Here is a 115,343-nt window from a genome sequence, read left to right as displayed (position 1 = left end):
CCATGCGCCGCGCAGGCGTGCGGCGTCACGCGAAGCCGCGCCTTCGTCGGCGAGCTGGCCGATCATCGGCATGCGGTCGGAGGTCACGCAACGAAACGCCACGCGACCTGCGAGCGCGGTCAGCGGCGCGGCATCGAGTGCGCTTGCGAACGCGGGAAGCATCTGCGCGACGCGCTCGATATTTTCGCGATGACCGTCGGCACGCAGTGTCGTGTCGGTGTCATCGAGTTCATAGGTAGCGCCCGTCAGCGTGACGCCGTTCGCGAGCGGCACCGCGTAGCCCTCGCCGATCACGGGCAACGCGAGCGGCGCGACGCTTCCCTCCGGCAACAAGCTCAACTGTCCGCGAATGCTGCGCGTCGGCGCATATCGCAAGCCGGCGATGCGCGCAGCTTCATGTGCACCCGCGACGATGACGACCGGTGCACGCGCGAGCGCAGTGCCCGCGGTATCGAAGACGGTCCACTGATCGCCGCAGCGTTCGAGGCGCGCGACGTCGACGCCGAAGCGTCGTTCGAGCAGCCCGCCTGCCGCGGCGAGCTGCGCCGCGCACAGCGAGGCCGGCTCGATCCAGCCGCCGCGCGGAAAGAACCAGCCGCCACGCGCGAGCGGCATGCCGGCGAGTTGCGCGGCATCGGCCGCGCTGACGGGCGTCACATAGTCGGAGGGATAGCGGAATGTAGCGATCGCGTCGCTGATCGCGCTCGCTTCGTCATCGTCCGCGGCGATCTGCAGCAAGCCGCGATCGCCCCGCGTGAGCCGGTGCCCTGCCCGTTCGAGCGCGGCCCAGCGATTGAGCGCGTACAGGAAGCCCGCGCGCGTGACGCGCGACGCGACGCTGTCGTCGCGCGAGATCATCGGGTGGAAGACGCCGGCCGGATTGCCGGACGCGTCCTGTGCCACCGACGCATGACGCTCGAGTGAAGTCACGCGCCAACCTCGTGCCGCGAGCCGTTCGATCACCGCGCAGCCAGCCAGCCCCGCTCCGATCACCACCGCATGTCGCGCATCGTGCGCGAACGGCGCGGGTGGCTCATGACGGCGCACGCGCCAGCGCGGCGCGAAGCGGCCGACCAGCATCGCGCGTTTCCAGCCGAAGCCGTCGACCTTCCGATACTCGAAGCCGCATTGCGTCAGCGCACGTTTGACGTCGCCCGCGCTGCTGTAAGTGGCGAAGGTCGCATCATCGCCCGCGACGCGTGCGAGCGACTTGAATATCGCCGGGCTCCACAGCTCCGGATTTTTGGCCGGCGCGAAGCCATCCAGATAAAACGCGTCGGCACGCAGCCGCAACGCGGGCAGGCTTTCGACCGCATCGGCGAAGATCAGCGTCAGCACGACTCGGCCGCCTTCGAATTCGAGCCGGTGCGTGCCGGGCACGAGCATCGGCCATGCGGTAGCGAGCGCGTCCGCGAGTTCGGTGATTAGCGGATCGGAGATCGTGATCGCGAGGACGCGGCGCAGATCGGCCGCGCTAAACGGATGCTTCTCGGCCGACACGAAATGCAGCCGCTCGCAGCGTGCGGGATCAGCGCGCCACGCAGCCCACGTCGCAAGAAAGTTGATGCCGATGCCGAAGCCGGTTTCAAGCACGGTGAACGTGCGACGGCGCTGCCATCGTTCGGGCAATTCGTTGCCACGCAGAAAGACGTGGTGAGCTTGCTCGAGCGCGCCGACGGCGCTGTGATAGATGTCGTCGTAGAGCGGTGAAAAGGGGCTGCCGTTGGGGCGAAAAGCGAGGACGGCGGGGATCAGCGGATCGGTCATGCGCGAGAAAAAACACGCTCAAAAAGGACGCCCGAAAGAGCAGGTTCGATGGTCAAAGTCGGTGCGTCCGGCGCGCGACATGGCCAAAAAGACCCATCGGAACACGTCCGGGCGCTTTGCTGCGTTGGAAAAAACCAACGCCAAGCCCCGCCAGGACTGGGTTTCAGCACTCGTTTAGGGGGTGCGCAGGGGCAAAATTCCGGTTTCCATGCGCGAACGGCCCGAGAACCGCGCATTTCTTCGAAACCCTTATCCTGATTGGGTTTGCGCTGCGCTATCATAGCAAGCGCCGCGAAGGGAGCGGCAGCACGGCCGCCGGATGGGGCTTCTGTCCGGCGCGAGAGATCTTCACGATCAGGACCGCAGCTGCTCGACGGCGCGGTGCGCGCACGTATAATCGGCGCGGTCGCGCTGTTCGTATCAACCTAAACTCAGAAAGGAACCTTAATGAACAAACAGGAACTGATCGATGCTGTCGCAGGACAGACGGGCGCCAGCAAAGCTCAAACCGGTGAAACGCTGGACACGTTGCTTGAAGTGATCAAGAAGTCTGTGTCGAAGGGTGAGGCTGTCCAGTTGATCGGCTTCGGTAGCTTTGGTTCGGGCAAGCGCGCAGCGCGTACGGGTCGCAATCCGAAGACCGGCGAAACTATCAAGATTCCGGCCGCCAAGACCGTCAAGTTCACGGCAGGCAAGGCGTTCAAGGACGCCGTCAACAAGCGTTAAGCAGATTACTGTCGGGTAGTCGATACCCGCGAGAAACCCGCCAACGGCGGGTTTTTTTTCGTCCGCGCGGTGTGCTTCAAACGCGGCGTGAGCTTCGCTCAGTCGTGACGATGCGCGGTCTCGCCGTGGACATGTGCGCCATGCTCGCAGTCGTCGCCGGGTCCGTGATGATGGTGATGGCGGCCGTGATCATGGTCGTGATCGTGATCGTCGTCATCGAAGTCCCACGCCGGGAACGGATCGGGAAACTGCTGCCAGGCTTGTGGCCCGAGCGCGTATTCGTCGTCGGTGAGCAGACAGGCGTCGAACCTCGCGCGCCAGATCGCGGGATCGATATCGACGCCAATCAGCACCAGTTCCTGACGACGATCGCCGATGCTCAGATCGTCCGGTGCGCCGTACCAGTCCGCGGCGATTTCGGCGGCCAGCTCGTCGTCGCCTTCCGGCCATTCGCTGCGGTCCTGAGCAGCCCACCACATGCCCGCCGGACCGTGCCGGCAAGCGCCACCCGCCTGCGATAGCGAGCCGCCGATATCGTTGCGGGTCGCGAGCCAGAAGAAACCCTTGCTGCGCAGCACACCCTTCCACTCCTGATGCAGCAAATCCCAAAGCCGCTGCGGATGAAAGGGCCGCCGCGCGCGATAGACGAAATCGCCGACGCCGTATTCGTCGGCTTCGCTGTGATGCGTGTGGCCGTGCTGAGCACCGTGTTCGTGCTGATGTTCGTCCTCGAGCGCCGCGAGCCAGCCCGCCGCGTTCGACGCTGCGTCGAAATCGAAGCGCCCGGTGTTCAGCACCTGGTCGAGCGGCACGTCGGCGAAGCGGCTCACGAGCTGCACCGCGCGCGGGTTCAGGCGCGCGAGGATGCGCTGCAAACGTGCGAGTTCGTCGGCGCCCACGAGATCCACCTTGTTCACGACAAGCACGTCACAAAACTCGATCTGCTCGATCAGCAATTCGACGATCGTTCTGTCGTCGTCTTCGGTGACCGCAATGCCGCGCTCGGCGAGCGCGTCGGCCGACGCATAGTCGCGCAGGAAGTTGAACGCATCGACGAGCGTGACCATCGTGTCGAGCCGCGCGACGTAGGCAAGTGACGCGCCGTCGTTGCCGTCGCCGAACATCAAGGTCTCGGCGATCTGCAACGGCTCGATGACGCCGGCCGACTCGATCACGAACGCGTCAAAGCGCTTTTCGCCGGCGAGGCGATGGATCTCGTTCGGTAACCCGTCGTGCCGCGCGCGGCAGATGATGCAGCCGTTCGTGAGCTCGACGTTCTGGTCGCCGACACGCGGCGGCTCGGCAGGAGTGCGCACGAGCGCCGGGTCGATATTGACGGTGGTGGGATCCTCGACGATCACCGCGACGCGCAAGCCGGCGCGATTCGCGAGGATACGGTTCAGGAGCGTGGTCTTGCCCGCGCCCAGAAAACCGGAGAGCACGGTGATGGGCAATAGCGGCTGGTTCATCGCGGTACGGAATACGGGAAGATTGGAAGGCGTGCCGGGGCGGGAGGCCATGTCCGTCGGCCCTGCGACGGCGCGGCGGCAGCATGAAGCCGCATTGTGCATCAAAACGGGCGCGGCCCGTGCGAGCCGCAGCGTGAGAAGTAGCTTACTGCGCGGGCATCAACTTCCAGCTGCGTAATATCGCGACGATCTGCTGGGCGTACTTGTCCCGCAACGCCGGTGTCTCCGAGTGGTATGCACCGACCGCCTGCCAGGTATTGCCGTACTTGTTCATCTGGTGGCGCAGATGCCATGCCGCGATATAAACGTTCTTGCACGGCTCCATCAGCGTGCCCTGCGAGATCCCGTACTGCGCGAGCACCGGCAGATGCACCGAGTTGATCTGCATCACGCCGTAGTCGGTCGAGCCATTCGCATTCTTGTGCTGGGCATCCGGCCGGTTATGCGACTCCTGCCAGGCGATTGCCCGTAAAACCAGCGGATTGACCTTCTGATACTTCGCTGCTTCGTCGAAGCAGTCGGCGCGCGCGGAGGCGGTTGCGGCAAACAGCGCGAGCGTAGCGGCGACGGTGACGAGCGGACGTTTCATCGGTCAAGACGACTAAATAAGCTCGAGGTAAGGATCGGTAAGGCAGTTTGCCGGCCGCGGTCCGGCCGCAATAGCAAGCTGGCCGGGCGTTTGTGCAGCATCGGGGAAAACCCGCGTCAGCGAACACAGAACAGCGAGTCGAACGGCTCGTATCATACCGGCAGTCCGATCATCGTCAAGTTGGCTAACCGACATAAGACCGCAGAAACCCGGTTGATGTCGGGCGCGCACGGTGCCGGTTCGCTTTCATTTCAATAACGGCCGAGGCGATCTTTAGCGGATTCGCATAAGTCGCGCGTTTTGTTTCAAATCCGACATGAAAAGCTGTTACTGTTCGTTTTTTTCGGACGTCGGGGCGCCTGAGTTGCAAGCGAAGTTTGCTGTTAAGGCGGGCTCACAGGCCGACTGGGCGGCGGTTTGCTGCCAGGTCCGCGTCGCATGACCGTCGGTGGCAGAGGCTGCCGGCATCGATATCACATCCCATGAGAAGAAATTGTATGGCTTTGCGTCGCGTTGCAACGGCGCTGCTGGTGGCTGGACTGATCACCGCGCAAACAGCACAGGCAGAGGTGACACTGAACTTCGTCAATGCCGACATCGATCAGGTCGCGAAAGCGATCGGCGCTGCAACCGGCAAGACGATCATCGTCGATCCGCGGGTGAAGGGACAACTGAACCTCGTGTCCGAAAACGCAGTGCCCGAGGATCAGGCGCTCAAGACCTTGCAGTCCGCGCTGCGCATGCAGGGCTTCGCGCTCGTACAGGATCACGGTGTACTGAAAGTGGTGCCCGAGGCCGACGCCAAGCTGCAAGGCGTGCCGACCTATGTCGGCAACGCGCCGACCGCGCGCGGCGACCAGGTCGTCACGCAGGTCTTCACACTAAAGAACGAATCGGCCAACAATCTGCTGCCGGTGCTGCGTCCGCTGATCTCGCCGAACAATACCGTCGCGGCCTACCCTGCCAACAATACGATCGTCGTTACCGATTACGCCGACAACGTTCGGCGCATCGCGCAAATCATCGCGGGCATCGACAGCGCTGCGGGCCAGGCGGTTGCGGTCGTGCCGCTGAAGAACGCGAACGCGATCGACATCGCGCAACAGATGAACAAGATGCTCGACCCGGGCGCGATCGGCAGCACCGATGCGACGCTGAAGGTGTCGATCTCCTCTGATGCGCGCACCAACTCGCTGCTGATGCGCGCGTCGAACACCGCGCGTCTCGCGGCGGCGAAGGAACTCGCGAAGCAGCTCGACGTGCCGACCACGATGCCCGGCAACATTCACGTCGTGCCGCTGCGCAACGCGGACGCGACGAAGCTCGCGCGCACATTGCGCGCGATGCTCGGGAAGGGCGCCGGTGGCGAAGGTGCTTCACAAGCTGGCGCGAACGAGGCCAACTCCTTCAACCAGAACACGGGCGGTGGGGGCGGCAGCAGCACGTCGACGGGCGTCGCCGGCACGGCCCCGTTGCCGTCGGGTGGTCTCGGCAGCAGTTCACTGGGTACGTCGCCGATGGGCGGCGGCTACGGTTCGGGCAAGGAGTCCGGCGGCTTCCTCGGTGGCGAGAAGGAGAAGGGCACCGAGGACCAGGGCGGCGGCATGATCACCGCCGACGCGGCGACCAACTCGCTGATCGTCACGGCGCCCGAGGCGGTGTACCGTAATTTGCGCGCCGTGATCGACCAGCTCGATGCGCGTCGCGCGCAGGTGTATATCGAGGCACTGATCGTCGAGCTGAATTCGAATACGAGCGGCAACCTTGGCATTCAGTGGCAGATCGCGAACGGTAACCTGTTTGCCGGCACCAACCTGGCGACTGGCTCGGGCAACAGCATCATCAACCTGACGGCCGCGGCTGCGCAGGCCACCAGCACCGGCGGCCTCGCGACCGCATTGGGCGCGAGCGCCCTGCAACAGGGCCTGAACGTCGGCTGGATTCACAACATCTTCGGCGTGCAGGGTCTCGGCGCGCTGCTGCAGGCGCTGTCGCAGACCGCCGATGCGAACGTGCTGTCCACGCCGAACCTGATCACGCTCGACAACGAAGAAGCGAAGATCATCGTCGGTACCAACGTGCCGATCCAGACCGGCTCGTACTCGAACCTGACGAGCAGCACGACGAGTACGGCCTTCAACACGTTCGACCGCGTCGACATCGGTCTGACGCTGCACGTGAAGCCGCAAATTACCGATGGCGGCATTCTGAAGCTGCAGCTCTACACGGAAGACTCGGCGATCGTGAACGGCACGAACAACGCGGCGACCAACCCGCAGGGTCCGGAATTCACGAAGCGTTCGATCCAGTCGACCGTGCTGTGCGATAACGGCGAGATCATCGTGCTCGGCGGCCTGATGCAGGACAATTATCAGGTCAGCAACAGCAAGGTGCCGCTGCTTGGCGACATTCCCTGGTTGGGCCAGCTGTTCCGCTCCGAGCAGAAGACGCGCGACAAGACCAACCTGATGGTCTTCCTGCGCCCGGTGATCCTCGCCGACCGCGAAACCACGCAGGCCGTCTCGGCGAACCGTTACGACTACATCCAGGGTGTGCAGGGTGCGTACCGTTCGGACAATAGAGTCATGAAGGATCGCGACGATCCAGTCGTGCCGCCGATGCCGGTCGGCCCGAGCCAGGGTGGGGTGCCGGCGATGAACCTGTTCGACCTGAATCAGATGCGCCGCCAGCAGCAGGCACCGCAACAGGTTCCTCAACAGGTTCCTCAACAAGTACCGCCGCAGGCCGCGCCGCAAGCCGCCGTGCAGCCCATGACGCAACCCGTCCCGCAACCTGCCGTCGTCGATCCGGCAAGCGGCGTGGCGCCGAGCACGGTGTCGCCGGGAGTGCATCCGTGACGCTGACGCCCGCGCAAACCGCGCAACCGCAACGTCCGCTGGAGGGCGACGCCGCCGGCGAGCGCGCGGCGCCGTCGCCGCTGGCCGCCCGGCTCGTGCCGTATGGCTTTGCGCGCAGCGGCCAGATTCTGGTCGCGCATCAGCATGGCGACGGCCTCGAAGTCTGGATCAGCGAGCGCACGAGCGAAGCCGCGCTTGCCGAAGTCGCGCGCAATTACGGCGCGTTGTCGGTCGTGCGCTTGCCCGCCGACGAGCTCGCGCAGGCGATCAACCAGGCGTATGCGCGCCAGGACGGCAGCGCCGCGCAGGTAGTCGGAGAAGTGGAAGGCGAAGTCGATCTGTCGCGTCTGATGCAGGACATCCCCGAGGTCGAGGATCTGCTCGAGTCGGAAGACGACGCGCCGATCATCCGCATGATCAATGCGCTGCTCACGCAAGCGGCGCGCGAGCAGGCGTCCGACATCCACATCGAGCCGTTCGAGAATGCGTCCGTGGTGCGCTTTCGCGTCGACGGCACGCTGCGTGACGTGGTGCGGCCGAAAAAAGCGCTGCACGGCGCGCTGATCTCGCGGATCAAGATCATGGCGCAACTCGACATCGCGGAAAAGCGTTTGCCGCAGGACGGCCGCATCACGCTGCGCGTCGGCGGCCGCCCGGTCGACGTGCGCGTATCGACGCTGCCGACCGGTCACGGCGAGCGCGCGGTGCTGCGTCTGCTCGAAAAAGACGCGACGCGTCTCAATCTCGAAGCGCTCGGCATGGCGTCCGACACGCTCGCCCAGTTCGACAAGCTGATCGGCAAGCCGCACGGCATCGTGCTCGTGACCGGCCCGACCGGGTCCGGCAAGACCACGACGCTGTATGCGTCGATGTCGCGACTGGAGACGGCGACCACCAACATCATGACGGTGGAAGATCCGATCGAATACGACCTGTCCGGCATCGGCCAGACCCAGGTCAACGAGCGGATCGGCATGAGCTTCGCACGCGCGTTGCGCTCGATTCTGCGTCAGGACCCCGACATCATCATGATCGGTGAAATCCGCGACCTCGAAACCGCGCAGATCGCGGTGCAGGCATCGCTGACCGGCCACCTGGTGCTCGCGACGCTGCACACGAACGATGCGGCATCCGCCGTCACGCGTCTGACCGACATGGGCGTCGAGCCGTATCTGCTGGCGTCGTCGCTGCTCGGCGTGCTCGCGCAGCGGCTGGTGCGGCGCCTGTGCCCGGTGTGCCGGGAAGAGCGCACCGAAGAGGACGGCAGCAAGCGCTGGCATCCGGTCGGCTGCGACCGTTGCGGCCAGTCCGGTTATGCGGGACGGCGCGGCGTCTACGAGCTGCTGCTGATCGACGAAACGATCCGCTCGCTGATCCACCGTAACGCGGCCGATGCCGAGATTCTCGAAGCCGGCCGTGCGCAGGGCATGCGCACACTGCGCGAGGATTCGGAGCGCTGGCTCGACTCGGGACTGACGTCGCTCGAAGAAGTGATTCGCGTAACGGGCGGAGCATAAGCCCATGCCGGCATTTCGTTTTGAAGCGATCGACGCGGCGGGCAAGCCACAAAAAGGCGTGCTCGACGCCGACAGCGCGCGCGGCGCGCGCACGAGCCTGCGTTCGCAGGGACTCACTCCGCTCGTCGTCGAACCAGCGGCATCGCGCACGCGCGGCGAGCGTAACCGGCGGCTCGCGCTCGGGCGTCGTCTGTCGCAGCGCGAGCAGGCCATTCTGACGCGGCAGCTCGCCAGTCTGCTGATCGCGGGCTTGCCGCTCGACGAAGCGCTCGCGGTGCTGACCGAGCAGTCGGAGCGCGACTACATCCGTGAGCTGATGGCGGCGATTCGGGCCGAAGTGCTCGGCGGTCATTCGCTTGCCAACGCGCTGCAGCAGCATCCGAAGGATTTCCCCGAGATCTACCGGGCGCTCGTCGCGGCCGGCGAGCACACGGGCAAGCTCGGTCTGGTGCTGTCGCGGCTCGCCGACTATATCGAGCAGCGCAACGCGCTGAAGCAGAAGATCGTGCTGGCGTTTACGTATCCGACGATCGTCACGTTCATCGCGTTCGGCATCGTCACGTTCCTTTTGAGCTATGTGGTGCCGCAGGTCGTCAACGTGTTCGCGAGCACGAAACAGCAACTGCCGTTTCTGACGATCGTGATGATGGCGCTCTCCGGCTTCGTGCGGCACTGGTGGTGGGCCATGCTGATCGGCGTGCTCGTGGCCGTCTACCTGGTGCGCGCGACGCTCAGGCAACCGGCGCCGCGTCTCGCGTTCGACCGTTGGCTGCTCACCGCGCCGCTGATCGGCAAGCTCGTGCGCGGCTATAACACCGTGCGCTTCGCGAGCACGCTCGGCATTCTGACCGCGGCGGGCGTGCCGATTCTGCGCGCGTTGCAGGCCGCGGCCGAAACGCTCAGCAACAACGCGATGCGCGAGAACATCGACGACGCGATCGTGCGGGTGCGCGAAGGCACGTCGCTGTCGCGCGCGCTCGGCAACACGAAGACGTTTCCGCCGGTGCTCGTGCACCTGATCCGCTCGGGCGAAGCGACCGGCGACGTGACGACGATGCTCGATCGCGCGGCCGACGGCGAAGCGCGCGAACTGGAGCGTCGCACGATGTTCCTGACGAGCCTGCTCGAACCGCTGCTGATCCTGGCGATGGGGGGCGTGGTGCTCGTGATCGTGCTCGCGGTGATGCTGCCGATCATCGAGCTGAACAACCTCGTGCAGTAGCGGCAGCGCGAGGAAGGAACAGAAAGGATCGCGCGGCGTACCGCATCAGCCGCGCAATCGTTTCGGATTTCAGCGCACGTAGATGGTAGGACTGCCGGCGTTGGCGGGCAGGAAGATTTCGGAGTGGGCGCCGTTGCGGTCGATGATGATCGAGCGGGCGCGAACTTCGGAGAGTTTGGTGCCTTGCATGAGCGTGCTGCCAAGCGACACCGCGTGCGGCGGCTCGCCGCCGACGCTGACGATCGCCGCGGCGCCTTCGCGCAACGAGAGGATGCCGAAGAGATGGATGTCCTGATTGACGTTGCGCGTGAGCTGCCCGCCGAACAGCGTCGCGGCCTGGTCGGTCGAGACCTGCGCATGCGCGGCGGCGGCCGGCAACGGCGCACCCGACATCGTGGTGAGGGTGATGACCCAGTAGGTCAGCGTCGCACAGAAAGCGGCGAACACCGCGAGCGACAGGAGGCGGATCTGGATGGCGTTCATGCGCACATTGTACGGACTATTGTGAAAATTGCGGTGGGTTGAAGCCCTCCAACTGCATGACATTAAAATGACCGGCCCGGCGTGTTCAATCTGACGGCCGGGTCAAAAAATTCACCTGAAAAGAGGTAGCAAGCTATGCAACTGTCGACCATTCGCCGCGCTGACAACGCGGGTTCGCGCAGCCGTCGTCAGCGCGGTTTCACGCTGATCGAAATCATGGTCGTGATCGCGATTCTCGGCATTCTCGCCGCGCTGATCGTGCCGAAGATCATGAGCCGTCCGGACGAAGCGCGGCGCGTCGCCGCGAAGCAGGATATCGGCACCGTGATGCAGGCGCTGAAGCTCTATCGGCTCGACAACGGCCGCTATCCGACCCAGGAACAGGGCCTGCGCGCGCTGATCGAAAAGCCCTCCACCGACCCGGTACCGAACAACTGGAAGGAGGGCGGTTACCTCGAGCGTCTGCCGAACGATCCGTGGGGCAATCCGTACCAGTACCTGAATCCGGGCGTGCATGGCGAGATCGACGTGTTCAGCTACGGCGCCGACGGCAGACCGGGTGGCGAAGGCAACGATGCCGACGTCGGGTCCTGGCAATAGTTTGGCCGAACCCCAGATTCCCGCCAGCCTCGATGATGTTCATGTACGCGCCCTCCTTGCCACCGGTTTGGCCGCTCGTTTCGCCGGGCGCCCTGCCCGCCGCGCCGCGATTTTCGCGGCGCGTCAAGGCGCGCGTGCTTCACCGATGCAGTGCAGTTTGAATTTTCGTTGATCGTCGATGACCGGCACTATGCGCACGTCCGCTTGCAAGTCCCGCGTGAACACTCCGTGTACGGCTTCGCGGCCGCGCTTGCGCCAACGCCGCAGCCGCGCGGGCGGCTTCACGCTGCTCGAAATGATGGTCGTGCTCGTGATCGCGGGCCTGCTCGTGTCGCTGACCGCGGTGACGATGACGCGTAATCCGCGCACCGACCTGAACGAGCAAGCACAGCGTCTCGCGCTATTGTTCGAATCCGCCGGCGACGAAGCGCAGGTGCGCGCGCGGCCGATCGCGTGGCGGCCGTTCGAGGGCGGCTTCCGTTTCGATCAGCGCACCGAGGACGGCTGGCGCCCGCTGCGCGACGATCTGCTCGGACCGCGTCAGTGGGAAGGCGGTGTAACCGGCGTCGCGATCAGCTACCCGGGCTCGGATTCGCAAACTGATCGCATCGTGTTCGGTACCGAAGCGATCGACGTGCCGGTGGAGGTCACGCTGTTTTCGGCGGCCGGCCAGGCGACGATCGTCGGTACCGGCAATGGCCGCTACGAGGTGCGTTGAGATGCGGATGCGTCGTTACGGCAGGGCCGCGAGCCCGCCTTCCCTTTTCAAGACGCGCTACGGCGTGGGCCGCAAGGTGCACGGTTTCACGATGATCGAGGTGCTGGTCGCGCTTGCCATCATCGCGGTCGCGCTCGCCGCGTCGCTGCGCGCGGTCGGCAGTCTCGCGAGCGGCGAAGCCGATCTGCACCGGCGTCTGCTCGCCGGCTGGAGCGCCGACAACGCGCTCGCGCAACTGCATCTGAAGCATGCATGGCCGGACATCGGCTCGACGAGCTTCGATTGCTCGCAAGGCAATCTGCAACTGCTCTGTACGGAGAATGTGACGGCGACGCCCAATCCGGTGTTTCGCCGTATCGAAGTGATGGTGACGATGCCCGGGCAAACCGGCAATCTCGCCCAGATGGTCACGGTGGTCGCGAATGAAACCAACCGCTCGCTGTGAGCGCCGCGGCCGATACGGCGCGCGCGGCTTCACGCTGATCGAACTGCTGGTCGCCATCGCGATCCTCGCGGTGATCGCCGTGCTGTCGTGGCGCGGGCTCGATCAGATCATCCGTGGCCGCACGACGATCACGAACGCGATGGAGGACGAGCGCGTGTTCGCGCAGCTGTTCGACCAGATGCGCATCGATGCGCGCCAGGCCGCCGGCGACGATTCGGGCGAGCCCGCAATTTCGATCAACGGCAACACGCTGCAGATCGTCAGGCACATGGTGCTGCCGGGCATCGCGCCGCGTCTTCAGGTGGTGCGCTATCAGATCTCGAACGGCCGGGTGGTGCGCTACGCGTCGCCGCCGCTTGGCAACGTCGGCGAGTTGCGACGCGCGCTGCACGGCGGCGACGAAGGCTGGAGCTCGGTGCCGCTGATGGGCGGCGTCGGTTCGATTTCGGCGCGCATGTATGTAGCGAAGCTCGGTTGGACCACACAGATGAACGACGTGCAAACCGCGATGACGGAGGCCATCAACAACCTGAAGGTGCCGCAGCTCGGCAACGCGCCGATGCCGCGCTCGGTGACGGGGCTCGAGGTCAGCATCGGCGCGACCTCGCTCGCGCGGCCGATCACGCGCGTTTTTCTGGTCGGAGAATGAGATGACGTTCTCGTCGTCGCTGCCAAAAAAATCCGCATCGGGTTCGCGTGCACGCGAGCGCGGCGCGGCCATCATTAGCGCGCTGCTCGTCGTCGCGCTGTCGGCGATCCTCGTGTCCGGCATGCTGTGGCGCCAGCAGGTCCAGGTCCGGCGCATCGAGAATCAGCGGCTGCTGTCGCAGGCGCAGTGGATCGCGCGCGGCGCGCTCGACTGGACGCGGCTGATCCTGCGCTCCGAAGGCGATACGTCGGCGGGCATCACGTATCTGGGCGGCCTGTGGGGCGTGCCGATCGCAAAAACACGGCTGTCCGATTTTCTCGGGCAGATCGGCGAGGTGCGCGCGGAGCAAGGTGCGGCGACCTACCTGTCGGGCTCGATCGAGGACGCGCAATCCCGATTCAATCTGCGCAATCTGGTCGCGAGTCCGGCGCCCGGCGTGATGCAGGTCAGCGCCGAGCAGACGGCTGCGTATCAGCGTTTGCTCGTGTCGCTCGGCCTGAGCGGACAGCTCGCCAAAGTCACCGCGCTGCACATGCGTGCGGGGCTGTCGCAATCGGCGACGCGCTTTCAGACCGGCACCTCGATCAGCAGCTCGCAGCAGGTCGGTGGCGGCGGTATGACGGGCGGCAACTTTCAGAATCAGCCCGGCATCGAGGACGGCGACGACAACGTGGCGGTCGCGCCGCTCCTGATGACGAGTGTCGATTCGCTGCTCGACATTCCGGGGTACGCGCCGGAGATCATTGCGCGCCTGCGCCCGTTCGTCACCGTGCTGCCGACCGTCACCGCGATCAACATGAACACGGCGTCGGCCGAAGTGATCGCGGCGGTGGTGCCGGGCATGGCGCTCTCGCAAGCGCAGGCACTCGTCGCGCGGCGGCAAACTGTGTTCTTCCGCAACATCGGCGACGTGTCGCTCGCGCTGACCGCGGCCGGCGTGCCATCGGTGTCGGTCGATCAGAACCAGTTCGACGTCAATTCGAGCTACTTTTTAGTCCACGGCAGTGTGCAGCACGAGCGCGCCGAAGTGGATCGCACGACGCTCGTCTATCGCGATCCGCTGACTCACACCACGCGTATCGTGCGGGTACAAGACCAACTATGAATATCGCAATCCACAGAGAGAGTGGCCTTTGAGCACGCTGATCGTCCTATTGCCGCCGCGTGATCCGGCGGTGTCCTCGCAGGAATGGCAACTGCCCGAGCTGACATTTCTGCTGCTCGACAAGTCGGGGCGCACGCAGCGCGCCGGCCGCTCGGCACTCGCGCTGCTGCCGCGCGCGAGCACGACGGTGCTGATGGTCGCCGCGCGCGACCTGCTGCTGATGCCCGCGACGCTGCCGCCGCTACGCGGGCCGAAGCTGCGCCAGGCGCTGCCCAATATCGTCGAGGATCAACTGATCCAGGACCCGCAGACTTGCCATATCGCGGTCGATCCGCAAAGGCTCGGCGATGGCCGGCAGCTGCTCGCGATCGTCGATCGCGGCTGGTTCCGTTTCATCTGCGAGGCGTTCACGGCGGCCGGTCATCGCAGTCTGCGGGCGGTGCCGGTCACGCGTTGCCTGCCGCAGCCGCCGGTGGCCGAAGCAGCCGCGGGCGTCAATGAAACAGCCGACGCGCGCGAGCCGGTGATGGCCGGCGCGGCGAGCGTCGCGACGACGCTGCCGGGCGTCGAGGCAGTGGTGGCGCCCGAAGCGCCGTCCATCGTGCCGATGGTGGCGGCAGTGCTCGGTGCGGTGGTGCAGACCGGGCCCGCGTTGCTCGTCGAAGGCGCGCTCGACAGCGGCGTGCCGCGCGTCGAACTGGCGATTGCGCGCGGCATGCAGGGCGAAGGCTTCGCGGCGCCCGCCAATGCGGTCAATGCAACCCTCGCCGCGCTCGCGGGTGCGGCTCCGGTCTCGCTGTACATGCTGACCGAGGTGCCGGGCAACGAGGCCGGCCACGCCGCGACGAGTCCGGCGCGGCTCGCCGCGCACGTCCACGGCGCGAGTCCGCTGCCGTTCGAGCAGCTCGCGCGGCGCGGGCTCGAATGCCGCTTCGACCTGTGCCAGTTCGAGTTCGCGTCGCAGCCGTGGCGCCTCGATCGCGCGACGCTGCGGCGTCTGCGCCTGCCCATAGCGCTCGCAATCGCCGCGCTCGTCGTCGCGATCATCGGCGCGAACGTGCAGTGGCTGATGCTCTCGCGCCAGCGCGACGCGATCAATACGCAGATGACGGAGCTGCTGCTCAACACGTTCCCGAAGACCACCGTCGTGCTCGACGCGCCCGATCAGATGGCGCGTCAGGTGCAACAATTGCGGGTCGCGGCGGGCGAGCTGTCACCGGAAGATTTCCTCGCGCTCGCCGACGGCCTCGCGCGCTCTCTGTCGCCGCTGCCGGTCAACGGTATCGCCGCGCTCGACTATCACGAGCATCGCCTCGACGTGACCTTCAAACCCGCGATCAAGGTCGACCCCGACTTCGCCCAGCGCCTCGCGCGCAACGGCCTCACCGGCGCGATCGACAGCAGTACCGGCAAATGGACCATCAGGAACGGACAATGAAAGCTGAACTCGCTCAGACATGGGCTGGCTTCTGGGACCAGCGCACCGATCGCGAAAAAGCGTTGCTGACGTGGGGCGGCGTTGCACTCGCCGTGGCGATTGCATGGTCGGTGCTGTGGGCGCCTGCGCAGGAAGGCCGTGCGCATCTGCGTGAGTCACTGCCCAGTCTGCAGCGCCAGCTCGCGCAAATGACCGCGCAGGCCAACGAGGCACGCTCGCTGTCGGCGGCCGCGCAAGGTGTCGCGCCGACCGGCGCGGCGCTCAAGGACGCGCTGAGCGCATCGCTCGGCGAGCATGGCCTCGCCGCGACGCAGGTGCAGTTCGTTGGCAATGCGGTGCAGGTGCAGATGAAAAACGTGGCGTTTCCCGCCTGGACCACGTGGGTCGATGACGTGCGCAAGCAGTTCAAGGTGCAGGTCGCGGAGGCTCATATCACCGCGTTGAAGGACGACGGCCAGGTGGACCTGACGGTGGCGTTGCAACCATCGACCGCGAAATAACGACGCGCGCCGCTCGCTACAGGATCTCGAATGAATTACTGGATGTGGCGCCTGCGTGTGGCGCTGCCGTGGCTGGTCGTCGCCATTCTGTCGGTCGCGGCCGTGACGCTCGCGTTGCTGCCGGCCGCCTGGATTACGCCGCAGTTCGCGCGGCAAACGCACGGGCACGTCAATCTCGTCGACGCCGAAGGCTCGCTGTGGCACGGCTCGGCGACGCTGATGCTTGCCGCTGGCTCCGATATGAGCACGGCGACGCTGCTGCCTGGGCGGATCGAATGGCGCACCGCCTTCTGGCCTCTTTTCACCGGGCGCGTGCGCATGGTCATGCGGCAAAGCGAAGCGATGCCCGACCCGATCACGGTTGATGCGACACTGCGCGGGGCAAGCGTCACGCCTGGCGTGCTCGTGGTGCCGGCGTCGCTGCTCGCGGGGCTCGGCGCGCCGTTCAACACGCTCGATCTGCGGGGTAACGTGCAGTTGTCGTGGTCCGACTGGCGCAGCTTCAATGGCGAAGCGTTCGGGCAACTGACGATGATGCTCGACGACCTCAGCTCACGCGTGTCGCTCGTGAAGCCGCTCGGGTCGTACCGGGTCAGGTTTCAGGCGCAGGGCGCGTCGTCGGCGCTCGAGCTGAGCACGGTGAAGGGACCGTTGAGGTTGAACGGCAATGGCACGGTGTCGGCCGTATCGACGTCGTTTCATGGCACCGCGAGCGCCGCGCCGGAGCAGCACGATAACCTCGCCGGCCTGTTGAATCTGCTGGGCCGGCCAAGCGGACCGGATACGGTGACGCTGACGTTCGTCCGCTGAGGCGCGCCGTTTTGCACTGGGCGCTTCGGATCGACCGAGGCGAGCGCGGCGGCCGTTATTTGCTCTGCACCCGCGCTTGCGGTGTTTCTGCTCCAGGCGTGACGCCTTGCGCGATGGACGTCGCGCCGAGTGCCGCCGCAGCCGCTGGAGCGGAGGCCGGCAGCGGTGCGGGCGCGGCGACATCGCCGGTCTCGCGATTCATCTGCGATACGTCCCAGCCGCCGCCGAGCGCCTTCACGAGACCCACCGACGACACCATTCGCTGCCCGGCGATGGTCTCGAGTTTCTGTTCGGCCGTGAACGCCGTGGTCTGCGCGGTCAGCACGTTGACGAAACCGACCGTACCCGCCTTGTACTCGTTCGTGACGATCGCGAGCGCCTGGCGCGCCGAGTCGACCGCCTGCCGCTGCACGACGATTTCCTGCTCGAGAATGCGCAGCGACGCGAGGTTGTCCTCGACGTCCTGGAACGCGGCGAGCACCGTTTGCCGATAGGTCGCGACATCCGCGTCGTAGGTAGCGCGCGCGGCCTCGGTTTGCGCCTTGCGCAGACCGCCGTCGAAGATCGTCCCGGCCAGTTGCGGGCCGAGCGTCCAGAAGCGCGACGGCAAGGTCAACAATTGCGAGAACACCGAGTTCTCGAAACCGCCGGTCGCCGATAGCGTCAGCGACGGGAAAAACGCGGCGATTGCCACGCCGATCTGCTCGTTCGCCGCGGCCGCCTTGCGTTCCGCTGACGCGATATCCGGCCTGCGTTCGAGCAGCGCAGACGGCATTTGCGCGGGCACGGCCGGTGGCGTCGCGGTGAGCGGCATCGGCGGCAGCGAGAACGTCGATGCGGGCACGCCGATCAACACCGCGATCGCGTGCTCGTCCTGCGCGCGCTGGATGCCGTTGTCGATCGCGGCGGCCTGCGCCGATTGCAGCTGCGTTTGCGCCTGGATCACGTCCGAGCGCGCGGCGACGCCGGCCGCGTACTGATTCTGCGTGAGTTGCAGCGAGCGCTGATAGGCCTCGACTGTGTCGTCGAGCAGCTTTTGCGTGGAATCGAGCGAGCGTAGCAGGAAGTAAGTCTGCGCGAGCGTGGCTTGCGCCGACAGGCGCGCGTTCGCGAGATCGGCGGCCGCACCCTGCTGGCCGGCTCGCTGCGCGTTGACCGAGCGCGTGACCGAGCCCCACAGGTCCGGTTCCCAGCTTGCCTGCATCTGGACGTTGAAACTGTTGCCGATGCCGGGTCGGCTCGTCGCGGTCGTCGCATTGCCGCCGGTTTGCGCGCCGTTGCCGGAGCGTGTCGCGCCCGCCGACGCACCGATCGTCGGGAAATACGCGGCGCGCGCTTCGCCGACGAGCGCGCGCGCCTGCCGGTAGTTCGCGGCGAATTGCGCGATGGTCTGGTTCGCGGCGTTGAGCCTGTCTTCGAGTTCGTTGAGCTTCGGGTCTTCGAAGATCGCCCACCAGTTGCCGCGGTCGTGTTGATCGGCGGGTTCAGCGACCTTCCAGCCGGGCGCGGCTTCCTTGAACGACGCAGGGATCTCGGTGGCCGGCCGCTGATAGTTCGGGCCGACCGCGCAGGCGGCGACGAGCGTCGCGCAGGCCGCGCTGATGGCGAGTGTTAGGACGCGCGGCGCAAACACCCGCGCGCGAGAGATTCGATCGGACTGCATGGAGTGAATTCCTTCTGGACGCCGCGGTGCGGCAGGCAGCGGCGCCACCGGCGGAGCGAGATCGTGGTCTGCCGGAATGTTAGCGTATGCGCCCGCGCGAGCGCGGGAAACTGAAAGCTGAAAGGTTAATGCGGCGCGATGCGCAGGTGTGTTACCTGCGGCGACGCGATGGTTACGCGTTGTTACCGGCAGGCGCGAGGCGCGGCGGGTACGCTGTAGTGCAGGCGGCGAGAGGAAGCGAACCGGTATTTCAAAAGCGCGTCGGGAAGAGGCGCGCCGTCAGAAGCGCGATTCTGCTGTTTTGGCCTGCTTGCGCTGACGCTGGCTCGCGAGCTTACCCGCCGAAGCCCGGCACGATGCGCCGCCGCGCGCAACGCAAGCGCTGCCGCTGTTGGCTGCGGTGATGCCTGTCGCTGCAATGGCGAAGCTTTCCTTAGGGAGCACGATTTCGCTGGATGTCTCGAGCGCGGCGCTGTCGCGCTTCGCCCGCTTCGTCTCCCGCCGATGCTCGACCCAGGCGAGCAGCGCGACACCCACCGATCCGCCAGGCAGCACCAGCAGTCCCGCGAAGAGCGCGAGTTTCCACCAACGGTGTGGGCCCTGGAAGCTGTGAAGCGCGGAATGGGTCAGTGAGCGGCTGAGGCCGCTAAGCGTGGTGTTTTTGAGGTGCGGCATCGGGGAAATCCTGTTGCGCGTCGCGAGCGGGCGGCGTGCGGTGATCGGTCAGAACATCGTCGCGAATGGCGCAGGACGCGCGAAACTCGTTGCCTGTCATAATATTGACCATGCAATCAAATTTCAAGATACTGTGCCGCGAGAATGTTTCGCGTGTGGTTTTTATGTTGGGCGGTCGTGCACCGCAAAAAGTCAATTGACTTGTCTGCTTAGGCAGCTAAACTTCGTTTTGCTTGTGGATGTTGCGGAGAGCCCATGACGGATGGCCCCTACAAAGCGGACGAGGTCGAGCTCACGAGCAGTCTCGGCTACTACCTGACCAAAGCGCGCAACGTGCTGGTGGAGCGCACGGACCGTGCGGTCAAGCCGCTCGGGCTCACCGCGCAGCAGATCGGCGTAATTCTGATGCTGTCGTCGCGCCGTGCGAGCACGCCATTCGAGCTGTCGCGCGCAATGTCGTACGACAGCGGCTCGATGACGCGTCTGCTCGATCGCCTGGAAAAAAAAGGCTTCATCGTGCGCACGCGCAGCAGTGACGACCGGCGCATGGTGAAGCTGGAGCTGACTCCTCAAGGCCATGACGCCGCGCAGCAATTGCCGAATCTGGGCGCGACTGTACTGAACGATCAATTGCGCGGTTTTACGGCCGAGGAGCACGCAACGCTGATTCACCTGCTCGCCCGTTTCATCGCGAACGGTCCCGAGGGAGAAACCGGCGTGGGCCGTGGACCGGCGCCCCGGCCGGATGAGCCCAAGACTGGAAACTAAGCACAGTCGTCGCCAACAGGCGGCGCTTCATCACGAAGCACTAGCAACGCAACGAGGAGGCGCTTTTTTGAAAGCGCCGTTATCAAAAGATATCTGTCTGGGCAGAGGGTGATCGGGCATGCAAACGACGTGTCAGACACGCATGATAAAGCTGCCGTGACAAGCTTTCGCCGCTTGAGGAGAACAACCTATGGACGCCACGGCTTCCAACGCCGCGCTGCCCGTGACCGAACCCGCCCCGCTGCAGGGCGGCGCGCTCGCGCTGCTGACCGTCGGTCTCGCACTGGGCACCTTCATGGAGGTGTTGGACACCTCGATCGCGAACGTCGCGGTGCCGACCATTTCCGGCAGCCTCGGCGTCGCGACAAGCCAGGGCACCTGGGTGATCTCGTCCTACTCGGTCGCTTCGGCCATCGCCGTGCCGCTGACCGGGTGGCTCGCGCGACGCGTCGGCGAGGTGCGGCTCTTCTCGCTGTCGGTGCTGCTGTTCACCATCGCATCGGCGGCCTGCGGTCTCGCCCATAACTTCGAAACCCTGATCGCGTTCCGGCTCGTGCAAGGGCTCGTGTCGGGGCCGATGGTGCCACTGTCGCAGACGATCCTGATGCGCTCCTACCCGCCCGCGAAACGCGGCCTCGCGCTCGGCTTATGGGCGATGACCGTGATCTGCGCGCCGATCTTCGGCCCGTTGATGGGCGGCTATATCACCGATAACTTCACGTGGCCGTGGATCTTCTATATCAACGTGCCGATCGGCCTGTTCTCGGCGTTCTGCGCGTACCTGCTGCTACGGGGCCGCGAGACGCAGACGACCCGCCAGCGCATCGACGTGATCGGCCTCGTGTTGCTGGTGACCGGTGTGTCGTGTCTGCAGATGATGCTCGATCTCGGCAAGGACCGCGACTGGTTCAACTCGACGTTCATCGTCACGCTCGCCGTGATCGCGCTCGTGTCGATCGCGTTCCTGCTCGTGTGGGAGTTGACGGAGAAGGAGCCGATCGTGGACCTGTCGCTGTTCAAGGATCGCAACTTTGCGCTCGGCGTGGTGATCATCTCGTTTGGCTTCATGGCGTTCTTCGGCTCGGTGGTGATTTTCCCGCTTTGGCTGCAAACGGTGATGGGCTACACGGCCGGCCTCGCGGGTCTGGCCACGGCGCCGGTCGGATTGCTCGCGCTGTTTCTGTCGCCGATGATCGGCAAGAACATGCATCGTCTGAATCTGCGCATGGTCGCGAGCTTTGCTTTTATCGTGTTCGCGATCGTGTCGTTCTGGAACTCGACGTTCACGCTCGATGTGCCGTTCGACCACGTCATCCTGCCGCGGCTCATACAGGGCATCGGCGTCGCGTGCTTCTTCGTGCCGATGACGACGATTACGCTTTCCAGCGTGCCCGATGAGCGTCTTGCGAGCGCGTCTGGTTTGTCGAACTTTTTCCGCACGTTGTCCGGCGCGATCGGCACGGCGATCAGCACGACGTTCTGGGAAAACGACACGATCTATCACCACGCGATGCTCGCCGATACGGTCAACGCTTATTCGGCGAATACCAACGCCTTTACGAACGCGCTCGCGGGTGCCGGGTTGTCCGGCGACGGCCTTACCGCGCAGCTGAACCAGGTGGTGACGAGTCAGGCATACATGATGGCCACCAACGACTTCTTCCGCATCTCGTGCGCGGCGTTTATCGTGCTGGCGTTGCTCGTGTGGGTCACGAAGCCGCGCAAGGGCGCAGGGCCTTCGCTGGGACACTGAAGTCGACGGCGCGGCAGCGGCGCCTGAAGCGCCGTTGCCGATGCCGCGAATCAGCCCGCTATTGCGACATCACCTCACCGTTCGGCAGCGTAGCCGACCTTCCGGGCAGCGTCTCCGGATGCGTCGCATCGGGCGCCTTCTGCGATGGTATCGCGCTGCCTTGCGGCACGCCGGCGCCTTCGCCTCTCACATATAGCTTGAAATCCGCGCCCGCTTCCCACGGATTCGGCTTGCAGCCGAGGGAGCTGTCGCAATGCGCCGAAAAGCCGATCGTCTCGGTGCCGTCGGGACTCGCGGCGCGCGTGATCTGATACGCGAGCGCGCGCTTGCCGCCGTCGGGGCCGGTGGTCTGGATCAACGAGTCGTTAGCGATCTCGATCTCGTACTTCGAGTGACTCGCGACCCATGTGTGCGCCCGTTGCCACCAGAGGTCGCATTCGGCCTTGTTCGAACACGTCAGCGGTTTGGTCGCGATCTGCATGATGTCCGGATCGACCTGACCTTGGGTCGAGCACGCCGCCGCCGCCACGAGACACAGCGCGGCCAACAGAACTTTGTTCTTCACGTCGATATCTCCCTGTACATCGTGTCATAACATTTTGGACCGGCGGGCCGAGGGCACGTTTCATCCAGATCAGAGAACTGCGACGACGCGCGGAGAATTTTCCGATTGCACGCGCGCCTTCGGAGCACGGTCCGTAGTCGTTACCCGCGCATTGGCTGTGCATTATTCGCGCCAAAGAAAAAGCGGCCGCGCGGGCCGCTTGTCTGCGTCTCGACTTCGGGTGAACGCTCAGATGCTAAAGCGATTGAGCGTGTAGGCGCGATAAGCGGCCACGAACGCATCGAACGAACCGACTTCCTCGCGTTCGAGCTTCGCCTGTTCTTCGAGCGATTGCACCGCGAGATCTGCAAACGCCTTTGCCTGCGCGGCGTCGAGCGGACGTGCGCGGAAGTACGCGGCATGCGCTTCGCTTTGCGCGAGGCCGAACGCGAGGAAGCTCTGCTGCTTTTCGCGCATCGTTTGCAGCACGCGCGCCGATGGCGTCAGTGACACGTCCGCGAGCTTCGCGCGTTGCGCGGCGACCGCGCGGGCATGTTCGTCGCCGCCGTTCAGTCTGTCGAGCACGGCGGCTGCGGCGTCGATTTTCGCGAGCAGTTCCTCGGCCCAGTCGGTCATGGCGACCGGCTTGCCGTCGCGGATCAGCTCGAGGCCGGGCTTGCGACCTTCCATCGTCATGCGGCCGAAGTTCAGGTTCGCTTCCGTGTAGGCGGGCCGCGGCAGCGGCGCGCTGTCGTCGAGCGCGCACACGAGCAGGTAAGCGTCGAGAAAGCGCGACGTTTCAAGCGAAATGCCGGTCGGCTCGAATGGATCGATGTCCATGCAGCGCACTTCGACGTATTGCACGCCGCGCACGGCGAGCGCATGCAGCGGCCGCTCGCCCGGATACGTGACGCGCTTCGGACGAATCGTCGAATAGAACTCGTTTTCGATCTGCAGCACGTTGGTGTTGATCTGCACCCACTCGCCGTCGCGTTGCGTGCCGATCTGCTCGTAGGCCGGATAAGGCTGGCTCACGGCTTTCGAGAGCGCGTCGAGATAGCCGGGCAGCGTGTTGTAGTCGGCGTGCAGCGCGGCTTGCGCGGTGGTGTTCGAATAGCCGAGGTCGCTCATGCGCAGGCTCGTTGCGTACGGGCGATACAGCGTGTCGGCATCGAACGTGTCGAGCGTGTGTTTCCGATCGCGGAGGAATCGACGATCGAGCGCCGGCGATGCGCCGAACAGATACATCAGCAGCCAGTTGGTGCGGCGGAAATTACGAATCAGCGCAAGGTAACGGTCGGACTGGAAGTCGACGAGGTTCGCGGTAGATTGCTGATCGGCGTGCAGCAGTCGCCAAACTTCTTCGCTCAGCGAATAGTTGTAGTGGATGCCGGCGATACATTGCATCGCGCGGCCATAACGCAATGCGAGGCCGACGCGGTACACGTACTTCAGTTTGCCGATGTTCGACGTCCCGTAGTGCGCGATCGGAATGCCGTCGTCGGTGGCGGGCAACAGGCCCGGCATCGAGTTGGTCCACAGAAGTTCGTCGCCGAGTTCCGCGTAGACGAAGCGATGCAGCAGGTCGAGCTGCGCGAGCGTTTCGGCGACGTCCTGCTCGGCTGGGGTGATCAGCTCGAGCAGCGCCTCGGAGTAGTCGGTTGTGAGCGACGGATGCGTCAGCGCCGAGCCGAGCGCGCGCGGATGCGGCGTCATGGCGAGCTGGCCGTCGCGCGTCACGCGCAGACTTTCCTTTTCGATGCCGCGCAGGCCGCGTATCAGCACATCGCGCTGCGGGCCGGAGCCGAGCACGGACAGGCGGTGCGAAAACGCGTCGGTCGCGCGGGAAGGAATGGTGTTTGGCATTGATGCGAGTCGCGCGTTGCCGGTTCGCTGCGTATCGCCAGATTTTTCGCAGACGGTACAGCGGCTGACAACGTTCGGCGGAATTTTCAGTAGCGGGCACTTTAACATCTCGCCAGAACGGCTGCTTGCGCCCTTCTCGGCGGGTTTGTGGGTGGTGCCGAGCTACGCCGTCACCATCGCCACGTCACGGCGACACTCATCCGCCGCGCGCCGCGCCTGCCCGATCAGCGACCTCGTTCCACAGATGCATCGCGGCATACGCACGATACGGCCGCCACCTGTCGCTGCGGCTGCGCTGCTGCGCGGGCCGCACGAGCGCTGGATCGCGCGCGCAGATCGCTTGCATCAGCACGAGATCCGAGGCGGGCCATGCGTCGGGATCGCGCCATGCGCGCATCGCGACGTATTCGACGGTCCAGGGCCCGATACCCCCGAGCGCGAGCAAAGCGCCGCGCAGGCTTGCGGCGTCGACGGCATCGCTGTCGAGCGGCACATCGCCGCTCGCGACCGCGCGCGCGAAGCCCTGCAACGCGGCGACGCGTTTGCCCGGCATGCCGATTTGCGCGAGATCGGCATCGGCGAGCGCGGCGGGTGTCGGAAAGCGCCACGCGGTGTTTTCATGCGGATGTCCGTCGATGCGTTCGCCCGCGCGCTGCACGAGCCGCCCGATGATCGTCGTCGCGGCCTTCACGCTGACCTGCTGACCGACGATCGCCCGCACTATCAGCTCGAAGCCCGACCACGCGCCCGGCACGCGCAGGCCCGGGACCGCCGCGACGAGCGGCGCGAGCCACGGGTCCGCGGCGAGCCCGGCGGCGATCTTCTCCGGGTCAGCACGCAGATCGAACATTCTCGCGACTGGCGTGGCGAGCGCATCGGCGTGACGACTCGCCGGCCCTTCGATGCTCGCGACGATGCAGCGTTTGCGCGGATGCAGCCGCACGCTCAACGTGCCGCTGTCACCGTGCCAGGCGATCGCGCGGCGATAGGCGCCATCCTCGACGGCCTCGACGCCGGGCGTCGCCCGGCCGCTGAAAAAGCGCAGCAGCCGAGGCCAATCGAACGGTGCCTTGAACGGTAATTCGAGCGTTGCGACGTGATTAAGCGTGCTCAAGCGGCGTGATCCAGTTGGGAGTTGCGGGAGTGAGCGCCGCTATCGGCACGGCTCGCATCGTCGGCTGAAACGCCGCCTGCGTGCTGCGCCTCATTGTCTAGCAAAGCCGCCTTGCGCGGCAGTCCCCAGCGATAGCCGGTGAGCGCCCCGCCCTTTTGCACGACGCGATGGCATGGAATCGCGAGCGCGACCGGATTCGTCGCGCACGCACTGGCCACTGCGCGGACCGCGCGCGGCGAGCCGACGGCCTCGGCGATCTGCGAATAGCTGCGCGTCTCGCCGTATGGGATGCGCCGCAGCGCGTCCCATACGCGCTGCTTGAATGCGGTCGACGCGATATCGAGCGGCAGGTCGAAGTTCTGGCGAGTGCCGCGCAGATACGCGTCGATCTGCGCGACGAACGGCGCGAGCCGCCCGGCATCTTCGCGCAGCTCGGCATTCGCGAACTCGCCGCGCAATTCGTCGATCAGCATGGCGGGGTCGTCGCCGAAGCCGATCTTGCAGATGCCCTTGTCGGTCGCGGCGACCAGCACAAAGCCGAGCGAATTCGGCGCGCTCGCGTAGCGCACCGTGAGCCCGGCGCCTTTGCGGCGATACGCGGACGGTGCCATGCCAAGCTCGGCCGGCGCGCTGTCGTACATTCGCGACGGCGAGCCGAAACCGGCGTCGAGCGTCGCCCGCGTGACGTCGGCGCCGCCCTGCAGCGCATCGCGCAACGCGGCGCCGCGCTGTGCGGCCTGGTACTGACGCGGTGACACCCCGACCACACGCTTGAACAGGCGTTGCAAATGGAACGGGCTCACGTGCACGGCGTCGCTCAGTTGCGCGAGCGTGAGGCGTTGCTGCGGATCGGCGTCCAGCGCGGCACAGGCCCGAGCGACGATGTCGAGCTCGCGCGGCAGGCCACCGGGCTGGCAGCGCTTGCAATCGCGAAAGCCCGCGGCGCGAGCGGCGGCGGCATCGGTGAAGAAGGCGACGTTTTCGCGGCGCGGCTGGCGCGACGCGCAAGACGGCCGGCAGAACACGCCGGTCGTCCTGACTGCGTAGAAGAATGCGCCGTCGGCGTCGCGGTCGCGATGCGTGACGGCGTCCCAGCGTTCGCCGTCAGTGCGCCACTGAGTGGCGTCGACGTCGGCGGCGGTGCGCACGGTGGCGGATCGACGGGTGGTAGCGTTCATGATGTCCTCGGAGCCCCGATGGGCAGATGATGACGATGCTCATCAATGTAGGCCCGATCTCTACACAGTACGCGCCGGTTCTTGCTCTGTCATTCGGCTACGATTTCACCTACAGGTTGTAGGGTCAATACCCGGCAAATTGCAATCCCAAGCGCGCTTCGAAACGCCTGCCCGCCGGGCTTTTCGCCCCAAATTGCGACAATTTCGCACGATATCGGGTTTTCCCTTAAAAAGTTATTGCGTCGCACCAACCGGATGTGTATATTAGGAACTGTCTCCTCCATGTCTCCTCCTGATATGGATTCAGCCCGCTCCACTTGAGCGGGCTTTTTTTTGCCCGCGCTTTCCCGCCTATCCGCCCCGCCCTTTCTCCTACACTTCGCTAATCGGTTCTCCGAAACAGCCAGGGGGCGTTCGACATGAAAATCCACATTCGCGAGATCGACCACGTCGTGCTCCGCGCGACCAACGCCGACACCTTGTCGCGGTTTTACTGCGACGTGCTCGGTTGCAGCGTCGAGAAGGAGCAGCGCGAACTGGGCCTCACACAGCTGCGCGCGGGCCGTTCGCTGATCGATGTGCTGCAGGCCGGTGCGAAGCTCGACCGCGCGGAAAACGGCGCGGCGGGAGCGGGACGCAACATGGATCATCTGTGTCTGCGCGTCGAGTCGTTCGACGCCGACGCGCTGAAGGCGCATCTGAGCGCGCATGGCGCGCGGCTCGGCGAACAGGGGGTGCGTTATGGCGCGGACGGCTTTGGACCGTCGCTGTATCTGTTCGACCCGGAGGGCAATATGGTCGAACTGAAGGGGCCACCGGAAGCGGCGCGGGTCACGTCGCTCTGAACGCGAAACCGAAACGGCGCTAAGACCGTTTCAGATCCTGGCAATCACGCGGCCGGTGCTTTGAGCACGGTCCAGTCGATCTTCACCGCATCGGCGTCGGCGCTGCCAAGCCATGCTTCGCCGTCCTGCACGGTACATTGCAGCCGCATGGTGCGTTCGGCGAGCGAGCCGAGCGCTGCCGCGACGTCCTCGCCAAGCGTCCATATCGTCACGTTGCGCAGGCGCTCCACCTTGTTGCGCACGCCCTGCCACCAGATCTCCGAGGTCCGCCCGCCATACGCGATCACGATCACGTCATTCGCGCGGCCGCTCGCCTTCGCGATGCGCCGCTCGTCGGGCTGGCCGACCTCGATCCATGTATCGATCGCGCCGGTCAGGTCCTTCGCCCACAGGTCGGGTTCGTCGACATCTGACAAGCCTTTGCAAAACTCCAACCGTTCCTGTGCGAATAGCGCGAATGCGGCGACGCGGACCATCATCCGCTCGTCGGTTTCGGAGGGGTGGCGGGCGATCGTCAGCGAATGGTCGGCGTAATAGTGCCGGTCCATGTCCGCGATCTGCAGTTCCGCCTTGTATATCGTCGATTTGAGAGCCATGCCGTTGCTGAACCAGGCGCTCGCTCCACCAGAGCGCAGCGAAAATGAATCGTCGACGGCGCGTTGCCGTTTCTTGTGTTTGCCGTACATCGCCTGTTCCTCCCGCGCCGTCAGCCGGTGCCTATGACACGGGAGGAAGCATTTAGCGGGCCACGGCGGGCTCCATGGCCGTGCCGTATACCTCCTGAGCGGTGTCCCGCAACGCTTCGAGTACGACGGCGGCCGCCGGAGACAACAGATGCGACTGGCGCGTGATGATACCGAATGTATCCATCCTGCACGGTAAATCGATCGGTACGCGCTTCAATACGCCGTACTGTTGGTATTGACGCGCCACTTCGTCCGGTAGCACCGCCAACATGTCGCTTTGCAGCAGCAGGCTCGAAATGGCCAGGAAATTGTTCGTATTGACGACGTTCTGCGGCGGATGCAGGCCGATCTGCGAAAAAATCAGGTCGAAACGATGGCGCAGCACGCTGCCCGGCGGATGCAGCACCCAGCTCGCGTTGACGATGCCGCGCAGCGTCAAACCCGTTTCATTTTCGAGGGGATGGCCAGGACGCGCGACCACGCACAAAGGTTCGTCGGCAAGCGGTTCGTAGCGCACGTCGGTCTTGAAATGATTCTGCCGTTCGAGCACGCGGCCGATCATGATGTCGAGCTCGCCTTCGGCGAGCCGCGGCAGCATCACGTCGGAGGTCTCGACCTCGGTCCAGATCTGCAGCTGCGGATAACGTTCCTTCACACTCGCGATCGCGCGCGGCACCATCGTCGCGGCGGCCGCCGCGATCACGCCGATGCGCACCTGACCCGCGAGCCCCGCGCGCAACGCCGAGATTTCGTCGTGGGCCTGGCTCAGGTTCGACAACACCATGCGCGCGTGGCGGATCATCACCTCGCCGTACAGCGTCGCGTGCATGCCGTGCGGCGTGCGGTCGAACAGGCTCACGCCGAGCATGTCCTCGAGTTCCTTCAACAGACGCGACGCGGCCGGCTGCGTCATGCCGAGCACATCGGCCGCGCGGCGCACGTTGCCTTCCTCCTCCATTGCGGCAAGCAGCAGCAACTGGCGCGTTTTCAGCCGCGCGCGCACGAACCAGTTCGAATAGCTACGCGTCATCACAGGTCTCCAGGTTTTACGAGCGATGGTTGTACGTTCTTCCGCCGAAGCTCCATGATGCCATATCGAAACTGATATCGGAGAGGCCAAAAAAGGGATTGGAAAGTTATTGGGGCCGCTCATACCATTCGTGGACTTTGCAAACTTCCTTGAGATTTCTGATCCGGCGCCCGCGCCGCGCCGCCCTTTTCCGCCGATGAACCGCGATCCGCTCGTCCCGCTCGTTGCCAGTCCGTTTCGCCACTACATCAATGGCGGATGGGAGACCGGCGCGACCGCGGGCCTGTCGTTCAATCCGTCGGATCTCGACGAGCCGGTTGGCGAGTACGTGCGCGCGGACGTGCGGCAGACCGATAGCGCGATCGAGGCCGCTCACGCGGCGTTTCGCGACTGGTCGCTCGCATCCGCGCAGCGCCGCGCGGATGCGCTCGATGCGATCGGCAGCGAAATGCTCGCGCGTCGCGAGGAGCTTGGCAGGCTGCTCGCGCGTGAAGTCGGCACGGTGCTGCCAGAAGCGCTCGCCGAAGCGACGCGCGCGGGGCAACTGTTCAAGCTGTTCGCGGCCGAGGCGCTGCGCGCGTTCGCCGAGCCGCAGGCGTCGGCGCGTGCCGGGGTCGACATCGACGTGACGCGCGAGCCGCTCGGGGTGGTCGGCGTCATCGCGCCGTGGAGCGCGCCGCTTGCGGTCGCCGCCGCGAAGATCGGCGCTGCGCTCGCGCACGGCAACTGCGTCGTCTACAAGCCGGCCGAATCGGTACCGGCCTGCGCCGCGGCGCTGGCGTCGATCGTCAGCCGGGCGGGTTTGCCGGCCGGCGTGTTCAACCTGGTGATGGGCAGCGGGCGCAAGGTCGGCGCGCGCATCGTCGCACATCCGCTTGTCGCGGCGATCAGCTTTGCCGGTTCGAGCGACACCGGCACGCGCGTGCTGCAGGCCGCCGCCGCACGCCAGGCGCGCGTGCAACTGGAGATGGGCGGCAAGAATGCGTTCGTCGTGCTAGCCGACGCCAACCTCGACGGTGCAGTCGACGCGGCGCTCACCGGCGCCTTCAGCGCGACCGGCCAGCGCAGCACGGCGGCCGCGCGGCTGATCGTCGAGCGTGCGGTGTTCGCGCCGTTCGTCGACGCGTTGCGGGCGAAGCTGGCGAAACTCACTGTCGATCACGCGCTGAAGCACGGCACCGACATCGGCCCGCTCGCGAACGCCGCGCAGCTCGAGCGCAATTTGGATTACGTGCGCATCGGCGAGCAGGAAGGCGCGCAGTTGCTGCGCGGCGGGCGACCGCTCGCGCGCGCGACGCGCGGCTATTTTCTCGAGCCGGCGCTGTTCGTCGGCGAACCGGAGCATCGCATCGCGCGCGAGGAGATTTTCGGGCCGCTCGCGGTGGTGCTGCGCGCCGACGATTACGAACACGCACTACATCTCGCGAATAGCACCGCCTACGGACTGTGCGCCGGCATCTGCACGCGCTCGCTCGAACGCGCGCGGCATTTTCGCCGCCACGTGCAGAGCGGTCTCGTCACGATCAATCTGCCGACCACGGCCGTCGAGCATCACGGTCCTGGCGGCGGGCGCAAGGCATCGGCCTATGGAGCCAGTGATGCCGCGTTCTGGACCGCCGTGAAAACGGCGTACGTAGCGGGATAGACGCGATGAGCCGAGCCACGGCTTTCGCCGCCCGCGTTACCCCGCTGCAACTACATGACATCGATGCAGCTTTTTAGTCAGAGGAGACAAAAGATGACCAGCAAGCTTCGCCGTTTGACCCTCACCGCAATGGCCGCCGCCGCCCTCGCCGCGCCGTTTGCCGCGCAACTGTCCGCGCGCGCCGACGAGCCGCTCAAGGTCGGCTTCCTCGTGAAGATGCCGGAACAGGCATGGTTCATCAACGAACAGAAGGCCGCGACCGCGGTCGGCCAGAAGGACGGATTCTCGGTCGTCAACATCGGTACTCCCGACGGCGAAAAAGTGCTGGCCGCGATCGACAACCTCGGCGCGCAAGGCGCGAAGGGCTTCGTGATCTGCGCGCCCGACGTGCGCCTCGGACCGGCGATTCAGGCACGCGCGAAGCGCTACAACATGAAGTTCGTGACCGTCGACGATCAGCTGGTCGATTCGACCGGCAAGCCGCTCGCCAACGTTCCGCACCTCGGCATGTCGGCTTTCAAGATCGGCAACCAGGTCGGCCAGGCGATCAGCGACGAAATGAAGCGCCGCGGCTGGAAGCCTGAGGAAGTCGGCGCGCTACGTATCACGGACTACGAACTGCCGACCGCCAAGCTGCGCACCGACGGCGCGACGCAGTCGCTGCTCGCCGGCGGCTTCAAGAAGGAAAACATCTTCGACGCGCCGCAGAAAACCACCGACGACGAGGGCGGCTTCAACGCGGTGTCGCCGGTGCTCGCGCAGCATCCGAACATCAAGAAGTGGGTGATCTTCGCGCTCAACGAGGAAAGCGTGCTCGGCGGCGTGCGCGCGACCGAGCAGCTGCATATTCCTGCCGCGGACGTGATCGGCGTCGGCATCAACGGCGCGGGCGAGGCGTTCGCCGAGTTCCAGAAGAAGGAACCGACGGGCTTCTTCGGTACGATCGCCGTCAGCTCGACGAACCACGGCAAAGAGAGCACCGAAAACCTCGTCGAATGGATCAAGAACGGCAAGCAGCCGCCCGCCGACACGCAGACCACCGGCAAGCTGATGGTGCGCAGCAACTGGCAGGACGTGCGCAAGGAACTGGGTATCTAAGCGGAGTTCTCGCAGCAGATGGCGGGCCGCATCGCGCGGCGCGTTTAGCGCGCGAGCGCGGCCCGCTCAGGTTCCATCAGTTCGAGGTTTTTCGATGACGTCTTTATTCACCGGGTCTCACGCCGGCGGGGCCGCAGTCGCGCCCTCGCCTTCATCGAGGCCCGTATCCGAGGCCCCCTATCTCCGGCTCGACGGCATCACCGTGCGCTTTCCGGGCGTGCTCGCGCTCGACCAGGTTTCACTCGAAGTGCGCCGTGGCGAGGTGCACGGCCTGATGGGCGAAAACGGCGCCGGCAAGTCGACGCTGCTTAAGGTGCTGTCCGGCGTCAATCACCCCGTTGCGGGCACGCTGTCGCTCGATGACGTCGAGCAGCAGTTCGCGACGACGAAAGCCGCGATCGCTGCGGGTATCGCCATCATCTATCAGGAACTGCATCTGGTGCCGGAGCTGACCGTCGCCGAGAACCTGATGCTCGGTGCGCTGCCGAATCGGTTCGGCGTACTGGACGAAAAGGCACTCGTCGCGCGTGCGATGCGCGAGCTCGAACGGCTCGGCGAGAAGCTCGATCCGTCGCTGCAGGTCAAGCATCTGTCCATCGGTCAGCGGCAGATGATCGAAATCGGCAAGGCGCTGATGCGCGACGCGCGCGTGATTGCGTTCGATGAGCCGACCAGCTCGCTGTCGTCGCGCGAAACGGCGCAACTGTTCCGCATCATCCGGGCACTGAAGGCCGAAGGCCGCGCCATCATCTATGTCACGCACCGGATGGAAGAAGTCTACGAGTTGTGCGATCGCGTCACCGTGTTTCGCGACGGCCGCCGCATCGACACCTTCGAGGCCGGCGCGGGACTTGATCGCGATCGGCTGATCAGCTGCATGGTGGGCCGTTCGATCACCGACGTGTACGGCTATCGCGCGCGCGAACTCGGTGACGTTCAGCTTAAGGTCGACGGCGTGATGGGACCGGGCCTGCGCGAAGCCGCCACGTTTTCCGCGCGCAAGGGCGAGATCGTCGGCTTTTTCGGGCTCGTCGGCGCCGGTCGCTCCGAGCTGATGAAGCTGATTTACGGCGCGGTCAAGCCGAGCGCCGGCGAGATCGCGCTGAAGGGCAAGCGCGTGCAGTTCGCCACGCCGCGCGACGCGGTGCGCGCCGGTGTCGCGCTGTGTCCCGAAGACCGCAAGCAGGAAGGCATCGTGTCGATCGCGTCGGTCTCGGACAACCTCAACATCAGCTGCCGCCGCCACTTCAGCCGCTTCAACGTGCTCAACAGCCGCAAGGAAGCGCAGAACACGCGCGAGTTCATCGGCAGGCTCGCGATCAAGACACGCAACGGCGACACGCCGATCGGCACGCTCTCCGGCGGCAATCAGCAGAAGGTGATCCTGTCGCGCTGGCTCGCGGAAGAGATCGACGTGTTCCTGATGGACGAGCCGACTCGCGGCATCGACGTCGGCGCGCGCAGCGAGATTTATGGGCTGCTGTATGGGCTCGCCGAGGCGGGCCGCACGGTCATCGTGGTGTCGAGCGATCTCGCCGAGGTGATCGGCGTGAGCGATCGCGTGATCGTGATGAAGGAAGGCCGCATCGTCGGCGATCTGCCGAAGGCGCAGGCGACGCCCGATGCGTTGATCAAGCTGGCGTTGCCGCGTTGATCGCCAACCGGGTCGCGCCACCCGGGCTCTCACCGAATACCGCAACAAAAACGGCATTGAACGGAACAGACATCATGAATACACCTTCGACCGACTCCTCGACCCCTGCCGTCGCTTCCGCGGGCTTGACCGCGCGCGCCGCGCGCACCTGGGACCTGATCAACAAATCCGGCATCGTGATGGTGTTCATCATCCTGTTCGCGGTGCTGTCGTTCACGGTCCCCGATTTTCTGAGCACGCGCAATATTCAGGGCCTGCTGCTGTCGGTCACGCTGATCGGCTCGATCTCCGTCACGATGATGTTCGTACTCGCGCTTGGCGAGGTGGACCTGTCGGTGGCGTCGATCGTCGCGTTTTCGGGGGTGGTCGCTTCCGTGCTGATCACCGCGACGCATAGCGTGTTCGTCGGCGTCGCGGCCGGGGTGCTGGCGGGCGGGGCGGTTGGGCTCGTCAACGGCACACTGGTCGCGCGCTACAAGATCAACTCGCTGATCGTCACGCTCGCGATGATGGAGGTCGTGCGCGGCCTCGCGTACATCACGTCGAACGGCGACGCGGTGATGATCTCCGAGGAGCGCTTCTTCGATCTCGGCGGCGGCGCGTTCCTCGGCATTTCGTATCCGATCTGGAGCAACATCGTCGGCTTCGTGCTGTTTGGCTTCCTGCTGAAAAAGACCGTATTCGGCAAGAACGTGCTGGCCGTCGGCGGCAACAGCGAAGCGGCTGTGCTCGCGGGGCTGCCCGTTACGCGTATCAAGATCACCGTGTTCGTGCTGCAAGGCCTCGTGACCGGTTTCGCGGGCGTGATGCTCGCGTCGCGCATGAGCCTCGGCGATCCGAAGACGTCGGTCGGCCTGGAGCTCGGCGTGATTTCCGCATGCGTGCTCGGCGGCGTGTCGCTGACGGGCGGTGTCGCGACGATCTCCGGCGTGCTGGTCGGCGTGCTGATCATGGGCTCGGTGCAGGACGCCATGAGCCTGCTGAACGTGCCGACCTTCTACCAGTACCTGATTCGCGGCGGCATCCTGCTGCTCGCGGTGCTGTTCGACCAGTTCCGCCGCAGCAAGCGCGTGCACTGACGCGCCGTTGCTCGCGGCCGGTTTCCTGCGCTTTACGAGAGGGCGTATTGCCGATGCGGATCGCTAAAATCCGCATCGGCCTTTTTGTCGCACGCGAAGCCGGGCCGGCCCGCAGGGTAATAAAAAAACGGCTTGGCGTTTGAATGCCTAAGCCGTCTTTTAGCTCACGCGTTCACGCTTGCGACTTTTCAAAGCCGCGCGGATACGCATGCGACCGAATTCCGGCTTTTGCCGGAATGCCGGTGTTGTGCTTATTGCTTGATAAATCGGTCGTTCGCCCAGAGTCCTTCGGTGTCACTATTGCCGGCGTTCACGAACTCGACGTCGTGGCCGACCACGCGCACTACGCGGAAATTCGAGTCGGTCGGCGTCAATACGCATTGATATCCTGAGAAGAATTCCTGCATTTGCTGCTGTTCGCCGGCTTGCGCGTGGTGGTCGGCGGCATCGAGCTTGTCTTTCGATACGCAGCCATACCCATTGGCCTTGAACTGGATCGTTTGCTGCGGCTTGATCACGGAGTCTTGCGCCTGAACGCTCGCGGCAGCCAAACCCGCAATGGCGAAAACAACGGCAATTCGAGTTTTCATTTCTTCCTCCGTGCAGGCCGAAAAAATACTCGGGTTAGCTATGTGTTTAACTTTAAGGATTGATCCACAGCTTGCACTTTAGAAGAACAAAGGAGAACGACAAGCACATCTTGTGTGCGGTCGCAACAGTGGCGAATTGTCGCACCCAGTTTTGCTGGTGATTAAGTCTTGGGCACACGCCTGATCGAACGGCAATGAAACGGATAAATAGCAAATGCGTCATTCGCAAGCCTTTAACCGGTATAGCTTCGCGCGCATATTCGCGTAAACGTGTATTCGGAATTAAGCACGTTAATACAATTTAATTCGCTGCTTTGTGCGTCGCACACAAAGTCGTTCGGCTGGCAAAAGTTGCCAGGCGCGATAATGAGGCAGATGCAGAAGATAAATAGTGCCAGCGGCTGAGCGAGCGTTTTTCCGACGCGCCTGGCCGTCATGCGGGTACAAGCGGTGCTCTACAATTGGATCGAATCTCCTGCAATTGGAGGCCATCGTGAACGAGCACGTCATCCTCGGGATTTTTCTGGTCGTTCCGCTGCTGATCGTGATGTTTCTTTTTTCCGACGAATTGTGGCAGGAGCACCGAGACCTGCACGAGGGCAGGCCGTTGCCAGCGCGGCCCCGACGCATCGACTGGCGGCACCCGCTGCGCCGTTCGCGCGATCGGGTCTGAAATTGCGAAGCAGATCGCCCAAAGAAAAAAGCCTGCCATTGCGGGCAGGCTGAAAAAGAGATCCACACTCAATGCCTTGAATACAAGGCAGTAGCAGTCTACCGGCGCCGTTTCTATCGGCGATTGCAGCGGCCTTTACAGTTGTTACCGCGTGTGACCGGGATGCGAGGCGCATCGGCGCGCCTCGTCTAGTGCTTCTTCAATGGGCGCGCCAGTGCGCGCGAATCCGTGTAGCGAGCGCTTCGAGCGTGTCCGTATCAGCGCGCTCGCGCGCATGCAGCTTGAGCGGTTGACCCTCCCAGCGCGGTATCACGTGGAAATGGACGTGCGGCACCGTCTGTCCCGCCGCCGCGCCGTTGAACTGGCCGATGAACACGCCGTCCGGGCGCAGTGCCGCGCGCACCGCGATCGCGAGCTTCTGCGCCATGCGCATCGACGCAACGAGCGCCTCATCCGACAGATCGAAAATCTCCGCCACCGCTTCTTTGGGCACGACGAGCAGATGGCCGTCGGCTTGCGGCATCAAGTCCATGAAAGCCAGAGCCTGGTCGTTTTCGGCCACCTTGATGCACGGCAGTTCGCCGCGCAAGATCTTGGCGAACGGGTTGCTGTCGTTGTAGCTCATCGTGTTTCCTCTACTCGTTTGGGCTGGGTTCGATTCACGGGTCGAGCGGGAGACTGTTTTTTCGCCCAGCTTCACGCCGCAGTTTTCCTATTCTCCACCAGATCGCTCACGGCACGCGGGCGGCGCGCCGGATCGCCTGGGGGGGCTGGCCGAACGCGCGCAGAAACGCGCGCCGCATCCGTTCGGTGTCGATGAAGCCAGTGTCGGCCGCTACCGTTTCGATCGAATGACGGCCGGATTCGAGCATCGTGCGTGCCGCTTCGACGCGCAGGGCCTCGATCGCGCGGGCCGGCGACTGGCGCGTCTCGTCGCGAAACGCGCGGCTGAACTGACGGGGACTCAGATGCGCGATGCCGGCGAGTTGCTCGACGCTCAGCGGCTCGCGCAGATGACTCTTCGCATACGACAGCGCGTTCTGGATCCGATCGGATTTCGGTTCGAGATCAAGCATTGCCGAGTACTGCGATTGTCCGCCGGTGCGCCGGTGATAGACGACGAGCTTCTTCGCGATCGCGCGCGACATCGCGACGCCGAGGTCGCCCTCGACGAGCGCGAGACACAGATCGATGCACGCGGTCATGCCGGCCGACGTCCACACCGAGCCGTCGACGATGAAAATGCGGTCCTCGTCGACCCGCGCGCGCGGAAAGCGCCGTTGCAGATCGCGCGCATGCGCCCAGTGCGTGGTCGCGTGGCGGCCGTCGAGAATGCCCGCTTCGGCGAGCACGAATGCGCCGGTGCAGATGCTCGCGGTGCGGCGCGAGACGGCGAGCGCGTCATTCAGAAACGTGAGCAGGCCCGGCGACGACGGCGCGATCTCCATCGCACCGGTGACGATCACCGTGTCATAGGATGGATCGCCGAGCGGCTGCGTGGCGACCTCGACGCCCGACGAGCTGCGCACCATGCCGCCGTGCTCGGAGATCAAGGTGACGTCGTACGCGGGCTCGTCGGTGTCCTGATTGGCGAGTTCGAAAATCGACACCGCGATCATGTCGAGGATCTGGAAGCCCGGAAATACCACCACGCCGATGCGTCTCATTGCGATGTCCGAAAATGAGGGAAATACGACATTTGAGACACAACGGTACGCGCCTACACTCAGCTCGTCAACACCGCCGCATCAGTGCGCAAGCGCGGTGGCGGCGAGTTCACGGATGATCCCATTCAACGGACAAGGGCGGTCGCATCCCGCGCAGCCCGCAAGGAGAGCTTCAATGGCAACGCAGGCAGACAAGGGCGTACAAGGCGGTTTGAACGAAGGCAAGGGCACGGCGGTCATCACGGGTGCCTCCTCGGGTATCGGCGCGGTCTACGCGGACCGGCTCGCGCGACGCGGCTACGATCTGCTGCTGGTCGCACGCGACGGTGCGCGTCTGAAGAATCTCGCCGACCGGCTCACGAAGGAGACCGGCCGCCGCGTGAGCACCGCCAGCGCCGATCTGACGGACAAGGCCGACGTGCGGCGCATCGAGAACCAGCTGCGCGCCGAGCGCGCCCTCACGATGCTGGTCAATAACGCGGGCGTCGGCGCGACCTCGACGCTGGTCGACTCGGACATCGATCAGCTCGAGAAAATGATCGACCTGAACGTGACCGCCCTCACGCGCCTGACGGCAGCGGTGTTGCCTGGCTTCATTGCGCGCGGCGCGGGCACGGTGATCAATATCTCGTCGATCGTCGCGCTGTCGCCGGAATTGCTGAACGGCACCTACAGCGGCACCAAGGCGTACGTGCTGAACCTCACGCAGTCGCTGCATCACGAGGTGGGCGGCAAGGGCGTGCGGTTGCAAGCGGTGCTGCCGGGCGCGACGAGCACAGCGTTCTGGGATCGCGCGGGTCTCGCGGTTGAGAACCTGCCCGCGCAGATCGTGATGAGCGCCGAAGACATGGTCGACGCGGCGCTCGCCGGTCTCGATCAGGGTGAGCTGGTGACGATTCCGTCGTTACCCGATGCCGCCGACTGGGAGCGTTTGAACAGCGCACGTCTGCATCTGCAGCCGAATCTGTCGCGCAGCGCGCCGGCCGAGCGCTACACGCGAGCCGTGGCGGCCTGAAAAAAGAAGGTGGGAGGGCGGCTCGGGACTCAGCTTATCCGCAGCCGGTGTATCGCAGCGCGCGCATCAGCCCGCTTCGGTTTACGCGGCACCGCCGCCCGAACAGTAGGGGTGAGCAGCCGCAACCTCAGCCGCAGTGGTGGGCGTGTAAATGCTCTGCTGGCGCGCGAACAATTTGCGCGAGGCGCGCGCAGACAAAAAGGCCGTCGCCCAATGCGACGGCCTTTTTCTTTCTGAGGCACAGCCTAATGCTTGTGATGCAGCCATTCCGCGTAATGCGTATCGAGCCAGCGCTCGAGCCGGGGTGGCTGGGACGGGTCGCGGTGACGCGACACCATCCAGATGGCAATGCCAACCAACAGCATGACGGCGGGCCCCATCAGGTATGCGAGCATCGATTGAGACATCGGAACCTCCGTATCGGCTTGCTTCCGTTTTTCAGTGTAGGCGATGGAAGCGGGGAAGGAACGACGATGTGAGGCGGCCGCGAGAGGCGGAAAAGGCACGTTGCCGGTCGGTTTCGAAACCTGATCGTTCTATGGCTTTGCTTTTATTTGCGTAGCTTTGCGGTGAGGTCGCATCGGCCTGTGTACCATCCCGTTTCCGGCACGACGGCAAGCGTCGCATGGCGCCAAAACCCATGACAATGCCGTCACGCCGCACCGTTCGCCGCTTGCCGTGCGACCTCTGTCTGGCTGTCGACAAAGTCGGCCCAACTCTGAAGCAGGCGACGCTGCCGCTTCGCTTCTTCGCTCGCTTCGCGCGGCGCGATGTCGCCCTGCGCGCCAGGTTGCTGCTCCATGTTGCGTAGGTGTATCGACGCGGTGCGACGAAAGTCATGCAGCACGAAATGCTCCACGTCGAGCCCCAATGCCTTGACTGCCTGGTTCAGCGTGCTTTTCGCGATTGGCCGATCGTCGCCTCTAACGCTCGGGAAGACGAACTTCTCGCTGGTCCGTGCTCGCTGCAGTTCGCGCAGCAGCGCTACCGCCTGACGCGGCAGACAGACGATGCGATCCTCGCGTGCGCCCACGCGCGCGGCGGGGATCGTCCACAGCGCGTTGTCGAGATCGAACTCGGCCCATGTCGACTCGATGAGGTCGGATTTGCGCGCCATCGTCAGCACGAGCAGATGCAGCGCGAGCTTCAGCGGGCGGCGGATGTTCGACGTGTCGATCGTGCGCAACGTGACGCCGATCTCGGCGCCGGACAGCACGCGGGTGCGGCTGTCGAAGGTTGCGATCGAGCGCGCGGGCACGACTTGCGCGGGATTGCTGGTCGCGAGCTGCCGCGCGATCAGGTAGGCGTAGAGGCGCTTCATCACGTTACGCGTGTGCAACGCCATTTTCGGCGAGCCGCGGCTTTTGATGCGCTCGCAGATCATGACGATGTCGTCGGCACTGACCGCGCCGATCGGCTTGTTGCCGATCGCCGGCAGCACGTCCTTGTCGAGCGCGCGCCGCGTGCTGCGGCGATATTCGTCCGACTTGCCGGCCAGCGCCGTCGCGAGATAAAGCTCGGCCGCCTCTCGCAGCACGTCGGCCTTGCTCTCGACGCCGCGATCGCGGCGCGCGGTCGCGACTGGCGAAATACCCTGCGCGACGAGCGCCGCGTACTTCTGTGCTTTCGCGCGCGCGACGCGCAGCGAAATCATCCGGTAATCGCCGATCGTCGCGAGCGGTTGACGCTTGCCGTTCAACGTATAGCGGAAGCGCCAGACCTTGGTGCCGGTCGTCATGACCTCGATCACGAGGCCGTTGCCGTCGGCGACGCAGTAGCGGGTTGCGCGCGGTTCGAGCGCGCGGATCTGGGCTTCGGTGAGCGGGGTGGCAAGGCGGGGCATGCTGGACACGGTACGATCAGACTCGGACAGCGCGCATTCTAATCCTTTGTGTTGGCTGTGTACCAAAAATGAAGCCGGTTTTTGGTCGACGGAGTGTGATTGGCGGTCGCGCTGGCATGGTGATCATTTGGCCGGTGTGGGCCGTGCGGCGGCGAGTCATGGCGGCCTTGCAACTCTGGAGCTACTTGCCGATACAGAATCGACTGAAAATCACGCCGAGCAGATCGTCCGAGCCGAACTCACCGGTAATCGAATTCAACTGATCCTGCGCGAGCCGCAATTCCTCGGCGAACAGGTCGAGCGCCTGGGCATTTTGCTCCGCATGTGCGGCGGCGGTCGCCAGATGCTCGTCGGCCGCGCGCAACGCGATCAGGTGCCGCTCGCGCGCGAGATAGACGCTTTCCGCACCCGCCTGCCAGCCGGCGATTCGCAGCAGTTCGTCGCGCAGTAGCGCGACGCCGTCACCCTTTTTCGCCGACAGTCGCACCTCGCTGAGTTCGAGATCAGCGTCGAGCGCCTGGGTCGCCGGCGCGAGCCCGGTCAAGTCGGTCTTGTTCAGCACGCGCACGACCGGCACGCCGCGCGGAAAGCGCCCGGCGATCGTTTCGTCGTCGGTCGTCATGCCGGTGCGTGCGTCGAGCAGATGCAGCACCACGTCCGCGCGCTCGATCTCGCCCCACGTGCGCTCGATGCCGATCTTCTCCACCTCGTCTTCCGTCTCACGCAGGCCGGCTGTGTCGATCACGTGCAGCGGGATGCCTTCGATCTGGATCGTCTGCGCGACCTTGTCGCGCGTCGTGCCGGCAATCGGCGTGACGATCGCCAGTTCGGCGCCGGCGAGCGCGTTCAACAGCGACGACTTGCCTACGTTCGGCTGTCCCGCTAGCACGACCGACAAACCCTCTCGCAGCAACGCCCCCTGGCGCGCCTCGCTCAGCACGTGCGCGAGACCCTCGCGAATGCGCGCGAGCTTGCCGCGCGCGTCGGCGGCTTCGAGAAAGTCGATCTCTTCTTCCGGGAAGTCGAGCGTCGCTTCGACCAGCATCCGCAGCGTAATCACCTCTTCGACAAGCGCATGGATATCGCGCGAAAACGCGCCGTCGAGCGAGCGGCCGGCCGAACGGGCGGCGGCCTCGGTGCTCGCCTCGATGAGATCGGCGACGGCTTCGGCCTGCGCGAGATCGAGTTTGTCGTTGAGGAATGCGCGGCGCGTGAATTCACCAGGCTCGGCAAGGCGCAGGCCGAACGCGCGGCCGGCGTCGATGCAGCGCTGCATCACCAACTGCAGCACGACCGGGCCGCCGTGGCCTTGCAGTTCGAGCACGTGCTCGCCGGTGTACGAATGCGGCGCGGGAAAGTGCAGCGCGATGCCGCGGTCGAGCGGATTGCCGCTGGCATCAAGAAACGGCACGTAGCTCGCGTGCCGCGGCGCGAGCGTCTGGCCGGTGAGCGCCTGCATCAATGGCTGGGCCGCCGCCTCGCCGGCACGGCCCAACGAGATCCGCACGACACCGATGCCTCCGCGGCCGGGTGCAGTGGCAATGGCGACGATGGGATCGGAGTCGGTCGTGAGCATGGGAATTCGGGCGAAAACGCGAGGGGAAGGGCAGGGCCGCGCCGATGGAAACGGCGGAGGCATTGTAACGCGCGAGTCTCGAATCGGAAGGCCGCTGGCAAGGGCGCGAAGCGGATCGCAAACTCGCTGGGACTATTGTCGGAGAAACTCGTATTTATCTTAGATAAGCTAGGATTAGTACCGCGTCGCTTAAGAAGAACTGAGACCGGATAGGATTTGCGACTGAGGGAAAAGCAAGCCAGGCAATAAAGAGATGAAAAAAGCCGATTCCACGCAACGCGTTGTCCAACGTGCGCTACAAGCTAAAACTATCTCAAATAAGAGAAACCTAAGCTCGACTGGTTGTCAACTGGATGGATGCTGAATTGCACAATCTGGCACATGCCAACCGACAAAGAAAAAGCCGCCTTCGCGAGGAGGCTGAAAGATCTGCTCGAGCCGCTGAAAATTCGCGGCGGGACCAAACTCGCCGAGCAGTTCAATCTTCGCTATCACGGCGAGCGTCCCGTGACACCACAGACCGCGCACAAATGGCTGACGGGCACGACGATTCCAAAGCCGGACAAGTTGCGCACACTCGCCGAATGGTTGAACGTCAAGGAGCACTGGCTCCATTACGGACCGCCGCCCGGCACGAGCGCAAGACCGATGGCACGCGGCGAAAAATACCCGCCGACACCCGAAACGATCGAGCTGGCGTCGAAGATCGCATCGCTGACGCCGAAAGACCGAAACCTCGTCGAGGAAATGATCGTGCGCTTCTACGGTGAAGATTCGGACGAAGAATGATCGACGAAGAATGATCACGCGGCCGCGTGCCGCATTTCCTTCAATCGCACCATAAGAAAAGCCGCCCGGTTCGCACCGGGCGGCTTTTCGTTTTCAGCTTGTGCCGGCGGCGGCCATGCCGGCCGCCGCGGCACGGAACATCAGGCCGGCTTCGCCTTCGAGGTGCCCATCATCCGCGTGATGTAGTACTGCTGCGCGATCGACAGCACGTTGTTCACGACGTAGTACAGCACGAGGCCCGCCGGGAAGAAGAAGAACATCACCGAGAACGCGATCGGCATGAACATCATCATCTTCGCCTGAACCGGGTCCGGCGGCGTCGGGTTCAAGCGGGTCTGCAGGAACATCGACACGGCCATCAGGATCGGCAGAATGAAGTACGGGTCCTGCTGCGACAGATCCTGAATCCACAGAATCCAGGGCGCACCGCGCATTTCCACCGACGACAGCAGCACCCAGTACAGCGAAATGAACACCGGAATCTGGATCACGACCGGCAGACAGCCGCCGAACGGATTGACCTTCTCGGTTTTGTACAGCTCCATCAGCGCCGCGTTCATCTTCTGCGGGTCGCCCTTGAAGCGCTCGCGCAACGCCTGCATGCGCGGGGTGATCGCCTTCATGCGCGCCATCGACTTGTAGCTCGCGGCCGACAGCGGGAAGAACACTGCCTTGATCAGCACCGTGAGCAGCACGATCGACCAGCCCCAGTTGCCGACATAGCTGTGGATCTTCGACAGCAGCCAGAACAGCGGCTTCGCGATGATCGTGACCCAACCGTAGTCCTTCACGAGCTCGAGCCCCGGTGCGATGCCTTCGAGCATCTTCTCTTCTTCCGGACCGGCGAACAGACGCGCGGACACGCTGACGGTCTGGCCCGGCTGAATGGTCGGCAGCGCCTGCTTCATGCCGACGCGATACAGCGACGGATCGATCTTCTCGGCGTAGAACTCGCGCTTTGTGCCTTCCTGCGGAATCCACGCCGTCGCGAAGTAATGCTGGACCATGGCGACCCAGCCGTCGTCGGCCGACGTCGCGAAGTTCTGCTTGTTCTTGTCCAGATCGCTGAACGTCATCTTCTGGAAGTGGTGCTCGTTCGTGTAGACAGCCGGTCCGATGAACGTGTGCGAGAAGCGTGGCGTTTCGACCGGCTGGTCGTCACGCACGAGTTCCATATAGATCTGCGGCGTCACCGCCGTGGTGCCGACGTTCTGGACCTTCGTCTCGACGCCGATCACATAACTGCCGCGCGTAAACGTGTACGTCTTGATGACCTTCAGTCCGCCTTTTTCCGGCGACTCGAAGCTCATCTGGAACGAGTTCTGACCGTCAGCGAGGTGGGTCGGCTGATTCGGCATCAGCGTGAAGACGTCGTTGTGATTCGGGACATCGCCGCCCAGCAAGCCGGTGCGCGCCAGATACGTGTGATTGTTCGTTTTGTCGAACAGCGTGATCACGAGGTCCGGCTGCTTGCCGTCACCCTGCTTGACGAGCGACAGGCGCGACACCGTGCCGCCGCGCGTATCGATTTCGCCGCTATAGACGTCGGTGCTGAACTTCACGAGTTGCGATTGTGCAGCCGCCGGCGCATTGCCGGGCGCGGCCGCGGTGGTGGCCGGCAGATCGGCCGGCTGGGTTCCCGGGGTCGTGGTGCCCGGCGCGGCGCTGCCTGCGGTCTGGCTCGGCGTCGTGCTCGGGAAGAACATCGACGGGCGTCCGTGGTCGCGTTGCCAGTTGTCGAACAGCATGACCGCTGACATGAAAAAGATGACCCATAGGACGGTGCGTTTGATATCCATGCGTTGTCTCAGTGTCGATGGAACGGCGCGTCAGCGCTTTTCAGAAGTGGGTGGCGGGACGAGATCGATGCCGCCCGCGGAAAACGGGTGACAGCGGCAAACACGCCTCACGGCGAGATAAGTCCCGCGCGCGGCGCCATGATACTGGATTGCCTCGCGCGCGTAATCAGAGCAGGAAGGGTAAAAGCGGCACCGGTTGCCGAGCATGGGGCTCACGGCAAGCTTGTAAAAACGCAATAAAGCGATGAGTACCGTTTGCATGGCAGATGCGGCGGGGGGGCGCCGCGCAACGTGAAGTACCGGGCGACGCCCGCGCCCTGAAGCTGCCGGCGCCACGCGAATGGCGGCGGCCTTGGTGCGGGTGGTCACTGCGTCAATCCGTCCTGGGCGCCTCCGCGGGCGGCGCCTGACGACGGGTAATTTCGCGCGCTGCCTTGTCGAGCAACGCCTCGATTTCGCTGCGGCACAGCGTCTTTAACGGCGAAGACGACGCGCTCGGCAACGCTTTCTTGTCGAAACGCGTATGTAGACGCAGCAGCACATCCCAACCGCCGAATTCCGCGCGACGCAGCCGGAAGGCTTCGCGAGCGATCCGGCGTACCAGATTACGCGTGGCCGCGCGCGGGGCATACTTCTTGCCGACCACGAGACCAAGACGCGCCTCGTTGCCGGTGGGCCGGCCGTACACGACGAAATGCGCGGTACGGCGCCACGGCCGCAAACGAAAAACGGATGAAAATTCATCCGTTTTTAGTAGCCTTGCGGCTTTGGGGAAGTTGGCTTGCGCTCGCAACGGAACCGAGCCCGGTTGCTGCGCCCCGGCCGCTCCCGCTTCGCCGCGGGCTTCGGTCACAGCGCGCAATCCACTTGCCTTAGATTGCGAGGCGCTTGCGACCCTTCGCGCGACGTGCATTGATGACCTTGCGGCCACCAGCGGTCTTCATGCGAACGCGAAAGCCATGGGTGCGCTTGCGACGGGTAACGGAAGGTTGGTAAGTACGTTTCATGTTGCTCTCACTTGATCGAAAAAAACCGCGCGATCATCGCTGAAAGCGCAATGGCCGGTGGTTTACTGAAATTGGTTTTCGCGGAACCCGCTATTTAAACTGGTTTTCCGTTGGCCGTCAATAGTTTAGCCATCTTTCGGCGCGGCCCGCGCTTGCCGGGTCAGACGATCCGTCCCTGTGGATAACTCACTGGCGGCTCCATTTTGGCGTTAGAATCTCGCCTTACTTCCCAAAAATGTTGCACGTCGCTCCGGCACGTTTGTCCCGCAAACCCTTGTGGTACAAGCGCCTGGGGCCGTTACGCCTGGCTGCTCAGGGCCTTGTTGCGCGCGCGACAGGAGCAGCGGCGACCGCCGTGCACACCATAACGACAGCAACTTGATGAACGAATTCTGGCAACACTGTTCCGCATTGCTGGAGCGTGAGCTTACGCCCCAGCAATACGTGACGTGGATCAAACCCTTGGCCCCGGTCGCCTTCGACGCCGCTGCGAACACGTTGAGCATCGCCGCGCCGAACCGCTTCAAGCTCGACTGGGTCAAGAGCCAGTTCTCCGGCCGCATCGCGGATATGGCCCGCGATTTCTGGCACGCGCCGGTGGAAGTGCAATTCGTACTGGATCCGAAGGCCGGCATGCGCGGCCCGGCAGGGGCTGCGCCGGCGTCATCCTCCGCACGTCCGGCTTCGGTCGCGCCGCAGGGCGGAAATGCCGGTGGCGTCGCCGCCGTGGATGCGGCCGTGGGCGCCGTGCAGGCGGCCCAGACCGCGCGCGCGAATCCCGCAGCCGCGACAGCGGCGCTCGCCGCGCAAAACGCAAACGCGCGCAGCGCCGCCGACGATGCCGCCGATCTCGATCTGCCGAGCCTCGACGCGAACGAAGCCGCCGCCGGGCGCCGCACGTGGCGTCCGGGCCAGGGAGCAGGCGCGGCCGGCAGCGGCGAGAACGACTCGATGTACGAGCGCTCGAAGCTGAATCCCGTGTTGACCTTCGACAACTTCGTGACCGGTAAGGCGAACCAGCTCGCGCGCGCCGCAGCAATCCAGGTCGCGGACAACCCCGGCATCTCGTATAACCCGCTGTTCCTGTATGGCGGTGTAGGTCTCGGCAAGACCCACCTGATCCATGCGATCGGCAATCAGTTGCTGATGGACAAAGCCGGCGCGCGCATCCGCTATATCCACGCGGAACAGTATGTGTCCGACGTCGTGAAGGCGTACCAGCGCAAGGCATTCGACGACTTCAAACGCTACTACCACTCGCTCGACCTGCTGCTGATCGACGATATTCAGTTCTTTTCAGGCAAGTCGCGCACGCAGGAAGAATTCTTCTACGCATTCGAGGCGCTGGTCGCGAACAAGGCGCAGGTGATCATCACGAGCGACACGTATCCGAAGGAAATCTCGGGTATCGACGACCGCCTGATCTCGCGCTTCGACTCCGGTCTAACCGTGGCGATCGAGCCGCCCGAGCTGGAAATGCGCGTCGCGATTCTGATGCGCAAGGCGCAATCGGAATTCGTGAGCCTGAGCGAGGACGTTGCGTTCTTCGTCGCGAAGCATTTGCGCTCGAACGTGCGCGAACTCGAAGGCGCGCTACGCAAGATCCTCGCTTATTCAAAGTTCCATGGCCGCGAAATTACGATCGAGCTGACGAAGGAAGCACTGAAAGATCTGCTCACGGTTCAGAACCGCCAGATCTCCGTGGAAAACATCCAGAAAACGGTCGCCGACTTCTACAGCATCAAGGTCGCGGACATGTATTCGAAAAAGCGTCCGGCGAATATCGCGCGGCCGCGGCAGATCGCGATGTATCTGGCCAAGGAACTGACGCAGAAGAGCCTGCCGGAGATCGGCGAGCTGTTCGGAGGGCGCGACCACACGACGGTGCTGCACGCGGTGCGCAAGATCGCCGACGAGCGCAGCAAGGACGCGCAGCTGAACCACGAACTGCACGTGCTGGAGCAGACGCTGAAGGGCTAGGCGCGCATGAAAAGCAGGAAAACGGGCAGGGGACAGGCAACCTGGCAGCAACCCGGAGCAAGCTCCGCAAAATCGACCTGTTTATTCCCAAACTCGCCCCCAATTTAGTGAGGCGGTCCCGTTTTCAGGCACAATACAGGTTTAACCGCCCGGCGGCCGCGGGCGGATTTCACGCCGTGTCGGGCGCTTTTCATGGCGCCGGCGGGGAGCCGCGGCTGCACGCTGGAAAGCTTGTCCCTTAAGGCGTGCAGGCCGTTATATCAACGAAGGAACCCTATGCAACTGGTCAAGACCGAACGCGATAACCTCCTCAGGCCGCTGCAAACCGTGAGCGGCATCGTCGAACGCCGCCATACGTTGCCGATCCTCGCCAATTTGCTGATCACCAAGAACGGTCCGGACGTATCGTTCCTGTCGACCGACCTCGAGTTGCAGATCACCACGCGCGCCGATTTTGGCGTGGGCGGCGATTCGGTCGCGACCACGGTGGCGGCGCGCAAGCTCCTCGACATTCTGCGCGCGATGCCCGAAGGTCAGGTCACGCTGACGCTGAACGACAAGCGCCTGACCGTGCAGTCCGGCAAAAGCCGCTTTGCACTGCAAACGCTCGCCGCAGACGAATTCCCGACCGTCGCTCAGGCTAAAGACTACGGCGCGAGCCTCGTGGTTCCGCAAAAGACGTTCCGCCAGTTGCTCGGCATGGTCCATTTCTCGATGGCCCAGCAGGACATCCGCTACTACCTGAACGGCATGCTGCTGGTGGTGGACGGCGACCAGCTGATGGCAGTCGCGACGGACGGCCACCGTCTCGCGTTCTCGTCGATGAAGATCGAGGGCTCGTTCGCACGCCAGGAAGTGATCATCCCGCGCAAGACGATTCTCGAACTGCAGCGCCTGCTCGAAGACATCGACGACACGGTCAAGATCGACATCGCGCAGACGCAGGTCAAATTCACGTTCGGCCAGGTCGAACTCGTGTCGAAGCTCGTGGAAGGCAAGTTCCCCGACTTCCAGCGCGTGATTCCGAAGTCGCACAAGAACAAATTCCAGATTGGTCGCGAGGAACTGCAGCGCTCGCTGCAACGCGCGGCGATTCTGACCTCGGACAAATTCAAGGGCGTGCGCTGCATCGTCGAGCCGGGCCAGTTGAAGATCACGTCGACCAACGCCGATCAGGAAGAGGCGCAGGAAGAACTGGAAATCGCATACGACGGCGACAGCGTCGATATCGGGTTCAACGTCACGTACCTGCTCGACGTGCTCGCGAACCTGAAGGTCGACATGCTGCAGGTGAGCCTGGGTGACGCCAGCTCCAGCGCGTTGATCACGATTCCCGAGAACGACGAATTCAAGTACGTGGTGATGCCGATGCGTATCTGACGCGTCTAACATCAAGAAAAACACCAAGGGGCGCAGCGCCCCTTTGGCGTTTTTATGGCGTTTTGAAAAGTCCAGAGCAGCAACCTTGCAGTAACGCAGAACCGGAAAAAATCCATGACTGAAACGAACAATACGCAGCCCGATAACAGCTACGGCGCCTCGTCCATCCAGATCCTCGAAGGTCTGGAAGCCGTGCGCAAGCGGCCTGGGATGTACATCGGGGATACATCGGATGGCACCGGTTTGCACCACCTCGTGTTCGAAGTGCTCGACAACTCGATCGACGAAGCGCTGGCCGGACATTGCAACGACATCCAGGTGATCATCCACGCGGACAACTCCGTATCGATCACCGACAACGGCCGCGGCGTGCCGACCGGCCTGAAGATGGACGACAAGCACGATCCGAAGCGCAGCGCCGCCGAAATCGTGATGACCGAACTGCACGCGGGCGGCAAGTTCGACCAGAACAGCTACAAGGTGTCGGGCGGCCTGCATGGCGTGGGCGTGTCGTGCGTGAACGCGCTGTCGGCGTGGCTGCGCCTCACCGTGCGCCGCGACGGCAAGAAGCACTTCATGGAATTCCACCGTGGCGTGCCGCAGAACCGCGTGCTCGAAGAAGTCGACGGCGTGACCACGTCGCCCATGCAGGTGATCGGCGACACTGAAAATCGCGGCACCGAAGTCCATTTCATGGCCGACGAGACGATTTTCGGCAACGTCGAATATCACTACGACATCCTCGCGAAACGGATTCGCGAACTGTCGTTCCTCAATAACGGTGTGCGCATTCGTTTGCTGGATCAGCGCTCGGGCAAGGAAGAGGATTTCGCGTTCGTCGGCGGCGTGAAGGGTTTTGTCGAATACATCAACAAGAACAAGTCCGTGCTGCACCCGAACATCTTCCACATCATGGGCGAGAAGGACGGTGTGGGCGTCGAAGTGGCGATGCAATGGAACGACAGCTACAACGAAAACGTGCTGTGCTTCACGAACAACATTCCGCAGCGCGATGGCGGCACGCACCTGACCGGGCTGCGCGCCGCGATGACGCGCGTGCTGAACAAGTACATCGCCGATCACGAAGTCGCGAAGAAGGCGAAGGTCGAAACGTCGGGCGATGACATGCGTGAAGGGCTGTCGTGCGTGCTGTCGGTGAAGGTGCCGGAGCCGAAGTTCAGCTCGCAGACGAAGGACAAGCTGGTGTCGTCGGAAGTGCGCGCGCCGGTGGAAGAAGTGGTGGCGAAAGCGCTCGAGGAATTCCTGCTCGAAACGCCGGGCGACGCGAAGATCATCTGCGGCAAGATCGTCGATGCGGCGCGTGCGCGCGATGCGGCGCGCAAGGCGCGCGAGATGACGCGGCGCAAGGGCGTGCTCGACGGCGTAGGCTTGCCTGGGAAGCTCGCGGATTGTCAGGAGAAGGACCCGGCGAAGTCGGAGATTTACATCGTCGAGGGTGACTCGGCGGGCGGGTCGGCGAAGCAGGGGCGTGACCGGAAGTTTCAGGCTATTTTGCCGCTGCGCGGCAAGGTGCTGAACGTCGAGAAGGCGCGCTACGACAAGCTGCTCTCTTCCGAACAGATCGTCACGCTGATTACCGCGCTTGGCTGCGGGATCGGCAAGGAAGACTACAACCTCGAGAAGCTGCGCTATCACCGCATCATCATCATGACCGATGCTGACGTCGACGGGGCGCACATCCGGACACTGTTGTTGACGTTCTTCTATCGGCAGATGCCGGAGATGATCGAGCGCGGGTATATCTATATCGCGCAGCCGCCGCTTTACAAGATCAAGGCGGGGAAGGACGAGCGGTATCTGAAGGATGAGTCGGAAGTGAACGCTCATATTCTTCGACTCGCGTTGCAGGGGTCCGAGCTGGTGGCTTCTGAAGGTGCGACTCCGATTACCGGGGATGCGTTGGGTGAGTTGGCGCGGGCTTATCTGTTGGCGCAGGCGGTAGTTGATCGTTTGAGCCGACTGTATGACGCTGGCGCGCTCGAGGCGGTGATGGATGGTGTCGCGATCGATCTCTCCAGCGAGCAGGCGGCCGAGGCTTCGGCTCGCGCGCTCGAAGCGAAGCTGCGGGATGACGCACTGAAGCCTGATGTGACCGTGACCACGATGTACGACCCGGTGCGGGAACTGCGCTCGCTGCGCGTCGCGCGGACGCATCATGGGAATCAGAAGATTTCTGTGTTCGATGAAGAGTTTCAGTTGACTGCGGATTATCAGCAGCTTGTGACTACCGCTAATACGTTTAAAGGCTTGATCGGGGCCGGTGCGGTGATCAAGCGCGGCGAGCGGAGTATGGCGGTTAGTGACTTCAAGAGTGCGATGAAGTGGTTGCTCGCGGATGCTGAACGGAATGTTTCCAAGCAGCGCTATAAAGGGCTCGGGGAGATGAATCCGGAGCAGCTCTGGGAGACGACTATGGATCCTGCAGTGCGGCGTCTTCTTCGGGTGCAGATTGAGGATGCGATTGCTGCCGACGGCATTTTCACTACGCTCATGGGGGATGATGTCGAGCCGCGGAGGGCTTTCATTGAGTCTAATGCTTTGAGGGCGGGGAATATTGATGTTTGAGGGGTAGTGTAGCAGGAACCATAACGTGAGATTTTGGGATGCATCGGGTGAGACTTTTATTGAATGACGCGTCCCGATAGCTCAAGCTGATGACATCCAGTCAAGCGTGATTCCGTAAGAAACAACGGCCACCTTTATGAGGTGGCCGTTGTTTTTTCGGTGAAAACTCCCGGACTGCGGTTCGCCAGGTCGTCGGCAATCTTGCTGATGTCTTCCAATCTGATGTGGACAAAGCGTGGAATCTGGCGAAGTCGGTGACGGTGGAGTGAGTGAGGCGACGGGGGCGCTGCTTGTGAATATTTGCAAATATGTTCGCCTTTTTGCAAATATTGTGGCCCGTTTTTCAAATATGTTGATCGCTTATCAAATAAGTTGATCCGTTAGGTTTTGCCGGCGTGCCATAGGAACGCCGTATTGGCTTATGAGCGTTCAGGCACCAGTAAAGCAGAGTGGTCTTCTTGGTAGCAATTCCGGTGCATCAGTCAGCGATCAGGGCTCGGCAGAAGCATCCGGTATCCTTGCTCCGTCCGAGTTACTTACCTTAGTCGCGCCTCCCATCCCAGGCGAGAGCCTGGTGTCGCAGGTTTGCCGATTGCATATCGCTAGTGGGAACTCGACGACTCGCGATACCTACGAGGAGCTCTTTCACAGGGCTCCTTTTCAGCTGACGCATCGGATTCCATCCCACATCGGTGCGCTCGCGACGAGGTTTGACGGTGACCTCGCAGAAACGACGCTCCGCATACTGCGTGAGAGCACACTTTTCCCGCTGTTTGAAATGTTCAATGGCGCCCGCTTTGGGGCGATTGGCACCCTAGACAGCGTGGATGCAGCACTGCAACCCTTACCTAAAAGGAACATCTTGGAGTCGGGTTGGACACGCTTGTGTCCATGCTGCCTCGCGGATGACGAGAGAAACCTCGGCACACCCTCCATCAAACGCGCTCACCAGATACCGGGAGTGGCCGTTTGCTATCGGCATGGCACACCTCTCCTCGACCGCTGCCCAACCTGTCGTTGCCCCTTCGAACGCAAAAACGACCTCGTGCTGTTTCCATGGAAAGGATGCCCAGCGTGCGGGCTAAGCTCGACTGCTCTGACCGCAGAGGCCCCAGATCCGCAGAACTCGAAGATGCTTGAATTCGCTAGGTTCTGCATTGATTTGCTGGAGTCGAATGTCTCAAGCCTTTCGCGGAGCGGCTTAGTCAAGATGTACCGAAACGGACTGATAAAACTAGGTTATAGGCGCGGCAACGCGGTCAATCGGAATGCAGTCATGAGCGCCCTACGCGAGTCGCTTGGCGACGAACTAATCCAGCGAGTCGATCCCGCTTGCCGCACTGAAAAGATCAGCGGCTGGTTCCATACCTTAGTTGAGAGCGTGACATGGGATGTCCCGCTCGGACGGCACTTGCTGCTCTCGTACTTCATATTTGAGGATGCGGAGCAATTCCTCGCCGAGTATCAACGCATGCTGCTCGAGGCCAGCCACCCAGTTCGCTTGCGACAGCGCAGCGAATCCGAGGGGCAGGCAGAGATCGCGCCCAAGATTGACCTGTTTCAGACGGTACTTGAGGCGGCGAAGCAAATGGAAGTTAAGACGTTGGATGCTTTGTGGCAAGCGCACTATGGAATCATGAAGCGCTTGCTCAAGCGGGATGCGGAGGCCCTACCCAAATTAGAAAAGGCGCTAAGAAGGCTATCAAGCAAAATAAAACCAGGTAGTGCTACTAGACGAGCGAACGCAAAACCAGACGATGATGTTTGGGCTGAGAAGCTGAAGAGCGTGACCACCGAGTTTTATCAGTCAGAGGCACGTCCAGTCCGCGCGTCACGCTCCCAACTTTTACAGTTAGCCGGTTGGCGCCACAAATCGATTGTTAATACTGACGCGTACCCAGAACTTTCTGCCGAACTTGAGAAATCCGTCGAGTCGGCTTGGCATTTCTATATTAGAAGAGTGCTGTGGGCGCGAAGACAACCTCTTGCCGGAACGTGGTCTGCCGATGAATTACGGAATCAATCTGGGGTCGAGTGGCATCGCTGTAAAGAGTTAGTTCAGTTTTGCGCAGCGAGAGAAGTCACGGCGACAAAGCATCCAGCCAGCATCATGGAGACACTAGCTGATTGGGGAATAGATCGTCAGTGGCTCGGGCCGTGTCCGGGCCGCATATTTCCCATGCGCGGTCGAGCGGGAAAAAATCGCTTACGTCTTTGAGGCGCCATCCTGCATATGACGTGGTTGTTGGGTTAGCCCGGCGAGCCGAAGGATCCGGGAAGGAGCTGGGGGGACGCCGTCGGCCTCGAACATTTGCTGCTCCCACCAGCGCACGCGTCGCGCCTGAAAGGACGGTATCGACTCAGTAATCTCAGACAGAGCACGTCGGGTCATCGGTAGCTTGTTGAGATGTTTTTCAAGCCAAGAGGTTTTACCTAGCCGTCGACCGAGCTCTGCAACAGAGACCCTCGTCAAAGGGGATGTAGCCTCACGAATGGTCTCAGCCGTCCGCCGAAGTTCGTCAACTAACTCTTCATCCCGCGAGTGCCAGTCAACGCTGTGCTTTGCGAGCGGTCGGGCCGGTGAAACAGGGCTGTGTTCAGTCAGCCATACGCGATCATTCCGATACAGCCAGGTGACAGCCGCGGCCAAACGCTCACGTAGTTGTGTTGCCGAGTCGTCCGGGAAATCGGCCCGTGCTTGAAGATATTGGCCTCTCGCTCGCTGCTTTGTAGAATTCGCGATATGTCGTTGCCGAAGAGCAGAGATTTTTCTGCTCTGCCCAAGGATACGATAGATGGTCGCGATAGAAACACCATGGTTCTCTGCGATCGAGTGGACAGGATCGCCAACCTTCAATCGCTGGACAATTTGCGCTCTTGTCTCCGAAAAGATTTTGCTTGGGCGGCGATCGACTTTCAGACCGTGACGATGCGCGATCGTGACGACCGTATGTAAATCAACGCCCAATGACTTAGACACTCGAGTAGCTGTCATCGCATCACCGCGCATCAGCGCGATGACACGATCAGCTATCTGAGGTCGATCAGACACTGTCGTCGCGATAGGTACTGATTTCCGCACGTGATACGCCGTCTGAAATGTTCTGAACGAGGGGCACAAAGCTCCGATCAACATGAGGTGTTTGATCGGATGTGACGGTTTCCGCTGCTTTCTGACGAGCTTTGAAAGCCAGACTGGGCATCTGTCTCCCTGAGACAAGAGATCGGAAAATGGCTCAATTTCCGACACATCTTGCCAGCGCGAGCGGACTTTGTTCCCAAATTCAGCGACTCTGACGCGTCGACCAGAAGAGATGAGATCCACACGCTCAAGATGGTCGATGTACCGAGTACGCAGCAGTTGCCAAGGAGTCGATGCATTGGGCTCAGTGTTGAGAAATTCCGAACTGAGTCGCGCGACCGTCAAGAGACTGTCGATCGCACCGTCTGACCACTGCGCGGCCGGCATCGTACAGGATGCAATCGTCTCCTCAGGTAGAAACAGAGCATGCCGACTTTTTTCCAAAATACCGGTATCAACGACAAGCAGGGGAATCGCATGAATTGGGCACACTAACACGCCGGGCAGTTGATGTACTCGATGCCACGTGGCAATGCCGAGTGTGCGCGAGTCCTCGTTTGCACACTCGGGACAAAACCGTGCGACATTTCCCGCCCCGACTCCGCTGCTCACAAGACCCAAAGTGAGTTTGACATCCGCAGCTGCCCTGTGAAGCATGGATTTCAGGGCACTCCGATACATATCTGCCGCAACAAACGATCGCCAATAGGGTAGTGCCGTATGTGTCTCAGCGAGGGTAGCGTGGTCATTAGGGTCCAAGCCCAATGCCGTAAAAAATCTGAACAAATTGCCCGGTAGAGAATTCGCTGCGACCACTTTGCGAGAGCCGAAAAGCTCCAGCAACGAATCTCCGGACGAACGATTCCCGCTCCGCTTGTGCCATCGTGCTGCGATACCAAAAATAGTCTCGCCATCCGTAGTTATAGCATGCAAATACCCCTCCTTACGCCTTCCTCGTATCACCAAACAACGAATCGTCGCCGACTGCACCGATCGCGCGCAGAGCACCATACGAATCAGGCGCGTCAGTAGCTGTGCGCAGATCATCCGACTGCATATCAGATTTCCGGAGGCGTTTCTTCCGTGGCATGGCTGTGGCAGCGATCGGTACTGGGGTGTGGTCTGTGCCGGCCGAAAACATGGCGTCAAGGCGATCGTCGGCCTCGTCCACGAAGCTATGGCGTGCGGACTTGATCAACAGGTCTCGATTCGGTGGCAGCAGATCTTCAAATCTGGCTAGTTTCTCTGGGCTGCGGCTCCTGAGTGCATTTACAGCCGGATGCAAAAGCGGCAGCATCTCTTCGTAAGTTGAACGTATGCACTCGACGTTGACCTCTTCAGACAAATCCAGCATGGCTCGTTGCTGGGCTAGTTTGAACAGGATGACGAGGATGTCAGTAATGCCTTGGGTGAGGTCATAGAGTGTGCGCAGCAGTTCGTCGTCAAGCGTCGTTGGCTTCCGCGTCCACTGATATGTCCAAAGACGACGGACGAATTTCACCCATTCCCCATCTGAAGCCGATGTGGGTCGCTCGATATCGATTAGCCCACTCTCGGATGCACGTCGAGCATCCTTGAGTTCGCGCTGGAAGAGCCGCACCGCCTTGTAGGTTCCGATCAACAGGCTTGGAACTTTCAGGTGATCACGTAGATCCTGGAAGAAATCCAGTAAGGGCGCAGCTCCCTGTGTTTTAGCGAGGCTTAGCCGTTGAATTTCATCAATGACCAGGAGCCCCAAAAAGTAGGTCGCCGAGTGCTGGCGCATCATGCCTTCCAGCTCGTCTCGGGTCAGCTTGGAGCGCGAGTACATCCGCTCGTATTTGTCGACACCCAATGCGCGGTCAAGTTGACGTGCGAACTCTCGGCAAAAGCTAGATATCGACCCGTTCTCGGGGCACGTCACTTTGAGCCAAACGATCTGAGTAATAGGTAAGTGATGCCCGTCATACGCTTCGTGCCGAATAACTTGATCCGGATACACGCGCAATACAGCGTCTATCGCAGTTGTTTTTCCGATACCGCTCAAGCCAACCAAAGTAGCTTTCGAGTCGGCCGACATCAACTGGGGCGATGGATCTGTTGAGGTCGATCGCTTTGAGAGATTGCTTTGTGCCCCATAAATGCGGCGCCACGTTTCAACCCGCATGGGGTTGCGCAACACGTATCCGGCGCGAATGAGACGGGAAATCGTCCGCTCTATCTCGTAATATTTGGGCCGTGGAACAACGACGTGCTTGAGCCGACCAAGCAAATGCCAGCGGTGTTCGGTGGGCAAATCTCGCTCAGACGGATCGAAATGCGGACGTACCAGCATTGCCACTGCGGCGTCCCGCTCCGAGCAGATTTCTGGAAGGGCAGCAATGAGTGGATTGTCCCGGTATTCGGTGATGGCCTGGTCCCGGTAAGCGGCGAGAACGCCAGTTCGGATGCTCATGGCTCGACTCCCCAGATGTCATCCAATGGATCATGCCCATGGGACTTTCGCGTAAAAGGAACAACGTTTGAAATTTGCCGCGCGCTCGGGTTGGCGGGCGTACGGGAAGATATCTCCTCCCTTGCTCGGTCGATCCGTTGGCCAGCCTTCTCGAAGGCTCGGTTTGATTTCAGGTCTTTCAAGACATCAGATTTCTTCATGCCGCTTTGCGCGTCACGCGCTTGACGCTTGGCTGCATCGACGATTGCGTCCGTCTCGACCGCAAACAATGAATTCAACGAGCTCGTCTCCTCAGCTTTCTTATCTGAGGCGACATTGAGCATCTTGAGCCTGTCCCAGACTTCTTCCGTTCTGGCTATTTGAAACTGCTCGTCGCGATCAAGTAAGTGGCACGCCTCCCATTCGCCAGCTTCGTCATTTCGAATCCAGATAGCCGACGGCGCATAAGGAAGATGCCGAATCTCGACCTGTTCGTAACGCCCCTTGACACGGGTCCGAGCAAACCACTCGCCTCGTTCAAGTCTGGGGTTCGTGTAGTGCCGGCGCTCAAACACGAGCCCGGTCGGACGGATGGTGGCTGTGGCTCGCGGGAGCAGGTTTGTCCATACCTCGTGTCGGCTCCGGACATTGGTGGCGCCCGTCATATTCTGGAGCCCCCAGTTCCAAACCCCAATCGGCGTTGCATCCGTAAGATTTGCTCCAAGCATTTCTTCGGGAAGCCGAGTTTCGTTGAAGTTCGAGTGATTGAACTTGATGAAACGCCTGATCAGAATACTGGTGAGCTCAGGTAAGGTTAAGCAGGCATCCAGCACATAATTTCGCTTGCCAACCTCCGCCTCCCTTGCTCGCACAGCTCCCGGGAGAAAGTGGACCTGATCCACGTTCACCAACCTGAACTGTTGCTCGACGTTCGGCTTCCAGTCGCCGCGCCGAACTGCCGCATTCTGCGGCCAGATACCAAGGGAGCGAGGCAAATCGTCGGCCGCGAGGCCACATAGCTCGCCGTTATCGCCCAGGAGATAGCGAGGAAGATGATGGCAAGGCCACTGCTCTGGGGTAATGTCCACACCGAACTGCTTGCAGAATTCGACCTTGTCGGTGAAGGCATTGAATAAGGCAAGGCGTGCGCCTTCCCAGCTTGGCCCCTCCAAGCCCAAATAGAAGCCCACGACCATGCCGGAGAACACGTCAACGATGACGTATAGGACCGGCCGCCCGATAATCCACGCCCGGTTGAAGACAGATACCAGGTAGATATCCATTAAAGTGGCATCGATTTCAAACCGAGCACACGGACCGAAGAGTTTTCGGCGAGATGATCCGAGTACGCCCCTCATCCGCAAGTTCCATGTCGACGTATCGACATTGCGCTTGGTCAGTCTGAGATCCAAATCCAGCTCTTTGACCGTACGATAAAACTGTAGATACGACGGGGCCTCGTGGGAAGCTGGTTCAATGGGGACCTGGAGCGCTCCCTTCTGAATGAAGCCCGCGTTGAAGTATTTTGTCTTTGTGCGTTGCCATGCTTTCGATACAGGAATCCCAGTCCGATAGAATTCGGTAATGCCTGCGACAAGACGCTCGCGTGTATCTGCAACTGATACGCCGAGTACATCGGTATCGGCAGACATCAATCTATCCGGCCGACGGCCTCGCTTTTTGGTCCCGGGCCTTTGCTTCCGTGCCTCGACAGGGCCCTGAGGTCCACACACGTCATAGAAGGGTAGCAGCGCGGCAATCGTGCTGCCATGGGCCCAATAGCGATACAAAAGATCTCGGACGCGCTTCGGGTCGATGCCGAGTTCCTGCGCACGAAGGCGAACGAAGGTGGCGCGCGCGCCCTTGTCAAAGATTTCCGGGATCGCGTCGTCCTTGACCAAGGGCTGGATGATGTCCCACGCGCGCTTTTGTATAGCCTTGTATTGCTCAGGAATGTCCTCAGAGCTCCTCAGGGCAAAAGGCCGTGGCCGCACCCGGACAAGCTCCAAATCGCCAGTCTCGATCATGCTTTTGATGCTGACGTAGCTGAATGATCTTGGGGCTTTGAGTCTAGGCTCAATGGCGATGGTGACAAGAATATCCTGCCGCTCATCGACCCATAGGATGCGTTGGAGACCTTCTCCGCTAGTGGTCACCTTGGCGCCCACCGGGCCGATAACCTGGTTGATTTCGAGTTTATGCACTTAATCGGGAATCCATCTGGACGCTTGGCATCTGCGTGCCGAGAATCGTCACTGGGTGAGACAGTTTGATCATCTCAGTCATATCGACGGAGATCATGTGGTTCCAGACACAATGTCGAAACAACCTGTCGGCGTCATCTACGCTATCGAGGCCAATCATTTGTGCCGCGCGCATCAGGCTGTCTCGTAGCGACTCTCGTGGAGACCATGCTTCGGACACGTATTGCACGAAGGTTGAAGCCTGCGCGAGAAGCGTCGCATTGTCGAGCCGAGCCTGGTAGCTTAGCCACTCGAGATTTGCGGTCCTTATCGGGTCCATATCCCTCTCGGTCACGAGCTTCCATGGGACGCCTCTGGCTAACCAATATCGACGCTCAAGCTCAAGCTTCTCAATGGCTCGACGAGCCCGCGTGCCCTCAAGGTCGCTGGTCGATTTGACGGCGTAGGCCTTGAGCGCGCGAGTCCCGTCCTGCGCTTCGACAGTGAGAAGAAAGTCAGTCGTTAGAACGGCTGGAGTGGAGGTACCCGGATATCGCGGAGGCGTGATGCCGGAGGCAACGGCCATATCCACGATCTCGGATTGCGGGAACAGAGGATATTGCTCACGAATATCGACAACATGCTGCTGGAAGTCAGCGTGTAGGAAAAAGTGGAGCTCGATATCGGAGAGAACGTGATGGGTTCGACCAGCCGTGAGGCCCCATGGACGGCTCTTTCTACCCAGCGATGGGACATCGCGGATGGTTAGCCAGGGGCGATACAGATCTCGATCTCCACTGCCGAAACCCGCATCTTTCCAACGTTGAACATCTACTGCGGTGATACGAAAACGCTTCTTCATTCAAACAATCATTTGACGACCCAGCATCGTGTGTGAACCGGGGCGAAATTTTCCATTCAAGATCTGCGCAGCAGCGAGCGCGCATGTTACTACCGTACCGCGGACGCTCGCCATCACTCGGTTTCGCCGTCGTCGGTATCTGCATTGGCGATCATCGCACGCGCCTTCGCGCTGATGATCCCGGACGTCACCGTATTGTCGAAGCCGTACGGCGAGCCGATCGCGACGACCCATTCGCCCACACTGCTGTGCGACGGATCGCCAATCTTCACGGTCGGCAGGTTCGTCGCATCGATCTTCAGCTCCGCGACGTCCGACTGCTTGTCGGCGTCGATCACCTGCGCGCGGAACTCGCGCTTGTCCTTCAGCTTGACCGTGACGATGTTCGCGCCGTCGACGACGTGGTCGTTCGTCAGGATGTAGCCGTCCCGGCTGATGATGGAGCCAGAGCCCAGAGCCTCGCTCGATGCGCCACTGTCTCCGCCGTCCTCGCCTTGCGGATCCGGCTGCCCGCCGATATGCTTCGCGCTGATGTTGACGACTGCGGGGCCGTAGGTCGCGACGATGTTCGAGAAGTCGGGTGTGCCGGCGCGCGCGCCGAACTCGATCGGCGTCGAGCCGGTGCCGGAATTGACGACCTATGAGGCGTCGGCATTGTGATGGCCGGCCGCGTAGGCACCGGCGAGCGCGGCAACGACGCCGACGGTCGCCGCGCCACGTGAAAGGATTCTGCTGTTCATGATTCGAGTACGGAGTGGGAAGCGGTTTTGAGATTCGAAACGTACGCGTGGTCGCTTAAAGCGGGCTTAAGCTTCCGTCGGGATTGGGCGCGCCGTGCGCGAGCGGCCGCTCATATGGGATCCCGGATATACCGCGTATATTGAGCGGAACTAACGTGCGAGGCGTCGCATGCCCCGCGTACGGGAACCATGCGTTAGCAATCCAGAACGAATGCCGCATTCATCTGCAGATTGCTTCGGCGATGCGCGCTTGCGCGCAAAACGGGACCACGAGAAGCGGCGGCGCCTTCATGGCCGGACGCAGCCGGACGACGACCGGCGCAGATCGATCCGAAGCCGCCGACCGGCCAAAATCGATGGAGGTCCGTTCCTAGGCCGACATGAGTCAATCGCCAATGACGTTTCGGCTTTGCCGTTCATCGGCAAACTTGTCATCCGCCTTGCTGCGACGGCCATCAGCGAATGGGCGCTTCACCGGTACAACAGGCAATGATCGGCTGTCCGGAAACGGCTGCGCTTCGCCGACTTGATCTGGAGCAATGCGGACTATAGCTTCACGCCTGATATCAGTGGACTCGACGCCGATGCGTTATCGCCCCGGCGGATGCGGCGCGTTCCTTTGCGCTGGGTATCATGGCGGGTAATGCTTGTCACGTGCCGCGTGTGTCCACCGGCACCCAGAATCACTCCATCACCCGGAAATAAAATGTGCACGACCCCACCCGCAACATGCGGCGAGCGTGTCGCGAACGCCAGCAATCGCCGCGAACTTCTCAGGATCGTTGTCGCTACCTCGCTCGTCAATGGCCTCGAAATCTTCGATTTCACCGTGTTCGGATTCTTCGCCGCGGTGATAGGAGACCGGTTCTTCCCCGTAACGAATCCGATGATGTCGTTATTGCTGGCCGTTGGTACGTTCGGCGTGGGCTTTTTCATGCGTCCTCTCGGCGCGACGATGATCGGCGCTTAAGCGGATCGGCACGCTGACCAACAGCGGCACCATCAGCGGTGGCTACTCTGACCAAGCTGAACAAGATCCCGTTCGACGCGATCGGCAAGAGTGCGCAACAGACGCTGGTCGAGGCGAACACATTGCTCAAGCGGCTCGATACCGAAGTTACGAGTTGCCGGGCCAACTCGAGTATGCCGACCTTGGCACGAATTACCTTCTGCTCCTGAGTCATGGCGGACTCCTTGCTGTTCGCGGCGCGCATTGCCGCTACGGGCTACGCCCTTCGCGCCAGTGCGCGCCAGCATGAAAAACCAACCACTGTCAGATTTAGTCTAGCCCACCGCACATGACGCGCCTTGCACACCTGCCTTCGGGCATCACCCGCGGGCTCGACTTCCTGATACCGGACAACTGGTCGCCCGAACAGGCGCTTGCCGTCGTTGAACTCATCGAGGATCTGCGTGCTCGGATCTGCATGCACTATGAACTCGCGCTGCATGACCTGCTGCGAAAACAGCGTTCCCCTCCCGACGATCCCCACCTCAACGACATCGGCGATCCATTCTGACTGGGGCAGGCCGCCCCGAGCGAGGCCGCTAACGGCGCTTCATTGTTGACGGTCCTGGTCAACCTTGCGCCGCAATTTATGTGCGGATTTATGCCGCCGTCAACACGCCTGCCAGACCGGAATGATCCTCAGCTGACCGGCCGCCGTCCGCACCGTGATGCTCGGCGCGGCGTCATCAGCCGGACGCCCGTCGCGATGTGTCATTGCAGTGCTTGTCACGTCAACGCGAGTCCGTCGCTCTAACGGTTGCCTGGGCAGGCCCGGGTCACTGTCAGGCAGTCAATGGAACACGAAGCGATTGCTGCCGGGCGCGTGCCGGTTCTGGCAGCATCGGCGCCGCTGTCAATGACGGCGCCGCATCACGTCCCAATAGTGATAAGGGCCCATCCGTTTGAGCAGCCGCACCCGCCGATGCTCGCGGCGATAGTGACCAATGGTCCGCATCGCCGCAATTGCGAGCACTCCGACGACCACGCACACCCCCGATTCGATCATGGCGAACTTCTCACGCGTTCGACTGCGTCTTTCAGGCTCTACTGTAGGTGCTAACCGCCGCCGATCGCAACGTTGGCCCGGTCAGAAACGCGGTCGCGTGCACCAGCGCGCATCCGGACTATAATTTAATACGGGTCAGCCAGGCTCAACGCTCAACGCCGACCGCTGCATGTTGCAATGCGGTGTCGCATGTGCGGATTGGTCCGGCCCGTCATTCAACTGTCCCTGCTGCTTGATACCATCGAGAGCAATTCCTTGGACACGACGCGGTTTTGGGCAGGAGGAGCGGCAACATGGAGGACCAGCATCATCCCAACGTGAATCACCTGCTCGCCGTTCTGCCCGAAGCCGAGCGGGCGCGTCTGGCACCGCAGCTGACGCGTGTTGATATGCCGCTGGGACAGGTCGTGTACGAGTCGGGCGACCGCCTCGACCACGTGTATTTTCCGACGACCTCGATTGTGTCACTGCTGTACGTGATGGAAAACGGCGCGTCCGCCGAGATTGCGATCGTGGGCAACGAAGGGCTCATCGGCATTGCGCTTTTCATGGGCGGCGAAACCACGCCGAGCCGGGCAATCGTACAGAGCGCCGGACAGGCGTATCGACTGGATGCCCGTCTCCTGAAAGAGGAATTCAATCGCGCCGGCCCGGTACAGCGACTCTTGCTGCGCTACACCCAGGCACTGATCACGCAGATGGCCCAGACCGCGGTGTGCAACCGGCATCACTCGATCGACCAGCAACTGTGCCGCTGGCTGCTGCTCAGCATCGATCGCCTGCCGTCAAACGAGCTGACGATGACGCAGGAACTGATCGCCAACATGCTTGGTGTGCGGAGATCTGGCGTGACGGAGGCGGCGCTGAAACTGCAGGACGCGGGGCTGATTCGCTACAGCCATGGTCATATCAAGGTGCTGGACCGCCCCGGACTCGAAAAGCGCGTATGCGAGTGCTACAACGTGGTGAAACGGGAATTCGACCGGCTGCTGCCTGATCTGAAGGCGATGTAGCCGGCACGTCACTCGCACGCGCGGTAAGCGTCCACGCTTGGTATCGCTACACGTCGGCCCGGGCATCTCCAAAGTAGTCCCTCCCGCACCGGATGGCGGGATGCCGGTGGCTTCCTGCGACACTCCGCTTTGCCACTCCTGCCCTGGCTGCGCATAATACGAAGCAGATTTCTTTGCTCGGTGGGCCATGAGGCGGGATGACGTTCGGATGCAGACGCTGGGCGAAGAGGTGGCGAACACGCTCATCCACGCAGCCGGACTGATACTCGTCGTCGTCATGGTGTTCATCCTCTGGCCGCTTCCACGCACCGCTCCGAACCGGGTGCCGATGCCGGCCGCCGCGGTCTATCTGTCGACCATGGGGCTGTTGTACGCAACATCGACCGTGTACCACGGGCTGCCGCCCGGTCGGGCCAAGCGACTCTGCAAGAAGCTTGACTACTGCACGATCTACCTGTTTATCGCCGGTAGCTACACCCGCTTTGCCCTCGGCGTCCTGTCCGGACATGGAGGCACTGTACTGCTGCTCGTCATCTGGACCCTGGCCGTAGCCGGAATCGCCTTGCAGGCCTTCGGCAAGCTCGCGCATCCGCTTCTGTCGACGGGGTTCTATCTCGGTAAGCGTCAATCTGAGGCCGTCTTGACGATCAGAACTTGACCTCTGAGAGCCGCTGATTCGCGAGCACGAGATCGAAGGCAGCGGGATCGAAGCTGCCGCCACACCACTCAAGGAAGTGGTCGTGTTCCTCGTGCGTCGGATCGCCGATCGCTTCGAGGAAGTCGGCATATCCCGGCACTCCGCCGACGTCTTCCGGTGGACACGCATTCTGTCCGTCCAGGCACAGCGGCCGACGCATGTCCGGATCTGGCACGAGTGCTTTCTCGACCTTGATTCGATGCCGCCAGTTATCGCCGTAGTCGTAGATGTAGGTGAATGACTTCAGCCCGCCCAACGCCTTCGCCAGCGTGACCCGTACCTCATTGAGCATTGGCGGGTCGCTTGGGAATCCGAAGTCATCCGGTTCACCATAGTTGGTTTCGCCGAAGACGAATTCGTGCAGGTGCCCACCCTCCCAGCCCATGGCTAGCAGCAGCACGACATGCAGCTTGCCCAACCGGATTGAGCCGGGGACGATGATTCGTCGCCAGATTGCCGGCTTGATGTATTGCAGTTCAACGCGCAGGACGTAATCGGGTACTGGCGCTTTGACCTGGCGCAGGGAGGGCTTGCGGGTTTGGGCCATCGAATTATTACGCGGCTTGCTGCTCGACGTGTTCGGCTGGCATCAGGTGCCACGGCAGCAACTCGTCGATGCGGTTGATTGGATGATCAGCGATGCGCTCAAACACCGTGTGCAGGTAGGCAAACGGCTCGATATCGTTCAGGCGTGCCGTGCCGATGAGGCTGTAGATCACCGCCGCGCTTTGGCCACCGCCGTCGGAGCCCGCGAACAGATAATTGCGCCTGCCGAGGACCAGCGGCCTGATCGCGCGCTCCGCCGTATTGTTGTCCACCTCGATGCGCCCGTCTTCGCAATAGCGTGTAAGTGCGTGCCAGTGCCCCAGTGAGTATCTGATCGCCTTCGCCAGTCCCGACTTCGCCGAGACCTGTGACAGCGTGTGTTCGAACCAGGCCTTCAGCTCATTGAGCAATGGGGCCGAGCGCTGTTGACGCGCAGACAGGCGTACGTTTGGTGTCTGGCCGCGAACGTCGCGTTCAACAACATACAGCGCCCCAATGCGGCGCAGTGCTTCCTCGGCAATCGGTGAGCTGTCCAGCTTGTACAGGTCGTAGAACTTGCGCCGCGCATGCGCCCAGCACCCGGCCTCGATGACCGTGCCGTCACGATACAGCGCGTCATACCCGCTGAAGGCATCTGCCTGCAGGATTCCCGTGTAGCCCGCAAGATGTTCCCGAGGTCGCTCACCTTTGCGGTCGGGTGAGTACCTGTACCAGACCGCTGGGGGCGCGTGGCTTCCTGCCGGGCGGTCATCCCGCACATAGGTCCACAGGCGCGCGGTGCGTGTCTTGCCTCGCCCTGGCTCCAGCACAGGCACGGGCGTGTCGTCGGTGTGGATCTTGTCCGCGTCGAGCACGTAACGACCGAGTACATCGGACAACGGCTGCAGCAGCGCAGCCGCTTCACGCACCCACGAAGCCAGTGTTGCCCGGTCCAGTTCGATGCCCGCGCGGCGATAGATGCCGGCCTGCCGGTATAGCGGCATATGGTCCGCGTACTTCGCGACGACCACCTGTGCGAGCAGCCCCGCCCCCGCCATCGAGCGTGCTATCGGCCGCGAAGGTGCCGGCTCCTGTACTACTGCGGCGCAGTGCGGGCAGCTCAGCTTCGGACGTACGTGACGCAGTACCTTGAAGTAGCCGGGCACATAGTCGAGCACCTCCGAGACGTCTTCGCCGAGCGCACGCACCTGTTTGCCGCATTGCGGGCATCCGCAGTTTGACGGCGCATGCACAACCGTTTCGCGAGGAAGATGCGCAGGGAAGTGCCGTGACTTGCGGCGCAGCGGAGCGACGTTCGTTGTGGCCAACGAATCCGCAGCCGCGTCGGCATCGGGCACCTTCGCCGTTGCGGCCATGGTCGATTCAGGAACGGGAAGCTCACCGAGCGCGAGCTGCAACTGGTCCATCAGTTCAGTCATGCGCTCAGATGAACGGCCATACTGCCATCGCTTCAGTCGCGAGATCTCGGCCAGCAACTGCGCGATGGTCTCGTCGCGCGAGGCAACGATGCGCTTGAGAGCGGCGATGTCATCGGGCAGATGGTTGGCTGGCATGCATGCCAGTGTAAATGAAGCCCACGCGCTTGTGGGCTCCCGCACCCTGCCTTATGCCGCGTGCGTCGGCTGCCACGTCCGCTCGGGATGCCGCCAGTCGATCCCCTCGAGCAGCATCGATAGTTGGGCGGCTGACAGATGGACTGTACCCGAGTCCGCCTGCGGCCATACGAAGCGCCCACGCTCGAGTCGTTTCGCGTACAGGTTCATGCCGTCGCCGCTCCACCATAAAATCTTGATGAGGTCACCGCGACGCCCACGAAACAGGAAGATGTGCCCCGAGAAGGGATCACGTCCGAGTGCTGACTGCACCAGCGCGGCAAGTCCATCCATGCCACGGCGCATATCGGTAACGCCCGCTGCCAGCCATACGCGGGTACCGCTGGGCGGAGCAATCATGCCGGCATCAGGCAGCGCAGCACGAGGCGCAACTGCACTGGATCGACCATACCCGTGACGCGCACACGGGCACCGTTCAGCTCGATCTCAATGCCCGACGCTGCCGGTACGCTCTCGCGATGTGGCTCGACAGACTGTAGAGCAAGCGACGCCGGTTCTGCGGTCTCGCCGGTCGTTGCATCAGGTAGCGCAACGGGCAGCAACACCGCTGTGCTGTGCGCCACCCCGTCAAACAGGCCCGCTCGCAGTTGCCGGCGCCACTTGAACACCATATTCGGATTCAGTCCGTGCGCCTGCGCGAGCTTGGCCACCGAAATACCCGGCTCAGTCGCCGCGACGGCAACTTGCCGTCGGTACTCCGGTGCGTAGTTCGGTCGGCCCTTGCGATTCGATGGTCTCGCATTCCGTGTGTCCAAAGTAGTCCCCATCACTTGAAGTAACGGGCATCACTTTGGACACCGGCTTCAGCTCTGTCCATGCGGCCATGAAATGACGCTTACCTATCTCGCGATGGGATGGGCGGTGCTCGCCGTCGCACGGCCAATGTTCGCATTGCTGTCCACAGCGCGGGTCTGGCCTGTTTGCTGGCAGGCGCCATCTGTTACACCGGCGGGATCGCCTCTTTCCTGGTGGATAGTCGGCTGAAGTTCGCCCATTCGATCTGGCATCTCTTTGTGCTGGCGGGTTCGGCCTGCCATTTCGTCGCCATCGTGTGGTACGCCTAGGGGCCGGTCGGTGTACTGGGCGCCGGCTGGCGACCACTATGCGGCATCGCTCGAAGCCGTCCATCTATCTGATTGTGCGGTGCGGTTATCGTACGTTTCCATCGGATCTTGAGCGCACCGCATTTATCTGGTTATTGCTGGTCGCCGGGAGGTTCTTCATCCGGCCTTGCATCTGCTTGCGTCGTGTCAGTTGCTGCAGCCACAACCGCAAGCGCGGATACCGCGGTCAACAGTGCGACGGCATCGACCGGTTTCTGCAGGAACAGATTGTGTAAATCGGGGGCGCCGGCGGGCGGCAAGCTCAAGGACGAAGCCAGAATGATCGGCACGCTGGCCAGCACCGGATCGTTCCGGAAAATCCGGCATAGCTCGGGGCGGTCAATGCCAGGCATGTCCCAGTCGGTCAGTAGCAGGTCCGGACGGCCCATGCGCGCCAGGGCCCAGGCCGAGCCACCATCAGGCGCCCAGACCACCTCGAACCCGTTCATGCGAAGGACGGTGGTCCATGCCGCCGACGTCAGCTTGTCATCGTCGGCGAGGATGATCACCGGCCGTTGCTCCTGTTGCTCCACTTTTCCAGCCCAAGGTTTGTCTTGAACAGGAAGAGGCAGCAAAAATCACGCCGCGCTATGCGAAGCCATCGTGCCGCCTGACTGTTCGGCACCGGAGCGTTGATGCGCAGCGGCCGACGCACCTCGAATCTGGATGCCGCCGCTTCCCCGCGAGAATGCACAGCGCGCGTAAGATGTATCTACACGCGGGTGGCAAGGTGGCTGTCACCGGAAAATCGACCGGTCATGCTGATTGCCGCGCACAATGATTTGCCTTGGACGGGTTCAGCGATTTCGTCCAGGACAAAGACCGCGTCGCTGCAGACAGCGTCTGGCCGCGACAGCTGGCCACCAATGAAGTGCCGCAGACCGGCGTCAAGGGGTTGCATCATGATGCACGTTTTCCTCGCCAGTAACCGCCATGAGCTGATCGAACGGTGCCGGGCAAAAGTCGCGCAGAGGCCCGCCCGGGCAGCGACCACCCAGCAGCTCCAGGACGGGGTACCGCTGTTCCTGGACCAGCTCATCAGGACACTGCGGATGGAACAGACATCGGAGCCGATGGACAGCCGCAGGATTTCGGGTCCGTCGGGCGGCGGAGCGTCGTTATCCGAAATTGGCGAGGCCGCTGCCCGACACGGGCGGGAGCTGTTGACGCTCGGGTTTTCGGTCGACCAGGTCGTGCACGACTACGGCGACCTGTGCCAGGCGATTACAGATCTCGCGTACGAGCGCGATGCGCCGTTTCAGATTGACGAGTTTCGCACCCTCAACCGCTGTCTGGACAACGCGATTGCCGATGCGGTCACCGAATTCAGCTACCAGCGGGATTTTGTCATGGCGGACCGACAGGCCATTGAGATGCATGAACGGCTGGGAGTCTTCGCCCACGAACTGCGTAACCTCCTGCAGACTGCCACGCTCGCGTTCACCGCGGCCAAAACCGGAAACCTGAGTCTGTCCGGCGCCACGGGGGCGGTGCTGGAGCGGAGCCTCGACGGGCTGCGCGATCTGATCGCGCAATCTCTGGACGAGGTCCGGACAACAACCGGCGTTACTGCGCAATCCAGAATGTTTCCGATTGCCGACTTCATTGCGGAAGTCAAACGGGCCGCTGACCTTGCGGCCCACGTTCGTGGATGCGTATTGAAGGTTTCCGGGGTGGACCCGCGACTCGCCATCAGTGGAGATCGTGACCAGCTTTACTCAGCGTTGGGAAACCTGCTGCAGAACGCCTTCAAGTTCACACACCCTCACAGCGAGGTGACGCTGGACACGTATGCCGTGTCGGATCGCATCCTGATCGATGTGAAGGACCAGTGCGGCGGTCTTCCGCCTGGCAACGCGGAACGGATGTTCCTGCCTTTCACCCAGAACGGCGAGGACAGAACCGGGCTTGGGCTGGGGCTGTCCATCGCGCGGTGCAGCGTCGAGGCGAATAACGGGACTCTCAGCGTGCGCGATGTGCCCGGTACCGGCTGCGTTTTCACGATTAGCCTGCCCCGGTATGCGATGACGGAAAGCTAGGCGCGAGCGCTGCCTGGCCACCCTATGAGTGCCATGCGATCACGGCAAATGGCCGGCTGCGATTGCAATCAGGATGCGAAACGACGCTGCGAAAAGCGGGGGAAGGAGCATCAGAAAGTAAACGGCCCGCGCAGACTTACCGAAGGGAAAACGGCAGCCTCGGGTGTCGCCGACCGTCGATATGGGCTTTTGCGTATTCAAGGGCAAACGTGCATGCCGCGCGCTCGGATGCGAAGTAACCAGGAATGCCAACTGTTTCGCGTTTGCCGTTCCGGTGCGTGACTATCGCTGTTGCTGCGTAGCCCGGGATGGAAACCGGGGCGAGAGGCATGATCGTCGATGCCTTGTATTCCACGGGATTAGCGTGCATGGCGAGTCGCTCCTTGTCGTCGCTCGGCGAGCCGACTGTGGCGTCTCAATTTTTCTATCCCAGGACAATTCTGTGACGATCAAAAAGTGTGCAGCGCCGAATTGGCGGCAAGGGTCGGTCGACGCGCGCGCGAAAGTCACCTACGGTCGCTATGAGTCGCTTGCCTTCATATTACAGGCTCCGTTGTGCGACGGTATATCCGGATCGTCTGGCCGGAGATCGTGCGCGGCTAGCGCGCACCCTCGCGGCCGGGTCGTTTCATCATCCCGGCGGTGAGTCGTCGTCGCGTGTCACATAGCGGCCGTTCATGCATGACAGACCCGCTGACCATGTTCTCCACCTGCGACGAGGGCGGCCCTACCTCAATCCGACATAGCCGAGCACGAACAGAACGATGACCACGGCTCCCACAAGCCAGACGATGTTATACATGACGCTCTCCTTAGATTCGACACCCCTTCAAGAGCCGCGCGACACTTCAATCGCGACCAGCTGGCGAAACGTGCGGTGGCATCAGGCGTTCTGTCAGAACAAGGACATGCTGCGTTGCGCCGGTCACCGGCTGTCCGCGAATGCGTGCCTCACGGGCGCGACCGGGAATCGTTGATGCGCGCAGGGTGTACCGCTACGTTCTCACGTGCGACCGGGTACGTCTGTACGGTAGCGGTCAACGCCTTTCACTCGACGCGTCCCGATGCTCCTGTTCCACCGGCTGGCGAGTCAGTCAGGCGGGCACAGGGCGAGCCTGTACATTAAACATTAAACGGCGGCGTCGAACGAAGGCAGCCGCTGCAGGGACCTTGCCTGAGATGGGCATTGGACGGTGATCGAGGCCGGAGCGGGCGAGCGGTTCGGACGTTTCAAGGCTGGCGAGGCGCATCACCTGATGCAAAATAAGCGCGACTACCCGAGGATATTCGAGCGTATTCAAATATCTGGGTTACTCACCTAATCCGAAAGGAACTGACTATGAACAAGCAGGAACTCATCGATGCAGTATCGGCCGTCACCGGCGACAGCAAATCGGCCACGGCACAAGTCATCGACGCCTTCACCGAGATCATTTGCTCTGCGTTGGCAAAGGGCGAAACGGTGCAGTTGATTGGCTTCGGCTCGTTCGGCGTCGGTGCACGCGCTGCACGCACGGGGCGCAATCCCGCCACGGGCGAGGCAATGCACATTGCTGCCGCAAAAACCGTCAAGTTCACGGCAGGTAAGGCCTTCAAGGAGCGCGTGAACGCGTGACAGGTGCGGTTCATGATGGCTGGCAGGCAGGCGGATCGCATCGCAATCGGAATGAGGATATTCCTTTGCATGTCCAGCCCTGCCCGACGAGCTGCCTCGCGAGCGCGATCTGAGGCGCCGTCAGGATTCTTATACGGTCGTACCCGGTTTGCCTGGGTTTCAATTCATCGTACCAGGAAGGTAAGGATCGCATCCGGGCTCGGACCGTCATCCCGCACCGCCCCGATTGTCGGCACGAAACGCAATGGGCGGCCGCCATACCCGGGATCCGTCTTGCCACCGACATCGATCGCCGCGGTCGCAGCGACGGCCGCGGAAAGCCCTGCGGCCGATTCCGCGCCAAAGCCTGGTCCGTCTGGATGCTTGTCATGTGTCGGGCTCGCCCCTACAGAAAGCAGAACATCCCCACAACGGCAGCGGCCATCACGACCGTCGCCAGCCAGCCGACGACCCGCAGTGTGCCTGAAATGCGGAACGTCCCCATGATGTCTGGATTCGATGCCATCTTCATCATGAGGACCATGATCGGGACTGAGGCGACGCCATTGATGACGGCACTCCAAAACAGTGCCTTGATCGGGTCAATCGAGGTGAAGCCGAGGGAGAGGCCAACCACCGTGGCCAGAATGATGATTCCGTAAAACCGCTTGGCAAGCTTCGGTTCCAGCTCCAGGCTGTTTTTCCACTCGAACGTACCTGCCATCGCATAGGCCGCGGAGCCGGCCAGGACCGGTAGGGCAAGCAGCCCGGTACCGATGATGCCAATACTGAACAACAGGAATGCGAACTCCCCGGCGATCGGTCTCAGCGCCGAGGCGGCCTGTGACGACGTCTGGATATCGGTAATGTGGTGCGCGTGGAGGGTCGCGGCCGCGGCGAGAACGATAAAGAACGCGATCAGGTTTGAAAATCCCATGCCGATCCACGTATCGAATTTGATCCGTTTCAGATTTGACGCACCTTGAGACGGCGCATGCTTGAGCGCGCGCTGTCCATGTCGTGCCCGTAGCTCCTCGACTTCCTGCGAGGCCTGCCAGAAAAACAGGTAGGGACTGATTGTCGTGCCGAACACCGCGACGACGGTTGTGACGTAGCCGCCGTTCCACGACAGGTGCGGAAACACGGTCCGGATCGCCACGGTCATCCATGGAATCCGGACGGCAAACACGACGCCGACGTAGGCGAACAGGACAAGCGTCAGCCATTTGAGAACGCGGACATAGCGTCGATACGGCACAAAAACCTGCAACACGAGCGAAAACAGCGCGAGGCTGACCGTGTAAACGTGCGTCGGTCCACCTATGACCAGATCGACGGCGGCGCCCATGGCCGAGAGGTCAGCCGCAATATTGATCGTGTTCGCCGCGAGCAGGAGAGTAACCGCGCCGTAGAGCAGCCACGCCGGATAGTGACGTCGGATATTGGTCGCCAGTCCGTGGCCGCTAACCCGACCAATCCTGGCGCTGATGACCTGAATGGCAACCATCAGCGGATAGGTCAGCAGGATCGTCCACAGGATGTCGTAGCCGAACGCCGCGCCTGCCTGCGAGTACGTTGCGATGCCGCTCGGGTCGTCGTCGGCCGCGCCGGTAATCAGACCGGGCCCTAACTTCTCGACCCACGAATTGACGTTGGTGTGCGGCGTTGACGACGGATCAATATCGGACTCCATACGGGCTCGATAGCGTGGGTATCTGAAGCGACGCTCGTTCGCCGCTGCCGTGTTGTGGCCGACCTCACGTCACGCCAAAAAGCTCCTCTGAGCGTAATGCATATTCAGGAACTCGCGAACCGCGCACAGCGTAAGACCATGGATCAAACACCGGATCCGAGGCCAGATGAGGCTGCCCGAACATCAACCGTCAGATTTTCCACGTTTCGAACGATTACCCTATCCGGACTACACCTTGTGCGGCTACTGGTGCTCAACTCCCTGAACCGCGTTTGCTTCATCTGCGTGACAACCTTGTGCAGATGGCTGGGTATCCGGGCCTCGTGCTCGCGTAACGTCGCAGTGTCCACCGTAGCGGCTTCCGTCGCGTCTTCGCCGGCAGGAAGAACATCTCTGGAAGGCGTTTCTGCGCAAGCCCGCGCCAGTAGCCGTCTCACAAAACTCATTCGGCTAACTGCTGGTGACAGGAAAACGCCGGCCTTGCGGCCGGCGTTTCGAACAGGTGGCGAACGTGTCCTGTTGGTTCGACTACTACAGACACCCTTGTCCTTGGTTTTAGCGACTTAAAGATCGAGCGACCGGCCTTCGACTGCGCCGCGGGTGGCCAGCCAGTAGGGCCGCTGGTTGTAGTACTCATGCAGCGACGAACCCCACTGCGGGTCCGACATCGCGGGCCAATGGTCCTTGTCGAAGCCGGGTGCGTTCTTGATGCGCTCGGCGGTGATGTCGAGCCGGAAGCACTTCTCGTTAGTGTCTAACGTCAACGCGCTCCACGGGATGGCGTAAAGGGTGTTGCCCATGCCAAGGAATCCGCCGCTGGACAGGACCGCGTATGCGATCCGGCCGCCGCGTACGTCGAGCATGATGTCGGAGATTTTGCCGATATCTTCGCCATCCGAAGTGATGACCTTGTCGCCGGCGAGCGTGGCTGCTGCCATCACATCCGGGCCGGGGCCTTCGCCCATTCCCCCACCGACAATCTTCGCGCCGCTGCCGCCCGTTGCAGGTTGGGCGCCGGGGTCAAGTGTAGTCATGATGTCCTCCTCGTGAAAAGACCAGACCTTCAATCCCGCAACAGCCATGCCATGGGCGATTGCCGACACGGATTGGTGCGCGACAGCTAACGTGACCTTCGTGCGAGCCCACGGCAGGGCTGTCCGTACTAAAAATGAGTTAGTGCAGCTGTTTTTTCAGATCGGAAAGTTCGGCATGGACCGAGGTGACTGCACTTTTTACTTTCGCATCTACATTGGCTGCACGTTTACACGCCTGCTCTGCGCGGTCGCCGACCTGTTCAAGCTCGTCTATCCATTGACGCATGCGATTTTCGTCTTTTGATTCCATTATTTTTTTCGCGCCTTCGGATTTTTTATCGAGTTGATCAACGCAGTCCATCAGCTCCTTGGGCACTGTGGCGTCGGCGTGACAGGCCTGCGAAGCTTTCTCGATGCTTTGCTCCAGATGGGTGAAACGCTTCTGGATTTCACTGGCTTGCAGCATGATGAACCTCCTCCTCGAAGGTTGTTCCACGGTAAGTCTGGGCGCCGTTTTGCCGGATCCCAACGTGGTACCGTCAGTCCCGTCTGCCTGAGCCAGCTGCATATTGCTGCGCCGCGGTTCTCAGCTAATAGACGAGTGGCGGCTTTGTTTACTATAGAACTCTCCACTGCAATCAGACAGGTCCGCTCCTTACGCGTGGCGGAAGCGTGCGGCAAGAGGCCGTCCATTTCCCAGACTGTTGAAGAAGTCCGCCAAGGTGGCGTTTGTCTGGAACCGTGCAGGGTGCAGCGCGGCGTGTGAAGGGCGCGACCGCTACCGTACAGACCTGCCGCGCGGGCAGTGAGAACGTATTAACGGATACATCAAGCCGCCATGGGGCCCTCGCCTCCCTTCCACCGAACAGGCCGAAGAACTGGGCGCATGGGCGCCGCTCTGGCTTATCGAATGCGCCGAGGCAGGGCTTCCTCCGGCCGCCATATCAAGCCAACGGTGAACTGATTGATTTGCGCTATGCCTGTACGGCCCGGCCTGAATCCGGCTGAGGCACCGCACGGTATGTCCGGTGGGCTGCACTGATCTCCCCTCGACGCCGTCACGTGCAGGTCGGCTGTACGGAACACACCCGGGCGGCGTCCGGGCTACACACCCAGGTAGCTCAATTGTCGTCTGACCTGCTCGGCAGATGCTCGTGCGGGTCCGGCTCCGCTCCTACGGCATCAGGAACGTCACCCGGAGTGCCTGGCGCAGGTTTAGGCGCCGGCGATCTGGTACCTGGCGTGACGCCGTGGACAGGGTGATCCGGAAGTCCTGGCCGGTGAACGGGTCGTGTGGTCGGGTTTGATGGCAAGATTTCCTCCTGCGCTGACGTGACCGGCAATGACCATCATACCTCTGTCGGCGACGCAGAACGTCCCGGCTCCAGGCCCACTACCTTCAGCGTAATCGCAGACTGCTGACATGGCCCGCCGGGCGCGCCCGAGCGATAGCGCACGTTGTACCCGCTACGCACACGGGCGGAACGATCAATCCAGTGAAGAACAGGAAAACGGTATGGCCCGTCGAATGATTGGGGTTGACCGCTACCGTACAGACGGATCTTCTCGCAGGTGAGAACTTCAGTTCAGGCCAGACCGCGCGCAGCGCAAAATATATCGCGCAGACGCCTGCCTTCGAGACTATCGCTGGTCATTCGAGAATAGTTTGAAGCCCCTGCACCTGTTCCATGGAGACCGGCCAATGCGAATCGCACAGATTGCCCCGCTGCACGAGGCCGTTCCTCCGAAATTCTATGGCGGCACCGAGCGCGTGGTGTCCTACCTCACCGAGGCGCTCGTCGACCTGGGGCACGACGTGACCCTGTTCGCGAGCGGCGACTCGCACACGAAGGCGACGCTCGCGGCCGCGTGGCCGCGTGCATTGCGCCTCGACCCGTCGACCCGCGACGTTCTCGCCCCACACTTGCTGATGCTCGAACAGGTGCGCCGTGTCGCCCACGAATTCGACGTATTGCACTTCCACCTCGACTATCTGCCGTTCTCGCTGTTTTCGCAGCTCGACACGCCGTTTGTGACGACGCTGCACGGCCGCCTCGACCTGCCCGAACTGCAGGCCGTGTTCAATACGTTTCCGAAGGCGCCGGTCGTGTCGATCTCCCGTTCACAGCGTTTGCCGCTGCCGCAGGCGAACTGGCTGGACACCATCTATCACGGTCTGCCGGAAGCGCTGCTCACGCCGCGAACGCAGAAGGAGCCGCAATATCTCGCTTTCCTGGGACGTCTGAGTCCGGAGAAAGGAGCAGACGTCGCCATCAGGATCGCTGCACAAAGCGGTCTGCCGTTGAAGATCGCCGCGAAGATAGACAAGGCCGACCAGAAATACTTCAAGACGGAAATCGAGCCGCTGCTGTCGCAGGCGCACGTCGAATTTCTCGGGGAAATCAGCGAGCAGCAGAAGCCTGGATTCCTCTCGGGTGCGAAGGCGCTGCTGTTTCCGATCGACTGGTCCGAGCCGTTCGGCCTTGTCATGATCGAAGCGATGGCGTGTGGGACCCCAGTGATTGCATTCAATCGCGGCTCGGTACCCGAAGTGATCGATCACGGTGTCACCGGCTATATCTGCGAAGACGTACAGGACGCCATAGGCGCACTGCAACGTGTCGATGAGCTGTCACGGACTGAAATCCGTGCCCGGTTCGAACGGCGCTTCAGCGCCAGGACGATGGCGCTGAATTACGTCGGGAGCTATACGTCGCTGCTTCATGCTACGAGTCGCCCGGTGTTGCGACGTGCCGCCGCCGGTTGATCGGCGCCTGGACAGCTTTCCAGGACGAAGCGGTGGCGCCGGGATCATGTTGCTACGTGAAAAGCCGGACCTGTTCAGAAGAGCGCAGTGGACCGGGCTATCGGGTGCACTCGACCGGTTCCGCAACGGCGAAGGCTGGTCGGTGGGCGGCAATGCATCAGTGGCCGTCCTGAAAGTCGGCGCGAATGGGAACATTGATACCACCACCGCGGCGGCTCCGGTCGAAGCGTGCGTGCTCACGAACAGCGGGTTGATGGCCGGCGTGACGCTCGAGGGTACGAAGATCGCGACGCTGAAGTCACTGTAGCGCCCAGAACAGGCGGGGGCGGTGCCCGCGTGCCTGCGAGGCGCTTTCGATCCTGCCGGAACGCCTGCGGAGGCGCATCAAAACCGGTGGCGGCCGTTACTCAGGCGCGTACTTGAACTCTGGCAACGCTTTCAGGGACTCCCTGGTCGCGTCCGGTAGCCGCATCTGCTTGTCGACGACCTGAAGGCTGCCAAACGGTACTGCGACGAGACGGGTTCCCATACCGAGAAAACCGCCTACCGAGAGGATGACGTAGGGAACCCGATCGGTTGGGCTGACGATCAGATCGTCAATTGTTCCGATGTTGTCCTTGTTGCGGTTATAGACGGGCGATCCGTTGATCCTGGAGGCCCGGTACCCCGTCGCCAGCTGGACAACATCAACGCGCTTCTCCGTGATGGATTGTGGCGTTCCCTGAGCCCGCAGCGTTCCCGTGATCAGGGCCGTTCCGAGCACAGCCACTGAGACCAGCGTGATAACCCGTTTCATCGTGCACCCCCGCGGTTCGAAAGCAAGAAAGGCGTCACGCGAGTACTTTGACCCACTACGTGACGCCTCAAAACCTGTCCGCGCGAACCGCCTACGGCTGCTTCTTCAGTTGCTCCTTTGCATCGCCGTACGCGGCCCGTGTCTTGCCGGCGACCTGTTCGACCTTACCCTTGACCTGGGTCGTTTCGCTTCCCGTGGCTTTGCCGACAGTCTCCTTGACTTTTCCCTTTGCTTCCTCGACGCGACCTTTCACCTGATCCTTGTTCATGACATTGCTCCTTGAAAATGACGGATGACCGAACTTCTCGACGCGTGCCGCCCGCTCGTTTTCTGATGGCACGGTGCGACAACGACTGCCCGTGAACGGATCATCCAGACAAAAACTTTGCGCTCTTATATTCTGCCCAGAAGCAGCAATATGAGAACGACGACCAGCAGCACACCCAGCACCCCGCTTGGCATATAGCCCCACGAACGGCTGTGCGGCCAGGTTGGCATTGCTCCCATCAACAGGAACGCCAGTACGACTATCAGCAGTATGCTCAACATGAGACGACTCCTTTCCGACTCCGTGTTACGACGAGCCCGTCGCCGCTCTCTCGCCACGTGCCCGGAATCTTCAGGCCTTTCGCGAGGTATCTTCACAAAATTAAAGTGATACTGACCGGCATCCGCACAACCCGGACGAGACCCGCCCTGTAGCGTGAGGCTGGCATTGATTTGCCACGCAGTCGGTACGGTGGTGGACATCGGGATTTCTTTTTTTCGCCCGGAGTTCGCGACTACCGCGTGCCGGATGCGGCCGCCCGGCGGGCATTGCCGGGCTGTCAGTCTGACTGCACTTTGACCGGCCAGGAGATCGGGTTTGCAGGCTCAGCAGCAGACTGGAATGCGTGGCCGCATTGCCCGCCGTCACGCCGGCTCGCGAGCCATGCGCCGTTCCAGCACGATCGGCAGCCGTAGCGTGAATTCGCTGCCCGTACCGGGGCCGGCACTGGTCGCCGACACTGTTCCGCCATGCGATTCGGCGACCGCTTTCACCACGGCGAGACCCACCCCCAAACCGCCGGCACTCGCCGCAATCGTTCTGCTGGATTGAGCGAACAGGTCGAAGATATGTGGCAGGAGCGCGCCCGATATGCCCAGGCCATTATCCTTGACTGACACCACAAGGTCCTTCCCGTCTGCGAGCACGTTCACGGCGATGCAACCCTTTTCCGGCGTGTATTTCACCGCGTTATGCAGGAGGTTGTTGACGGCCTGTGCGAGACGCACAGGATCGCCTTCAATGCGTAGTGCCCTGTCGGCAATCTGCACGGTGAGCGTCTGGCCGCGTTGGGCTGCCGCCAGTGCGGCTGCGGTGAGAGGGGCGGCCAGAACCGCAGCGACTTCGATGGGAGTCTTGCTCACACGGAGCGCGCCGCGGTCGATCCGCGTTGCATCCATCAAGTCCTCAGCAAGCCGGCTAATCTGTGTGATCTGCCGGTCGAGCATGTCGATCGACCATAACACCTCCGGACGATCCGCCGACGCCCTGCGGATAAGGTGGATGGCGAGTTGCATTGGCGTCAACGGTCCACGAAGCTCGTGCGCCACCATCGCAAGAATTTCGTCCTTGCGTCGTAGCGCGTCGAAACGATGGGCGGCCGACGGAGCATGGCTGGAAAAAGCGATGGCGGCTCGTTGCTGTGGGCGCTCCATCATTTCATCGTTCACGTCTGCGTGGTGCGTGTCGGGCGTGCCAACGGACCACCGGAAAGACTCTGGATGAACTGACATGTTGATCCCCATATCGCGCCCTTCGGGTCGCGATGCACCCGTAAGCGGCGGTTCCGATGTCTGCCTCGCGAGAGCGACCGGAGGATCGCTGGTACGCGCAGGTTGAAATAGCACAATCCCACAACTGATACGGTAAGTCTGTACGGTGACGTTCGGATCAGTACAAACAACCGGATCAAGCGCAGTCGCAGGCTCGGACTAGCTCCACCCATTGAGCTGCTGGGCGAATACACGCAACGATGGGTCTGCCCCTGTCGCTGCAGGCAGTCGTCGACGGCATGAACGATCCTGAGGTGCTGGCGCTGCCGCCCCACCTGCGCCGGCAGGTGCTGTTCGACCGTGCGGCGCCCGCCAAATACCTGGGCTCGATACTGGTGCTGGATGCATCGGGCAAGATCGTCATCGACTCTGGCAGGAATGTGCCGCGCCTGGGCAATTTCTCGGATCTCAGGTATTTCACCGCGCAGCGCGACAACCCGAACGCCGGCCTCTATATCAGCGAGCCGTATACGTCACGGCTGCGCAACGACTCGCCCAGCATTGCGTTAAGCCGACGGCTTTCACATCCGGACGGCTCGTTTGCGGGCATCGTGCTGGTTGCCGTCAATCTCGAGTATTTCCATATGCTGTTCGCCGGACTGTCTCTCGGCCCGCACGGCGCCGTGTCCCTGATCGGCCGGGACGGCATCGTGGTCATGCGTCAGCCGTACGATGTGCGCACCATCGGACGCGATATCAGCAAGGCCACCGGCCTCACGGATCTAACTGTTGTTGCCGACCGGGGCTACTTCAAGAGCGAGGAAGTTCTGCAGTGCGATGAGGCGGGCATTACGGCCTTCGTTCCCAAACCACTGACTTCGGGCAAGAACGCGGATGGGTACTTCGGCAAGCAGGATTTTGTCTACGTTGCTGGAGATGATGAGTACCTTTGCCCCGCCCACGGGTCGCGCACGGCGCCTTCGATCCATTAGGGGCACCGAACTTGTGTCGAACTCAATTGTCGATTCACACCTGCGTCGGCGAGAGCATTCCGTCGACGAACGAGGCTAGGGGACGTTGGAGAAGCGGGAAAAAGTTGAACATTTTTGCAAAGCCCTATATCGAGGGGCAACATATTTGCAAAGACTTTTGCATCTCGAATTGACGTGATGCTATTTCGGGTAAACTTTCACAGTGACCAATGCGTGGCTAACCATTTGATATTTAAGGGCGCCCTCGGTCCAACACTTTTGCAAAGAATCAGCTTGTGCGGAACGGAATTAGAAACGTTTACAGATAAACGCTTCTTGGGATTTCTGCTATGCATGCCGCCGATAAGGCCTTGTTTTGTCAGCGCAAACGCTTTTAATTCAAATGCCGAAAATCGGACCGATTGGCGGGAATGTTCGCTGAAGTTGTCGCCGGAATGATGCACAAACTGGAGAGCACCAATAATTTCGGTTAGGGGGTGCCGTTAGTTTCCGTTAGCAGCAGCTCCCCGCTGCTTCGAACTTCTTGTCAGCAAACGAGTAAGCGGAAACTAACGGTCGTATCCCGTATCCGACTGATGGCGCTCACCGTGCGCAGGCGGATGTATCAAGAGCCATTCCACCACCCCCTCCGGATACTCCTGCGGCCAATTCCCTGCGAGCAACCGCACCGCCTCGCCGACTTGTTCCCACCTTTTTCATCTCGAATCGGCTTAGTCCAGACAATCTGCCCACTATCTGCTCAGAATCTCGTGTATCTGCTCAGGCGTGGGCAGATACTGGCGACCAGACTACCGGAACGCTAGCTCACGGGATTGAATCAGCCTCACCCTCCGGCTAGCACCTAAGCTTAGACTTTTTCGGTATTCGGTGACACCCGCAGCCACTCAACCGCTCCTTGCGGGTACTCCTGCGGCCAGCTCCCTGAGAGCTCCCGCGCCGCCTCGCCAATGCCCTCCCGCGCTGTTCCCAAGCCGGCGCCCTCCCTTTGATTCGAGAATCGCTTGCGCGCAATCCAGCCTGTCCATCGCGCGCTGAAGGCGTTCAACCATCTCTTCGCTGAGGCCGAGCTCGCGTCGGACGACTTCGACGTCGGTGACCGCGTCGGCTAGCAACACGCCAACGAGTGTTTTCGTGCGTGCCTCAAGGTCGGCAGGAGGTGAGCGTCGGTTCGTTGCTAACAACTCCCGAAGCGAATTGACGAGTTCCCGCGCGCCGTCCGCGAGAACAATTTGCCACACCCATTGACGTAACAGTCTGTTACATTCATAGGATTAAAATAAGTCGTTTCGGCGAAGAACCGAAACGACTGATGAGAGATGCAGTAATTCCGAAACGAGGGTTTACAGTGCAAGCTCCAGGGGCGGGCAAGTGTTCGGCGGCTGACCAGTTACGCGTCGAAGCTGCGCTAACGGCTTACTATCTGCGTTCTGATGGGGCTTTTGGTGCTGGCGCGCTACGGTATATCGACGCGTCCGAATCGCAGCTGCGCGCAGCTTTAGAAGTCGCACATGACGCAGACCCCGTAAGAATTCTGGCAGAAGCATGCGGTGGTCCGGCCGCGATGGCTGATGCGCTAGCCTATGGCCTCGTGCCATTTAAGCCTCGGCCGGGGCTACCGGGGTTTTTCCGGTTCCTCGTGATGACGTGTGCAATTGTCGCATCTGCCGACAGTAACGACTCCACTCGGGAATTCGGTGAAAACCTCGCCCGGGCCTTTGGAACCCAAAACCCCTTCAACTACCGTTCGTCGTTGCCTGACCTGTGGCATCGGCTGGAGAACTGGTGCAACGAGGCGCATGCCGCCGGGGAATCAGTCCGACAGATGGTGCTTCCACCTCCGGGCACGGGCAAGCATTTGGGCCTCACAAACGCGATAACTTTCCCGGCTTGGCGTGACGTCCGGCGACTACGTCAACTTCTGGACCGTCGAACGGCGTACCGCGCAATCGCCGGTCCGGCTGAAGCCGCAATTCAGCTTTGCCCCTTGGTCGAAAACGACACCAGTTTTTCGCCGGCAATGCGCCAGGCAAGCGTGGAGTACCGGCAGCTTTATCTGAAAAAGGCGTCGTTGCTGGGACTGCATCGCTTCTGGGTAGCCTTGGCCGGTCTTCTGCATTCACCGGCATCAGAGCGAATGCGGACACCGCGCCTTGAGCTCCGATACGGTGCAATGCTCGACGACGTGGAGCTGCGTGTCATCCTGGCTGACAGGAAAGGCAACGTCGACCCGCTGCAGGTCCTCGAAAATTTCCCTGACCAAGTATTGGCGCAGGCTGGAGCTTGGGCTATCCAGAGGGTCGGAAAAGGCGCAAGCGAAGCGCTGGTTTCTGCCATCAGCCGCGGCGGCATCCCGTTCGTCGAGACCCGGTTCGGCGTCTGGCATTCGAATCTGCTCGAGCCATCCATCCCCACCCGAAGCCTTCTGCTCTTGTCGAAGCAAAACCGGGATGTCGCCCGAAAATGGGGCGTCGGTACGGATGCGATTGGAGATAGCTGGGTACTGACGGGCCCCATCCCAGCGCGCGACTGTCGCTCCGTGTATCAATACCTCGCTCTCGGTATCGAATCACCCAGCTCGCCTTCCCAGGCCATGACGCTTGTCGGCGGACACAAGACCGGCTCGGGATTTCTCGGCCGGGAATCGCTTCTCCCGCAAATCAGGATTCCGGGCCCAGGAGCCGTGACCCTCCGTCCTGAGCAGGAAGATGGCGCGAGGTGTGTGCTCCATCGTGAGTCTGACGCCCTTTATTCAATCGTCGGGAACACTTCTCTCAAGGGTGCATACAAGCTCCGCCTGGACGAAGACATAATTCCGTCGGCAGAGGCACTCGCCATCGAAACCTCGGTCGTCTTTTTCCCCGACGCCCTCGAACACATCAAGCTCGGAGATATCGACGAAGCGACGTGGCGACACCGCGAGGAAGCGCGCGTTCGCCCCATGCCGATTGTCCTGACAGACATCACTGATGACCATCCACCGTCGGACAGCGAGCGGTCCGCACGATTCCAGGACTGGCTGGAAGCGTTGTACGCAGGTGGCCGTACTGGTTGGTCGGAACAGGAACTTGTGCCGACCATCCGCGACGTCCTCGGAAAGGACGCTCCCCCTGTCTGGGACATACTGCGCGGATTGATGGAGTGCGGTTGGCTCCGGTCAACGTCCAACCTCAGATGGCGGGCGCGCCGATGGTGGCTGACGCCGCCGTCCCTCCTCAATATTAGGAATACAGAAGGAGTGGAAGGGTTAGTGCTCGTTGGGAGCGCACCCGCGAACATCCGGCACCGCTTCCGGCAAACCGCTCAGGCCGCCGGCTGTACTGTAATGAAACGGCCCGGGGCAAGTGAGTACACAGCGTGTATGCACGTCGCGACCGGACCCGCCCTAGGCGAGGTCGCAAAAGAACTCGGATGGGTGGTCTCCGAACGGCGGATATGCGCACCTATGGCTGCGCCCGACTGCTGGCCATCGGAGAACGTCGACGAGTCTCGCCATCGACGCGTGGCGAGATGGAATTGGGATACGGGCGGATTCCGAAGCCTGGATACCACGAACTCGGGGCCGGTAAACCTTGAGCGGTTCCGGCGAGAACGAGGTGACCGGGATGACATCTTCGTTGTCACGGGCCCCGACTCGGCGCGATACGTGACCACCTCTCGGACATCGGCAATCATCGAGGCGCACCGACGCGCGCGAATCGCGATGTTCAGATGGGACGGTTCCCGTCTCGTACGAAATAGCCAAGAAGGCCACCTCGTAGAGCCACTCGCGAATCTCGCCATGTTTTCCTCCTGTCGAAGCCCCGGTCCGGCATTGGTGGACGGACGCTGGACATATGTCTACGAAATGACCGCAGACTGCGTCGGCTGGATACGCTCCGCGTTCGGCCGGGCGTTCGTCCAGGAGAAGTCGGCGCTTAACGCAAAGTTGAGCAGCCTGTCTGCAGAAGCACTCGGATGGTCCCGAAACCGGAAGGTATTTCGGGTTCAGGAATTGATGCCGCCCGCTGTCGGGCGCCCGTGAAAATGAGGGTTATGGGGTTGTAATGGACGACGAGCTGTTTTTGGGAAAGGTCTATAGAAACGAAGCGAACTGGGCACGGATGGAGCCCCTCGCAGTGCGAGTCGCAGGAAAATGGAAAAGAATCGAAAACACTATGGAGATGTTTCCCAAGGAAGGGAAAATATTCTCGACGCGCGGCCTGCTTAACGCCCCCACTGACAGCCTGTGGACATTCACGCGGCGTCCGAACGAGCTACGTGACCTACATGGTCCTGACCTCCTGCTCGCCGAGAACATCGTGCGGGCGACGCCAATTGTCGACCTGTCGTCGATTTCGGTGGAGATGGCACGACAAAGACTCTTCAATCAGGGCGTTGACCTCCGACTTGAATTCAGCTCGGTGACTGCGGTCGCCCTGTTGTCCGATGACCTCTTCTGTGATGTAACGCTCACGCGCTCGGCCGATGGTCTCTGGCGAAGCAACAGCCTCTCCCGGCCCGTGCAATTGAAGGAAACGCCCGACGGTTGGAAATTGTCGCTGGACTTCAACGGATTGCAGGTCATTCCAGTTCAGGCCATTCCGCATACGCCCGTCATCAGCACGGTCAACTGGTGTAGTGACCAGGACTTTATCGAGCGCGTTATCGACCGCTTCCGCAAGTTCACGCAGGGCTTTGGAGACACCCCTTATGCGCGACCGTCACGAGATGTCGTCAAATACATTTCTCGCGCACTCCGGCAGGCGGACCTCATGCCGGGAGAAGACAACGGCATTGTGCTTGACATGGAGCGGCTCCGGACAGACTGGCCGATACTCGAAGCACGACTGGAGGCATCAGAGGAACTGAGTTCGTTGATACTTGAGCTCAAAAGTACCAAGGACAAAGTAGCGGCCGCGACGGAACTGGCGACCCGTTGTGCTCTCGAGGAGGCACGGCCTGGCCTTGAACGTCAGGTGAGAGAGGAACTTGAGGCTTCCCTTACCGAATCACGACGTCAGCGCGACGAACTCTCAAGAGAGGTCCTGAATCTGGAGCAGCGTCGTGCCCAAGCTTTGAGCGACCTCGCAGAACTGGAAGGACTATGTGATGAGAGGCGTGAGCAACAGAAGGCGATTTCGGACGGCTTGTCGGAGGTTGCCTCAGAATTGCGCACCAGCCTCGCTCAAGGCCCTATTCAAGGCCATCCCGCACTGTCTTTCGTTGCTGAACGACTTGAGGGCATGCTGACTCAGCATGGTTACCATGGGCCGTCGCTTATTCCACCGGTCATGCCGCCTTGGGGAACCGGATTGCCGAGTGGCGTCTTCAACGAAATTGGATACGACTCCTTGAGCGTCGTCATCAGCGAGGAAGCAAAGCGCCATGGAGTCGACGAAAGCGCGCTACGACTGACTGACATTTTCGCGCGAGCGGGCGAGTTGGTCATGCTATGCGGCCCGCAGTCCGAGCTCGCCCTCCAGGCGTATGCGCGCTGCGTCTCTGCCGGTGTTTATCGGACGATGGCCGTGGACCCCAGCATCATCGGTCTTGACGACCTCTGGCGGGCACCCGGGACGCAAACACCGACAGCATTCGCGCATGCCTGGCAGACTGCCTTGGGTGCTCCCGAGTGTTTTCATATCGTCTGCATACGCGACATTGATGCCGCGCCATACCGTCTTTGGCTCTCGTCGCTTCAGACCGTCCTCCAGAGCGCGTCCCGTCCGACAAACCTTCTGGTATTCGCGACGACCACAGGGCGAAGCGACCAGCAGTCTGGCGTGGGGTCTCCCGACGATAACCGGTCCGAATACCTAGTTCCAGTTTTGCCCGGCGTGCATGTAGCCGGCGCCGTCGCCGCGCTGGCGAGCGTTGCTGCTCCATTACCGCCACCTAACCGCCTGACGATTGCCCCGGATGCCGTCCCGACCGGTTCTGCCGCCGACGACTGGCTGACACGGGTCGTCACATTCGATTTGCCTCCGAGCGTGCTCGCCCGCCTCGCAAGATTCAGAAGTCAGTTCATTGGCGACGACTTCGAGGGCCTGATGGCAGCCGTTCAAGGATGGGGACAGTTTCTCGGCTCGAAGGATGCAACAAGCCTCCCGTCATCAGTGAGAGACGGTTTTGCGTCGATGACGAGTTGAAGACACAACAATCACGGTAAACGACATGCTCGACCCAATAGGCGCCACCCATAGAATCCGGGAATTCTTCCTGTCGTATCTGGAAACCGCTTTCCGGATTCGCGACCAGTCAGTCTCGGCAGCGCGACGAGAACTGCTAACTCGACACGGCACTCTAACCACGGAGCCCTTTCTCGAGCCGGTGCCACGCTATGAGCAGGTGGCGCACTTCCTTCAGGACCTCGTCCTGCTCGACTCGGGGAATCCGCTGCGCTCCTTTTCGAGTGCGGCCCGACGCGCCTTTGTCGAACTGGCATTGTCCGGATTATTTCCCGGCGAAACATCCGGCAGAGAGGACGTACGGCGAACCAGTAATGTGCGCCCCTACCTGCATCAATGGCAGATGCTCGAACGCGGAGTGGGTCGCGGTACGCCTGGAATCGTGACGTCGGGAACAGGCTCCGGAAAGACCGAATCATTCATGCTGCCCATCTTCGCGACCATCGCTCAGGAGGCCGTGCGGTGGCCAGCGCCACATGGCGAAAAGCTCTCGAACGAATGGTACAAAGAAGCTGGACGGGATTTCGTCGCACAACGGTCCAATGAAAGTCCCAGCCGACCCAAAGCTGTTCGCGCGTTGCTCATCTACCCGATGAACGCGCTGGTCGAAGACCAGATGACGCGGCTACGCCGTGCGCTCGACTCCGACGAAGCCACATCCGTAATGGATGAACGATTCAGCGGAAATCGCATTTTCTTTGGCCGATACACTGGCGCCGCGCCGGTCACCGGCCATCTCAATCATCCTCGACGGGCAAACACTGCACAGGAAAAACGCAAGCGGGCGCGACGCATGGAGACGATGCGCAGCCGGATGAGCGACCTGGCAAACACGCAGACACTTGCGCGCGAACATGATGCGCGCGAGCTTGCCGATGCACACGCGGCTGGTCGGGAGGGCCCTGAACCCACAAGGTTTTTGTTTCCCTCGCTCGATGGCGCAGAAATGGTCACCCGCTGGGACATGCAGGCGACCCCGCCGGATATCCTGATTACCAATACGTCGATGCTCGCGACGATGCTCGTGCGCGAGGTTGACGAACCAATCTTCACATCGACTCGCAAATGGCTCGAAGAAAACGACGATGCCTATTTCTTTCTGGTCATGGACGAGCTTCACTTGGTACGCGGCTCGGCCGGAATGGAAGTCGTTGGCCTCCTGAGAAGCCTCTTCGCCAAGCTGGGTCTCGATAGACCGCAGCATCGACATAAGGTCAGGATTCTCGCGTCGAGCGCCTCATTGCCCGACGAGGGTCCCGACTCGGAGGTCAGTCTCCAATATCTGTTTGATTTTTTCGGCAGCTTTGGCTCAGCCCGGGAACCCGGCAACCCCGGTTTTGACACACCCGCAGACTGGCGCAATGCAATCGTGCGTGGACGGCAACTGACACAGCGATTCGATGGCGCGCTGCCGCTCTCTGCGGAGCCGTTCGTGGAGCTCGCCGCCGTCCTGGACGTCAACGGCTCTGATTTTGCTCCACAAGTAACCGCGCGCACATCCGCGCTCGACGTCGCCATCACGCGTGTCGCGAGGTCGTTGGGAATAGACGCAAATCCAACGGATGTCGCCGCGGCTCTGCCCAAAGTGATTGCCGCCGCGTCATCCGCAATTGTTCATGCCTGCACGACCGGCGATGGAACGTCCACAGTGCTGCGTGCCACCGCGGTCAGTGAAATCGCCCAGCGACTTTTTGGAAGTGATGGCATCGACGCCGAGAAAGCCGTTCGAGGGTTGTGCATCCTGCGCGGGCTTGCTGACACGATATCAACGCCCGAACTCTACGGCATTACTGTTCCAGACGGACTCCCCAGCGTCCGCCTTCATTCCTTCTTCCGGAGTATCGAGGGTATGTTCGCCGCACCCTATCGGGACAGTGGCGGAAAACTACACTTCGACGGGCTCTCGGTTGAGCGCGGTCTCACGCATGCTCGGTGCGATGACGGTTTGACCCGGCGATTGTTCGAGCTCGTGTACTGCGAAGCATGCGGCGAACTGTTTGTCGGTGGACGTCGAAACGCCGACGACAACTTGGGGGCGACCGAACTGCTGACGACTGCGCCGAACCTGGAACAGCTACCCGAAGCTGCCGCGATTACCAACTACGAAAGCCTCAGCTACAACGAATACGCGATTTTCTGGCCGCGGCGGGACGAGCCGAAGGACGGTGAGACCAGGCACGAACACTGGCCCGATGCGTCTCTTGATACGCGCAACGCGATGGTGACGCCCGTTGTCTCTTCCGACAACTCGCGTCTCGCGGGAAGGCTCTTCCACATGAATCAGGCGGACGACCTGGCCAAGAAGCCCGGGTCGGCTTCACCACGCTGCTGCCCCGCTTGCGGGACCGACTACAGCAGGCGCAGGCCAGGGATGGGGGCCCTGTCGCCGTTGCGAAGTTTTCGTACCGGTTTCGCGAAAACGTCGCAATTGCTCGCGACCGAGCTGTTTTCGGCCTTGAAGGTGAGCGGCAGAACACCCAAGTCCGTGGTCTTTTCCGACAGCCGGCAGGATGCGGCACGTGCCGCACTGGACATCGAGCGCCGGCACCATCAGGATACCCGCAGGCAGATGCTCATCGAAGCGCTGAAGTTTGTAGCTTCCGCGCGGCCAACTGAAGAAGCACGCAAGGAGAAGGAAAAACAGGCCAAGGAGGCACTCGCGAGGGGGGACTTCCTGGAGCTGAAGAGGCTCTCCGATGAGCTGGCAAAGTTGCAGCTTGCGACTGACCCGTCACGGGTCGCACTTGCCGAGGTAATAGAACCGGTACTGCTGACTTCGAACGAATTGCGCTCCTACCTGCGGCGACATGTCGAGCTTGGCATTCATCCGACGGACTCCGCCGGTATCGGATACATCCGGAATGAGCCGTGGAATCACTGGGTCATTCCTGCTGGAGCAAGCGGGAAGCCGGAATGGCCCGCACACAGCGACAGCGGGGAGGCTGGGGAAGCTCGTGCCGAGATTCGTGAGGACCAGCGTCCGTTGACCTACGAAGTGCTGTTCGCGAAGACCTACTTCGCGCTCGAGGAGACGGGTATTGGCTATCCGTCGATGACCGCCAGCCAGACCAATGATTCGAACCGGCTCGATGCCTACCTGCGGGTGTTCGCAGATGCGTATCGTGTAGCAGGAAACCGTTGGTCCGACGAAGCGGCCCATGTCGACAATGCGCAGGAGTTTGGCCCAAGGCACCGGATTTTCAAGTTCGCGCGCGCCAGCGTACCCGCGGCGCCGGTCGTTGAACTGGACGACGTGCTCGATAAATTCAAAGCCCTCGAACATGCACACGGTATCGTGGAGCTCAGCAAACTCTACGTCAGGCTGAGCCAACGAGGAGACCCCTACTATCGTTGCAAGAACTGTGGCCGCGTTCACCTTCACCGAGGAACTGGCATATGCACGCGCTGTCTTGACCCATTGCCTGTGGAGCAGGAAGGCAATGTCGAACAGCTGTGGGACTCGAACTTCCTGGCGCGACGCACGATGCGTTCCGAATCGGGCAACGAATCGGCGTTCCGACTGCATTGCGAGGAGCTCACAGGGCAGACTGGCTCGCCGGCTGCCCGACTCAGAGCCTTCAAGGGAATTTTCGTCGGAGAAAAGAAGTCGCCTGAATTTGAGCTCTTCAAGCGCATCAACGAAATCGACCTGCTGTCGGTCACGACGACGATGGAGGTTGGTATTGATATTGGTGCGTTGCAGGCCGTGTATCAGGCAAACATGCCGCCGCAGCGATTCAACTACCAACAACGCGTCGGTCGGGCGGGTCGCCGTGGTCAGGCATTTTCAATGGTAGTTACCTTGTGCCGGAGCCGGAGTCACGACCTCCACTATTTCCGCAATCCAAAGCGAATAACCGGTGACGTACCGCCTCCGCCGTTCCTGACCACCGGGCATGTCGTGATTGTCGAACGGATTGTGCGGAAGGCCTGGATGGCTGCCGCGTTTGGACGCCTGCGGGATGAAGACGGTCCCGCTTACCCAGGCGATGACCTGACAGATACGCATGGCGAGTTTCCGCCCGCATCCAGCTTCTACGCCGCCACTGGCAACTGGCGTAGTCGGCTTGAGGGAGCGCTGGCTGCAACGCTCGCAACGCGGGACCGGGTCATCGATGCCCTGTCCGACCAGGACACGACCCAAGCCAGGACCATGAAGGACGCAATGACGCCGCAACACCTGGCGCACCACGTCTGGTCCCTTGCCGGAGAAGGGGCGGGCAGTCCACTGCCATTGGCACAGTTTCTTGCCGAACAGGGTTTGCTGCCCATGTACGGCATGCCGACAAGGGTACGCGACCTGTACGTGGGCATCGAGAACAACGAGGAAAACACTCCTGAATTCGCAACCGTTGACCGGGACCTTGATATCGCGGTCTACGAGTTTGCACCGGGACGTTCGCTAGTTCGCGACAAACGAAAGCACGAGTCAATCGGCTTCTCGCCGGCGCTGCGCGAACCCGATGTGCAGCCGAATCGCGCGACGTCGTTCGGGTCGTGGAAAGCAGAAATCCGATACATCGCGTTTTGCGAGTCCTGCGGGGCCGTGTCGAGTCTGGCCGACCTCCCGGGCGAAGTGGTCCAATGCGTGGATTGCGAATGTGACATTCCAAGCGAAAGATTCACGAGATACACCAGTCCGGTTGCTTTCACCACTGATTTTCGGCCTAAGTCTGTCGAGGAAGGAGAACTAGCGCCCGTGTTCCGGCGCGTAACGACGACTGAGGCCTCAAGTGTCTCTCTCGACAGCGTGCCCGGTTCGAACATGTCGGTTGGCACGACAGCGGACGCACGCGTTCTCCGGCTCAACGAAGGCAAGCTCGATGATTCCGGTGCTGCCCAGCCGTTCGCCATGGTCCCGACAAAGGACCACCGGGTGCCGGCACCGGGAAATCGGAAATGGTCGTTGGACGGTCAACTGCTTACCGAAGAAAAATTCGCCGAACTGGATATGCGTGGCGCTGCGCGACGCAATACAGATTTGACCGATGAAGCGGTCCGGCTGATGGCACGTAAGAAGACGGACGCCGTGTATCTCACCCCCGTCCGGGTTCCGGAAGCGCTGGATATCGGCCGGGTTGGTCGCGACTTCGGGGACACCTCGGTCCGCGCGGCGCTGATTAGCGCGACTCATCTGTTGATGCAGCGGGCCTCCCTCGAACTCGATATCGCACCCGACGAGTTCGAGGCTTTGGAGCCGCGCCTGCGCAACGGCAGGCCGTTGCTGCAGATTGCAGACTTCCTCGTGAACGGCGCCGGATTTTCAAACCGCCTTGCCAATGGAAATCCTCCGCTCGTCGTCAGGCTCGCGAAGTCCATGGTCGACGCCCCGCTATCGGACAGCCTCGTTGCACCATACTTTCACGAGGCGCATCGCGGTACATGCTCACAGGCTTGCTACGAGTGTATGCAGCGGTATGGCAACCGGGCCTATCACGGTTTGCTGGACTGGCGGCTCGGACTGTCGATGCTCCGGGTATTTCTCGACGCGTCGTCGATAACGGGCCTAGACGGCAACTGGGCCGCCTCCCCTGAGCTCGCCGACTGGCCGGATTTGGCCTGGCGCGCGGCGGAAGACATTGCCGCACTCAGCCCCGACCTATACGACCTGAAGCGGGTTGGCCCCCTGCGGCTGCCGTCGATACAGGAGCGCAATACTACGCGTCGATACGTAATCGTTCATCCGTTCTGGTCGAGAAAGGCCGTGCTGGAGAAATGCGCAGACGGGTTTTCGGGAACGACGTTGTTGGTTGACACGTTCCAGGCGGCAAGGCGGCCGCAGCGGGTCCTTTTCGCGGCACGTGAGCATGCCCAGAAGCATGGACTGATATAAGCCTCCCCCGCGAGCAGCCATACGCTCCCGACTCCGGACCCACCGGGCGGGAGCGCCAGCGGTGCCAGGCGTGCTGCACTCGCCTGCTGCCTCACCCACTGACGCGCGGGAGTGGCGGCGCGTCGACCGTCTGCACATGAAAGCCGCAATATTTGCTAAAAATCCTCAAGGTCGTTGGCAAACTCGAGTATCCTTCCGGGTGGCGCGCGGTAATCCGGTTCCTGGGTAAACGCGTCAGAGAAGTGCGACTCAATCCCGGCATGAGGTTTCGCACGCGCCTCGAAACAGCGACAGATGAAAAAATGAGATTTGCAGGACTCTTTGCCGGAATCGGCGGATTCGAGCTCGGCCTGGCGAGGGCAGGACACAGCAGCGGACTGCTCTGCGACGTTAATGTAGCGGCCGAAGCAGTGCTAAAACGCCACTTCGCCGACGTGCCTTATCATTCCGACATAACGACGCTGAGGTCCCTGCCGTCCGACATCGACGCAATCTGCGCCGGCTTCCCATGCCAAGACTTGAGTCAAGCCGGTCGCGGTGCGGGGCTTGACGGCCAAAAGTCCGGGCTCATTGCGGAGGTATTCCGCCTGTTGTCCCGACGGCGCATCCCGACCGTTGTTATAGAAAATGTGCCCTTCATGCTGCAACTAACCGGAGGCGCAGCCATGCGGGCTATCGCTGACGAGTTCGAGCGCCGCGGCTATCGCTGGGCATATCGCGTCGTCGATACCTTTGCATTCGGCCTGCCGCAGCGGCGGGAACGAGTCTTTATGGTGGCTTCGCGCGAAATCGACCCTGCAGAGGTGCTTCTTGCCGACGAAAACACGCTTACTCGTCCAAAGACCGACGTGGGTCGCATTGCGCATGGCTTTTACTGGACCGAGGGGCTAACGGGACTCGGATGGGCCGTCGACAGCATCCCGACACTCAAAAATGGCTCGACGATTGGCATTCCGTCGCCACCGGCGGTGCTACTGCCAGATGGAAAAATCGTCAAGCCGAGCATCCGGGACGCGGAAAGATTGCAGGGATTTGCACCGGGGTGGACAGAACCCGCCGAGAATGCCGTCCGACCGTCTTTTCGCTGGAGTCTCGTTGGAAGTGCAGTCAGCGTACCAGTCGCCCGATGGCTGGGGCAACGGTTGAGCGACCCAGGGACTTATAACCGACAACTAGACGGCGAGTTTCCGGCGTCAGGCCGGATTCCACGGGCCGCGCGCTTTGATGGGAAGCGCAGATATCAGGTATCCATAGGCGTCGACCCATTAGGGCATCGACCACCCTCGCTCTCCGAATTCTTGATGGATGAAGGCGACTCGCTTTCCCTGAAAGCAGCACTCGGCTTCCTGACCCGAACCCGTCGCGCCAAGCTCAAGTTTGACGACGCATTCATAGCGGCAGTGGAGCGCCATGTTGAGCTGCTGGGTGGCGAGATTCCACCCAGGATTGAAAGACAGCTGGAACTGCTGCCGGCCTGACATTGATGTTGAGGGACGCAGCGCGAGATACGGAACATTTCAGGTAATTTACCATGGCAACGACAGCACGAAACCAGCTGCGGTTTATCACGGACGAAGACAAAACGGCAGCTGAAGCGCAGGTTCGTGAGCTGCAAACTGACGTCGACTACGAAACAAAGGAATACACGGTCGAACTCATCGTGCAGAAGTATCTCGAAGGAGAGCCCGAGGACGCTAACGAACTTTTCGTTCCGGCCTACCAGCGCGACTTCGTATGGAACCCCGACCGTCAAAGCAAGTTCATCGAGTCGGTGATGCTGGGTCTCCCGATACCTTATGTGTTCACGGCTTCCCTTGCGAAAGACATCGATTCGGACGAAGGTCGTGTCGAAATCGTCGACGGTTCGCAACGCATTCGCACTCTCGCGGCCTTCCTAAACGACGAGCTGATTCTCGACGGCCTAGAGAAGCTGTCCAAACTGAACGGATTCAGCTTTTCGGACATCGAACTCTCACGCCAGAGAAAGTTCAAGCGGCGCCCTATTCGTGTGATTGAATTATCGGAGAAAGCAACGGAATCGGTCAGGCGCGACATATTTGAACGCATCAATACAGGCAGCGACGAGCTCAGGGCGATGGAAAAACGCAAGGGCATCTTTACAGGACCCTTCTACGATTTCATCGCGGAATGCGCTGCCCTTCCGCTGTTTAACGAAGTGTGTCCGATTTCCTATCGCAAGCAAAGGAGGGAAGAAGCGGAAGAGATGGTACTTCGTTATTTCGCGTATGCCGACCGCTATGAACAATTCAGTCATAGCGTGCGAAGCTTCCTTGACAGCTACCTGAAGGACCATCAGAACAAATTTGATAAGGAGAAGTTGCTCGCCCGCTTTGTGACGATGCTTGAGTTCGTTCGCGACAATTTTCCCTTTGGCTTCCGGAAATCTCCTACTAACTCGTCCGTTCCACGAGTCCGTTTCGAAGCAATTTCTGTCGGCGTAACACTCGCACTACTGAAAAACCCTGCGCTCAATACCTCGAAGCAAGATATTGCCGACTGGTTAGCGTCAGAGGAATTTTCGAAACATACAGTTTCCGACGCGAGCAATTCGCGGCCCAAGGTGAAAGCCCGTATCGAATTCGTCCGAGACCAACTTCTGCGCGTATAAAAAATGCACTCCGTTCGCGCTGACTTCGACAAACGATGTGCCGAAATCAAAGACTATCTCGATTGGCTTGAAGACACAGAATCGACGGACCACAGCATCCCCAAGGGATTGCCGCCCACTATGAAGGCCGCCGCGATGTTGTTGCTTTACAACCTAGTTGAGTCGACCATGACCAACGCGGTAGAGGCCATATTTGACGAATTGCAAATGAGAAAAGTGGCATTCGACTCACTGAGTACATGCCTCAAGGTTGCAGTGCTTGCGAACGTTAAAAACGTGGCTGCAGACAAGCTAACGGATAAGCTGGTCGCCATAACCACCGACATCATTGGCTGCACATTTGACAAGGCCAAGGTATTCAACGGAAATGTGAATTCGAAAAAAATACGCGAAAAATTAACCGAATTCGGGATTAAAACGACCAATGCCTACAAAGAGGAGCGCCTTAACGCCATTATGGTGGCCAGAAACCGGCTTGCGCACGGCGCGGAATCCTTTGGCGATTACGGCAAGGACCTGACTGCGAGCGAGCTCATTCGCGACTTTGAACGCGTAAGTACCCTGCTAGCCGCAGTGCTCAACGACGTTGAAGAATTTCTCACTCAGCGTCACTATCTGTCCGCGGTTTGAATCGCGACACGTATCCGGCTTACGCACCCCGTCAGGTCTTTTTTCACTTCATGCTCCCACACGCGTACAACACGCCACCCGGCTGCGGATAGTTTGTCATCGACCTGTTGGTCTCGCTCTTGGTTCCGCCTGATTTTTTCTGCCCAAAATGACGCATTAGATGCTGGTTTAGTGCCATGTAGCGGACATCCGTGCCAGAAGCACCCATCGACGAAAACGGCGACCTTGACGGAGGGAAATACTACATCCGGTCTCCCCGGCAGGGAATCTGCAGCCTTCAGGCGATACCGGAGACCTGCCGCCCAGAGCGCGCGTCGCAATCGCAGCTCTATGTTTGTTCCTGTCTGGCGCACCCGCCGCATACGGGCGCTCCGCTGCTCCGCAGTGAGTATGTCGACCATCAGAATGCCTTTTTGACCCTCCGCTTCACTCAGCTACAGAATAAACCACTGTGTGGCGAAGCGAATCGTACGGCGTAGGTTCAAGTTTGTGGGCGCCGACGCCTTATTGACCCGTATGCCACCTTCGGCTGCCACACATGGGCGGCCATAATTTTCAGCTGTTCGAAGGTCCGCCAAGTGAACGCATTGGGTCAGTCCGATGTCCGCGAGAGGGTCGAAGGCTGAACTCGAACAGCGCGAGGCATATCTTGATGGCCAGGGAGGACATCTCGATGTGACTACGTGTTTACATGGCGACGGACGCTCAACACCTTGCATCAAAGTTGACGAGACAAGGTCATACGTAGGCGGCTATCGCATCCCGATTCGAAGGAAGTAACAACCGGTCTTCCCAGAAAACCTTCAGCGTATGAATTTAAGGAGCTCGACTGGTCGACGGGCTCTGTCGGTTCGTCTTCGAAGTCGTTCAAATCGGATGTGCAATCGACATTTTTCGAATTCCGCCTCACAGCACGTGAGGCTGGTCGAACGAGGGACTGTCGCCCACGGAGAACGGCAGGAGTGTTGTGAGGTGTGCGCCGCGGCACTATGGCGCCGCTGTTGGGGCTATTTCGCGACTTCCTCCCGTGACCTGACGTTTCCGTATAATGCTTGTATGTAGGTGTCGAGTTCTTATTTGAGGTTTAGAACGCGGCAGACGAATGAGGTCATGAGAATCAAGAACCCAATCCCGAACACAGAGCCTTTGGGACATCGGAGCAAAAACAACGCAATCGTACGTGTCCCCGCAGCGAGAGCGAACGGAACAACTATGCGGGTCGCGAAATATGCGAGTTTGGGAAGGATGCCAGAAAGCAACATCAGGAAGACCAAGGACGCTGTAATCACGAACCAGACCGGTAGTAGTGTTCCATATTTCTTTAGAAACACGTTCGCAAGCAAAGCGAAAATCAGGAAGGCCAATGCGAGAAACAAGCCTATCCACTGTTGTCCCGCAGTTGCTATCAGGTCCTTCATGTCATCATCGGCGCTGTCGTGAATGGGCTGCGTCACCCGCTGTATCAGTCCATTGATTCTGTCGCGCTGCTTTCCATCAAAAAAGTAGTCGGCGGCCATAAAGAGTGTAGCTGTGAACTGGAGGAGAAGAATTGTCGAGTCTTTTACCATGGTAGCTGCTTGATAGATTTCGTTTGAATTGGACAACACTTGGTCGGATGAAGAACCGCGTTCGACGTTGTCGTAACGACCTCTCTCCCGTCCATTAAGCGATTCGAAGCTTCGGGAATCGGCATGTAATCTGCCACCGATATTGAGGTACGTACAGACCGCCTCAGACAATGAAGCATCAGCTGCTCGTAGTGAGGGCTTTTTACATTGTCGGTCGTCCGCTCGGCTTATCCAGCCCAGTCGGAATATCGGCAGCCGAGCTTGAGAGCTTGAGAGGGCTACCCGACAAACCGAAAGTCGACTCGTCGACTGATATATCTGCCGTTTGGTCCAAGCTCGATACGGCGGGGGCGCAGGCGCTTGTATCTCTCCGAATATCTTCCCAATCTGTTTTGACGTACTTTTCCGACTTCGACAGCATCGAACATCGCTACCTTGAATTGCACGCGCTGGTCCGTAGCTAGCTTCAACACACGGGCAACCAACAAATTGGACTGACGGGTACGAGACGGCCGGTCTTGCGCCGCATTTATTGGAGAGACGGCGCGCCACTCGCGCTCATAGCGCCATTGAGGCGCCTTTGCAAAAAAGTACTGCTCAAAGATTTTCTTCTCCGCAGCCGTCGAGCCCTTAATCAACCACTGATGCAGGTCGCTGACGTGTATAAATCGGCTTGAGCGGTAGTCAACCTTCGCTCTTCTTTCTGTGTCTGCCATTAACGACGAAGCCGACGGAGTTCCATTAGGAAGTTTGGCGTTGATACGTCGATAGCTCGGTTTGATGAAGGGACGGGATGTGAAAAATAAGTGCCCGCGGCTCCTGACAGGCTTTTGCACGTGACAACTTGCCGCACTGGTGGAAGTGTAGAGGGAGACATAACTGAGAATTGGCCCTTGCTACATGAAATGGTGCTCACGCCCATGGCAGACGAAAGGTTCGCCAATAGCTGCCGTAAAGTCTGATGCGCGTCAGTCCGATTCAATAAACGACCCTCAAGCCCGGACACTGCTGCCGCGTCTGATACGCGGGACCGGTGGCGCTTTTAACCTGGAGATAACATGGCATCTGTCACTGTGACTACGTCGGAAGAACTAAAGGCAGCTCAAGAGGCTAAGGTCGATGAGATTCTCGTTACCGGTGAACTTGCTGGTAAGCTGAAGAGCGCGAGGACCGTTGCGACTTTGGGCCCGGCGGCAATAGCCGCGCTTAGCGTCATTGCCCTGACTGCCATTCCCTCGGGTGGCCTCTCTACGATGGGTCTCGTCCCCGTAGCCGCTCTTACTGGAATGGAGATATCTGCGATTATTTTCGTAGCGTTTATGGGAATCACATCAATCATCGCTCTGTTCAAGGACTACGATGTGGAGTTCACGACGAAAGGCGCTAAGTACAAGAAAAGGCGTTGACCGATAGCCAAGCTGTGCGCACCGGCTAGGAAGGCGTCCCGTCGTCTTCGCTTAATTGTCGCGAGTTCTACGCCTACGGATTGTGGGTACTGGGCCCAGATTCAAGCTGACTATCGCAAGTTCGTCCGGATGTTTGGCGCGACGATGAGCATCAGGGAGTTTGCGCGACTTTTTTTCGAGCGCGCCGAGGGAAACAAAGCGAAGATTCCGAAAGCTACCAGCGCCCGTTGCCGGAGCTGATGTGCAGGAGAAACACCAAGCCGCACAGAGATAGGACCACCGTCAGCATTCGGGACCCAAGGAGATAGCGCCGTGCCCGCTTCTGCAGGTCCGCCTGTTCAGGATTATTCCGAAGGCCATCCAGTACTGCACTGAACTCCGAGAATCCGCGTCGCGCGGGTGAGGTGCGGTCGATTTTCCAGGTCTTGAGCCAGCAAATTGCATTCGCAAGTTGCTCGGGAGTCAATTCGCGGGCATTCAGGTAAATGACTGACGCGAGTCTTGCCAGCGCGGTGGAATCCGTTGGAACGTCCTCGCGCGGCATGCCTTCGTGGTCGAGCAGCGGTCGAAACCCATCGCGACGCTCCTCGCGATACTCCCAGGTCGACATCACATCCTCGGTGCTCATTGCAGCCTCCGCTGTTGCAGAAGTGGCCGTCGCGACGTTCTAGCTCTTTGCTCCAGCGGACCGTCACCAGTCGCCACTAGCGCTGATTCGTCCGTCACTGTGCCGGCCGCGCTGCTTGCCGTCAACCAGCAGCGTCTTCGTGTCGCTCACCACAACGTACTGCACCCGCTGGGTAGCCGCCACGATGCCATATGACATGCCGTGACGAACAAGGTGCCGTCTCTGGCCTCGACCGTATCGCCGCGAGCTATGCCTTGCAGTTCTTGCCCATCAGTGCCGCCTCGCTCTTGCCAGACGGTAACGAACTGCTCACCGACGTGCCCGACGTCCCGACTGCGTGCTGCACAACGTTTCGCAGTCGCTCATGCAGATGCTAGCGAGAAGCGCGACTGCCCGGTAGGGATTTCATACACACTGCCCCTATATCGAAATATGCGAACATCCGACCAACGCGATGCTCGCGAAGTATATGCTGCGCACGGTGCCGTCACGTTTTCACCCATAACGACGCATCGCGAGATGTCTTCAACTCAATCTAGCGCGACAGCGAAATGATGCATTGGACATGAAATTTCGCTTTCGTCATGCTTACAGATGGCCGCGCCTGCGTGACCCTCGCGGCTTCAACGACTTGACACATTCATGAAGATGCGCAACGGCCTGTTGGCAACGGATGGACCGCGGCCGCCTAAGGAGATGGTTGACCGACAACGTTTGGACCAGGGAGTAAAATTACCCTCGATGCGACCTGCTGCACCCGGTTTTAAGTATTCGATGCGTTGCGCAGTTGCGGTCGAGCTTACCAAAGTCAATGACTCCGAGCACGTGAGCCATCAAGCACTATCCTCCTTCACCTGGTCGGGTGGGGCTGCGCGGCTGATTACATGCATTCAGCGTTCGGTCGCTGCATCCCGCGGGGCGCCGTACCATGACGCCTCGATTGCATACGGAAGTCAATCAAAGCAGCCGTTATGGCGGAAGCCTAAGCGAAGAGCACGGCCAGTACCAATCCCGACACATTTCTAACTCCAAGAGCGGAACGGTCTTCCCGCAAAATCTCTCCGCTCGAGATGGTCAAGTTGCTCGGCGAGCAAGACAACATTCGCTAGGACTTGTTGAATCACTCAACCATATGGCAATGAAATGGGCGAGAACTTCGAGCAAGACTATCAAGATTGGGACAAATTTCTTCAGGAATGGCCGCTTGAGCGGTTGCGCTCGATGTCCATTCACGACTACACGAAAGCAGGGTCCAAAGACTCCTTCGTTTACTGGCTAGAAATCAGACTCGGGAACCTTGGAAATATATCGGGTGGCTCAGGCTTCAAGTTCGGCGTTTATGCCCGTGCGAACAAGTTGGAGAAGGAATCTGGGCGAGGACTTGCCTATTCCGACGAGTTTGGCTGGTATCAGAGTTTCGGACAAACAGCCGACGAAGCATTCCACAAAGTGAGGTCGATAGTCGTCCGAATAGCTGAGGCTGCGGCGGCCGGCGACCTCGATGCAATCGACGCAGCGGACTTGGGTGACGTTGTCAAGTGGAAGATTGCGTTTCACTATCAGGACCGGGCGCAACCGATGATTGTGAATGTTTTTAAGCCCCTCATGTTGCGTGCCTTCCTCGGAGCAACCGAGCACCAGAAATCGATGCCATTGTTGTACCGGCAGGTACTCCAGCGGATGCAGCCGAATGAAGGCATTCTTGAATTCGGAGCTCGTGTATGGCCTCGCTGGGCGAAAAAGAAAATCGCTATATGGAGGTTGTCCCATGACCCCGACATTTTTCCGCCGTCCGAACTCGAAGTCTTAACTAGACAGCACGTGGTTGCTCTGCCCGATAAAGCCGGAGAGAAGGAGGCGGAGCGTTTTCGCAAGGCGCCAAATGGTGCCCTGTTTTACCTATGCCAAGGACACGACGTTCGGCTTCTGGGGCGTCTTGATTCCGGGGTGTCGGAGACTGCACACGAAATTGGTCCGTTGCTGAAACGTCGATACGAAGTGCTCAGCGTTCCACACGACCGTGGTTCGCCTGACGGCAATTCAAAAGTCTGGACGTTGCGCAGCCAGTCCGCGTTTCAGCAGGTTCCAGAATACAAACTTCTCGAATTCGAGGAGCAGGTCCTTCGTCCATATTTTGGTCTGGACCTAGAGGAATTGGCAACGCTGGAGCCGATGCCCGACGATTCAGTTGCGAGTCACGACGCTACAGCCGCACAAGTTGTTGACGAACCACGTACCCAGGGGGCAGCCGGACCTCTTAACCGCATACTTTTCGGTCCGCCGGGGACGGGCAAGACCTATCGTTCGGTTGCTGAGGCCGTATCAATTATCGAGGGAGCCCAGGTTAGCCGTTTAATGGAGCCCGGGGAATACCCTTCAACGAAGCAACGCTTCGACTCGTATAGAGCGGACGGACAGATTGAATTCGTTACGTTTCATCCTTCGTATGCGTATCAGGACTTCGTCGAAGGAATTCGGCCGCAGCCGACTGCCGAGGGTGGTCTGAGCTACGACGTCGACCCAGGAGTCTTCCGACGCATTGCAGAACGAGCGCGTAACAATTGGGAAGCGTCACGTCGGTCGGTTGATGCAACAACAAGCGACCGCGAACGATTCGAACGGGCATACCGTCAGTTGCTGACCGACATTGATGAGTCAGAGGAAGGCTTTGTGAAGGCGACGTTGTTCCGAGGCAACGAATGCGAAGTCAAGGTCGGACCGAAGGAGCGGAGCCTGACAGTTCTCGTTCCGAGACAGGGTTCCCCATGCACGCTGCCTAAGCACCACCTGTACGGCCTCTGGACCCGGCGCTCAGAAATAGTAACGCCAGTCGATGTCCGACTTTCCGCGCAGTCATTCTTCTGGGCGGTTCTCAGACTGATGGAGAATATCGACGCAAGACTGGGCATGCCGCCAGAACACAAGGAGTCGCTAGCGCGGTTTGTGCTTGTTGTCGATGAAATAAACAGAGGGAATATCGCCAAGACCTTTGGAGAGCTCATCACCCTCATTGAAGACGACAAACGGCTAGGGGCGGCCAACGAGTTGACGGCGCGATTGCCGTATTCTCCGGACGAGCGGCCGTTCGGTCTTCCACCAAATTTGTACCTCGTCGGCACTATGAATACCGCCGACCGCTCCATCGCGCTGATTGATACTGCGCTGCGTCGACGCTTTCATTTCATAGAGCTGACCCCTGACGCGTCAGTGCTAGAGGAATTGCCAGGATGCGAAATCAGCCTACGCACGCTTTTGACTGTGCTCAATGACCGAATTGAGTATCTCTTCGACCGCGAGCATGCTATCGGACACGCATACCTGTGTGGCATCAATAATTTTCCGACGTTGGCGGAGCGTTTGAAACACAAGATTGTTCCGCTGCTACAGGAGTACTTTCACGATGACTGGTCCAAGATTCGGATGGTGTTCAACGACGGCGGCCATAAGGCCAGTCACCTGCACGTAATCCGCGAACAGCAGACGGATGCCGAACTCTTTGGCGCCAGCTTCACTGGCATCGAGCAAAGGCCTCGCTATTCTGTCGCTGACACCATTACCCCTGAGATGGTCCGCTCCATCTACGAATGAATATCCTGAGCGTTCGCGAGTACGACACACTGCCGGTCGTCGAGACGCTCGACCAATCGGACGCGCGAGCGCTGACACATCGTGAACTCGATGCGCTGGACGCGGTCGGGTCTCGGCTTGGCATCCGTATTGCGGAGCAGATTTCTCGGCGACAGGTTCGGTTTCAACAGTACGTCGGTCTCGTGATGGTTGACGGTCGTATCATCGAGCTGTTGCCGAAAATCGAGTCCGACAAAGGGGAACAGGTGCCGTCAATGGTTCGCCATAACCTCTTGCGCATGTTACTGACGGCCTTCGATACTAACGTACACGTGCCGGACACAACGAACTCACAAGAGACGCGCGGCGGCTGGCTCGACGTTTTTATACGGGTTTACTGTGAGGCACTGTCGGTACAGGTTCGCAAGGGCATCGTCAAACGGTACAGACTGGAGCAGGACAATTTATTCGCGGTCCGGGGACAGGTGCTGCTTGGCGAGCAGATTGCGCGCAATCTGGTTCACCAGGAACGCATTGTCTGCGAATTTGACGAACTGGATACCGACCATGAGCTGAATCAGTCTCTGAAGCTTGCCCTGTCGAAGATGACGCTGTGCTGCTTTCGGGCTTCCACGCAAAGAAAGGTGCGGGAGCTACTTGCCAACTTTGAGTCGGTCTCGCGCCGCGCAGCGGCAGACAGATGGTGGGATGCAATCGAACTTGACAGGCTGAGTGCCCGATACCAGGGCGTTTTAAGGATGACGCAATTCTTCCTGAACGGCTTCAGTCCAGACATCATCGGAGGCGGTGCAGCCTCGATGGCGTTGGTCTTTGACATGAGCGTGCTCTTCGAACGGTACATCGGACGCGTTGCAAGAATGGAATTATCACGCATAGGGCTTCAAGTTCATCTGCAACAAGCGAAGCATTACCTCACGCGCTGGTGCGATTCCGGACAACAGACCTTCCTGCTCAGGCCGGACATTGTCGTAACCCGGGCGCACCGCACAGTGTGCATCGCGGACACGAAGTGGAAAAGACTGACCCTCGACGAAAGGAGAATGGGGATATCGCAGTCCGATTTGTATCAGATGCTTGCTTACGCCGACCGTTATTCGTGCGACCGCATCGTGCTCCTGTATCCATTCGAGCGATTCGGCGACCCGGCTGTTCCGGCGAGTCGCTTGCTCGCGTTCGAGGAACGAAAAACCAGGGTATTGATTGGGCAAGTGATGTTGAGTGACCTTGAGACGGTGCCTGGCCAACTTCGAACTCTTCTTTCATCGATTGTGGAGGAAATGGGGTGAGATGACTGAGCCTGCCCACAAGATTAAAACTTCTGCTGAGCAGGTACCTTTGCGAAAACAGAGTTCATCGATGTGTTCGGAACGCCTGTCGGCGCAGTCACGTCTGGCATCAGCGAAAACATTGCCCGCGGAGCTGACTACATATGGACAGGCCGCCGAGACTACAACCAGTTCATCGATGAGCATCGCGCTCTCTGGAATCTCGAAGAAAGCAAATACAAGACTCGCTTCACGCCCAGAACGTTGGTGTTCGCGGACGGAACTAACCCGGAACTCCACTGTGGCGAGCTTGGTGCGTCAAAGCCGGGCGAAACGCGAAGCGGCCACGCGGAGCACTGTTCCTTGAATTCCTACAGTCGTACCATAACCATGTGCGTGGACCGAAAACTTGCATCGAGTCTCAGAAGGAGGAGTCGTGAAACTGAAGTTTTGGAAGAAATCGCTTCCACAACGAGAAGCGGTGCATGCGGTTGAATTTGAATGGCCGGTGCAGATTAATCAATCGATTAGACTCCTTTTGGGTATGTACGTCCACCGAGATATCCCGCCATTCTCCGACTGGAAGCCGACCGATGTTGAACTAGACCACCAGGTGGAGTCGGTTGCTCAAATCGCTGCGAATGGCTATCAACTGTGGGTCTGGTTCCTGATGATTCGTCAGAAGTTCGGGGTCGCTTCCTCGGAGATGGCTCGCACAGCATATTGCATCCATGCCGACGAACTGGATAAAGGGCTCAGTGACATCTTCGAAACACTTCTCGCCGCTGTTGATAGGGCTATTTCCGTGTATGAAGCTACCCCTGAGGAAAAGCTACGCATCAATCCCGACGGACAGTCTGCGGAGCTGATGCCCGAATATTTCATTGCATTGGAATTTCTCTGTAACGGAGCAGATTCGCCGTTTTTTGGCCAAAACGCGCAGGATATACAAGACGAAGACTGGAAAGTAACTCGATGCGTACAATATGCAACGAAGAACGCTTATCCCTTGTTCTCAAAAATGATAGATGCTCTGAGCGATTTCGATGCCAACTCACTTGACTGGAAATGGCGCGCTCAACCAGGAGCATTTGAGAGGCATCTCCAGCGCAGGTACGAGAATGTACTCTTTGCCCCGTACCGCCGAGTCGTATTAGGTAGTGAAGTGCTCGCGGCTCGAATGAAGGATGACGCGAGAATACAGAGGTGCGCCTCAGAACTGTCTTCTATCAGTCAACAATTCTACGGACAAGGCGATTTCCCTCCAGACTGGCACCATTTTCTAAATGGTACGCGCGAGCGATTGGACGCTTTGTATGAGCGCCTGCTGTGCGTCGGCGGCGATACGTCTGTCCTTAGGCAGACTATTGCTAACCTTAGAGTCAAGGTGATGGAGTTGTGGCGGACAATGCTGCAGAACGACTCCGACGGTCTCGAAACGCTCGAACGAGCCGAGATGATGCAAGCTGGTCGACATTCAACGCTTTTCGCATCTGACTGGATGTGTCAGCAGAGAGAAATTGAAGGTGAACCGGCGATTCCTGTCGATGAGCTTGTTCAGGCGTTATTAACGGAAACCCCTGACGAGATTGCCAAGACGGTGTACGCATACTCAATGGAACCGTCGCTGCACGAGAGTCTCGAGAAGATGCGGGATGCAGCACGACAACTGGTCGCTGACGTACGGGCATCAGGAAATCAAGTTCCGGGGATTAAGGATAAGCTTCGTGCACTTACAGGCTCTGAGTCGTAAGCCCTTGCGGTGTTGCGTGGAGTGTCGGAGCAGCGCGACCTCGGTCGTCATCAAAGGTCGCTTCGCCGAGCGGCAACAATAGGTCATGGCACCAGTCGGCTATCGTGTAAAAGCGTAGACCTGTTCGGCGAGCGGGGAACTGCAACCAGAATCATTGCCGCGCTGGAGAACTGACTCACCATGCGCGCCGCCTTTGGTCGAGTGCTCAGGACAGCCTTCGAGCCCAGACCGACGACGGAGTAGACCGAACCGACGTTGACCATGTGGAGCAGTCCCAGGCCACAATCTGGCCGTAAGCTGACCAGCCGGCATGCCCATCACGAGGGCAATGAACACGACGATGCCTTCGCGCACTGCTGCCTCGATGAACTCAGTTAGCGATTCGTTTTTGCGGAGCACGCGTTCGGCCGCCATCCGAAGCTCCGGGTCGATACGTAGTTGGGGGCATGGTCCTAGGCTCCATAGTGAGGCGCGTCATCACAGAGGTTGTCCGACCTTGAATACAGTCTCGCTCAGCCTCGAAATCATCGCTACGGCTGCTCCCAGGTTACGGGGATGATGAGTTGCAGCTCTTGCATGCGCCTACCCGGTTACTGTCCACCCAGCTGGGCTCGCAGGATTTTGCATACAATCGCCACAGCATCATCGTCGGGCGCGTAGCTAACGCGCTCGGTGTCCCATCTGGGCTTCCGGCTGACGACGCTCGCTAAGGCGACGCCGTTGTGTGCATACACGTCCAGCCGTACCAACGGCTTGACCTCGGATTCCGCGTTCGCTCTGCGACCGATAAAAAAGTGAAACAGTCGCCGCGCGGGCGCGGCGTGTCGCGCTTGGCCGCATACATCTCCAGCAGCCTCAGTGACTCCTCGAGCGGGAAAAAAGCGCTCCGCCATACGGCGCGATACTGCCCTCAAGAACGCATATTTGCGCAAGCGTTGTTAAGTCTCCGAAAAAATCGCCGTCGTACACCGACACTGTGAGAAAGGGGTCATCGTCGTTTGCCATGATTGGTCCCTCGGCCGGTAATCGTCGGCCAGGTTGTCTGCAATTCGCAGCGCAGTGCGATACGCCTTTCAAGGCTGCTCCCGACCCATGAACAACCGAGCTACCTGATCGCCGAGCGCGTCGATAGTATCCGGCACATCGAACACACCTTTTGCCACGCCGATGCGTTTCCCTGCATGGACCGTGTCCATCGGCACCAATTTGGCCGCCGGACGACCACGCCGGGCAATAACGATTTCGCGCTCCTGCCCCGCTTCGATAGCTACTATAAGACGAGAGAGCATCGTCTTCGCTTGTGACACGTTCACAGTTTTCACTGTGTGCTCCTAGACAGAGACGTCGAATTACTTGGGGCTATCGTTATCTTCCGTATGCGAGCCAAGAAACATTCCATCGCTACGTGCGCGCAGCTTTCTGGTTGCAGTCAATTTTTTGATACGTGCACGCGAAACGAATAGAGGACGCGCAGCTTCTGGCAGTGTCAAGAGCTTTGTGCTCTTCATTGTGGAAGTCCTGCGGCGAATAGCTTGCGAGCAACTTCCAGCACATCATCTCCCTCATTGACCGCAATCGGAGCGTGGCGCCAACGAGGCAAACCGCCGCGCACGATTGTCGCCACGGCCCCTCGCTTCGTAAGCTCAACGTCACACCGCATCGCGAGCAGCTGGCCGCTGTGCACAAACAGTGTGAGCGTGTCTGCATGTGGGTACGGACCAGCCGGCTGCACATGTTGCAACGCCTTCGCGGTGCACTCCCACAAGAGTTCGCCCCGGATGCCTTCGTACGTTCCTGTGCACACAAGAGGCATCGACGTCGCAAGGTCGTGCGCAAGATATGCCCCGGCGTGCACCAACACGGTCGTTCCGGGTAGTTGGGGCAAATTGCGTGGGTCTTGTGGCATCTACATGCCTCACAAATTATCGCGCGCCACTCAGGTTGGCTCGCAGGATTTTGCACACAATCGCCACAGCATCATCGTCGGGCGCGTAGCTAACGCGCTCGGTATCCCATCTGGGCTTCCGGCTGACGACGCTCGCTACGGCGAGGCCGTTGTGCGCATACACGTCCAGCCGTACCAACGGCTTGACCTCGGATTTCGAGCTGCCTTTGCGACCGATAAAAACGGTGAAACAGTCGCCGCGCGGACGCGGCGTGTCCCGCTCGGCCGCACACATCTCCAGCAGCCTCAGTGACTCCTCGAGCGGGGAAAAAAGCGCTCCGCTATACGGCGCGATACTGCCCTCAAGAACGCATATTTGCGCAAGCGTTGTTAAGTCTCCGAAAAAATCGCCGTCGTACACCGACACTGTTAGCAAGGGGGCATCGTCGTTTGCCATGATTGGTTCCTCGGCCGGTACTCGTCGGCCACGTTGACTGCAATTCGCAGCGCAGTGCGATACGCCTTTCAAGACTGCTCCCGACTCGTGAACAACCGAGCCACCTCGTCGTTGTGCGCGTCGATGGTATCCGGCACATCGAACACATCTTTTGCCACGCCAATGCGCTTCCCTTGAGGGACCGTGTCTATCGGCACCAATTTGGCCGCTGGACGACCATTAGCGCTTCCAAAGATGGGCGATGACTTGCTTCGCCACGTCAAGAAAGGTCTTGTGCTTGTCGGCCGGGACCGTCTCCGAGTCGAGCGCGGTCCCGGGAGCAGCTACGATGCGGACGCGAATGTACTCACCATCTACGAGGATTTGCACGCAAGCCTCTGGTGTCGGCGTAGCATCTCCAGCTGTTTGTCGCTCAACAAAAAGCGTAAATTGCCGAAAATCGGGGTACGGGCCAAGTGGCCATTGGTATCCGTGCACGTGGAGCGCCTCTGACGCGCGTTCCCATAACGGCCGACGGGGGTCGATTTCCGCTAGCGCCGTGTACAGCGGGTCAACATCTTTTGGCTCGGTTTCGTGTTCGCCTTCGTACATCTTGACGGAAGTGCGCGACCACTCTGCGGCCCAAGCCTCAGCTAGACGACTGAGCAAATTGAAATCATCGTCGCTCTCGAGCATGTCGAGCGGACGGCGGTCACCAAGGCTCCCACGCCTCGACGACAAAAAATCTAGCCGAGCCCCAGGCGGAGCAGGAACGATGATTCTGCAGATTGCCTGCAATCTTTTGCGGTCAACATTGGGGTCTGCAAGCAATGCGGGGTAGTACTGCAAGTCGTCGACCTCAATAGCGAAGACGCTGCCTTCTGCGAGCAATTTGCCGAGACGACGTAGGCTCAAGTCGAGACGTTGGCGGAAATCGGCCTCTGTAATCAGGTCGCCATTCGCAATCATCTCGCGCCGAGAAATCAAGGCCTGCTGCCAAAGGTTCTCACGCAGGATTTCCTCGCCGACGTCTTCTCCGGCCTCGAGGTACGCCTCGAGGACAATGCCTTCTAAACGAGCAATCACCTCATCGGGGAGCTTTTGGAACCTAGCGCGGTCCGCTGTCGGTAGTCGGAATCCGTTCGCGGCGATTTTGCGCACAAGCGCCGATGCTTCGAATTTCGGGAGGTCGAGTTCTGCGTCGACGTTGCGCATCGCAATGTCCCAACCGGTTCTAGCCATCGAAAGCTCCCAGTTTTGAAGACAGGATGTAGTTTCAACGCAACCTTTCGTCGAGACGAGCACACTCTCTGTCACCTCGATGGCTCCTGGTACACGGTACATAGCGCACCATGTCCGCCAGACATAGGAGGCGTCCTCATGATGCCCGGCAGGGCCGACGAGTCGGTACGTGCGACCAGTTTCGGTTACGGCAGTGCGGGACACCGTATCAAACGACCTAACCGCGGAGGAAACTCGGCCCGTCATGGTGTTGGGCCTAATCCCAACCAGATGGAACTCATCTCCAGTACGCCAGATTGACCACAAAGCAAGGTCGATTTCCGGTTCCACGCTGACGGGCGCTGCTCGCCAGATAGCCATGGCGCCTCCAATATCACGATTCAACTCTCACTTGACGCATCACTGCGGGCCGCCGTTGACGGTCGAGCGACCTGCCTGCAAGGACTGCGGGAAAGTAGTGTTTGTCGCCAATCGGCATTGAAAATAACTCGCCGTGCCGCAGCAAGTACAGTAGGCGCCTACGCGAGATGCAGGCCTTCCCGCAAAACCTTTCGGTTGATAAAAGCTCGCCGTTGAGCACAAGTCGTCGTCGCCTTAGACGCTCGAAAAACTCCCGTCGGCCGACGGGCGGCGCTCACATATCCAGGCGTCTTCTGCGATGAGCACGTTGTTGACCTCTTCTGCATCGCTGACATCGGAATTCGGCGCTAGGTAAAGGGCAACCGCGTCGAGGTAGGCGTCTTGCAGACAGCGCAGCACGTCCCTCACTTTCACAATTGCGCCTCCTTCCTATATGGCCGCCACAACCAGCCAAGATTGCAGGCGGTCACTATTCGCACGCGTGCTCCAGCCAAATTCGCAGCCGTCTGCGCATGATGGAGTCGTCGAGTGCGGCTTCTGAATCTGTGCACAGGTAATGCTCTGCATAGCGGGGCACCGTCCACGCTCCGTCATCCACCGCTAGCCAATTTGTGAGACGACGCTCCGTTGAGTAGACGATGGTGGACAACGTCTTGGACTTAATGTTCTCGACCATGCGGGAGCGCGTCGTATCCACGACCCTTTGCCGCAGTTCGTCTGGTAACAGTGCAATTGTCTTTTCAGCGCCTAAGGTGCGCAGCAAGGTAGTCGTGAGGATGATTTGTACCTGAGGCCAAGGTGCGATGATGTCCTCGAGGAAAAAGGCGAATTCCAGCGGCGTGTGACCTGAATCCAGTGTCACAATACCTTCGTCGTCTACAAGGCCGTGACCAATGTGGAGTACGCCCCCAAAACTCAAGAAGAGCGTTGGAACGAATGAGGATAGGTCCCGTTCAAACTCGTACGTCATCGTCATCTCCCTGAACTGTATCGCCCTCCGGACTGATGCCGCCGCAGACCGCGCGCTAGTTTCTTGGCAATCCCGTTCAGCGCATGAGCTGGGACCGTGAAAAGTCTCGGAACCCGCGACAGCCTTTGCCGTTCCGGGATTGACAGCTGGGCGCATGATTCAGCCTTAGCGACCGCCGCCTAGGAAGTGCTCCCGGTCGTGAGGATAGGCGCAGCCGGGTTGGGGGTCGGTCGAGCCATATAGTCTGTGGCGGAAGAAGGTTCCGGCGGGCTCCGGTATTTCACCTAGCCACACGTAACGGACCCCGTCGCCGCTCACGTGCACTTGTACCACTGGAAGCGTAGGTCGCGCCGGCAGCACCTCCGCTCCATTATTTAGTGCAACAGCAATGCCGCGTGCGACGAGGTCCCAAACGCTGGCCGACCATCTGGGGTACCCGCGAACGAGCGCGACGTCGCCAACCTCCCCGAGGAGTTCCTCACTCAGGGTGGCCTGGTAGTCGGCGAACGCGCCGTCATGGACCCTGCCGATGCTGGCGGTCGCAATGGTCCTCCTTCGTTGTTCGTGGCCGCCGGGCCAAAGCTCTACGGTGATGCGAAGCATGCTGCGCTCCCTTTCGCTCGATGCAGTGAGGCTGCTACGACAGCTCGACAATGGTCTTCCTGCGGATGCTCTTCGCAAGCGTGCAGGCGGTCTTGATTGGCACTGCTGGCAGCTCGGGGCTCGCAGCGATAACCCATGCCGCAAGCAACTCGGCCGTTCGCAACTGTTCACCACTTCCCTTGATAGCCGACAGGCCGATTGCGATGACCTCAGGCGTCGGATGACACAAGTCTTCGATGTGACATCCTTGCACTTCGGCGACCTCCGCGCAGCAAAGATAGACGCAGTCGAAACAGCACTTGAAGCGGCTGTGCGTCGACAGGTTCCCGTTGAGAGCGTCTCGTAGATACGCCGTGCTTGCCACAATGCGCGGTCTCCGCCGCTCGACCTCGCTAGGCCGCTCCCGTATCAGTCGACCAATCAGATAGCCAGTGACTGCGCATGCGGCCAGGAGGCCGAGGAGACTCAGAGCATGGGAGAATTCCACAGTCTTTCCACAGTCGAGCCGCAGCTTCGTGAAGGCGGGCCAATCCCGCGGCGAAGAGCTTCCGCACGTTCTTGTCGCCACTACGCCCCGTGTAATCAAGCCATCGCTGCCACCATTGGTTCACCATCCTTGCCCATTGGTAGGCGTCTTCACGGCTTGACGTGCGGTGGAGGTGCCCATACATCAGGCAAGGCGGCCGACGAGACGCCAAGGTCGACATCGAGCGGGTAGTGCCGAAGAAGATGCTCGGCCCTCGTCTGCACGAGCCCCTTCACCGAGATTTCGCCCGCTTCAGCAAGCGTATTCAGGAATTCCCGCGTGTCAATGACGGCCTTGGTGCGCTCAACGGGGGTGGTCATGGTCGCTCTCCAGTGGTGCAGCCTCGTCGCACCTTTCCGTACAGTCGAGCATGTCCTCTGCCACCTCGTGGCTCTCTGGACGCGAGGACCGCGGTTCCCGTCGCGCAGCCGAAGGTTCCCCAAATCCGCATAGGACTCGTCTCAGCGAGCCTTGCGGCATTTGCCCGCGGGGGCGCCATCGGCATTGGGCGCTTGCGGACACCCGGCAACTTCCACTTCTCACCCCTCGACGCGCTGGTGGTGCCGACGTCGATGCAAATGCAAGTGATTTCCCCGGGGGAAAACGCCCGGACATAAGTGAAATAAAAGTTTCACTTCTATTCTAGGTCAACAGCGGGGAGCCGCAAGAAGAAAAATTAGGGCTGCACCGGCTAGCGGATTTGGGGCACGCTTGCCCGTCCCGCCTCAATCAGGTCCTCTGCGTCGATATAGCGCTCGAGGCTTGTGCTCCCGAGCGCAGCCAGACACTGCAGCGCAAGAGCGAGGGATAGTGAGCCATCAGAGATGTGAGTCACGAGAGTCTTCTCTGAGATGCCGTTGCCAAACCGGCGGAGGCGCTGCGCTAGTTCGTCGGGAGTAACCCAAGGTTGCTGGCCCAACTCGGCGGACAGGACCGCAGCAGCCCGTCGCCCCCAGTGCCTCTCTGTGCGCATGGCTACCGACCAAAGGGCGGGCGGTCGAGCTGAGGAGATATCGATGATGTGAAGTAGCAACTCAAGCTTCGCGGTACCGCGAGTCACCTTGAGAATAAGCGAGCGCTCGGTTTCAGTGTGCCCGAGGCCGACCAAGGACGTTGCAAGTTGCGCGTACGTCAGGTCCTTGCGCGCAAGCGCAACACGCAGCACGCGCGTTGCCAGACGGGTCCAGGGGGTTGAAGCCTCCACGAAGGGCAGTCCTTGAATTCTTTGCTGATTGGGCTACGATAAAGTGATACAAAAGTCTCTATCTTGTGCGGGCTTGAAAGGCGAGATGTTCAAGCCTCCGACCCGACAGGTCCTCGTTCGTTGGCAACGCACTTTCCGTTCGACGATATGAGAGTGAATGCCAGCGGCCAGCTACAGGTCTAGCAACAGACACGCCGTACGCCTGATGGAGAACGTGGTCCGCGCAATCGCAGGCGACGAAAAGACATGTTCAAACACGTCTCAATGCATGACTGTATCTAAATTTTAGCTAAAGGGAGCTGTGCCTATACGCCTCGCGAACAAAATTCTTGCGAGGACTCGATGACCAACCGTCTTGATAGAAATGCGCACCATTGCCAGGCCATTCGGGCACCCAACGGGCTGGCAATTCCAGGCCGCCCCACCCCGTCCGGAGGTGCGCGATGAGCCGCACATCCCCATCCTATGGTCGCCGCGGCCGCCGGAGTGCCGTCGACTCCGGCATCCGCGGCACTGCCTCAACCTACGGCAAGGCGCGCTTCGGCACATACAGCGAGAAAGCAGGCGGTCATCTGGTGGTCGAGTCCGACGCCGAGCGACTCGTCGCGCAGTTGCTGACCATCGACCCACGCGTGCGTTCCCTCAAGCAGCAACCGTTCACGGTCGACCTGGTCGGCGAGCGGCTGTTGTTCACGCACGAGGACGTGTCCGAAGCTCGCAGGATACGCGGTGGTCGCACCGGCGATTTGGAGTACACACCAGACTTCGCAACCGTTCAAACCGATGGCTTGCAGCGCGCGTATGAGGTCAAGCTCCAGGGCTTCGAAGGCGATGACAGGTACTGGGCCAAGCTTGAGCGGGCTCGGGAAATCATGGAGGCGAACTGCTATCCGCTATCCACCGTGGTTGTGCCTTCGAACGAGCGGCATCCTGTGCTCGTTAATGTGCAGTTGCTGAAGCCGGCGATATTGCGCGCGAAAGAATGTCTGACGCCAGACATCGTCGAGCAGGTCGAGCGCTACTGCGCGTCGGGCCGAGTGCTGCAGCGTGCTCTGTGTATCGAACTCCAAATTCCGACCGGCCTGATTCCGACCTTGCTCGCAACTGGCGTGCTGCAGGCAGACGTCGCACACCACCACATATGCGCCACGCTCGAGCTTTCAGCCGCCTACGGTGACCTTAGCCACCTCTTTCTGATTGAGGAACTGCAGCCGTGATGTCCAACCTTCAAGCCGGCGACAAGCTGATGGCGCCCGGTAAACCGGAGAGCTACCTCGAGGTGCTGGACAGCCGTCTGCATGCCGGTTCCGTCCACGTCTTCGATGCCGAAAACCACGAGGCCAGGTTCGTCGCTGAAGCCCGCATCCGGGCTGCAATTTCAGACGCCAGCCTGATTCTGTATCGAAAAGGGATGCCGCGCGTCAGTATCGCTGCGCAGTACGACAATCCGGTGCTGCACGCTCATGTCCGCGAGCTGACCAACGCCCTTCGGCGCATTGATGAAATCCGTAAGCAACGCGGTATTTCGTTTGATGCAGCCATTCCTCTGGCTCGCGACGCCTATGCCCGGGAGCGCGTAGGGCAAATGCTGGTCCGTCCATTTCCATCCCGCGCGGCCCTGTACCGGGCTCACAAGAAACAGCTGTTAGGCCTTCCTGTTCTCAACGGAAGCAAGAACAAGGGCAACGACACGGCGCGATATTCGAAAGACCTAGTCGAATTCGTTGAGGCCGTCGTCAACGACGAGTATCTGGTTCCAGGCTCCAAATGGACAGTCCTGGATGTGACTGACTACGTCAATCGTGAGGCGCGTCGCCGTGGACTGCACGTCGCCACAAATGCAATCAGCCAAAAATTCGTGCAGAAAATCATCGACACGCAGACCGTTGATGACGAATACGACCGGATGGACCCGCTCGAACGGGTTGCCGGTAAATCCTACGTCAAGAAACGAATCCGGGCGCCGTTCCCATTCGCGCGTATCGAGCAGGACGCGCTGCACTTGCCTTTCGTCGTCAAAACACCCCACGGTATCGCACGCAACGTCTATTTGGTTCATGCGATTGATGTCTGCACGGGGTACCCGGCGGGATGGCATCTCGTCATCGGTTCGCCGGGGGAAATGGATTCGCTGCGGTGTCTCGAAATGTATCTGACGCCCGACAAGGCGGCCCGTTTCGAAAAACTGGGCATCGCACATTCACTGAATATTTACGGTACGCCTGCCCAGGTGATTTTCGACAACGGCCCTGAGGTTAAAGGACCGAGAATCGTTCGTCTCGAAATTTTGGCGATAGACGTCAAGCACTGT

The 115,343-nt window shown here is 60.9% G+C and carries 100 protein-coding genes and 4 pseudogenes (2 of these 104 running past the window's edge); 51 read left to right on the top strand and 53 right to left on the bottom strand.

Annotated features, from left to right (window positions below):
* Positions 1–1,767, bottom strand: partial view of a bifunctional tRNA (5-methylaminomethyl-2-thiouridine)(34)-methyltransferase MnmC2/FAD-dependent 5-carboxymethylaminomethyl-2-thiouridine(34) oxidoreductase MnmC1 gene (mnmC, locus tag LJ655_RS09415; RefSeq protein WP_230560970.1) — the 5' portion only. The gene continues 201 nt to the left of window position 1, outside the view; the window shows 1,767 of its 1,968 coding nt (coding positions 1–1,767); the start codon lies at positions 1,765–1,767; the stop codon falls past the left edge of the window.
* Between mnmC and LJ655_RS09410 the strand changes: the two genes are divergently transcribed.
* Together LJ655_RS09410 and LJ655_RS09405 are read left to right on the top strand one after the other, a co-directional pair.
* Positions 1,766–1,945 (top strand): hypothetical protein, encoded by a 180-nt coding sequence (locus tag LJ655_RS09410; RefSeq protein ID WP_230560969.1) that lies wholly within the window; start codon positions 1,766–1,768, stop codon positions 1,943–1,945. The genes mnmC and LJ655_RS09410 overlap by 2 nt on opposite strands.
* Positions 1,946–2,214: 269 nt before the next feature.
* Positions 2,215–2,493, top strand: a complete 279-nt coding sequence (locus LJ655_RS09405; protein WP_013090989.1) for an HU family DNA-binding protein — start codon at positions 2,215–2,217, stop codon at positions 2,491–2,493.
* Positions 2,494–2,591: 98 nt separating this feature from the next.
* Here the strand turns inward: LJ655_RS09405 and LJ655_RS09400 are convergent, their stop codons facing one another.
* Both LJ655_RS09400 and LJ655_RS09395 read right to left on the bottom strand, forming a co-directional pair.
* Positions 2,592–3,962: a GTP-binding protein gene (locus LJ655_RS09400; RefSeq protein ID WP_230561100.1), complete on the bottom strand. Its 1,371-nt coding sequence runs from the start codon at positions 3,960–3,962 to the stop codon at positions 2,592–2,594.
* A 145-nt stretch (positions 3,963–4,107) separates the two neighbouring features.
* Positions 4,108–4,551, bottom strand: a complete 444-nt coding sequence (locus LJ655_RS09395; protein ID WP_230560968.1) for a lytic transglycosylase domain-containing protein — start codon at positions 4,549–4,551, stop codon at positions 4,108–4,110.
* 497 nt (positions 4,552–5,048) lie between these two features.
* Here LJ655_RS09395 and gspD point away from each other — a divergent pair, with 497 nt between their 5' ends.
* From gspD to gspF, 3 genes are read left to right on the top strand one after another with little or no spacing between them, the layout of a single operon-like run.
* Complete coding sequence (gene gspD, locus LJ655_RS09390) at positions 5,049–7,409, top strand: type II secretion system secretin GspD (protein WP_230560967.1); 2,361 nt, start codon at positions 5,049–5,051, stop codon at positions 7,407–7,409.
* A gap of 2 nt (positions 7,410–7,411) precedes the next feature.
* Positions 7,412–8,926 carry a type II secretion system ATPase GspE gene (gene gspE / locus LJ655_RS09385; RefSeq protein WP_425605792.1) on the top strand — a complete coding sequence of 505 codons (1,515 nt, stop codon included), beginning with the start codon at positions 7,412–7,414 and terminating at the stop codon, positions 8,924–8,926.
* Positions 8,927–8,930: 4 nt separating this feature from the next.
* Complete coding sequence (gspF, locus tag LJ655_RS09380) at positions 8,931–10,148, top strand: type II secretion system inner membrane protein GspF (protein ID WP_230560966.1); 1,218 nt, start codon at positions 8,931–8,933, stop codon at positions 10,146–10,148.
* 69 nt (positions 10,149–10,217) lie between these two features.
* Here the strand turns inward: gspF and LJ655_RS09375 are convergent, their stop codons facing one another.
* Positions 10,218–10,631: a general secretion pathway protein GspC gene (locus LJ655_RS09375; protein WP_230560965.1), complete on the bottom strand. Its 414-nt coding sequence runs from the start codon at positions 10,629–10,631 to the stop codon at positions 10,218–10,220.
* Positions 10,632–10,766: 135 nt separating this feature from the next.
* On the opposite strand from LJ655_RS09375, the gene gspG reads away from it, so the two are divergent.
* From gspG to LJ655_RS09335, 8 genes are all read left to right on the top strand, one after another.
* The gene (gspG, locus tag LJ655_RS09370) at positions 10,767–11,231 is read left to right on the top strand and encodes a type II secretion system major pseudopilin GspG (RefSeq protein WP_230560964.1); all 465 of its coding nucleotides are present in this window, start codon (positions 10,767–10,769) and stop codon (positions 11,229–11,231) included.
* A gap of 178 nt (positions 11,232–11,409) precedes the next feature.
* Positions 11,410–11,949: a GspH/FimT family pseudopilin gene (locus tag LJ655_RS09365; RefSeq protein WP_230560963.1), complete on the top strand. Its 540-nt coding sequence runs from the start codon at positions 11,410–11,412 to the stop codon at positions 11,947–11,949.
* A 1-nt stretch (position 11,950) separates the two neighbouring features.
* Positions 11,951–12,394, top strand: a complete 444-nt coding sequence (gene gspI, locus LJ655_RS09360; protein ID WP_425605789.1) for a type II secretion system minor pseudopilin GspI — start codon at positions 11,951–11,953, stop codon at positions 12,392–12,394.
* On the top strand, positions 12,372–13,043 hold the full coding sequence (locus LJ655_RS09355) for a PulJ/GspJ family protein (RefSeq protein ID WP_230560962.1): 672 nt from the start codon (positions 12,372–12,374) through the stop codon (positions 13,041–13,043). The genes gspI and LJ655_RS09355 overlap by 23 nt, the downstream gene beginning before the upstream one ends.
* A 1-nt stretch (position 13,044) precedes the next feature.
* Positions 13,045–14,148 carry a type II secretion system minor pseudopilin GspK gene (gene gspK, locus LJ655_RS09350; protein ID WP_230560961.1) on the top strand — a complete coding sequence of 368 codons (1,104 nt, stop codon included), beginning with the start codon at positions 13,045–13,047 and terminating at the stop codon, positions 14,146–14,148.
* Between the two features lie 28 nt (positions 14,149–14,176).
* On the top strand, positions 14,177–15,586 hold the full coding sequence (gene gspL / locus LJ655_RS09345) for a type II secretion system protein GspL (protein ID WP_230560960.1): 1,410 nt from the start codon (positions 14,177–14,179) through the stop codon (positions 15,584–15,586).
* Entirely contained in the window at positions 15,583–16,086 is a 504-nt protein-coding gene (locus LJ655_RS09340) for a type II secretion system protein M (protein WP_230560959.1), read from the top strand. The genes gspL and LJ655_RS09340 overlap by 4 nt, the downstream gene beginning before the upstream one ends.
* 30 nt (positions 16,087–16,116) lie before the next feature.
* Positions 16,117–16,896 carry a type II secretion system protein N gene (locus tag LJ655_RS09335; protein WP_230560958.1) on the top strand — a complete coding sequence of 260 codons (780 nt, stop codon included), beginning with the start codon at positions 16,117–16,119 and terminating at the stop codon, positions 16,894–16,896.
* 55 nt (positions 16,897–16,951) lie between these two features.
* Here LJ655_RS09335 and LJ655_RS09330 read toward each other — a convergent pair whose 3' ends face one another.
* Positions 16,952–18,559 (bottom strand): efflux transporter outer membrane subunit, encoded by a 1,608-nt coding sequence (locus LJ655_RS09330; protein WP_230560957.1) that lies wholly within the window; start codon positions 18,557–18,559, stop codon positions 16,952–16,954.
* A 279-nt stretch (positions 18,560–18,838) separates the two neighbouring features.
* On the bottom strand, positions 18,839–19,234 hold the full coding sequence (locus tag LJ655_RS09325; RefSeq protein WP_230560956.1) for a hypothetical protein: 396 nt from the start codon (positions 19,232–19,234) through the stop codon (positions 18,839–18,841).
* 255 nt (positions 19,235–19,489) lie between these two features.
* On the opposite strand from LJ655_RS09325, the gene LJ655_RS09320 reads away from it, so the two are divergent.
* On the top strand, positions 19,490–20,002 hold the full coding sequence (locus tag LJ655_RS09320) for a MarR family winged helix-turn-helix transcriptional regulator (protein ID WP_230560955.1): 513 nt from the start codon (positions 19,490–19,492) through the stop codon (positions 20,000–20,002).
* 190 nt (positions 20,003–20,192) lie between these two features.
* Positions 20,193–21,755 (top strand): DHA2 family efflux MFS transporter permease subunit, encoded by a 1,563-nt coding sequence (locus LJ655_RS09315; protein WP_230560954.1) that lies wholly within the window; start codon positions 20,193–20,195, stop codon positions 21,753–21,755.
* A gap of 58 nt (positions 21,756–21,813) precedes the next feature.
* Here the strand turns inward: LJ655_RS09315 and LJ655_RS09310 are convergent, their stop codons facing one another.
* From LJ655_RS09310 to ada, 4 genes are all read right to left on the bottom strand, one after another.
* Positions 21,814–22,320, bottom strand: coding sequence for a hypothetical protein (locus tag LJ655_RS09310; protein WP_230560953.1), 507 nt, complete (start codon positions 22,318–22,320; stop codon positions 21,814–21,816).
* Positions 22,321–22,548: 228 nt separating this feature from the next.
* The gene (gene gshA, locus LJ655_RS09305; protein ID WP_230560952.1) at positions 22,549–24,165 is read right to left on the bottom strand and encodes a glutamate--cysteine ligase; all 1,617 of its coding nucleotides are present in this window, start codon (positions 24,163–24,165) and stop codon (positions 22,549–22,551) included.
* Between the two features lie 196 nt (positions 24,166–24,361).
* Positions 24,362–25,279, bottom strand: a complete 918-nt coding sequence (locus LJ655_RS09300) for a DNA-3-methyladenine glycosylase family protein (protein WP_230560951.1) — start codon at positions 25,277–25,279, stop codon at positions 24,362–24,364.
* A complete protein-coding gene (ada, locus tag LJ655_RS09295) occupies positions 25,276–26,457 on the bottom strand; it encodes a bifunctional DNA-binding transcriptional regulator/O6-methylguanine-DNA methyltransferase Ada (RefSeq protein WP_230560950.1) in 1,182 nt (393 codons plus the stop codon). Before ada ends, LJ655_RS09300 begins: the two co-directional genes overlap by 4 nt.
* A 419-nt stretch (positions 26,458–26,876) precedes the next feature.
* Between ada and LJ655_RS09290 the strand changes: the two genes are divergently transcribed.
* Positions 26,877–27,302, top strand: a complete 426-nt coding sequence (locus LJ655_RS09290) for a VOC family protein (RefSeq protein WP_230560949.1) — start codon at positions 26,877–26,879, stop codon at positions 27,300–27,302.
* 44 nt (positions 27,303–27,346) lie between these two features.
* On the opposite strand, the gene LJ655_RS09285 is transcribed toward LJ655_RS09290, so the two are convergent.
* Together LJ655_RS09285 and LJ655_RS09280 are read right to left on the bottom strand one after the other, a co-directional pair.
* Positions 27,347–27,898 carry a YaeQ family protein gene (locus LJ655_RS09285; RefSeq protein ID WP_230561097.1) on the bottom strand — a complete coding sequence of 184 codons (552 nt, stop codon included), beginning with the start codon at positions 27,896–27,898 and terminating at the stop codon, positions 27,347–27,349.
* A 142-nt stretch (positions 27,899–28,040) separates the two neighbouring features.
* Entirely contained in the window at positions 28,041–29,018 is a 978-nt protein-coding gene (locus LJ655_RS09280; protein ID WP_230560948.1) for a LysR family transcriptional regulator, read from the bottom strand.
* A gap of 196 nt (positions 29,019–29,214) precedes the next feature.
* On the opposite strand from LJ655_RS09280, the gene LJ655_RS09275 reads away from it, so the two are divergent.
* The 4 genes from LJ655_RS09275 (at position 29,215) to araH (ending at position 34,494) form a co-directional block, all read left to right on the top strand.
* On the top strand, positions 29,215–30,663 hold the full coding sequence (locus LJ655_RS09275; RefSeq protein WP_230560947.1) for an aldehyde dehydrogenase family protein: 1,449 nt from the start codon (positions 29,215–29,217) through the stop codon (positions 30,661–30,663).
* Positions 30,664–30,756: 93 nt separating this feature from the next.
* Positions 30,757–31,761 carry an arabinose ABC transporter substrate-binding protein gene (locus LJ655_RS09270; protein WP_230560946.1) on the top strand — a complete coding sequence of 335 codons (1,005 nt, stop codon included), beginning with the start codon at positions 30,757–30,759 and terminating at the stop codon, positions 31,759–31,761.
* Positions 31,762–31,855: 94 nt separating this feature from the next.
* The gene (gene araG / locus LJ655_RS09265) at positions 31,856–33,415 is read left to right on the top strand and encodes an L-arabinose ABC transporter ATP-binding protein AraG (protein ID WP_230560945.1); all 1,560 of its coding nucleotides are present in this window, start codon (positions 31,856–31,858) and stop codon (positions 33,413–33,415) included.
* A 74-nt stretch (positions 33,416–33,489) separates the two neighbouring features.
* A complete protein-coding gene (araH, locus tag LJ655_RS09260) occupies positions 33,490–34,494 on the top strand; it encodes an L-arabinose ABC transporter permease AraH (RefSeq protein ID WP_230560944.1) in 1,005 nt (334 codons plus the stop codon).
* Positions 34,495–34,745: 251 nt separating this feature from the next.
* On the opposite strand, the gene sap1 is transcribed toward araH, so the two are convergent.
* Positions 34,746–35,084 carry a surface attachment protein Sap1 gene (sap1, locus tag LJ655_RS09255; RefSeq protein ID WP_230560943.1) on the bottom strand — a complete coding sequence of 113 codons (339 nt, stop codon included), beginning with the start codon at positions 35,082–35,084 and terminating at the stop codon, positions 34,746–34,748.
* A 493-nt stretch (positions 35,085–35,577) separates the two neighbouring features.
* On the opposite strand from sap1, the gene LJ655_RS09250 reads away from it, so the two are divergent.
* Positions 35,578–35,757, top strand: coding sequence for a hypothetical protein (locus LJ655_RS09250; RefSeq protein WP_230560942.1), 180 nt, complete (start codon positions 35,578–35,580; stop codon positions 35,755–35,757).
* Between the two features lie 199 nt (positions 35,758–35,956).
* Here LJ655_RS09250 and LJ655_RS09245 read toward each other — a convergent pair whose 3' ends face one another.
* A complete protein-coding gene (locus tag LJ655_RS09245) occupies positions 35,957–36,382 on the bottom strand; it encodes an HIT family protein (protein ID WP_230560941.1) in 426 nt (141 codons plus the stop codon).
* A 106-nt stretch (positions 36,383–36,488) separates the two neighbouring features.
* Complete coding sequence (locus tag LJ655_RS09240; protein WP_230560940.1) at positions 36,489–37,424, bottom strand: GlxA family transcriptional regulator; 936 nt, start codon at positions 37,422–37,424, stop codon at positions 36,489–36,491.
* A 175-nt stretch (positions 37,425–37,599) separates the two neighbouring features.
* Here LJ655_RS09240 and LJ655_RS09235 point away from each other — a divergent pair, with 175 nt between their 5' ends.
* Positions 37,600–38,439 (top strand): SDR family NAD(P)-dependent oxidoreductase, encoded by an 840-nt coding sequence (locus LJ655_RS09235; RefSeq protein WP_230560939.1) that lies wholly within the window; start codon positions 37,600–37,602, stop codon positions 38,437–38,439.
* Between the two features lie 245 nt (positions 38,440–38,684).
* Here LJ655_RS09235 and LJ655_RS09230 read toward each other — a convergent pair whose 3' ends face one another.
* The 3 genes from LJ655_RS09230 to mnmE all read right to left on the bottom strand — a co-directional run bounded on the left by LJ655_RS09230 (position 38,685) and on the right by mnmE (position 41,858).
* The gene (locus LJ655_RS09230) at positions 38,685–38,846 is read right to left on the bottom strand and encodes a hypothetical protein (RefSeq protein ID WP_230560938.1); all 162 of its coding nucleotides are present in this window, start codon (positions 38,844–38,846) and stop codon (positions 38,685–38,687) included.
* Between the two features lie 245 nt (positions 38,847–39,091).
* Positions 39,092–40,282 carry a tyrosine-type recombinase/integrase gene (locus LJ655_RS09225; protein WP_230560937.1) on the bottom strand — a complete coding sequence of 397 codons (1,191 nt, stop codon included), beginning with the start codon at positions 40,280–40,282 and terminating at the stop codon, positions 39,092–39,094.
* A gap of 181 nt (positions 40,283–40,463) precedes the next feature.
* Entirely contained in the window at positions 40,464–41,858 is a 1,395-nt protein-coding gene (gene mnmE / locus LJ655_RS09220; RefSeq protein ID WP_230560936.1) for a tRNA uridine-5-carboxymethylaminomethyl(34) synthesis GTPase MnmE, read from the bottom strand.
* Positions 41,859–42,239: 381 nt separating this feature from the next.
* Here mnmE and LJ655_RS09215 point away from each other — a divergent pair, with 381 nt between their 5' ends.
* Positions 42,240–42,647 carry a transcriptional regulator gene (locus LJ655_RS09215; RefSeq protein ID WP_008921740.1) on the top strand — a complete coding sequence of 136 codons (408 nt, stop codon included), beginning with the start codon at positions 42,240–42,242 and terminating at the stop codon, positions 42,645–42,647.
* 140 nt (positions 42,648–42,787) lie between these two features.
* On the opposite strand, the gene yidC is transcribed toward LJ655_RS09215, so the two are convergent.
* The 4 genes from yidC to rpmH form a co-directional block, all read right to left on the bottom strand.
* Complete coding sequence (gene yidC, locus LJ655_RS09210; RefSeq protein WP_230560935.1) at positions 42,788–44,446, bottom strand: membrane protein insertase YidC; 1,659 nt, start codon at positions 44,444–44,446, stop codon at positions 42,788–42,790.
* A gap of 30 nt (positions 44,447–44,476) precedes the next feature.
* Positions 44,477–44,707 carry a membrane protein insertion efficiency factor YidD gene (gene yidD / locus LJ655_RS09205; protein ID WP_187632646.1) on the bottom strand — a complete coding sequence of 77 codons (231 nt, stop codon included), beginning with the start codon at positions 44,705–44,707 and terminating at the stop codon, positions 44,477–44,479.
* Positions 44,708–44,819: 112 nt separating this feature from the next.
* Positions 44,820–45,299 carry a ribonuclease P protein component gene (gene rnpA, locus LJ655_RS09200; RefSeq protein ID WP_425605788.1) on the bottom strand — a complete coding sequence of 160 codons (480 nt, stop codon included), beginning with the start codon at positions 45,297–45,299 and terminating at the stop codon, positions 44,820–44,822.
* Between the two features lie 19 nt (positions 45,300–45,318).
* Positions 45,319–45,453, bottom strand: coding sequence for a 50S ribosomal protein L34 (gene rpmH / locus LJ655_RS09195; protein WP_004198824.1), 135 nt, complete (start codon positions 45,451–45,453; stop codon positions 45,319–45,321).
* 381 nt (positions 45,454–45,834) lie between these two features.
* On the opposite strand from rpmH, the gene dnaA reads away from it, so the two are divergent.
* The 5 genes and pseudogenes from dnaA (at position 45,835) to LJ655_RS09175 (ending at position 53,617) form a co-directional block, all read left to right on the top strand.
* Entirely contained in the window at positions 45,835–47,433 is a 1,599-nt protein-coding gene (dnaA, locus tag LJ655_RS09190) for a chromosomal replication initiator protein DnaA (RefSeq protein ID WP_230560933.1), read from the top strand.
* 276 nt (positions 47,434–47,709) lie between these two features.
* Complete coding sequence (gene dnaN / locus LJ655_RS09185) at positions 47,710–48,813, top strand: DNA polymerase III subunit beta (RefSeq protein WP_230560932.1); 1,104 nt, start codon at positions 47,710–47,712, stop codon at positions 48,811–48,813.
* Positions 48,814–48,927: 114 nt separating this feature from the next.
* Positions 48,928–51,399: a DNA topoisomerase (ATP-hydrolyzing) subunit B gene (gene gyrB, locus LJ655_RS09180; protein ID WP_230560931.1), complete on the top strand. Its 2,472-nt coding sequence runs from the start codon at positions 48,928–48,930 to the stop codon at positions 51,397–51,399.
* A gap of 421 nt (positions 51,400–51,820) precedes the next feature.
* Positions 51,821–52,381, top strand: a pseudogene (locus tag LJ655_RS30335) (TniQ family protein); the annotation flags it as partial.
* Between the two features lie 294 nt (positions 52,382–52,675).
* Complete coding sequence (locus tag LJ655_RS09175; protein WP_230560930.1) at positions 52,676–53,617, top strand: hypothetical protein; 942 nt, start codon at positions 52,676–52,678, stop codon at positions 53,615–53,617.
* Here the strand turns inward: LJ655_RS09175 and LJ655_RS09170 are convergent.
* The 5 genes and pseudogenes from LJ655_RS09170 to LJ655_RS09150 all read right to left on the bottom strand — a co-directional run.
* Positions 53,606–55,414, bottom strand: a complete 1,809-nt coding sequence (locus LJ655_RS09170) for a TnsD family Tn7-like transposition protein (protein ID WP_230560929.1) — start codon at positions 55,412–55,414, stop codon at positions 53,606–53,608. The two genes, LJ655_RS09175 and LJ655_RS09170, sit on opposite strands and share 12 nt — an antisense overlap.
* Before the next feature lie 10 nt (positions 55,415–55,424).
* Entirely contained in the window at positions 55,425–56,915 is a 1,491-nt protein-coding gene (locus tag LJ655_RS09165) for an ATP-binding protein (RefSeq protein ID WP_230560928.1), read from the bottom strand.
* Positions 56,912–59,098 carry a Mu transposase C-terminal domain-containing protein gene (locus tag LJ655_RS30190; protein WP_230560927.1) on the bottom strand — a complete coding sequence of 729 codons (2,187 nt, stop codon included), beginning with the start codon at positions 59,096–59,098 and terminating at the stop codon, positions 56,912–56,914. Before LJ655_RS30190 ends, LJ655_RS09165 begins: the two co-directional genes overlap by 4 nt.
* Complete coding sequence (locus LJ655_RS09155) at positions 59,091–59,939, bottom strand: TnsA endonuclease N-terminal domain-containing protein (RefSeq protein ID WP_230560926.1); 849 nt, start codon at positions 59,937–59,939, stop codon at positions 59,091–59,093. Before LJ655_RS09155 ends, LJ655_RS30190 begins: the two co-directional genes overlap by 8 nt.
* A 152-nt stretch (positions 59,940–60,091) precedes the next feature.
* Positions 60,092–60,679 (bottom strand): annotated as a pseudogene (locus tag LJ655_RS09150) (trypsin-like peptidase domain-containing protein); the annotation flags it as partial.
* A 706-nt stretch (positions 60,680–61,385) separates the two neighbouring features.
* Here LJ655_RS09150 and LJ655_RS09145 point away from each other — a divergent pair.
* The 3 genes from LJ655_RS09145 (at position 61,386) to LJ655_RS09135 (ending at position 62,199) form a co-directional block, all read left to right on the top strand.
* Entirely contained in the window at positions 61,386–61,649 is a 264-nt protein-coding gene (locus LJ655_RS09145) for a hypothetical protein (protein ID WP_425605786.1), read from the top strand.
* Between the two features lie 38 nt (positions 61,650–61,687).
* On the top strand, positions 61,688–61,858 hold the full coding sequence (locus LJ655_RS09140; RefSeq protein WP_230560925.1) for a hypothetical protein: 171 nt from the start codon (positions 61,688–61,690) through the stop codon (positions 61,856–61,858).
* 119 nt (positions 61,859–61,977) lie between these two features.
* On the top strand, positions 61,978–62,199 hold the full coding sequence (locus LJ655_RS09135) for a hypothetical protein (RefSeq protein ID WP_230560924.1): 222 nt from the start codon (positions 61,978–61,980) through the stop codon (positions 62,197–62,199).
* A 342-nt stretch (positions 62,200–62,541) separates the two neighbouring features.
* Here LJ655_RS09135 and LJ655_RS09130 read toward each other — a convergent pair whose 3' ends face one another.
* Positions 62,542–62,694, bottom strand: coding sequence for a hypothetical protein (locus LJ655_RS09130; RefSeq protein ID WP_230560923.1), 153 nt, complete (start codon positions 62,692–62,694; stop codon positions 62,542–62,544).
* Positions 62,695–62,987: 293 nt separating this feature from the next.
* Here LJ655_RS09130 and LJ655_RS09125 point away from each other — a divergent pair, with 293 nt between their 5' ends.
* Positions 62,988–63,707 (top strand): Crp/Fnr family transcriptional regulator, encoded by a 720-nt coding sequence (locus LJ655_RS09125; RefSeq protein WP_230560922.1) that lies wholly within the window; start codon positions 62,988–62,990, stop codon positions 63,705–63,707.
* Positions 63,708–63,915: 208 nt separating this feature from the next.
* Positions 63,916–64,365 carry a PAQR family membrane homeostasis protein TrhA gene (trhA, locus tag LJ655_RS09120; protein ID WP_230560921.1) on the top strand — a complete coding sequence of 150 codons (450 nt, stop codon included), beginning with the start codon at positions 63,916–63,918 and terminating at the stop codon, positions 64,363–64,365.
* Here trhA and LJ655_RS09115 read toward each other — a convergent pair.
* The 4 genes from LJ655_RS09115 to tnpA are packed head-to-tail and all read right to left on the bottom strand — an operon-like array spanning position 64,355 to position 67,330.
* Positions 64,355–64,951, bottom strand: a complete 597-nt coding sequence (locus LJ655_RS09115; RefSeq protein ID WP_011880278.1) for a plasmid pRiA4b ORF-3 family protein — start codon at positions 64,949–64,951, stop codon at positions 64,355–64,357. The genes trhA and LJ655_RS09115 overlap by 11 nt on opposite strands.
* Positions 64,952–64,958: 7 nt before the next feature.
* Positions 64,959–66,503, bottom strand: a complete 1,545-nt coding sequence (tnpC, locus tag LJ655_RS09110; RefSeq protein WP_230560920.1) for an IS66 family transposase — start codon at positions 66,501–66,503, stop codon at positions 64,959–64,961.
* Positions 66,504–66,554: 51 nt separating this feature from the next.
* Complete coding sequence (tnpB, locus tag LJ655_RS09105; protein ID WP_080404084.1) at positions 66,555–66,902, bottom strand: IS66 family insertion sequence element accessory protein TnpB; 348 nt, start codon at positions 66,900–66,902, stop codon at positions 66,555–66,557.
* Positions 66,899–67,330 (bottom strand): IS66-like element accessory protein TnpA, encoded by a 432-nt coding sequence (gene tnpA / locus LJ655_RS09100; protein WP_043291487.1) that lies wholly within the window; start codon positions 67,328–67,330, stop codon positions 66,899–66,901. Before tnpA ends, tnpB begins: the two co-directional genes overlap by 4 nt.
* 87 nt (positions 67,331–67,417) lie before the next feature.
* On the opposite strand from tnpA, the gene LJ655_RS09095 reads away from it, so the two are divergent.
* Positions 67,418–67,627: an AdipoR/hemolysin III family protein gene (locus tag LJ655_RS09095; protein WP_230560919.1), complete on the top strand. Its 210-nt coding sequence runs from the start codon at positions 67,418–67,420 to the stop codon at positions 67,625–67,627.
* Between the two features lie 131 nt (positions 67,628–67,758).
* Here LJ655_RS09095 and LJ655_RS09090 read toward each other — a convergent pair whose 3' ends face one another.
* Positions 67,759–68,175, bottom strand: coding sequence for a response regulator (locus LJ655_RS09090; protein ID WP_230560918.1), 417 nt, complete (start codon positions 68,173–68,175; stop codon positions 67,759–67,761).
* Between the two features lie 203 nt (positions 68,176–68,378).
* Positions 68,379–68,570, bottom strand: coding sequence for a hypothetical protein (locus tag LJ655_RS09085; protein ID WP_230560917.1), 192 nt, complete (start codon positions 68,568–68,570; stop codon positions 68,379–68,381).
* On the opposite strand from LJ655_RS09085, the gene LJ655_RS09080 reads away from it, so the two are divergent.
* On the top strand, positions 68,569–69,705 hold the full coding sequence (locus LJ655_RS09080) for a sensor histidine kinase (protein ID WP_230560916.1): 1,137 nt from the start codon (positions 68,569–68,571) through the stop codon (positions 69,703–69,705). The two genes, LJ655_RS09085 and LJ655_RS09080, sit on opposite strands and share 2 nt — an antisense overlap.
* 1,339 nt (positions 69,706–71,044) lie before the next feature.
* The gene (locus LJ655_RS09075) at positions 71,045–71,320 is read left to right on the top strand and encodes an HU family DNA-binding protein (protein ID WP_230560915.1); all 276 of its coding nucleotides are present in this window, start codon (positions 71,045–71,047) and stop codon (positions 71,318–71,320) included.
* A gap of 385 nt (positions 71,321–71,705) precedes the next feature.
* Here the strand turns inward: LJ655_RS09075 and LJ655_RS09070 are convergent, their stop codons facing one another.
* From LJ655_RS09070 to LJ655_RS09060, 3 genes are all read right to left on the bottom strand, one after another.
* A complete protein-coding gene (locus tag LJ655_RS09070; RefSeq protein WP_230560914.1) occupies positions 71,706–72,992 on the bottom strand; it encodes an NRAMP family divalent metal transporter in 1,287 nt (428 codons plus the stop codon).
* A gap of 563 nt (positions 72,993–73,555) precedes the next feature.
* Positions 73,556–74,026, bottom strand: a complete 471-nt coding sequence (locus LJ655_RS09065; RefSeq protein WP_230560913.1) for a PRC-barrel domain-containing protein — start codon at positions 74,024–74,026, stop codon at positions 73,556–73,558.
* A 139-nt stretch (positions 74,027–74,165) separates the two neighbouring features.
* A complete protein-coding gene (locus LJ655_RS09060; RefSeq protein ID WP_230560912.1) occupies positions 74,166–74,492 on the bottom strand; it encodes a hypothetical protein in 327 nt (108 codons plus the stop codon).
* Positions 74,493–75,728: 1,236 nt separating this feature from the next.
* On the opposite strand from LJ655_RS09060, the gene LJ655_RS09055 reads away from it, so the two are divergent.
* Both LJ655_RS09055 and LJ655_RS09050 read left to right on the top strand, forming a co-directional pair.
* Positions 75,729–76,793 carry a glycosyltransferase family 4 protein gene (locus LJ655_RS09055; protein ID WP_230560911.1) on the top strand — a complete coding sequence of 355 codons (1,065 nt, stop codon included), beginning with the start codon at positions 75,729–75,731 and terminating at the stop codon, positions 76,791–76,793.
* A 106-nt stretch (positions 76,794–76,899) separates the two neighbouring features.
* Positions 76,900–77,100 (top strand): annotated as a pseudogene (locus LJ655_RS09050) (YSC84-related protein); the annotation flags it as partial.
* A gap of 96 nt (positions 77,101–77,196) precedes the next feature.
* Here the strand turns inward: LJ655_RS09050 and LJ655_RS09045 are convergent.
* From LJ655_RS09045 to LJ655_RS09030, 4 genes are all read right to left on the bottom strand, one after another.
* Positions 77,197–77,589: a PRC-barrel domain-containing protein gene (locus LJ655_RS09045; RefSeq protein ID WP_230560910.1), complete on the bottom strand. Its 393-nt coding sequence runs from the start codon at positions 77,587–77,589 to the stop codon at positions 77,197–77,199.
* Positions 77,590–77,680: 91 nt separating this feature from the next.
* A complete protein-coding gene (locus LJ655_RS09040; RefSeq protein WP_230560909.1) occupies positions 77,681–77,857 on the bottom strand; it encodes a CsbD family protein in 177 nt (58 codons plus the stop codon).
* Between the two features lie 125 nt (positions 77,858–77,982).
* Positions 77,983–78,138: a DUF3309 family protein gene (locus tag LJ655_RS09035; protein ID WP_230560908.1), complete on the bottom strand. Its 156-nt coding sequence runs from the start codon at positions 78,136–78,138 to the stop codon at positions 77,983–77,985.
* 363 nt (positions 78,139–78,501) lie between these two features.
* On the bottom strand, positions 78,502–79,380 hold the full coding sequence (locus LJ655_RS09030; RefSeq protein ID WP_230560907.1) for a sensor histidine kinase: 879 nt from the start codon (positions 79,378–79,380) through the stop codon (positions 78,502–78,504).
* Positions 79,381–79,619: 239 nt separating this feature from the next.
* Here LJ655_RS09030 and LJ655_RS09025 point away from each other — a divergent pair.
* From LJ655_RS09025 to LJ655_RS08995, 7 genes and pseudogenes are all read left to right on the top strand, one after another.
* A pseudogene (locus LJ655_RS09025) lies at positions 79,620–80,306 on the top strand (cache domain-containing protein); the annotation flags it as partial.
* A 1,594-nt stretch (positions 80,307–81,900) separates the two neighbouring features.
* Complete coding sequence (locus LJ655_RS09020; RefSeq protein ID WP_230560906.1) at positions 81,901–84,360, top strand: hypothetical protein; 2,460 nt, start codon at positions 81,901–81,903, stop codon at positions 84,358–84,360.
* 22 nt (positions 84,361–84,382) lie between these two features.
* Positions 84,383–86,467, top strand: a complete 2,085-nt coding sequence (locus LJ655_RS09015) for a hypothetical protein (RefSeq protein ID WP_230560905.1) — start codon at positions 84,383–84,385, stop codon at positions 86,465–86,467.
* Between the two features lie 25 nt (positions 86,468–86,492).
* A complete protein-coding gene (locus LJ655_RS09010; protein WP_230560904.1) occupies positions 86,493–92,339 on the top strand; it encodes a DEAD/DEAH box helicase in 5,847 nt (1,948 codons plus the stop codon).
* Between the two features lie 152 nt (positions 92,340–92,491).
* Positions 92,492–93,817 (top strand): DNA cytosine methyltransferase, encoded by a 1,326-nt coding sequence (locus LJ655_RS09005; protein ID WP_230560903.1) that lies wholly within the window; start codon positions 92,492–92,494, stop codon positions 93,815–93,817.
* Positions 93,818–93,870: 53 nt separating this feature from the next.
* Positions 93,871–94,968 (top strand): DUF262 domain-containing protein, encoded by a 1,098-nt coding sequence (locus tag LJ655_RS09000; RefSeq protein ID WP_230560902.1) that lies wholly within the window; start codon positions 93,871–93,873, stop codon positions 94,966–94,968.
* Positions 94,969–94,971: 3 nt separating this feature from the next.
* Complete coding sequence (locus LJ655_RS08995) at positions 94,972–95,598, top strand: MAE_28990/MAE_18760 family HEPN-like nuclease (RefSeq protein ID WP_230560901.1); 627 nt, start codon at positions 94,972–94,974, stop codon at positions 95,596–95,598.
* Here the strand turns inward: LJ655_RS08995 and LJ655_RS08990 are convergent.
* Together LJ655_RS08990 and LJ655_RS08985 are read right to left on the bottom strand one after the other, a co-directional pair.
* Positions 95,580–95,999: a very short patch repair endonuclease gene (locus LJ655_RS08990; protein ID WP_268991369.1), complete on the bottom strand. Its 420-nt coding sequence runs from the start codon at positions 95,997–95,999 to the stop codon at positions 95,580–95,582. The genes LJ655_RS08995 and LJ655_RS08990 overlap by 19 nt on opposite strands.
* Before the next feature lie 672 nt (positions 96,000–96,671).
* Positions 96,672–97,166, bottom strand: a complete 495-nt coding sequence (locus LJ655_RS08985; RefSeq protein ID WP_230560900.1) for a hypothetical protein — start codon at positions 97,164–97,166, stop codon at positions 96,672–96,674.
* A gap of 1,058 nt (positions 97,167–98,224) precedes the next feature.
* Between LJ655_RS08985 and LJ655_RS08980 the strand changes: the two genes are divergently transcribed.
* Positions 98,225–98,572 carry a hypothetical protein gene (locus LJ655_RS08980; protein ID WP_230560899.1) on the top strand — a complete coding sequence of 116 codons (348 nt, stop codon included), beginning with the start codon at positions 98,225–98,227 and terminating at the stop codon, positions 98,570–98,572.
* A 214-nt stretch (positions 98,573–98,786) separates the two neighbouring features.
* Here LJ655_RS08980 and LJ655_RS08975 read toward each other — a convergent pair whose 3' ends face one another.
* Positions 98,787–99,200: a hypothetical protein gene (locus LJ655_RS08975; RefSeq protein ID WP_230560898.1), complete on the bottom strand. Its 414-nt coding sequence runs from the start codon at positions 99,198–99,200 to the stop codon at positions 98,787–98,789.
* A gap of 1,143 nt (positions 99,201–100,343) precedes the next feature.
* On the opposite strand from LJ655_RS08975, the gene LJ655_RS08970 reads away from it, so the two are divergent.
* The 3 genes from LJ655_RS08970 (at position 100,344) to LJ655_RS08960 (ending at position 105,806) form a co-directional block, all read left to right on the top strand.
* Positions 100,344–102,788, top strand: coding sequence for an McrB family protein (locus tag LJ655_RS08970; RefSeq protein ID WP_230560897.1), 2,445 nt, complete (start codon positions 100,344–100,346; stop codon positions 102,786–102,788).
* Positions 102,785–104,074 (top strand): McrC family protein, encoded by a 1,290-nt coding sequence (locus tag LJ655_RS08965; RefSeq protein ID WP_230560896.1) that lies wholly within the window; start codon positions 102,785–102,787, stop codon positions 104,072–104,074. Before LJ655_RS08970 ends, LJ655_RS08965 begins: the two co-directional genes overlap by 4 nt.
* A 415-nt stretch (positions 104,075–104,489) precedes the next feature.
* Complete coding sequence (locus LJ655_RS08960) at positions 104,490–105,806, top strand: hypothetical protein (RefSeq protein ID WP_230560895.1); 1,317 nt, start codon at positions 104,490–104,492, stop codon at positions 105,804–105,806.
* 99 nt (positions 105,807–105,905) lie between these two features.
* On the opposite strand, the gene LJ655_RS30185 is transcribed toward LJ655_RS08960, so the two are convergent.
* The 9 genes from LJ655_RS30185 to LJ655_RS30330 form a co-directional block, all read right to left on the bottom strand.
* The gene (locus tag LJ655_RS30185) at positions 105,906–106,238 is read right to left on the bottom strand and encodes a YlcI/YnfO family protein (RefSeq protein ID WP_329959691.1); all 333 of its coding nucleotides are present in this window, start codon (positions 106,236–106,238) and stop codon (positions 105,906–105,908) included.
* Between the two features lie 641 nt (positions 106,239–106,879).
* The gene (locus tag LJ655_RS08955) at positions 106,880–107,128 is read right to left on the bottom strand and encodes a type II toxin-antitoxin system Phd/YefM family antitoxin (protein ID WP_230560894.1); all 249 of its coding nucleotides are present in this window, start codon (positions 107,126–107,128) and stop codon (positions 106,880–106,882) included.
* 600 nt (positions 107,129–107,728) lie between these two features.
* Positions 107,729–108,148 (bottom strand): hypothetical protein, encoded by a 420-nt coding sequence (locus tag LJ655_RS08950; protein WP_230560893.1) that lies wholly within the window; start codon positions 108,146–108,148, stop codon positions 107,729–107,731.
* Positions 108,149–108,367: 219 nt separating this feature from the next.
* Entirely contained in the window at positions 108,368–109,369 is a 1,002-nt protein-coding gene (locus tag LJ655_RS08945) for a hypothetical protein (RefSeq protein WP_230560892.1), read from the bottom strand.
* A gap of 594 nt (positions 109,370–109,963) precedes the next feature.
* Positions 109,964–110,143, bottom strand: a complete 180-nt coding sequence (locus LJ655_RS08940; RefSeq protein ID WP_230560891.1) for a hypothetical protein — start codon at positions 110,141–110,143, stop codon at positions 109,964–109,966.
* 55 nt (positions 110,144–110,198) lie between these two features.
* Complete coding sequence (locus LJ655_RS08935; RefSeq protein ID WP_230560890.1) at positions 110,199–110,699, bottom strand: HAD domain-containing protein; 501 nt, start codon at positions 110,697–110,699, stop codon at positions 110,199–110,201.
* A 637-nt stretch (positions 110,700–111,336) separates the two neighbouring features.
* Positions 111,337–111,789: a hypothetical protein gene (locus tag LJ655_RS08925; RefSeq protein ID WP_230560888.1), complete on the bottom strand. Its 453-nt coding sequence runs from the start codon at positions 111,787–111,789 to the stop codon at positions 111,337–111,339.
* A gap of 149 nt (positions 111,790–111,938) precedes the next feature.
* Positions 111,939–112,148, bottom strand: a complete 210-nt coding sequence (locus LJ655_RS08920; protein ID WP_230560887.1) for a BPSL0761 family protein — start codon at positions 112,146–112,148, stop codon at positions 111,939–111,941.
* Between the two features lie 371 nt (positions 112,149–112,519).
* On the bottom strand, positions 112,520–113,032 hold the full coding sequence (locus LJ655_RS30330) for a DUF6471 domain-containing protein (RefSeq protein ID WP_425605785.1): 513 nt from the start codon (positions 113,030–113,032) through the stop codon (positions 112,520–112,522).
* Between the two features lie 443 nt (positions 113,033–113,475).
* Here LJ655_RS30330 and LJ655_RS08915 point away from each other — a divergent pair, with 443 nt between their 5' ends.
* Positions 113,476–114,249 (top strand): hypothetical protein, encoded by a 774-nt coding sequence (locus LJ655_RS08915; protein ID WP_230560886.1) that lies wholly within the window; start codon positions 113,476–113,478, stop codon positions 114,247–114,249.
* Positions 114,249–115,343: the 5' portion of a transposase family protein gene (locus LJ655_RS08910; protein WP_230560885.1), read on the top strand. It continues 936 nt past the right edge of the window; 1,095 of the gene's 2,031 nt are visible here — the first part of the coding sequence; its start codon is at positions 114,249–114,251; its stop codon lies off the right edge, out of view. The genes LJ655_RS08915 and LJ655_RS08910 overlap by 1 nt, the downstream gene beginning before the upstream one ends.

This window comes from Paraburkholderia translucens, from assembly GCF_020881035.1.
GTDB classification, from domain to species: Bacteria; Pseudomonadota; Gammaproteobacteria; order Burkholderiales; family Burkholderiaceae; genus Paraburkholderia; species Paraburkholderia translucens.
The sequence above is the reverse complement of the archived record's forward strand: the minus strand, read 5'-3'. Positions and strand labels throughout refer to the sequence as shown.

Bases quoted from the DNA above. Each gene is read 5' to 3' on its own strand.
- LJ655_RS09410 (WP_230560969.1), top strand. From the start codon at position 1,766: ATGCGCGAGAAAAAACACGCTCAAAAAGGACGCCCGAAAGAGCAGGTT.
- LJ655_RS09405 (WP_013090989.1), top strand. From the start codon at position 2,215: ATGAACAAACAGGAACTGATCGATGCTGTCGCAGGACAGACGGGCGCC.
- LJ655_RS09400 (WP_230561100.1), bottom strand. From the start codon at position 3,962: ATGAACCAGCCGCTATTGCCCATCACCGTGCTCTCCGGTTTTCTGGGC.
- LJ655_RS09395 (WP_230560968.1), bottom strand. From the start codon at position 4,551: ATGAAACGTCCGCTCGTCACCGTCGCCGCTACGCTCGCGCTGTTTGCC.
- gspD (WP_230560967.1), top strand. From the start codon at position 5,049: ATGGCTTTGCGTCGCGTTGCAACGGCGCTGCTGGTGGCTGGACTGATC.
- gspF (WP_230560966.1), top strand. From the start codon at position 8,931: ATGCCGGCATTTCGTTTTGAAGCGATCGACGCGGCGGGCAAGCCACAA.
- LJ655_RS09375 (WP_230560965.1), bottom strand. From the start codon at position 10,631: ATGAACGCCATCCAGATCCGCCTCCTGTCGCTCGCGGTGTTCGCCGCT.
- gspG (WP_230560964.1), top strand. From the start codon at position 10,767: ATGCAACTGTCGACCATTCGCCGCGCTGACAACGCGGGTTCGCGCAGC.
- LJ655_RS09365 (WP_230560963.1), top strand. From the start codon at position 11,410: ATGACCGGCACTATGCGCACGTCCGCTTGCAAGTCCCGCGTGAACACT.
- gspI (WP_425605789.1), top strand. From the start codon at position 11,951: ATGCGGATGCGTCGTTACGGCAGGGCCGCGAGCCCGCCTTCCCTTTTC.
- LJ655_RS09355 (WP_230560962.1), top strand. From the start codon at position 12,372: ATGAAACCAACCGCTCGCTGTGAGCGCCGCGGCCGATACGGCGCGCGC.
- gspK (WP_230560961.1), top strand. From the start codon at position 13,045: ATGACGTTCTCGTCGTCGCTGCCAAAAAAATCCGCATCGGGTTCGCGT.
- LJ655_RS09340 (WP_230560959.1), top strand. From the start codon at position 15,583: ATGAAAGCTGAACTCGCTCAGACATGGGCTGGCTTCTGGGACCAGCGC.
- LJ655_RS09335 (WP_230560958.1), top strand. From the start codon at position 16,117: ATGAATTACTGGATGTGGCGCCTGCGTGTGGCGCTGCCGTGGCTGGTC.
- LJ655_RS09330 (WP_230560957.1), bottom strand. From the start codon at position 18,559: ATGCAGTCCGATCGAATCTCTCGCGCGCGGGTGTTTGCGCCGCGCGTC.
- LJ655_RS09325 (WP_230560956.1), bottom strand. From the start codon at position 19,234: ATGCCGCACCTCAAAAACACCACGCTTAGCGGCCTCAGCCGCTCACTG.
- LJ655_RS09320 (WP_230560955.1), top strand. From the start codon at position 19,490: ATGACGGATGGCCCCTACAAAGCGGACGAGGTCGAGCTCACGAGCAGT.
- LJ655_RS09315 (WP_230560954.1), top strand. From the start codon at position 20,193: ATGGACGCCACGGCTTCCAACGCCGCGCTGCCCGTGACCGAACCCGCC.
- gshA (WP_230560952.1), bottom strand. From the start codon at position 24,165: ATGCCAAACACCATTCCTTCCCGCGCGACCGACGCGTTTTCGCACCGC.
- ada (WP_230560950.1), bottom strand. From the start codon at position 26,457: ATGAACGCTACCACCCGTCGATCCGCCACCGTGCGCACCGCCGCCGAC.
- LJ655_RS09290 (WP_230560949.1), top strand. From the start codon at position 26,877: ATGAAAATCCACATTCGCGAGATCGACCACGTCGTGCTCCGCGCGACC.
- LJ655_RS09285 (WP_230561097.1), bottom strand. From the start codon at position 27,898: ATGGCTCTCAAATCGACGATATACAAGGCGGAACTGCAGATCGCGGAC.
- LJ655_RS09280 (WP_230560948.1), bottom strand. From the start codon at position 29,018: ATGACGCGTAGCTATTCGAACTGGTTCGTGCGCGCGCGGCTGAAAACG.
- LJ655_RS09275 (WP_230560947.1), top strand. From the start codon at position 29,215: ATGAACCGCGATCCGCTCGTCCCGCTCGTTGCCAGTCCGTTTCGCCAC.
- LJ655_RS09270 (WP_230560946.1), top strand. From the start codon at position 30,757: ATGACCAGCAAGCTTCGCCGTTTGACCCTCACCGCAATGGCCGCCGCC.
- araG (WP_230560945.1), top strand. From the start codon at position 31,856: ATGACGTCTTTATTCACCGGGTCTCACGCCGGCGGGGCCGCAGTCGCG.
- araH (WP_230560944.1), top strand. From the start codon at position 33,490: ATGAATACACCTTCGACCGACTCCTCGACCCCTGCCGTCGCTTCCGCG.
- sap1 (WP_230560943.1), bottom strand. From the start codon at position 35,084: ATGAAAACTCGAATTGCCGTTGTTTTCGCCATTGCGGGTTTGGCTGCC.
- LJ655_RS09245 (WP_230560941.1), bottom strand. From the start codon at position 36,382: ATGAGCTACAACGACAGCAACCCGTTCGCCAAGATCTTGCGCGGCGAA.
- LJ655_RS09240 (WP_230560940.1), bottom strand. From the start codon at position 37,424: ATGAGACGCATCGGCGTGGTGGTATTTCCGGGCTTCCAGATCCTCGAC.
- LJ655_RS09235 (WP_230560939.1), top strand. From the start codon at position 37,600: ATGGCAACGCAGGCAGACAAGGGCGTACAAGGCGGTTTGAACGAAGGC.
- LJ655_RS09230 (WP_230560938.1), bottom strand. From the start codon at position 38,846: ATGTCTCAATCGATGCTCGCATACCTGATGGGGCCCGCCGTCATGCTG.
- LJ655_RS09225 (WP_230560937.1), bottom strand. From the start codon at position 40,282: ATGCCCCGCCTTGCCACCCCGCTCACCGAAGCCCAGATCCGCGCGCTC.
- mnmE (WP_230560936.1), bottom strand. From the start codon at position 41,858: ATGCTCACGACCGACTCCGATCCCATCGTCGCCATTGCCACTGCACCC.
- LJ655_RS09215 (WP_008921740.1), top strand. From the start codon at position 42,240: ATGCCAACCGACAAAGAAAAAGCCGCCTTCGCGAGGAGGCTGAAAGAT.
- yidC (WP_230560935.1), bottom strand. From the start codon at position 44,446: ATGGATATCAAACGCACCGTCCTATGGGTCATCTTTTTCATGTCAGCG.
- yidD (WP_187632646.1), bottom strand. From the start codon at position 44,707: ATGCAAACGGTACTCATCGCTTTATTGCGTTTTTACAAGCTTGCCGTG.
- rpmH (WP_004198824.1), bottom strand. From the start codon at position 45,453: ATGAAACGTACTTACCAACCTTCCGTTACCCGTCGCAAGCGCACCCAT.
- dnaA (WP_230560933.1), top strand. From the start codon at position 45,835: ATGAACGAATTCTGGCAACACTGTTCCGCATTGCTGGAGCGTGAGCTT.
- dnaN (WP_230560932.1), top strand. From the start codon at position 47,710: ATGCAACTGGTCAAGACCGAACGCGATAACCTCCTCAGGCCGCTGCAA.
- gyrB (WP_230560931.1), top strand. From the start codon at position 48,928: ATGACTGAAACGAACAATACGCAGCCCGATAACAGCTACGGCGCCTCG.
- LJ655_RS09175 (WP_230560930.1), top strand. From the start codon at position 52,676: ATGAGCGCCCTACGCGAGTCGCTTGGCGACGAACTAATCCAGCGAGTC.
- LJ655_RS09165 (WP_230560928.1), bottom strand. From the start codon at position 56,915: ATGAGCATCCGAACTGGCGTTCTCGCCGCTTACCGGGACCAGGCCATC.
- LJ655_RS09155 (WP_230560926.1), bottom strand. From the start codon at position 59,939: ATGAAGAAGCGTTTTCGTATCACCGCAGTAGATGTTCAACGTTGGAAA.
- LJ655_RS09145 (WP_425605786.1), top strand. From the start codon at position 61,386: ATGTGCACGACCCCACCCGCAACATGCGGCGAGCGTGTCGCGAACGCC.
- LJ655_RS09135 (WP_230560924.1), top strand. From the start codon at position 61,978: ATGACGCGCCTTGCACACCTGCCTTCGGGCATCACCCGCGGGCTCGAC.
- LJ655_RS09130 (WP_230560923.1), bottom strand. From the start codon at position 62,694: ATGATCGAATCGGGGGTGTGCGTGGTCGTCGGAGTGCTCGCAATTGCG.
- LJ655_RS09125 (WP_230560922.1), top strand. From the start codon at position 62,988: ATGGAGGACCAGCATCATCCCAACGTGAATCACCTGCTCGCCGTTCTG.
- trhA (WP_230560921.1), top strand. From the start codon at position 63,916: ATGCAGACGCTGGGCGAAGAGGTGGCGAACACGCTCATCCACGCAGCC.
- LJ655_RS09115 (WP_011880278.1), bottom strand. From the start codon at position 64,951: ATGGCCCAAACCCGCAAGCCCTCCCTGCGCCAGGTCAAAGCGCCAGTA.
- tnpC (WP_230560920.1), bottom strand. From the start codon at position 66,503: ATGCCAGCCAACCATCTGCCCGATGACATCGCCGCTCTCAAGCGCATC.
- tnpB (WP_080404084.1), bottom strand. From the start codon at position 66,902: ATGATTGCTCCGCCCAGCGGTACCCGCGTATGGCTGGCAGCGGGCGTT.
- tnpA (WP_043291487.1), bottom strand. From the start codon at position 67,330: ATGGGGACTACTTTGGACACACGGAATGCGAGACCATCGAATCGCAAG.
- LJ655_RS09095 (WP_230560919.1), top strand. From the start codon at position 67,418: ATGGGCGGTGCTCGCCGTCGCACGGCCAATGTTCGCATTGCTGTCCAC.
- LJ655_RS09080 (WP_230560916.1), top strand. From the start codon at position 68,569: ATGATGCACGTTTTCCTCGCCAGTAACCGCCATGAGCTGATCGAACGG.
- LJ655_RS09085 (WP_230560917.1), bottom strand. From the start codon at position 68,570: ATGATGCAACCCCTTGACGCCGGTCTGCGGCACTTCATTGGTGGCCAG.
- LJ655_RS09075 (WP_230560915.1), top strand. From the start codon at position 71,045: ATGAACAAGCAGGAACTCATCGATGCAGTATCGGCCGTCACCGGCGAC.
- LJ655_RS09070 (WP_230560914.1), bottom strand. From the start codon at position 72,992: ATGGAGTCCGATATTGATCCGTCGTCAACGCCGCACACCAACGTCAAT.
- LJ655_RS09065 (WP_230560913.1), bottom strand. From the start codon at position 74,026: ATGACTACACTTGACCCCGGCGCCCAACCTGCAACGGGCGGCAGCGGC.
- LJ655_RS09060 (WP_230560912.1), bottom strand. From the start codon at position 74,492: ATGCTGCAAGCCAGTGAAATCCAGAAGCGTTTCACCCATCTGGAGCAA.
- LJ655_RS09055 (WP_230560911.1), top strand. From the start codon at position 75,729: ATGCGAATCGCACAGATTGCCCCGCTGCACGAGGCCGTTCCTCCGAAA.
- LJ655_RS09045 (WP_230560910.1), bottom strand. From the start codon at position 77,589: ATGAAACGGGTTATCACGCTGGTCTCAGTGGCTGTGCTCGGAACGGCC.
- LJ655_RS09040 (WP_230560909.1), bottom strand. From the start codon at position 77,857: ATGAACAAGGATCAGGTGAAAGGTCGCGTCGAGGAAGCAAAGGGAAAA.
- LJ655_RS09035 (WP_230560908.1), bottom strand. From the start codon at position 78,138: ATGTTGAGCATACTGCTGATAGTCGTACTGGCGTTCCTGTTGATGGGA.
- LJ655_RS09030 (WP_230560907.1), bottom strand. From the start codon at position 79,380: ATGGGGATCAACATGTCAGTTCATCCAGAGTCTTTCCGGTGGTCCGTT.
- LJ655_RS09020 (WP_230560906.1), top strand. From the start codon at position 81,901: ATGGCTGATGCGCTAGCCTATGGCCTCGTGCCATTTAAGCCTCGGCCG.
- LJ655_RS09015 (WP_230560905.1), top strand. From the start codon at position 84,383: ATGGACGACGAGCTGTTTTTGGGAAAGGTCTATAGAAACGAAGCGAAC.
- LJ655_RS09010 (WP_230560904.1), top strand. From the start codon at position 86,493: ATGCTCGACCCAATAGGCGCCACCCATAGAATCCGGGAATTCTTCCTG.
- LJ655_RS09000 (WP_230560902.1), top strand. From the start codon at position 93,871: ATGGCAACGACAGCACGAAACCAGCTGCGGTTTATCACGGACGAAGAC.
- LJ655_RS08995 (WP_230560901.1), top strand. From the start codon at position 94,972: ATGCACTCCGTTCGCGCTGACTTCGACAAACGATGTGCCGAAATCAAA.
- LJ655_RS08990 (WP_268991369.1), bottom strand. From the start codon at position 95,999: ATGGTCGACATACTCACTGCGGAGCAGCGGAGCGCCCGTATGCGGCGG.
- LJ655_RS08985 (WP_230560900.1), bottom strand. From the start codon at position 97,166: ATGGTAAAAGACTCGACAATTCTTCTCCTCCAGTTCACAGCTACACTC.
- LJ655_RS08980 (WP_230560899.1), top strand. From the start codon at position 98,225: ATGGCATCTGTCACTGTGACTACGTCGGAAGAACTAAAGGCAGCTCAA.
- LJ655_RS08975 (WP_230560898.1), bottom strand. From the start codon at position 99,200: ATGAGCACCGAGGATGTGATGTCGACCTGGGAGTATCGCGAGGAGCGT.
- LJ655_RS08970 (WP_230560897.1), top strand. From the start codon at position 100,344: ATGGGCGAGAACTTCGAGCAAGACTATCAAGATTGGGACAAATTTCTT.
- LJ655_RS08965 (WP_230560896.1), top strand. From the start codon at position 102,785: ATGAATATCCTGAGCGTTCGCGAGTACGACACACTGCCGGTCGTCGAG.
- LJ655_RS08950 (WP_230560893.1), bottom strand. From the start codon at position 108,148: ATGGCAAACGACGATGCCCCCTTGCTAACAGTGTCGGTGTACGACGGC.
- LJ655_RS08945 (WP_230560892.1), bottom strand. From the start codon at position 109,369: ATGGCTAGAACCGGTTGGGACATTGCGATGCGCAACGTCGACGCAGAA.
- LJ655_RS08935 (WP_230560890.1), bottom strand. From the start codon at position 110,699: ATGACGTACGAGTTTGAACGGGACCTATCCTCATTCGTTCCAACGCTC.
- LJ655_RS08920 (WP_230560887.1), bottom strand. From the start codon at position 112,148: ATGACCACCCCCGTTGAGCGCACCAAGGCCGTCATTGACACGCGGGAA.
- LJ655_RS08915 (WP_230560886.1), top strand. From the start codon at position 113,476: ATGAGCCGCACATCCCCATCCTATGGTCGCCGCGGCCGCCGGAGTGCC.